General features: G+C 61.2%; 100 protein-coding genes, 2 tRNA genes and 16 pseudogenes (1 of these 118 cut by a window edge). 66 read left to right on the plus strand and 52 right to left on the minus strand.

Annotated elements, in window-relative coordinates:
* Both N0Q91_RS09000 and N0Q91_RS09005 read right to left on the minus strand, forming a co-directional pair.
* Positions 1-222: the 5' end (the start) of a BCCT family transporter gene (locus N0Q91_RS09000; protein ID WP_275597883.1), read on the minus strand. Its footprint begins 945 nt before the window's first position; 222 of the gene's 1,167 nt are visible here — the first part of the coding sequence; its start codon is at positions 220-222; its stop codon lies off the left edge, out of view.
* Positions 223-403: 181 nt separating this feature from the next.
* The gene (locus tag N0Q91_RS09005; RefSeq protein ID WP_275597884.1) at positions 404-886 is read right to left on the minus strand and encodes an Lrp/AsnC family transcriptional regulator; all 483 of its coding nucleotides are present in this window, start codon (positions 884-886) and stop codon (positions 404-406) included.
* Between the two features lie 99 nt (positions 887-985).
* Between N0Q91_RS09005 and N0Q91_RS09010 the strand changes: the two genes are divergently transcribed.
* The 10 genes from N0Q91_RS09010 to N0Q91_RS09055 all read left to right on the plus strand — a co-directional run bounded on the left by N0Q91_RS09010 (position 986) and on the right by N0Q91_RS09055 (position 12,885).
* Entirely contained in the window at positions 986-2,485 is a 1,500-nt protein-coding gene (locus N0Q91_RS09010) for an aminotransferase class V-fold PLP-dependent enzyme (RefSeq protein ID WP_275598111.1), read from the plus strand.
* Complete coding sequence (locus N0Q91_RS09015) at positions 2,472-3,347, plus strand: MBL fold metallo-hydrolase (protein ID WP_275597885.1); 876 nt, start codon at positions 2,472-2,474, stop codon at positions 3,345-3,347. Before N0Q91_RS09010 ends, N0Q91_RS09015 begins: the two co-directional genes overlap by 14 nt.
* Positions 3,348-3,769: 422 nt before the next feature.
* Complete coding sequence (locus tag N0Q91_RS09020) at positions 3,770-5,638, plus strand: TRAP transporter large permease (protein ID WP_275597886.1); 1,869 nt, start codon at positions 3,770-3,772, stop codon at positions 5,636-5,638.
* A gap of 48 nt (positions 5,639-5,686) precedes the next feature.
* Entirely contained in the window at positions 5,687-6,697 is a 1,011-nt protein-coding gene (locus N0Q91_RS09025; protein WP_275597887.1) for a TRAP transporter substrate-binding protein, read from the plus strand.
* Positions 6,698-6,805: 108 nt separating this feature from the next.
* Positions 6,806-7,609 carry an SDR family NAD(P)-dependent oxidoreductase gene (locus N0Q91_RS09030; protein ID WP_275597888.1) on the plus strand — a complete coding sequence of 268 codons (804 nt, stop codon included), beginning with the start codon at positions 6,806-6,808 and terminating at the stop codon, positions 7,607-7,609.
* Positions 7,610-7,612: 3 nt separating this feature from the next.
* Complete coding sequence (locus tag N0Q91_RS09035; RefSeq protein ID WP_275597889.1) at positions 7,613-8,461, plus strand: IclR family transcriptional regulator; 849 nt, start codon at positions 7,613-7,615, stop codon at positions 8,459-8,461.
* Positions 8,458-9,627 carry an acetyl-CoA acetyltransferase gene (locus N0Q91_RS09040; RefSeq protein WP_275597890.1) on the plus strand — a complete coding sequence of 390 codons (1,170 nt, stop codon included), beginning with the start codon at positions 8,458-8,460 and terminating at the stop codon, positions 9,625-9,627. Before N0Q91_RS09035 ends, N0Q91_RS09040 begins: the two co-directional genes overlap by 4 nt.
* The gene (locus N0Q91_RS09045) at positions 9,624-11,273 is read left to right on the plus strand and encodes an acyl-CoA synthetase (RefSeq protein WP_275597891.1); all 1,650 of its coding nucleotides are present in this window, start codon (positions 9,624-9,626) and stop codon (positions 11,271-11,273) included. The genes N0Q91_RS09040 and N0Q91_RS09045 overlap by 4 nt, the downstream gene beginning before the upstream one ends.
* Complete coding sequence (locus tag N0Q91_RS09050) at positions 11,270-12,031, plus strand: SDR family NAD(P)-dependent oxidoreductase (RefSeq protein WP_275597892.1); 762 nt, start codon at positions 11,270-11,272, stop codon at positions 12,029-12,031. Before N0Q91_RS09045 ends, N0Q91_RS09050 begins: the two co-directional genes overlap by 4 nt.
* On the plus strand, positions 12,028-12,885 hold the full coding sequence (locus N0Q91_RS09055) for a PCC domain-containing protein (RefSeq protein ID WP_275597893.1): 858 nt from the start codon (positions 12,028-12,030) through the stop codon (positions 12,883-12,885). The genes N0Q91_RS09050 and N0Q91_RS09055 overlap by 4 nt, the downstream gene beginning before the upstream one ends.
* A 16-nt stretch (positions 12,886-12,901) precedes the next feature.
* Here N0Q91_RS09055 and N0Q91_RS09060 read toward each other — a convergent pair whose 3' ends face one another.
* Together N0Q91_RS09060 and N0Q91_RS09065 are read right to left on the minus strand one after the other, a co-directional pair.
* On the minus strand, positions 12,902-13,165 hold the full coding sequence (locus tag N0Q91_RS09060; RefSeq protein ID WP_275597894.1) for a hypothetical protein: 264 nt from the start codon (positions 13,163-13,165) through the stop codon (positions 12,902-12,904).
* A gap of 154 nt (positions 13,166-13,319) precedes the next feature.
* Entirely contained in the window at positions 13,320-13,967 is a 648-nt protein-coding gene (locus N0Q91_RS09065; protein WP_275597895.1) for an outer membrane protein, read from the minus strand.
* 266 nt (positions 13,968-14,233) lie between these two features.
* Between N0Q91_RS09065 and N0Q91_RS09070 the strand changes: the two are divergent.
* A pseudogene (locus N0Q91_RS09070) lies at positions 14,234-15,230 on the plus strand (GlxA family transcriptional regulator).
* Between the two features lie 214 nt (positions 15,231-15,444).
* On the opposite strand, the gene N0Q91_RS09075 reads toward N0Q91_RS09070, so the two are convergent.
* The 3 genes and pseudogenes from N0Q91_RS09075 to N0Q91_RS09085 all read right to left on the minus strand — a co-directional run bounded on the left by N0Q91_RS09075 (position 15,445) and on the right by N0Q91_RS09085 (position 17,796).
* A complete protein-coding gene (locus N0Q91_RS09075; RefSeq protein ID WP_018095009.1) occupies positions 15,445-15,756 on the minus strand; it encodes a hypothetical protein in 312 nt (103 codons plus the stop codon).
* Positions 15,757-16,081: 325 nt separating this feature from the next.
* A complete protein-coding gene (locus N0Q91_RS09080) occupies positions 16,082-16,489 on the minus strand; it encodes a DUF1236 domain-containing protein (protein WP_003530981.1) in 408 nt (135 codons plus the stop codon).
* A gap of 906 nt (positions 16,490-17,395) precedes the next feature.
* Positions 17,396-17,796: pseudogene (locus tag N0Q91_RS09085) on the minus strand (DUF1236 domain-containing protein).
* A gap of 217 nt (positions 17,797-18,013) precedes the next feature.
* Here N0Q91_RS09085 and N0Q91_RS09090 point away from each other — a divergent pair.
* Positions 18,014-18,304, plus strand: coding sequence for a hypothetical protein (locus N0Q91_RS09090; RefSeq protein WP_275597896.1), 291 nt, complete (start codon positions 18,014-18,016; stop codon positions 18,302-18,304).
* A 72-nt stretch (positions 18,305-18,376) separates the two neighbouring features.
* Here N0Q91_RS09090 and N0Q91_RS09095 read toward each other — a convergent pair whose 3' ends face one another.
* The 6 genes from N0Q91_RS09095 to N0Q91_RS09120 form a co-directional block, all read right to left on the minus strand.
* Positions 18,377-18,616: a hypothetical protein gene (locus N0Q91_RS09095; protein WP_018095003.1), complete on the minus strand. Its 240-nt coding sequence runs from the start codon at positions 18,614-18,616 to the stop codon at positions 18,377-18,379.
* A 446-nt stretch (positions 18,617-19,062) separates the two neighbouring features.
* Positions 19,063-19,326, minus strand: a complete 264-nt coding sequence (locus N0Q91_RS09100; RefSeq protein WP_018095002.1) for a hypothetical protein — start codon at positions 19,324-19,326, stop codon at positions 19,063-19,065.
* 39 nt (positions 19,327-19,365) lie between these two features.
* Positions 19,366-19,518 (minus strand): hypothetical protein, encoded by a 153-nt coding sequence (locus N0Q91_RS09105; protein ID WP_275597897.1) that lies wholly within the window; start codon positions 19,516-19,518, stop codon positions 19,366-19,368.
* A gap of 170 nt (positions 19,519-19,688) precedes the next feature.
* Positions 19,689-19,868: a hypothetical protein gene (locus N0Q91_RS09110; RefSeq protein ID WP_275597898.1), complete on the minus strand. Its 180-nt coding sequence runs from the start codon at positions 19,866-19,868 to the stop codon at positions 19,689-19,691.
* A gap of 19 nt (positions 19,869-19,887) precedes the next feature.
* Positions 19,888-20,193 (minus strand): hypothetical protein, encoded by a 306-nt coding sequence (locus N0Q91_RS09115; protein WP_026168598.1) that lies wholly within the window; start codon positions 20,191-20,193, stop codon positions 19,888-19,890.
* A gap of 162 nt (positions 20,194-20,355) precedes the next feature.
* Positions 20,356-20,601 carry a hypothetical protein gene (locus N0Q91_RS09120; protein WP_275597899.1) on the minus strand — a complete coding sequence of 82 codons (246 nt, stop codon included), beginning with the start codon at positions 20,599-20,601 and terminating at the stop codon, positions 20,356-20,358.
* Positions 20,602-20,781: 180 nt separating this feature from the next.
* On the opposite strand from N0Q91_RS09120, the gene N0Q91_RS09125 reads away from it, so the two are divergent.
* From N0Q91_RS09125 to N0Q91_RS09180, 12 genes are all read left to right on the plus strand, one after another.
* A complete protein-coding gene (locus tag N0Q91_RS09125) occupies positions 20,782-21,078 on the plus strand; it encodes a hypothetical protein (protein ID WP_275597900.1) in 297 nt (98 codons plus the stop codon).
* Positions 21,079-21,704: 626 nt separating this feature from the next.
* Positions 21,705-22,601 (plus strand): tyrosine-type recombinase/integrase, encoded by an 897-nt coding sequence (locus N0Q91_RS09130; RefSeq protein ID WP_275597901.1) that lies wholly within the window; start codon positions 21,705-21,707, stop codon positions 22,599-22,601.
* Positions 22,602-22,737: 136 nt separating this feature from the next.
* Positions 22,738-23,046, plus strand: coding sequence for a hypothetical protein (locus N0Q91_RS09135; RefSeq protein ID WP_275597902.1), 309 nt, complete (start codon positions 22,738-22,740; stop codon positions 23,044-23,046).
* An 82-nt stretch (positions 23,047-23,128) separates the two neighbouring features.
* Entirely contained in the window at positions 23,129-23,413 is a 285-nt protein-coding gene (locus N0Q91_RS09140) for a hypothetical protein (RefSeq protein WP_275597903.1), read from the plus strand.
* A 75-nt stretch (positions 23,414-23,488) separates the two neighbouring features.
* Complete coding sequence (locus tag N0Q91_RS09145) at positions 23,489-23,773, plus strand: hypothetical protein (RefSeq protein WP_275597904.1); 285 nt, start codon at positions 23,489-23,491, stop codon at positions 23,771-23,773.
* Positions 23,773-24,681, plus strand: coding sequence for a toprim domain-containing protein (locus tag N0Q91_RS09150; protein WP_275597905.1), 909 nt, complete (start codon positions 23,773-23,775; stop codon positions 24,679-24,681). Before N0Q91_RS09145 ends, N0Q91_RS09150 begins: the two co-directional genes overlap by 1 nt.
* Positions 24,668-25,891 (plus strand): AAA family ATPase, encoded by a 1,224-nt coding sequence (locus tag N0Q91_RS09155; protein ID WP_275597906.1) that lies wholly within the window; start codon positions 24,668-24,670, stop codon positions 25,889-25,891. Before N0Q91_RS09150 ends, N0Q91_RS09155 begins: the two co-directional genes overlap by 14 nt.
* Before the next feature lie 189 nt (positions 25,892-26,080).
* A complete protein-coding gene (locus N0Q91_RS09160; RefSeq protein WP_275597907.1) occupies positions 26,081-26,314 on the plus strand; it encodes a hypothetical protein in 234 nt (77 codons plus the stop codon).
* Between the two features lie 197 nt (positions 26,315-26,511).
* Positions 26,512-26,697, plus strand: a complete 186-nt coding sequence (locus N0Q91_RS09165; protein ID WP_275597908.1) for a helix-turn-helix domain-containing transcriptional regulator — start codon at positions 26,512-26,514, stop codon at positions 26,695-26,697.
* 336 nt (positions 26,698-27,033) lie between these two features.
* Positions 27,034-28,128 carry a phage major capsid protein gene (locus N0Q91_RS09170; RefSeq protein ID WP_275597909.1) on the plus strand — a complete coding sequence of 365 codons (1,095 nt, stop codon included), beginning with the start codon at positions 27,034-27,036 and terminating at the stop codon, positions 28,126-28,128.
* On the plus strand, positions 28,122-28,544 hold the full coding sequence (locus N0Q91_RS09175) for a hypothetical protein (protein WP_275597910.1): 423 nt from the start codon (positions 28,122-28,124) through the stop codon (positions 28,542-28,544). The genes N0Q91_RS09170 and N0Q91_RS09175 overlap by 7 nt, the downstream gene beginning before the upstream one ends.
* Entirely contained in the window at positions 28,541-28,771 is a 231-nt protein-coding gene (locus tag N0Q91_RS09180) for a hypothetical protein (protein ID WP_275597911.1), read from the plus strand. Before N0Q91_RS09175 ends, N0Q91_RS09180 begins: the two co-directional genes overlap by 4 nt.
* 5 nt (positions 28,772-28,776) lie before the next feature.
* Here the strand turns inward: N0Q91_RS09180 and N0Q91_RS09185 are convergent, their stop codons facing one another.
* From N0Q91_RS09185 to N0Q91_RS09200, 4 genes are all read right to left on the minus strand, one after another.
* Positions 28,777-30,369, minus strand: coding sequence for a hypothetical protein (locus N0Q91_RS09185; RefSeq protein WP_275597912.1), 1,593 nt, complete (start codon positions 30,367-30,369; stop codon positions 28,777-28,779).
* 94 nt (positions 30,370-30,463) lie between these two features.
* Positions 30,464-31,423 carry a DUF4238 domain-containing protein gene (locus tag N0Q91_RS09190; protein WP_275597913.1) on the minus strand — a complete coding sequence of 320 codons (960 nt, stop codon included), beginning with the start codon at positions 31,421-31,423 and terminating at the stop codon, positions 30,464-30,466.
* An 82-nt stretch (positions 31,424-31,505) separates the two neighbouring features.
* On the minus strand, positions 31,506-31,766 hold the full coding sequence (locus tag N0Q91_RS09195; RefSeq protein ID WP_275597914.1) for a helix-turn-helix domain-containing protein: 261 nt from the start codon (positions 31,764-31,766) through the stop codon (positions 31,506-31,508).
* Positions 31,767-31,971: 205 nt separating this feature from the next.
* A tRNA-Lys gene (locus N0Q91_RS09200) sits at positions 31,972-32,047 on the minus strand.
* A 240-nt stretch (positions 32,048-32,287) separates the two neighbouring features.
* Here N0Q91_RS09200 and N0Q91_RS09205 point away from each other — a divergent pair.
* Together N0Q91_RS09205 and N0Q91_RS09210 are read left to right on the plus strand one after the other, a co-directional pair.
* Positions 32,288-33,031: a cytochrome c biogenesis CcdA family protein gene (locus N0Q91_RS09205; RefSeq protein ID WP_275597915.1), complete on the plus strand. Its 744-nt coding sequence runs from the start codon at positions 32,288-32,290 to the stop codon at positions 33,029-33,031.
* Between the two features lie 139 nt (positions 33,032-33,170).
* The gene (locus N0Q91_RS09210; RefSeq protein ID WP_275597916.1) at positions 33,171-34,133 is read left to right on the plus strand and encodes an AEC family transporter; all 963 of its coding nucleotides are present in this window, start codon (positions 33,171-33,173) and stop codon (positions 34,131-34,133) included.
* Here the strand turns inward: N0Q91_RS09210 and N0Q91_RS09215 are convergent.
* Positions 34,101-35,311, minus strand: a pseudogene (locus N0Q91_RS09215) (UbiH/UbiF family hydroxylase). The gene N0Q91_RS09210 and the pseudogene N0Q91_RS09215 sit on opposite strands and share 33 nt — an antisense overlap.
* A 343-nt stretch (positions 35,312-35,654) precedes the next feature.
* On the opposite strand from N0Q91_RS09215, the gene pcsA reads away from it, so the two are divergent.
* From pcsA to N0Q91_RS09250, 7 genes and pseudogenes are all read left to right on the plus strand, one after another.
* On the plus strand, positions 35,655-36,380 hold the full coding sequence (gene pcsA, locus N0Q91_RS09220; protein ID WP_100673211.1) for a phosphatidylcholine synthase: 726 nt from the start codon (positions 35,655-35,657) through the stop codon (positions 36,378-36,380).
* A 53-nt stretch (positions 36,381-36,433) separates the two neighbouring features.
* Entirely contained in the window at positions 36,434-37,411 is a 978-nt protein-coding gene (locus N0Q91_RS09225) for a quinone oxidoreductase family protein (protein ID WP_100673212.1), read from the plus strand.
* A gap of 108 nt (positions 37,412-37,519) precedes the next feature.
* A pseudogene (locus N0Q91_RS09230) lies at positions 37,520-39,141 on the plus strand (ABC transporter ATP-binding protein).
* Positions 39,131-40,226, plus strand: a pseudogene (locus N0Q91_RS09235) (ABC transporter permease). Before N0Q91_RS09230 ends, N0Q91_RS09235 begins: the two co-directional pseudogenes overlap by 11 nt.
* Positions 40,226-41,146 (plus strand): ABC transporter permease, encoded by a 921-nt coding sequence (locus N0Q91_RS09240; RefSeq protein WP_275597917.1) that lies wholly within the window; start codon positions 40,226-40,228, stop codon positions 41,144-41,146. Before N0Q91_RS09235 ends, N0Q91_RS09240 begins: the two are co-directional and overlap by 1 nt.
* A 46-nt stretch (positions 41,147-41,192) precedes the next feature.
* On the plus strand, positions 41,193-42,263 hold the full coding sequence (locus N0Q91_RS09245) for a BMP family ABC transporter substrate-binding protein (protein WP_275597918.1): 1,071 nt from the start codon (positions 41,193-41,195) through the stop codon (positions 42,261-42,263).
* A 176-nt stretch (positions 42,264-42,439) separates the two neighbouring features.
* A pseudogene (locus N0Q91_RS09250) lies at positions 42,440-43,190 on the plus strand (FadR/GntR family transcriptional regulator).
* Between the two features lie 388 nt (positions 43,191-43,578).
* Here the strand turns inward: N0Q91_RS09250 and N0Q91_RS09255 are convergent.
* Positions 43,579-44,751: an IS481 family transposase gene (locus N0Q91_RS09255; protein ID WP_275597588.1), complete on the minus strand. Its 1,173-nt coding sequence runs from the start codon at positions 44,749-44,751 to the stop codon at positions 43,579-43,581.
* Positions 44,752-45,105: 354 nt separating this feature from the next.
* Here N0Q91_RS09255 and N0Q91_RS09260 point away from each other — a divergent pair, with 354 nt between their 5' ends.
* Both N0Q91_RS09260 and N0Q91_RS09265 read left to right on the plus strand, forming a co-directional pair.
* Entirely contained in the window at positions 45,106-46,398 is a 1,293-nt protein-coding gene (locus N0Q91_RS09260; protein WP_275597919.1) for a hemolysin family protein, read from the plus strand.
* Positions 46,399-46,523: 125 nt separating this feature from the next.
* Positions 46,524-47,114, plus strand: a complete 591-nt coding sequence (locus N0Q91_RS09265; protein ID WP_275597920.1) for a hypothetical protein — start codon at positions 46,524-46,526, stop codon at positions 47,112-47,114.
* Positions 47,115-47,173: 59 nt separating this feature from the next.
* Here the strand turns inward: N0Q91_RS09265 and N0Q91_RS09270 are convergent.
* From N0Q91_RS09270 to N0Q91_RS09290, 5 genes and pseudogenes are all read right to left on the minus strand, one after another.
* Positions 47,174-48,393 (minus strand): annotated as a pseudogene (locus N0Q91_RS09270) (molybdopterin molybdotransferase MoeA).
* Positions 48,393-48,887 carry a cyclic pyranopterin monophosphate synthase MoaC gene (gene moaC, locus N0Q91_RS09275; protein ID WP_275597921.1) on the minus strand — a complete coding sequence of 165 codons (495 nt, stop codon included), beginning with the start codon at positions 48,885-48,887 and terminating at the stop codon, positions 48,393-48,395. Before moaC ends, N0Q91_RS09270 begins: the two are co-directional and overlap by 1 nt.
* Complete coding sequence (gene trpC, locus N0Q91_RS09280) at positions 48,887-49,702, minus strand: indole-3-glycerol phosphate synthase TrpC (protein ID WP_275597922.1); 816 nt, start codon at positions 49,700-49,702, stop codon at positions 48,887-48,889. Before trpC ends, moaC begins: the two co-directional genes overlap by 1 nt.
* Before the next feature lie 9 nt (positions 49,703-49,711).
* The gene (gene trpD / locus N0Q91_RS09285; RefSeq protein WP_275597923.1) at positions 49,712-50,725 is read right to left on the minus strand and encodes an anthranilate phosphoribosyltransferase; all 1,014 of its coding nucleotides are present in this window, start codon (positions 50,723-50,725) and stop codon (positions 49,712-49,714) included.
* An 18-nt stretch (positions 50,726-50,743) separates the two neighbouring features.
* Positions 50,744-52,636, minus strand: a complete 1,893-nt coding sequence (locus N0Q91_RS09290; RefSeq protein WP_275597924.1) for a peptidylprolyl isomerase — start codon at positions 52,634-52,636, stop codon at positions 50,744-50,746.
* 351 nt (positions 52,637-52,987) lie between these two features.
* Here N0Q91_RS09290 and N0Q91_RS09295 point away from each other — a divergent pair, with 351 nt between their 5' ends.
* From N0Q91_RS09295 to N0Q91_RS09315, 5 genes and pseudogenes are all read left to right on the plus strand, one after another.
* Positions 52,988-54,634 carry a Na/Pi cotransporter family protein gene (locus N0Q91_RS09295; RefSeq protein ID WP_275597925.1) on the plus strand — a complete coding sequence of 549 codons (1,647 nt, stop codon included), beginning with the start codon at positions 52,988-52,990 and terminating at the stop codon, positions 54,632-54,634.
* Positions 54,635-54,787: 153 nt separating this feature from the next.
* Positions 54,788-56,158, plus strand: a complete 1,371-nt coding sequence (gene glmU, locus N0Q91_RS09300) for a bifunctional UDP-N-acetylglucosamine diphosphorylase/glucosamine-1-phosphate N-acetyltransferase GlmU (RefSeq protein ID WP_275597926.1) — start codon at positions 54,788-54,790, stop codon at positions 56,156-56,158.
* A 243-nt stretch (positions 56,159-56,401) separates the two neighbouring features.
* Positions 56,402-58,228 (plus strand): annotated as a pseudogene (glmS, locus tag N0Q91_RS09305) (glutamine--fructose-6-phosphate transaminase (isomerizing)).
* Positions 58,225-58,722 carry a GNAT family N-acetyltransferase gene (locus tag N0Q91_RS09310; protein WP_100673227.1) on the plus strand — a complete coding sequence of 166 codons (498 nt, stop codon included), beginning with the start codon at positions 58,225-58,227 and terminating at the stop codon, positions 58,720-58,722. Before glmS ends, N0Q91_RS09310 begins: the two are co-directional and overlap by 4 nt.
* Before the next feature lie 18 nt (positions 58,723-58,740).
* On the plus strand, positions 58,741-59,433 hold the full coding sequence (locus N0Q91_RS09315) for a DUF502 domain-containing protein (RefSeq protein WP_003537698.1): 693 nt from the start codon (positions 58,741-58,743) through the stop codon (positions 59,431-59,433).
* 18 nt (positions 59,434-59,451) lie between these two features.
* Here N0Q91_RS09315 and recG read toward each other — a convergent pair whose 3' ends face one another.
* Positions 59,452-61,557 carry an ATP-dependent DNA helicase RecG gene (gene recG, locus N0Q91_RS09320; RefSeq protein WP_275597927.1) on the minus strand — a complete coding sequence of 702 codons (2,106 nt, stop codon included), beginning with the start codon at positions 61,555-61,557 and terminating at the stop codon, positions 59,452-59,454.
* A gap of 116 nt (positions 61,558-61,673) precedes the next feature.
* Between recG and N0Q91_RS09325 the strand changes: the two genes are divergently transcribed.
* On the plus strand, positions 61,674-61,979 hold the full coding sequence (locus N0Q91_RS09325) for an FAD assembly factor SdhE (protein ID WP_275597928.1): 306 nt from the start codon (positions 61,674-61,676) through the stop codon (positions 61,977-61,979).
* Positions 61,980-61,981: 2 nt separating this feature from the next.
* Positions 61,982-65,497, plus strand: a complete 3,516-nt coding sequence (mfd, locus tag N0Q91_RS09330) for a transcription-repair coupling factor (RefSeq protein ID WP_275597929.1) — start codon at positions 61,982-61,984, stop codon at positions 65,495-65,497.
* 72 nt (positions 65,498-65,569) lie between these two features.
* Here the strand turns inward: mfd and N0Q91_RS09335 are convergent, their stop codons facing one another.
* From N0Q91_RS09335 to N0Q91_RS09355, 5 genes are all read right to left on the minus strand, one after another.
* Entirely contained in the window at positions 65,570-65,791 is a 222-nt protein-coding gene (locus tag N0Q91_RS09335) for a hypothetical protein (protein ID WP_275597930.1), read from the minus strand.
* Positions 65,788-66,582, minus strand: a complete 795-nt coding sequence (gene xth / locus N0Q91_RS09340; protein ID WP_275597931.1) for an exodeoxyribonuclease III — start codon at positions 66,580-66,582, stop codon at positions 65,788-65,790. The genes N0Q91_RS09335 and xth overlap by 4 nt, the downstream gene beginning before the upstream one ends.
* Positions 66,583-66,586: 4 nt before the next feature.
* On the minus strand, positions 66,587-66,763 hold the full coding sequence (locus tag N0Q91_RS09345; RefSeq protein ID WP_275597932.1) for a hypothetical protein: 177 nt from the start codon (positions 66,761-66,763) through the stop codon (positions 66,587-66,589).
* 157 nt (positions 66,764-66,920) lie between these two features.
* Positions 66,921-68,171 carry an alpha/beta hydrolase gene (locus tag N0Q91_RS09350; protein WP_275597933.1) on the minus strand — a complete coding sequence of 417 codons (1,251 nt, stop codon included), beginning with the start codon at positions 68,169-68,171 and terminating at the stop codon, positions 66,921-66,923.
* Between the two features lie 98 nt (positions 68,172-68,269).
* The gene (locus tag N0Q91_RS09355) at positions 68,270-69,712 is read right to left on the minus strand and encodes a DUF1254 domain-containing protein (RefSeq protein WP_275597934.1); all 1,443 of its coding nucleotides are present in this window, start codon (positions 69,710-69,712) and stop codon (positions 68,270-68,272) included.
* Between the two features lie 261 nt (positions 69,713-69,973).
* On the opposite strand from N0Q91_RS09355, the gene N0Q91_RS09360 reads away from it, so the two are divergent.
* Positions 69,974-70,894, plus strand: a complete 921-nt coding sequence (locus tag N0Q91_RS09360) for an AraC family transcriptional regulator (RefSeq protein WP_275598112.1) — start codon at positions 69,974-69,976, stop codon at positions 70,892-70,894.
* Positions 70,895-70,991: 97 nt separating this feature from the next.
* Here the strand turns inward: N0Q91_RS09360 and N0Q91_RS09365 are convergent, their stop codons facing one another.
* Both N0Q91_RS09365 and N0Q91_RS09370 read right to left on the minus strand, forming a co-directional pair.
* Complete coding sequence (locus N0Q91_RS09365; RefSeq protein ID WP_275597935.1) at positions 70,992-71,657, minus strand: DsbA family oxidoreductase; 666 nt, start codon at positions 71,655-71,657, stop codon at positions 70,992-70,994.
* Positions 71,658-71,739: 82 nt separating this feature from the next.
* Positions 71,740-73,526: pseudogene (locus tag N0Q91_RS09370) on the minus strand (extracellular solute-binding protein).
* Positions 73,527-73,871: 345 nt separating this feature from the next.
* Between N0Q91_RS09370 and N0Q91_RS09375 the strand changes: the two are divergent.
* Positions 73,872-74,501 (plus strand): invasion associated locus B family protein, encoded by a 630-nt coding sequence (locus tag N0Q91_RS09375; protein ID WP_100674227.1) that lies wholly within the window; start codon positions 73,872-73,874, stop codon positions 74,499-74,501.
* 163 nt (positions 74,502-74,664) lie between these two features.
* On the opposite strand, the gene hspQ is transcribed toward N0Q91_RS09375, so the two are convergent.
* The 3 genes and pseudogenes from hspQ to N0Q91_RS09390 all read right to left on the minus strand — a co-directional run bounded on the left by hspQ (position 74,665) and on the right by N0Q91_RS09390 (position 77,005).
* Entirely contained in the window at positions 74,665-74,994 is a 330-nt protein-coding gene (gene hspQ, locus N0Q91_RS09380; RefSeq protein ID WP_003528052.1) for a heat shock protein HspQ, read from the minus strand.
* A gap of 179 nt (positions 74,995-75,173) precedes the next feature.
* Positions 75,174-76,584 (minus strand): annotated as a pseudogene (gene glnA, locus N0Q91_RS09385) (type I glutamate--ammonia ligase).
* Positions 76,585-76,666: 82 nt separating this feature from the next.
* Positions 76,667-77,005 carry a P-II family nitrogen regulator gene (locus N0Q91_RS09390; protein WP_003528058.1) on the minus strand — a complete coding sequence of 113 codons (339 nt, stop codon included), beginning with the start codon at positions 77,003-77,005 and terminating at the stop codon, positions 76,667-76,669.
* A 346-nt stretch (positions 77,006-77,351) separates the two neighbouring features.
* On the opposite strand from N0Q91_RS09390, the gene N0Q91_RS09395 reads away from it, so the two are divergent.
* A complete protein-coding gene (locus tag N0Q91_RS09395) occupies positions 77,352-78,836 on the plus strand; it encodes an NAD(P)H-hydrate dehydratase (RefSeq protein ID WP_275597936.1) in 1,485 nt (494 codons plus the stop codon).
* Positions 78,837-78,951: 115 nt separating this feature from the next.
* Here N0Q91_RS09395 and gpt read toward each other — a convergent pair whose 3' ends face one another.
* The gene (gene gpt, locus N0Q91_RS09400; RefSeq protein ID WP_015007526.1) at positions 78,952-79,449 is read right to left on the minus strand and encodes a xanthine phosphoribosyltransferase; all 498 of its coding nucleotides are present in this window, start codon (positions 79,447-79,449) and stop codon (positions 78,952-78,954) included.
* 169 nt (positions 79,450-79,618) lie between these two features.
* A complete protein-coding gene (locus tag N0Q91_RS09405) occupies positions 79,619-80,380 on the minus strand; it encodes a competence/damage-inducible protein A (protein WP_018094962.1) in 762 nt (253 codons plus the stop codon).
* 161 nt (positions 80,381-80,541) lie between these two features.
* Between N0Q91_RS09405 and wrbA the strand changes: the two genes are divergently transcribed.
* The 3 genes from wrbA to N0Q91_RS09420 all read left to right on the plus strand — a co-directional run bounded on the left by wrbA (position 80,542) and on the right by N0Q91_RS09420 (position 82,045).
* Positions 80,542-81,141, plus strand: a complete 600-nt coding sequence (gene wrbA, locus N0Q91_RS09410) for an NAD(P)H:quinone oxidoreductase type IV (protein WP_275597937.1) — start codon at positions 80,542-80,544, stop codon at positions 81,139-81,141.
* Between the two features lie 355 nt (positions 81,142-81,496).
* Entirely contained in the window at positions 81,497-81,739 is a 243-nt protein-coding gene (locus tag N0Q91_RS09415; protein ID WP_003528075.1) for a DUF2188 domain-containing protein, read from the plus strand.
* An 87-nt stretch (positions 81,740-81,826) separates the two neighbouring features.
* The gene (locus N0Q91_RS09420; protein WP_018094960.1) at positions 81,827-82,045 is read left to right on the plus strand and encodes a hypothetical protein; all 219 of its coding nucleotides are present in this window, start codon (positions 81,827-81,829) and stop codon (positions 82,043-82,045) included.
* A 44-nt stretch (positions 82,046-82,089) separates the two neighbouring features.
* On the opposite strand, the gene N0Q91_RS09425 is transcribed toward N0Q91_RS09420, so the two are convergent.
* On the minus strand, positions 82,090-82,329 hold the full coding sequence (locus N0Q91_RS09425; RefSeq protein ID WP_018094959.1) for a hypothetical protein: 240 nt from the start codon (positions 82,327-82,329) through the stop codon (positions 82,090-82,092).
* 207 nt (positions 82,330-82,536) lie between these two features.
* On the opposite strand from N0Q91_RS09425, the pseudogene N0Q91_RS09430 reads away from it, so the two are divergent.
* The 4 genes and pseudogenes from N0Q91_RS09430 (at position 82,537) to N0Q91_RS09445 (ending at position 84,212) form a co-directional block, all read left to right on the plus strand.
* Positions 82,537-82,798, plus strand: a pseudogene (locus N0Q91_RS09430) (hypothetical protein).
* Between the two features lie 174 nt (positions 82,799-82,972).
* Positions 82,973-83,362, plus strand: coding sequence for a YciI family protein (locus N0Q91_RS09435; RefSeq protein ID WP_100674231.1), 390 nt, complete (start codon positions 82,973-82,975; stop codon positions 83,360-83,362).
* 270 nt (positions 83,363-83,632) lie between these two features.
* Complete coding sequence (locus N0Q91_RS09440; RefSeq protein ID WP_018094956.1) at positions 83,633-83,938, plus strand: hypothetical protein; 306 nt, start codon at positions 83,633-83,635, stop codon at positions 83,936-83,938.
* A 191-nt stretch (positions 83,939-84,129) separates the two neighbouring features.
* A tRNA-Leu gene (locus N0Q91_RS09445) sits at positions 84,130-84,212 on the plus strand.
* Positions 84,213-84,628: 416 nt separating this feature from the next.
* Here N0Q91_RS09445 and N0Q91_RS09450 read toward each other — a convergent pair.
* Together N0Q91_RS09450 and N0Q91_RS09455 are read right to left on the minus strand one after the other, a co-directional pair.
* On the minus strand, positions 84,629-85,168 hold the full coding sequence (locus tag N0Q91_RS09450) for a gamma-glutamylcyclotransferase (RefSeq protein ID WP_375341941.1): 540 nt from the start codon (positions 85,166-85,168) through the stop codon (positions 84,629-84,631).
* 157 nt (positions 85,169-85,325) lie between these two features.
* Positions 85,326-86,255: a LysR family transcriptional regulator gene (locus N0Q91_RS09455; RefSeq protein ID WP_410177260.1), complete on the minus strand. Its 930-nt coding sequence runs from the start codon at positions 86,253-86,255 to the stop codon at positions 85,326-85,328.
* 81 nt (positions 86,256-86,336) lie between these two features.
* Between N0Q91_RS09455 and N0Q91_RS09460 the strand changes: the two genes are divergently transcribed.
* Entirely contained in the window at positions 86,337-87,695 is a 1,359-nt protein-coding gene (locus N0Q91_RS09460) for an alkyl/aryl-sulfatase (RefSeq protein WP_275597938.1), read from the plus strand.
* 350 nt (positions 87,696-88,045) lie between these two features.
* Positions 88,046-89,155, plus strand: a complete 1,110-nt coding sequence (locus tag N0Q91_RS09465) for a sulfite oxidase (RefSeq protein ID WP_275597939.1) — start codon at positions 88,046-88,048, stop codon at positions 89,153-89,155.
* A gap of 171 nt (positions 89,156-89,326) precedes the next feature.
* On the opposite strand, the gene N0Q91_RS09470 is transcribed toward N0Q91_RS09465, so the two are convergent.
* Entirely contained in the window at positions 89,327-90,235 is a 909-nt protein-coding gene (locus tag N0Q91_RS09470) for a LysR family transcriptional regulator (RefSeq protein WP_275597940.1), read from the minus strand.
* 181 nt (positions 90,236-90,416) lie between these two features.
* On the opposite strand from N0Q91_RS09470, the gene N0Q91_RS09475 reads away from it, so the two are divergent.
* From N0Q91_RS09475 to N0Q91_RS09495, 5 genes and pseudogenes are all read left to right on the plus strand, one after another.
* Entirely contained in the window at positions 90,417-91,409 is a 993-nt protein-coding gene (locus tag N0Q91_RS09475) for a hydroxyacid dehydrogenase (protein ID WP_275597941.1), read from the plus strand.
* A gap of 42 nt (positions 91,410-91,451) precedes the next feature.
* Positions 91,452-92,135, plus strand: a complete 684-nt coding sequence (locus N0Q91_RS09480; RefSeq protein ID WP_275597942.1) for an RraA family protein — start codon at positions 91,452-91,454, stop codon at positions 92,133-92,135.
* Between the two features lie 111 nt (positions 92,136-92,246).
* Complete coding sequence (locus N0Q91_RS09485) at positions 92,247-93,203, plus strand: tripartite tricarboxylate transporter substrate binding protein (protein WP_275597943.1); 957 nt, start codon at positions 92,247-92,249, stop codon at positions 93,201-93,203.
* Complete coding sequence (locus N0Q91_RS09490; RefSeq protein ID WP_275597944.1) at positions 93,203-93,673, plus strand: tripartite tricarboxylate transporter TctB family protein; 471 nt, start codon at positions 93,203-93,205, stop codon at positions 93,671-93,673. Before N0Q91_RS09485 ends, N0Q91_RS09490 begins: the two co-directional genes overlap by 1 nt.
* A 3-nt stretch (positions 93,674-93,676) precedes the next feature.
* Positions 93,677-95,184: pseudogene (locus N0Q91_RS09495) on the plus strand (tripartite tricarboxylate transporter permease).
* A gap of 1,039 nt (positions 95,185-96,223) precedes the next feature.
* Here N0Q91_RS09495 and N0Q91_RS09500 read toward each other — a convergent pair.
* A complete protein-coding gene (locus tag N0Q91_RS09500; protein ID WP_275597945.1) occupies positions 96,224-96,814 on the minus strand; it encodes a hypothetical protein in 591 nt (196 codons plus the stop codon).
* A gap of 85 nt (positions 96,815-96,899) precedes the next feature.
* Positions 96,900-98,354: a TrkH family potassium uptake protein gene (locus N0Q91_RS09505; protein WP_100674319.1), complete on the minus strand. Its 1,455-nt coding sequence runs from the start codon at positions 98,352-98,354 to the stop codon at positions 96,900-96,902.
* A 160-nt stretch (positions 98,355-98,514) separates the two neighbouring features.
* Between N0Q91_RS09505 and ilvA the strand changes: the two genes are divergently transcribed.
* Together ilvA and N0Q91_RS09515 are read left to right on the plus strand one after the other, a co-directional pair.
* A complete protein-coding gene (ilvA, locus tag N0Q91_RS09510) occupies positions 98,515-99,762 on the plus strand; it encodes a threonine ammonia-lyase (protein ID WP_100674250.1) in 1,248 nt (415 codons plus the stop codon).
* A 76-nt stretch (positions 99,763-99,838) separates the two neighbouring features.
* Positions 99,839-100,159 carry an HlyU family transcriptional regulator gene (locus N0Q91_RS09515; RefSeq protein WP_100674251.1) on the plus strand — a complete coding sequence of 107 codons (321 nt, stop codon included), beginning with the start codon at positions 99,839-99,841 and terminating at the stop codon, positions 100,157-100,159.
* 94 nt (positions 100,160-100,253) lie between these two features.
* Here N0Q91_RS09515 and N0Q91_RS09520 read toward each other — a convergent pair whose 3' ends face one another.
* Both N0Q91_RS09520 and N0Q91_RS09525 read right to left on the minus strand, forming a co-directional pair.
* Positions 100,254-102,227, minus strand: coding sequence for a bifunctional 2',3'-cyclic-nucleotide 2'-phosphodiesterase/3'-nucleotidase (locus N0Q91_RS09520; protein WP_275597946.1), 1,974 nt, complete (start codon positions 102,225-102,227; stop codon positions 100,254-100,256).
* A gap of 119 nt (positions 102,228-102,346) precedes the next feature.
* Entirely contained in the window at positions 102,347-102,808 is a 462-nt protein-coding gene (locus tag N0Q91_RS09525) for an Lrp/AsnC family transcriptional regulator (RefSeq protein WP_018094938.1), read from the minus strand.
* A gap of 158 nt (positions 102,809-102,966) precedes the next feature.
* Between N0Q91_RS09525 and ald the strand changes: the two genes are divergently transcribed.
* Entirely contained in the window at positions 102,967-104,085 is a 1,119-nt protein-coding gene (gene ald / locus N0Q91_RS09530; RefSeq protein WP_100674253.1) for an alanine dehydrogenase, read from the plus strand.
* 41 nt (positions 104,086-104,126) lie between these two features.
* Here ald and N0Q91_RS09535 read toward each other — a convergent pair whose 3' ends face one another.
* The 5 genes and pseudogenes from N0Q91_RS09535 to N0Q91_RS09555 form a co-directional block, all read right to left on the minus strand.
* Entirely contained in the window at positions 104,127-104,594 is a 468-nt protein-coding gene (locus N0Q91_RS09535; protein WP_018094936.1) for a DUF1203 domain-containing protein, read from the minus strand.
* A gap of 102 nt (positions 104,595-104,696) precedes the next feature.
* Positions 104,697-105,261, minus strand: a pseudogene (locus N0Q91_RS09540) (GNAT family N-acetyltransferase).
* A 5-nt stretch (positions 105,262-105,266) separates the two neighbouring features.
* Positions 105,267-106,129 (minus strand): annotated as a pseudogene (gene sseA / locus N0Q91_RS09545) (3-mercaptopyruvate sulfurtransferase).
* 52 nt (positions 106,130-106,181) lie between these two features.
* Entirely contained in the window at positions 106,182-106,931 is a 750-nt protein-coding gene (locus N0Q91_RS09550; RefSeq protein WP_275597947.1) for an alanyl-tRNA editing protein, read from the minus strand.
* A gap of 7 nt (positions 106,932-106,938) precedes the next feature.
* The gene (locus N0Q91_RS09555; protein ID WP_275597948.1) at positions 106,939-107,979 is read right to left on the minus strand and encodes a cysteine synthase A; all 1,041 of its coding nucleotides are present in this window, start codon (positions 107,977-107,979) and stop codon (positions 106,939-106,941) included.
* A 313-nt stretch (positions 107,980-108,292) separates the two neighbouring features.
* On the opposite strand from N0Q91_RS09555, the pseudogene N0Q91_RS09560 reads away from it, so the two are divergent.
* From N0Q91_RS09560 to N0Q91_RS09570, 3 genes and pseudogenes are all read left to right on the plus strand, one after another.
* Positions 108,293-109,173: pseudogene (locus tag N0Q91_RS09560) on the plus strand (SDR family NAD(P)-dependent oxidoreductase).
* A gap of 6 nt (positions 109,174-109,179) precedes the next feature.
* Positions 109,180-109,381, plus strand: a pseudogene (locus tag N0Q91_RS09565) (AbrB/MazE/SpoVT family DNA-binding domain-containing protein).
* Positions 109,378-109,776: a type II toxin-antitoxin system VapC family toxin gene (locus N0Q91_RS09570; protein WP_275598114.1), complete on the plus strand. Its 399-nt coding sequence runs from the start codon at positions 109,378-109,380 to the stop codon at positions 109,774-109,776. The pseudogene N0Q91_RS09565 and the gene N0Q91_RS09570 overlap by 4 nt, the downstream one beginning before the upstream one ends.
* Before the next feature lie 78 nt (positions 109,777-109,854).
* Here N0Q91_RS09570 and N0Q91_RS09575 read toward each other — a convergent pair whose 3' ends face one another.
* Complete coding sequence (locus tag N0Q91_RS09575) at positions 109,855-110,181, minus strand: SMR family transporter (protein ID WP_275597949.1); 327 nt, start codon at positions 110,179-110,181, stop codon at positions 109,855-109,857.
* Positions 110,178-110,522 carry an SMR family transporter gene (locus N0Q91_RS09580; protein ID WP_026168588.1) on the minus strand — a complete coding sequence of 115 codons (345 nt, stop codon included), beginning with the start codon at positions 110,520-110,522 and terminating at the stop codon, positions 110,178-110,180. The genes N0Q91_RS09575 and N0Q91_RS09580 overlap by 4 nt, the downstream gene beginning before the upstream one ends.
* Before the next feature lie 465 nt (positions 110,523-110,987).
* Here N0Q91_RS09580 and N0Q91_RS09585 point away from each other — a divergent pair, with 465 nt between their 5' ends.
* Complete coding sequence (locus tag N0Q91_RS09585) at positions 110,988-111,371, plus strand: VOC family protein (protein ID WP_275597950.1); 384 nt, start codon at positions 110,988-110,990, stop codon at positions 111,369-111,371.
* Positions 111,372-111,374 lie beyond the last annotated feature (3 nt).

Here is a 111,374-nt window from a genome sequence, read left to right on the forward strand (position 1 = left end):
CGGATTGGTGAAGCCATAGGCGCTATCGGCCGCATAGGTGGGAAACTCGGTCAGGGGGAGCATGACCAGGCCCATATCGAGACCAGCCGTGAACAGCAGCGCCACGAAGGTGTATATGCCGACGGGCGTTTGCCCGCGGCAGTAGACATTGCCCCAGCGGACGATCACGAAGACGGCGCTGAGAAGGACCGCCGCATAGGCGGTGCTGATGATGTAGCTCACGGCAGATCTCCCCTCTTGTCGTCCCGCCGCATCCGATCGGCGGGAGCGGCATGAGGCCACAAGCATGCCGGTTTCAAATGTCCATGAACGACGCGGCGCTAATCGTGAACGACGCGCACCGCAGCCGTTTCGAGCCGCAAGCGATCGAAAATGGCCCTGAAAGTCCGCAATTCGAGAAGTCTCACCGGAGACGTGTCAAATCGACAGGGCGGTTGTTGATGATCGCTTCCATCGAAAAAAAGCCCGTCACCGTGGCGAGGTCGAAATTTGTGATGAGCTTCTGATAAAAGGCGTCATAGCCGGACATGCCTCTGGTGACGACTTTGATCAGGTAGTCCCATTCTCCGCCGATGCGGTAAAAGTCGATCACTTCGGGAAGTCTCTCGACATGTGCCCTGAAGCCGTCGCTCCACTCCTTGGAGTGATGTCGGGTGCGAATCATCACGAACACGATGAGATCGAGGCCCAAGGCGCCGATATCTATATCGCTATGGGACCCGCGGATCATTCCGATCGAGTGAAGCCGCTGAAGACGGCGCCAGCAGGCATTTTGCGACAGCCCTACCTTCTCGGCCAGTTCGCGCTGCGAGAGGTTCGAATCCTTTTGCAGTGCCGTCAGAATCTTCAGATCGAATCCATCGACTTTGGCTTGAGACTCGATCATTTGACACAAAATCCGAGAGGAACTGCAGAAAATAGGTGAACATTTCGACGGTGCGGCAGAATACAATCGATGTCAACATTCAAGCCTCGGGAGGTGATCGTGCAAGCTGTCCGCCATGAGCCGAAAGATAACGTCACGCCTCTCGAGCGGTTTCGCCGAGGGCTGGACCGCGGCGATCTCATAGACTTCCTGCGGGATGATCTGGTCGGGGCCACATCGCGGATCGAAGGCCCCTACGGCATCAGGAACCTGATCTATGCCGACTATGTTGCATCGGGCCGGGCGCTTGGAACGGTCGAACGCTTCATCCTCGAGGAAGTCCTGCCATTTTACGCCAACAGCCATACCGAGGCTTCTTACTGCGGCGGGTTCATGACCCGCATGCGAAGGGAGGCGCGGGCGTTGATCGCCGAGTGCTGCGGAGCGGACGAGAGACATGCGGTCATCTTTACCGGATCCGGCGCGACTTCGGGGCTGAACCGCCTCGTCAAACTGTTCGGCGTCACCGAAGCGATCGCGGCAGGGAAGACCGTGCGGGTCATCATCGGTCCGTATGAGCACCACTCCAACATACTTCCCTGGCGCGAAAGCGGTGCGGAAATCGTCGAGCTGACCGAATCGCCCGAGGGCGGCCCGGACCTTTTCCTTCTGGATCAGGCTCTGCGAAGCGGATCTTGCGACCTGACCATCTGTACATTGTCCGCGGCCTCGAACATCACGGGAATCACCAGCGACGTCGCCGCGATTACCGACTTGGTGAAATCGGCCGGGGCCAAGATGATCTGGGACTATGCAGGTGCCGGGCCCTATGTACCGATTTCGGTGTCGCCGAGCGGTTCTACGGAGATCGACGCCATCGTTCTCTCGCCGCACAAGTTCATTGGCGGCCCGGGCGCTTCCGGCATTTTGATCGTTCGGCGCGACGGTCTGGCCACGAGCAAACCCTCCTGGCCGGGCGGCGGGACGGTGAAATTCGTCTCGCCGGAGACGCACGACTACAGCGACAGCCTCGAAGCCCGCGAAGAGGCGGGGACACCGAACGTCGTTGGCGACATCCGGGCGGCCCTCGCCTTTGTCGTCAAGCACGCCATCGGATTGGAGGAAATGGCGCGGCGCAATCGCCAGCTTACGGTTCGTGCCTTTTCCGCATGGAAGGATGTCCCGCAATTGGAGATACTTGGTCTACCGGCGCTGGACCGGCTACCGATTTTTTCCTTCCGCATCCGCGACGGCAAAGGGGGGTATATGCACCAGCAACTCGTTACTCGCATGCTGAGCGACCGGTTCGGTATTCAGGCCCGTGGCGGTTGCGCCTGCGCCGGGCCCTATGTTCACAGGCTGCTGTCGATCGATGCGCAGCAGTCAGAGCAGATGCGCCAAGCCATTCTCGCCGGCGACGAAATAAAGAAGCCCGGCTTCACGCGGCTGAATTTCAGCGTTCTGCTCTCGGACGAAAAGGTGAAATTCATCCTCGATTCCGTCGCAAAACTGGCTGCCGACGCTCCTGCGTTCGAACGGGATTACGACTTCGATCCGGCACGTGCGATATTCTTCCCTCGTGTAGCGGCCGAGAAGGGAAGGGCACATGCACAGGCCTGATGTAGCTGCCTTTTACGACGCGGCCACGTGCAGCATTCAGTATGTCGTGGCCGACCCCGAAACGGGAAAATGCGCGATCATCGATCCGGTGCTCGACTTCGATCAGAAATCGGGTTCCACCGCGACGACGAATGCCGACGCCATTCTCGATCATGTGGCCAAGCAGGGTTTGAGTGTCGAATGGATACTGGACACCCATCCGCATGCGGATCATTTCTCGGCGGCACGCTACCTCAGGGATCGAACGGGGGCGCCCACTGCCATCGGCGAGCACGTGAAAGGCGTGCAGCAGATCTGGAAACAGATCTACAATTGGCCGGATTTCGTTTGTGACGGTTCGCAGTGGGATCGGCTGTTTCGCGACGGCGATATGTTCGAACTCGGGAATCTCGAAACCCGCGTACTGCACTCGCCTGGGCATACGCTAGCGTCGATCAGCTACATCATCGGCGATGCGGCCTTCATTCACGACACGTTGTTCATGCCTGACAGCGGGTCCGCCCGCGCGGATTTTCCCGGCGGCAGCGCCGAGAGCCTGTGGAACTCGATCGAGGCCATTCTTGCCCTTCCGGGCGAGACCCGCCTCTTCACCGGACATGACTATAGGCCAGGCGGCCGTGAAGCTCTGTGGGAAAGTACGGTGGCGGAACAGCAAGCTAATAATACGCATGTCGCCGGAAAAACACGGGCGGATTTCGTCAATCTGCGGGAGGCGCGCGACAGGACCTTACCGATGCCCAAGCTGATTCTGCATGCCCTGCAGGTCAATATTCGCGGCGGAGAACTGCCGGTCGCCGAGGATAATGGCCGCCGCTACCTCAAGATACCGCTGAACGCCTTTCCCGGTGCCGTCTGGGAATGACGAGGACAGGGACGGCCTTCGTCCGCCGCAAACCGGGCGAAGGGGACCCGCGGCAGGGCTCCACACGCGGGTGCTCGATCCGTGCAAATGCGGTGGCGAGGCGATTCGCACCAGGCGACCACGGGGCTTACGCTTGTTCCGCGATGACGCAATGAGGTTCACATTATGGACCTCACTGAACGAGGAATATATCGCATATTCAACGGTTTAGTTCAGCGTGTTGCTTGATGGTTTCCTTTCACCTACAAAATGGACCTGATCGAACGTTGCTTTGGAGGGCGACGGACGATCTGGAATGTCGATCCGATGCATCCATTTTCTTCGGACGATACCTCCGGGAGGAGCTTTGACGTCGTTCATCCCGCCGCAATTCGCGCGGCTGGCGCGCAAGGCGATCGAACGGTTCGTAAGGGAGGAAGCCGATGACCACCACGACGGAGGGCGTGTCCGAATTCGCCGTGCTCGCCGAGACGATGGAGGCCCGGCCGGGTTCGCGGCTGATGCGCCCCGTCGAAGCGTTGTCCGCCGCTCTGCTTGTGGCGATCATCGCCATGCTGCTTACCGGCGTAGCCTTTCGCTACGGCCTGTCGAGACCGATCGTCTGGATCGATGAAGCCGCATCCATCGCCTTCCTGTGGCTGGCCATGCTCGGATCGGCGATCGCGATCGATCGTTGCGAGCATCTGCGGCTGACCATTCTTCTCAATGCTCTCGGCGAAAGGGCCCGGCAGTTCACCGAAACGCTCGGCATGGTCGCCATCATGGCGTTCCTTCTCGTCCTGCTGCCGGCAGCCTACACCTATGCCGCCGGCGAAATGGACATCACTTCGTCGGCCTTGAACATCCCGGCGGGCTATCGTGCCGCGGCCATTGCAGTCGGCATGGTCCTGATGGTGCTGCTGGCCGTCGCTCAATTGATCAGAACCGCCAAGCCGTTCGACGTGGTGCTGGCCGTGGCATTCGTGCTCGCGGTCGCTTTGGTGCTCTGGTTGCTGACGCCTGCGCTCAGCTCGTTCGGCAACGGCAACATTCTGATCTTTCTCGTCGGCGGTGCTGCCATCTGCCTCGCGATGGGCGTTCCGATCGCCTTCTGCTTCGGCATCGCGACGCTTCTGTTTCTCGCCTTCACGACATCGATGCCGCTGGTCGTCATGATCGGCCGCATGGACGAGGGCATGTCCAGCCTCATTCTGCTGTCGGTCCCGGTCTTCGTGCTTCTCGGCTGCATTCTGGACGCGACCGGGATGGGCAAGGCGATCGTCGATTTCCTCGCCTCCATGCTCGGCCACGTCAAGGCCGGCATGTCCTACGTTCTGTTGGGCTCGCTCTTTCTCGTGTCCGGCATTTCCGGGTCGAAAGTCTCGGACATGGCGACGGTTGCCCCGGCGCTGTTTCCGGAGATGAAGCGCCGGGGTCACAAGCCGAAGGAGATGATAGCGCTGCTCGCGACCGGGGCCGCCATGGCCGACACCGTGCCGCCGAGCATCGTGCTGATCGTTCTCGGCTCGGTGGCCGGCGTCTCGATCGCCGCTCTGTTTACCAGCGGTTTTGCCATCGCTCTCGTGTTGCTGGTCGCGCTTGCCGCGCTTGCACGCATCAAGGCGGCGCGAGAAAATGTCGACGGCGTCGTGCGCCCGTCTCTGAAACACATCGGCGGCACGGCCCTGATCGCGGCGCCGGCCCTGGTACTGCCGTTCATCATCCGCAGCGCGGTCGCGAGCGGTGCGGCGACCGCGACCGAGGTCTCCACCATCGCGGTCGTCTACGCCTTCATCATCGGCACTGTCCTTTATGGCGGCATCGGCATGCGCCGGACCTACAGGATGCTGGTCGAGACCGCCGCGATGAGCGGTGCGATCCTCCTGATCCTCGGTACCGCCGCGGCGATGGCCTGGGCGCTCACCCAGACCGGGTTCGCCTTCGAGCTCACCGATATGATGAGCGGCCTGCCGGGTGGATGGTTCACCTTCATGCTGGTCTCGATCGCCCTGTTCATGCTGCTCGGCTGCGTGCTCGAAGGCCTCCCTGCGATCGTGCTCCTGGCGCCGATCATGTTTCCGATCGCGCGTGCGATGGGGATCCATGACGTCCACTATTCCATGGTCATCGTCACCGCGATGAACGTCGGACTGATGGCACCGCCGATCGGCATCGGCTTCTACATCGCCTGCAAGATCGGCAACGTTTCGCCCGACGAAGCCATGGGAGCGATCTGGCCCTATATCGGCGCGATGGTGCTTGGCCTCTTGTTGATCGCCGCCGTGCCCTGGTTCTCGCTCGCATTGCTGTGAGCCCGCCATCCCATATTCATCATCGACGATCAGGAGGAGAACAGAGCGATGAAAATAACCCGTAGAACGATGCTGATCGGCACTGGAGCAGTTGCGCTTGGGGCTTCGATCCGCACCAAGGCCCATGCCGCGGACTTCACCTATAAGCTGGCAAACAACCTGCCGGTCACCCATCCGCTCAACATTCGCCTGAAGGAAGCCGCCGACAAGATCCTGGAGGAGACGGGCGGCCGCCTGAAGATCAACATCTTCCCGAGCAGTCAGCTCGGCAACGACACCGAAACGCTTTCGCAGCTTCGCAACGGCGCAACCGAGTTCTTCTCGCTCTCGCCGCTGATCCTCTCGACCCTGGTGCCCAACGCTGCCATCAGCGGCATCGGCTTCGCCTTCCCCGACTACGACACGGTCTGGAAGGCGATGGACGGAGAGCTGGGCGCCTATGCGCGCGGCGAGATCGAGAAGAAGGGCCTCGTGCCGATGGAGAAGATCTGGGACAACGGCTTTCGCCAGATCACCAGTTCGACCAAGCCGATCAACACGCCGGAGGACCTCAAGGGGTTCAAGATCCGCGTTCCGCCGAGCCCGCTCTGGCAATCCATGTTCACCGCCTTCGGGGCTGCACCGACCACGATCAATTTCGCGGAAGTCTACACGGCGCTCAGCACCGGCACCGTCGACGGCCAGGAAAACCCACTGGCAATCGCCTCGACCGCCAAGCTCTACGAGGTGCAGAAACATTGCGCCATGACCAACCATATGTGGGACGGTTTCTGGATGCTGGCGAACAAGCAGGCCTGGGAAACACTGCCGGAGGACATAAGGGAGATTGCGGCCAAACATCTCAACGAGTTGGCCATCGCCCAGCGCACCGATACCGCCAAGGTGAACGACACGGTACGCGAGCAGCTCACCCAAAGCGGCATGACGTTCACCGACCCGGACAAGGCAGCTTTCCGGGAGACGCTGAGATCGGCGGGTTTCTACGCCGAATGGAAGGGAAAATTCGGCGACGAGGCCTGGGCCATTCTCGAAAAGGCCGTAGGCACCAGCCTCGGCTGACCACCTGAGCACGACGAGGCGGTCGGCCGTTCAGGCGGCCGTTCGCCGACCGATGCAGCGACGCGGCGCGTTCTTCCACGAGCGCGTGGCGCCTTCCGAGGTTTCGAAGTGGCAGACCGTCTCAAGGGAAAATCGGCAATCGTCTTCGGTGCGGGCTCCTCCGGCCCCGGCTGGGGCAACGGCAAGGCTGCCGCCGTGCTTTATGCGCGTGAGGGCGCCAAGGTCGTCTGTGTCGACGTCGACAGGGAGGCAGCCGAGGAAACGGCGGCAATCATCGCGGCGGAAGGCGGCCAGGCCCTAGCCGTCGCCGCAGACGTCACCGCTCTCGCATCTGTCGAAGCGGCTGTGGCGGCCGCACGGCAGGCATTCGGTACCATTTCCATTCTGCACAACAATGTCGGCGTCACGCATATGGGCGGACCGGTCGAGTTGTCGGAAGCACAGTTCCAGCAATCCGTGGATCTCAATCTCGGCTCGGTGTTCCGCACCGCCAAGGCTGTCATCCCGCACATGATCGAAGCCGGCGGTGGCGCCGTCGTCAACATCTCGTCGCTCGCCGGCATCCGGTGGACCGGCTATCCCTATTTCGCCTATTACGCGACGAAGGCGGCGGTCAACCAGGCGACGGTCGCGATCGCGGCTCAATATGCGCCGCACGGAATCCGCGCGAACTGTGTCGTCCCCGGCTTGATCGACACGCCTCTGATCTACAAGCAGATCTCCTCGCAATACGCCTCCGCCGAGGAAATGGTGGCAGCCCGCAACGCGGCGCTTCCGGGCGGGCGCATGGGCGATGCCTGGGATGTCGCCAATGCAGCGCTTTTCCTTGCCTCCGACGAAGCGAAATTCATTACCGGCGTTTGTCTGCCGGTCGATGGCGGCCAGAGCTGCACGATCATGGGGGTACACTGAAACATGGGCGATGCGGCCGACAGGGACATGACCGGTTCGCAAAGCGTCGATCGTGCGGCCAAGCTCCTGTCGCTGGTCGGCCGCCAGATGGACGGCATGTCTCTGAGCGCCGTCGTGGAGCAGAGCGGCCTCAACAAACCAACGGTTCGCCGCCTCCTGCTTGCCCTGATCAGGGCCGGCCTCCTGGAGCAGGACGACCGCGACCGGCGCTACTATGTCGGTGAAGAAGCCTATGTGCTCGGCACGCTCGCATCGAGCCGGCACGGGCTCCTGCGCCTCTCGACGGAAAGCCTGCATCGCCTGGCGCAGAAGACCAGCGACTCCTGCTTTCTCTCCGTACGCCGCGGAGCGTCGTCGGTCTGTCTCCACCGGGAGGAGGGGAGCTTTCCGATCCGCACCCACGCACTCCAGGCGGGCTTCGTGCATCCGCTGGGCGTCGGCGCCGGCTCTCTGGCCATGCTCGCGGCTCTTTCGGACGAGGAGGTTTCGTCCGTTCTGGACCAGAATGCCGCCGTGCTCGAGGAGCAGTTTCCGATGCTTGGGCCGGACGAACTGCGCCGCCGCGTCGAGCTTGCTCGCGCTCAGGGCTATGCGGTCAATCCCGGCCTTATCCTCACCAACTCCTGGGGTGTGGGCGTCGCAATCCGCTATCCCGGCGGCGGCGTCGCCGGAGCCATCAGCATTGCCGCCATCGACAGCCGCATGCAGGAGCCGCGGCAGAGCGAGTTGGCAGCTCTTCTCAGGCAGGAAGCGTCACGCATCGAGAGCAAGCTCGCCGAGCAGTTCCGTGACCGCGGGACGCGACACATAGCCTCCATTGCAAGACCTCTCAAAAGGAGATTGTCCAGATGACCAAGGCGCAGATCGTAGGCTGGGCCCACTCCCAGTTCGGCAAGACCGACTACGCGGACACAGAGGCCCTGATGGCCGCGGTCGCGGCGCCGGCACTTGCCCATGCCGGTCTTGCCGCCTCGGATGTCGACGGAATCTTTGTCGGAGTCATGAATGGCGGCTTCTCCAAGCAGGAGTTTCAGGCCGCACTTGTCGGCATGACCGACGAGGCCCTTGCTCACGTCCCGTCCGTGCGGCTGGAAAATGCGTGCGCGACAGGCTCGGCGGCGATCTATACGGCGATGGACTTTATCGAGGCCGGCCGCGGCCGCATCGCGCTCGTCATCGGTGCCGAGAAGATGACCGCCGTTTCGACGGCAGCAGTCGGCGATATCCTTCTGGGCGGCAGCTACCGGAAAGAGGAAGGCGACGTGGAAGGGGGCTTTGCCGGCGTCTTCGGCCGCATAGCACAGCATTACTTCCAGCGTTACGGCGACCGTTCCGAGGAACTTGCGATGATCGCGGCCAAGAACCACGAAAACGGCGTAGCCAACCCTTACGCGCATATGCGAAGGGATTTCGGTTTTGCCTTCTGCAACACCGTTTCGGAGAAGAATCCGATCGTCGCGGCCCCCTTGCGCCGCACCGACTGCTCGCTCGTCTCGGACGGGGCGGCCGCCCTCGTCCTCGCCGACGCGGACACGGCTGCGACGCTGCAGCGGGCAATCGCCTTCCGGGCCCGCAGCCACGTCAACGACGTGTTTGCGCTCAGTCGCCGGGACATGCTGGAATTCGACGGGCCACGGCGGGCCTGGAAAGCGGCACTTTCCATGGCAGGCGCCACGCTGGACGATCTATCCTTCGTCGAGACGCATGACTGCTTCACCATAGCCGAGATGATCGAATACGAAGCGATGGGCCTGACCGCACCCGGCGAAGGCTACCGTGCGATCCGCGACGGAACCACCACCAGGAGCGGAAGCCTGCCGGTCAACCCCTCCGGCGGCTTGAAATCCAAGGGTCATCCGATCGGCGCGACGGGAGTCTCGATGCATGTCATTTCCGCCATGCAGCTTATGGAGGAGGCGGGCGAAATGCAGATCCCCGGCGCCGGTCTCGCCGGCATCTTCAACATGGGCGGCGCTGCCGTCGCAAACTATGTCTCCATCCTGGAACGGGCGAAATGACGAGCAACGAACCCCAGGGCGGCGTCACCCCCGTTTCGACGCGAGTCATGAACCTCGCCAATTTTCTTTCGCAGGCAGCGAGACGCAATCCGGACGAGATCGCCCTCGTTCACGGCGATCACCGGTGGCGCTGGAACGAGCTGGAGGCGCGGGTCGACGCCATGGCATATGCGCTCGTCCATGAGTTCGGCGTGCGCAAAGGAGACCGGATTCTCGTCCACTCCGCCAACTGCAACCAGATGTTCGAGTCCATGTTTGCGGCGTTCAGAGCAGGTGCGGTCTGGGTTCCGACGAATTTCCGCCAACTGCCGGAGGAGGTCGCCTATCTGGCTCAATCGAGCGGTGCCAGGCTGGTGATCTTCCAGGCCCCCTTCGAGGCCCATGCCGAAGCATGTCGGGCTGCGGGCGAGCAGATCGGATCATGCATTCCGATCGGCGCGTCACGGGTCGGCGAAGACTATGACGCGATCGTTGCGCGCAATCTTGGAAAATCGGTTTCGCCCGTTGCCGTCGATCGCGATGATCCATGCTGGTATTTCTATACGTCCGGCACCACCGGCCGACCCAAGGCTGCCGTGCTGACGCACGGGCAAATGGCCTTCGTCATCAATAATCATATCGGCGATCTCTTTCCGGCTACGACCCATCGCGACCGGTCGATCGTCGTTGCGCCGCTGTCGCACGGCGCCGGGATCCATCAGCTGTGCCAGGTCGCAAGGGGCGCGACCACGATCCTCTTGCCGTCCGAGAAGCTCGATATACCGCAGTTCTGGGCCCTCGTCGAAAAATGGAGGGTCAACAACCTCTTCGCCGTACCGACTATCGTAAAGCTGCTCATCGAGGATCCGTCCGTCGACCGGTACGACCACTCGTCGCTGCGCTATGTCATCTATGCCGGCGCGCCGATGTACCGTGCCGATCAGAAAAAGGCGCTGGAAAAGCTCGGCGCCGTCCTGGTGCAGTATTTCGGGCTCGGCGAAGTGACGGGAGCGATCACCGTCCTGCCTCCCGCCTTCCACAGCGCGGAGGATGGCCCGGATGCGCGTATCGGCACCTGCGGTTTCGAGCGGACGGGCATGCAGCTGCAGATCCAGGACGACGACGGCAACGAAGTCCCGGCGGGCGCGACCGGCGAGATCTGCGTGATCGGCCCGGCGGTTTTTGCCGGCTATTATCGGAACCCCGAGGCCAACGCCAAAGCGTTTCGCAACGGCTGGTTTCGGACCGGCGACCTTGGCCATGTCGATGCGCAAGGCTTCCTCTACATTACCGGCCGCGCCTCCGACATGTTCATTTCGGGCGGGTCCAACGTCTATCCGCGCGAGATCGAGGAAAAGCTCCTGATGCATCCGGATATCAGCGAGGCGGCGATCGTCGGCGTTCCCGATCCGGTCTGGGGAGAGGTCGGCATCGCGGTTTGCGTCGCACGTGACGGTGCGTCGGTCGACGCGGCGGCTCTGAGGGAATGGCTGGACGGGAAGATTGCCCGCTACAAGCTTCCGAAGAAGATCGTGTTCTGGTCCGAAATGCCAAAATCGGCCTATGGCAAGATCACCAAGAAGCTGATCCGCGAGGAACTCGAACGGCGCGGCGAACTGGACATCGGTTCCGTTGGCATCGGGGACCGCAGGAGTGCTGCCCCATGAGCGATGGAATGAAGTCCGTACTCGTCACGGGAGGAGCATCCGGTATCGGCCTCGAAATAGCGAGGCTTCTGAACGGCCGCGGCTGGAGGGTCTATCTGGTGGATCGCAATGCCGATGCGCTGGCGGACGCATGTCGCGCGATCCCGATCGATCCCGCGCAGGCAATCGCCTGCAGCGTCACGGATGAAAAGGAGGTCGCATCGGCCATCGAGACCGCGGCGGCGAGGGCACCGCTGCGGGCGGTCATCAATTCGGCGGGCATCGCGATCGACAGGCCTGCCGTCGAGACCAGCGTCGACGATTTCCGCCGCATTCTGGACGTCAATCTGACCGGCACGTTCATCGTCTGCCGTGAGGCGGCGCGTCATTGGCTGGCGACGGCCACGCCCGGTGCAATCGTCAACATCTCCTCCGTATCGGGTCTTGTCGGCAACAAGGGACGCGCCGCCTACGGCGCCTCCAAAGGCGCGGTCAATCTGCTCACCTACATTCTCGCGACCGAGCTCGGACAGGATGGAATTCGCGTCAATGCCATCGCTCCCGGTGCCATCGACACGCCTTTGTCGCGTGCCGTCCATACGGATGACGTGCGTGCGCAATGGCACGAGCGCATCCCCCAGCGCCGCTACGGTTCGTCGCGCGAAATCGCGGCCAGCGCGGCGTTCCTGATCTCGGAGGAGGCGAGCTATATCAACGGCCAGGTGCTGGCGGTCGATGGAGGGTTCGTCAACGCCGGTCTGGCTTTGAAAGGACGATGATGCGGAGTCTCCGCCAACCCGGCGTGCCGTTCACGCCGAGGGTGATCTCTCTCGGGTGCCACGCCGAGAAGACGCGATTGACCTTCAAACCGGGCCGGAGCGTTCTCGAAGCCGTCCAGGAGGCGCTCGCGGAAAAAGGCTGCGACAGCGCGATCGTAGAGGTCAGGGGCGGTGCGTTTGCGCCGCTTGCCTATGTCGCACCGACTCTCTCGCATGACGGTCTTCATGCCGCCTGGTACAGCGACATACATGCGCCTAATGGCCGCGCGCCCATCGAAGATCTGGTCATGACGTTCGGCCGGCGCGACGGGGAGCCGTTCCTGCACGGCCATGGTGTCTGGCGGCACGAGGACGGTTTCCGCGCGGCCGGGCACGTGATGCCGAAGGATTCGCAATTCGCCGAACCGGTGGAGGCGGAAGCCTGGATACTGTCGGGCGCCATTATGGATCAGCTGGAGGACAGCGAGACCCGATTCCGTCTGTTCACGCCTGTGCCTCATGCCGCCGCACCGGCCATCACTCCGCGGCGCGCCGTTCTCTGCCGGTTGAAGCCGAACGAACCGATCCATTCGGCGATCGAGCGCACGGCAGCCGAGCACGGAATCGAACGGGCGACGTTGCACGGCATCGGCAGCCTCGTCGGCTGCACGTTCGTCGACGGCCAGGTCATGGAATCGGCCGCTTCGGAATTGCTCATTCGCAAGGGGACGCTTTCACCCGATCGGAGCGGACAGGCCAAAGCGAAGCTCGATATCGCGATCGTCGATACGGAATGCACCATTTTCGAGGGTGAGATAGCCTACGGCGTTGACGCCGTTTGCATAACGTTCGAGGTGCTGATCGTCGAAGAGTGACGGTCGAGGGCGATCCTCATTCCTTCTTCGCTGTGTTTCGCCGCTCGAGCAATTGCTGGAAAATATCGGCCTGCCGGTCTGCCGCCGAGCGTATGGCGGCAAGGTGGTCGAGCATCGCGCCGAAGGCGACGAGGAGGAGGCCGCCGGCAATCGCCGGAAAGGCCCAGGGGAGGACGGCGACGAGGGTTTTCACGTCGGGAGAGGGAACCAGTGTCAGCGCCAGCAAAACCAGCGTTCCGATGACGATCGCACCGCCCAAGAACTCCAGAAATCTTCCCATCCTTCCTCCCCGTGTGTTTCGGCGGGCGCGGTTACATCCCATCCCGCTTCCGCAACCCGTGTCCTGATGCCTACTGCGTTCTCATATCGGAGCCGATATGCCTCCAGAAAAAACCCGGCGATTGCCGGGTCCTTGATCGAAACTCCTGCGGCGATCAGAATTTCACGCCGACGCCGACGGTAAACTGGTGTTGGTCGAGGTCGACGTCGACGCCGCCCACATCCTTGTCTCCGAAATCGTTGTAACGATATTCCGCGCGTCCGAAGACGCTGTCGGTGAAGCCGTAGTCGACGCCTGCGCCGATGGTCCAGCCGTTGAAGGTTTCCTTTTCCTTGGGCGCGCCGGCGACGTCGACGAAGCCGCGCGTTACTGCCCAGCCGCCTGTGCCGTAAATCAGCGTCCGGTCGTTTACGGTGTAGCCGAGGCGGGCCCGCACGGATCCGGAAACATCCGTCCCGGTTTCGGTGTCAGATCCGAAGACGGTGACGGTCTCATCGTTCCAGTTGTAGCTGACATCGCCCTCGACGCCGACGACCCAGTCGCCATGCTGATAGTTGTAGCCGGCGAAGGCGCCGAAGAGGCCGCCGCTGAATTTTTCGGAGGCGCTGCCGCCCGGGACGCTGAGGTCGCTGTTCAACCAGCCACCGCCGCCCTGCAGGCCGAGATAACCGCCCGTCCATACGAAGCTGGATATCGTCTCGACCGTCGGCGCCGGCTCCGGTGCCTGTGCCAAATCGGCTGCATGGGCCGCTCCCCCGAGCAGCGAAGCCCCGAAGACTGCAACAAGCACATTTCTGATCATCACAGATGCCTCCTGTTGTTGCGGCAGAGATTAGCAACATATCGGGAGCGAGTTTGCGAAAAACAACGCCTTCGAACCGCCCGTCCGGGGAAAGAAAGAGGGCCGGCGGTTCGTTCCGGCCGGCCCTTCCGAAAGTAGCGGAAAAAGGGGAACATCATCTCCGAGCGGGCCTGCAAATGCCCGCGAAGAGATCGATTGCCGGTCGATAATGCCCTAACGCTCGTTTGCCATTTGACATACTGCGCATAAAATTTGACGTTACGCGCATGATTGCGAACCGTTCTGCACAATCGCCGATTGAGGTCGTGGTGGTCGTCCTGCCCGAATCGTCGATCATGTCCTTTGCCTCGGTCCTCGATCCGATGCGCGCGGCAAATCGAGTGGCGGGGCACGAGGTCTTCCGCTGGCGGCTGCTGTCCGCCGACGGCCAGGCGGTGATGCTGACCTGCGGCGTCCCGATTGCCGTGGACGGAAGTTTCACCTTGCCCGTCGTGGGAGATCTTCTTCTCATCATCGGCGGGTTCAATCTTCAAAGGCACGCCGGCAAGCGCTTTCTCGCGACCCTGCAGGAATGTGCGCGACATTTCGACATCGTCGCAGGCGTCGAATCCGGGTGCTGGCTGCTCGGCCGTTCCGGGCTCATCAATGGCCGCAAGGCTACGGCCCATTGGGAGGAACTCGAAGATTTCAGCCAGGCGTTTCCCGAATTGGAGGTAATCGGCGACCGTTTCGTGATCGACGGCAAATACTGGACCTCAGGCGGCGCGTCGCCGACCTTCGACATGATGCTGCATCTCGTCGCCGAGAGGCTCGGGCCCGCACTGGCGCTCGATGTCGCGAGCATTTTTGTCTACGACCAGATGCACGGACCGACGGATGTCCAGCCTTTCGTTTCGCTCGGCCGCATAGAGGCACGCGACCCGGAGCTTGCCGCGGCCATAAGGCTCATGGAACGCACGCTCGAACGTCCGATGACGGTCGCGGCGCTGGCGCGCCGGCTTTCCGTCTCGCAGCGCAAGCTCGAAACGCTCTTCGCCAAAGGCCTCTCTGACGAGTTCCGGCGCCTATTACCTGCGCCTCAGGCTGCAGGTCGCCCACCGGCTTGTACGTGATACCGGAATTCCGATGCGTGACATCGCCCTGCGTTGCGGATTCGACAGTCTCTCCGCCTTTTCGCGCGCCTATCGCCGCGAATACCGGACGAGCGCATTGAAAATGCGCAGTGCACGTGGCGCAGGTGTTACACCGGACGCATCAGGCTGAGGTCTGTTGAAATCCGGATAGCCGCCGCGGCTTGTTTTCCTCATTCCTGTGCTTGTCACAGGAATCCAGCCAGACCAAGTCCTTGGGCTGAAAGAACGCTTCCCGCGCCGCAGACGCGGCGCTGCTCTCATCCCTGTACAGCGCCGCGCGTCTTACGAGACGCGCAACGGCCGCTGTAGTGATCGAGAGGGGCAATGGACATGCGCCAAAACGGTCACCTTCGTGCGTGACCGGTCGACCCGGCAAGTGAGCAGGCCTCTTCGAATTCCTTGACCGTCTCCGGTTCGTTGTCCTCCGGCAGCACGGCATCAGCCATGTCGGCGCGGTCAGCCGAAGCGGCTGCATCGCCTTCGTAGACATAGGACTGGATGTAATAGGCCAGTTCACCCTTCCATACGTTCCTGCCGTCTATCTGCCGGCAGGCCACGGCAGTTTCGAAGTCGGACTGGAGATCATCGACCGTCGCGGTGGCCGAGACGAGACTCGAAGGCGCCGCGAGTGAGGCAATCAACAAAGCGGTAAACATGGTGGCAGCCCTCCGGAAGCGAACCTAGGGGGAAACGGCGGGATGATTCCTTAGTTCCCCTCGATAGAGGGCGATTCCGATTCGGAAGGAAGCAGCAATTTTACATGAATCAGTTTTTGCTGAAAAGCGATGTGTATGTGCCACACCACCCCAAATGCGCGGAAACGAGAGCTTGAGCATTTCCGCGAACCGAAGAAGCGCGGAAATGCTCTGGATCACGGTGATTTCAGGCCGTGTCGACCAGGATCATGAACATGATCTATAAGTTGGAGCGGGATGCGGTTGAAAAGCGCATAGACTTTTCCTCATCCCGCTCCAATGCCTCTTACTGAACGACCTGGACGACCGTGTAGGTTCTTGGGTCGACGATCACGCGTTGGTTGTTGACCACGGCGAACGCGTAGGAGGGATTCTCGGGAACGGGCGTCAGAGCCACGGTCCGCGGTAGCGGACGACCGACGGCGATCCGCTCCTGCAGGACAACGGTATCGGCGGGAACCGGCTGCTGTCGCACATAGGTTACGACCTGCTGCGGCGGAGGAGCGATAACAGCGCCGGCGACGAGGCCGACCGCGCCACCGATGGCAGCGCCGACGGGACCGCCAACAATAGCACCGGTAACGGCTCCGCCAGCGGCACCCGTCACCGCACCTTGGTTGGTGTCGTTTGCAATAGCGGGCGCGGCAAAGATGCCCGTTGCGATCGCGGTAACAATAAAGATCTTGGCGTTCATCTATCGTACTCCCTTGATATACGATGGTAGAACGACGTATCGCTCGATTTGTTCCTGATCTTACTGGCGCTTGAGCGTCGATATATAGTAACGATACGTTACCTTGGTGAAATATACCGTGACGGCGGGCGAGTTGCAGGCACGCCCCGGCGGCTTGGGAAAGCCCCAGAGCGACGCTGCCCGAAGGGACTACTGGGACACCGCTCTGGGGCCACTCGCGGGGTCCGCCGTCCAGCGGCGGCTGGCTTTGGACCTCCCGATCTCTCTGCAACAATCGCCGATGGATTAGTTGCAGCCTTCCATGCGAACAATATCGCAGCCGGCAGCCCAGCGTATCGGACCTTTGGCCGGCCAAGAGCCTTATGACCCAGGGACCAAAGTCCGGCAGATCAGTGATTTGTCTGCGTCTACGGCCGCATCCGCCGCAAACCGCGCACGCATGGAAGCTGCGGCGGGACGTGGAGTTACGGCGATAAAAAAGCCCCGCTCGATGGCGGGGCAGGCACGCATCCGCTTGGCAAACGAAATGCGGGGAAAGATGTAGCTCCAATGCAGCTACGACGCGGACGCTATCTCTGAGCCGAACGGGTGGGAAGGTCTGAATCTCGGTTTCCGGTACGCCGCTGCGAATAAATCCGCGGGATCCCTGGTGAAGCTGCGGAAAAGCCGGGATCGGCTGGCCGCGCCATGGAGCCGATCTTCTCAGTTCAGCTCAAGCCGAAGAACGACAAGATCGCTATCACGATCACAACGAGGCCGACGAGGTAGATAATCTGATTCATCGATCAACTCCTTTCTTCACGAGTGAACGGCCACGCCGCGGGTAAGTTCCAGGCCGGCGATAAACGCGGGGCCGGCCTGGGGCCTTAAACCGAGCCTGCGAGGGCCACTCTCACCGCCGTCAGGTCAGTTGATGACCTGAACGACCGTACGCGATTTCGGCTCTACGATGACACGCTGCTCATTGACCACCGCATATGCATAGGTCGGATTCTGCGGGACCGGCGTCAGCATAACCGTTTCGGGAACAGGCTTGCCGACTGCGATCGGCTGCTGAACGACGACCGATGGCGGTGCCGGCTGCTGCTGAACATAAGTGACCACTTCGGGGGAGGCGGCGTGAGTGCGCCGCCGAGCGTGGCGCCTACCACCGCGCCGACCCCGGCTCCGATCGGGCCGCCGATAATGGCGCCGGTGGCGGCACCGCCGACCATGCCGGTTGCCGCGTTGGTACCGTCGGCTTGCTGCGCGACAGCACCGCTGGCGATGAGCGCGACAGTCGCAGTAATAAATACGAGCTTCTTCATAACATTTCCTCTCGTTGAACTCGTCACTCAAACGGGGAAATAAGCAAGCGGTTCCACTCCTTGGACTTTAGTCCGACTCAATGTCAGACGATTTCCCGATTAATCGTTCGGGCTTCGGGGATATATTTCCTTGATAGTGAAGTTCTTGAGTAAGGCTCGTTCATCAGCGGTTCAGGCATGATGGCCCAAGCTCATAGGCAGCGAGAAGGAGTCGATGATGAAAAAGCTCTCATCCGCCCTCACAGCCTTAGTCCTGGCTGCGCCTTTTTCCCTTCCGGTAAGCGCCGCACCGATATTCGTGCCTGTGCCGGAGCAGGTGAAGACCGACTCTGCCGAGCAGGTCAATCACCGGCACCATCGCCATTGGCGCACGCAGCGCCACTGGAACAGACGCTACGCTTCGCGTTCCTGCCGCTACTACGGCAGGTGCTATCCCCGGTACTACAGCTATCGAGACTATCACCGCTACCATCGGCGGCCGGGCGTGACGATCTATTTCAACTTCTAGCGACGGTTCACACGGACGCCAGTCCTTCCTCGAAGCGCATTCGGAAGGGATTTCCTTCGCGGCGGATGGATGTCACCGGTGCCAACGCGCACCACGAGCATTCCTACGAAACTTTGCGAGCGATCGTCTGAGTTTCGTCATGTTCTGAGCGACTTGCTCGATCGTGAGCAAGTGCTTTTCGTTCTCCAACACGATGGCGGTCCCACATCTCCTGCAAGGGAGTTCGTCGTTCGCTTTCACCCAAGCGACAGGCTTGCTGGTCTCGTGGCCGCATTCGGGGCAGGGGATACCGATCTCTTCATTATCGAACATGGCAGCACTCCGGTTGAGTGCGAATCACAACACAACCTATTTCGAGGCGCAATGCTTACTCTCTGACTAAAATGGGCTAGAAACGGTGGTCGCGACCGCATCCTTATGGGCATGAGGGAGAGCCAACGCTTCGGTGTACGGGTGTCTCAAGTCGGCTGTCCGACCAGTACCATTGTCCACGAAAAAGCCCCGCACGATGGCGGGGCAAGCCCTCATCCAGTTGCCTTCATTGGACTCGGGACGCAGCCGGAATGCAGCTGCGCAGAGACGCTATCTGCGGTTTCATCAGCGAGAAAGGTCTGATTCCGCGATTCCGGTACGCCTCTTCAAAATACATGGGCAGGTAAAGCGCTTTTGCACATTTACATCAAGCGCGATTTTCCGCCTCCTGATCACATCAGCGGCATCGGACCAATACCAATCATCCAGGCGCGCGGAATGCAGCGTCAATGGACGGTGCGGATCGACTGATCGAGAAAGCTGCGTATCCCGTCGCGATGGACGGTCGCCAGAAATTCCTGGAAAGCATCGCGGTCGGTGGCGAACAGATCATCCCAGACGGTCGAATATCCCTCTTGATCGACGACCTCAAGCGTCCAGTCCGCGTTGGTGCCCGCCGGGCGGTATATGCCGATAGTGACCATGATGTCGTCGTCGACAAATTCGCCGGAGAACTCGGAAAACTCGTACTGCTGTTCGTTTTCGGTCATCGATCTCTTATAGCATGTGGGAGTGCCGAGGGGCAGCCTTCATGACGTCACCCCTGTATGTACGCAGGTATATCTGTTCGGGTCCCAGGTGCCGTCCTGACAGGGGACATCGGCAATGCCGGATACGAGCAGGAACAGCAGCAGCACTGCGATCAGAATGGCCGCCAGGGCGAGCAGTCTTATGGCGCGCACGTTACGCTTCAATATCGCTTGCTCCAGACCACGCCATGCTGATCTTTTCAGCGTTCAACTGAAGACAAATAGCAGCCAAACGAGCACAAAGGCGGAGATGATGATCACTGCCACCGCAATCAGTTCAACTCTTCGTCCCATCTTCTACGGCCATTCGGAAAATCATGTCGCTAACTTGGGGCAAACAGCAGAACCACAGCGATAACGGTCAACAGCGGCCCCATCCAGCGAAAATGCCTTGTGAGTTGAACGAGCCACGGCACTTGAGTATTCGTCTGGACGAAGCCAAAGCCTGCCGCTGTCATCCAGAGACCGGCGCCAAACATGATTATCTGATCAATATTGGCCATTATCACGGGTTCGAACGTGTTACTTGGTCGGCTTCACAAGCGAGATGACCCGCGGCTTAGACGGCGCGTCCAGCCATTCGATCCACGTGTCACGTTCCTCGATCGTGTCGAAAAACCGCCAGAGCTTGTACTCTTCTTCGGTGGTGTCCAGCATCTCGCCGACGGTCACGAGTTCCAGGGGTAATGTCACCTCGTTGCCGTCGAACCGAACGAAATAGAGCCCCTCGGCAGCGAGCCGGATCACTTGACCGGTGGAGTAACTCCCATCGGCGGCGTCGACCGTAAAGTACATGCCGGTCAAGGTTTCGAAAATTTTGCTGCTCATCGGTTTCACATGCCAGTTCAGGAAATGGGAATCAGAGGTTCGCCCAGGCCGCCGGCAAACGCAAGAGATCACCGTGATAGAACTCGGCGCCGCGTCGGATCAGAGCTTCAGTGGCCAGCGCGGTCACCATCTGCGCCCACACCAGCAGCGCCGGCCGGTAATCTACCGCCAGTAACTCCGCCCGGCGTCGATTGACGATCGGCCCATAACGTAGCCGATTGCGAAGGCGAGGGCGCCGACTGTGAGCGCCAGGCCGGTCGCTGTGTATGGGTGATCCGCGGCGCCGGCCACCACAGCGTTAGCCTCGCGGCTCACTGCGTCGGTGGCTGTCTTCGCTACCTTTCGGACACCAGTGGGCGGTTCGGTCGGCGTCCCGGTGAAGCCGGCGCTCAGTTCGTCTTTGGCCATGTTGTTTCTCCTGCTGGGGAAGGAGGAACCGACGACCGGCGGGGAGGTTCCGGATATCAGTGAACCGACCGGATCTGCGCATTGCGTAGATTCGATTTAGCAGGACACCACCAACGCACCCATTCATCGGCAGTTCAGCCACCACGGTGCAATCTCATCCGCACCGAGGAGGATCCCTTCATGAGAAAGTTTTTGTTGGCCCTCACAGCCGCAGTTTTGGCTGCGTCCTTCGCCTTGCCTGCGAGAGCCGCGCCAATCTTCGTGCCTAGGCCAGAGCAGGTGAAGACGGGCGCGGTTGAGCAGGTCGACCACCGACGCAACTGGCGAGACAGCCATTGGAACAGGCGGCACGCCTGGCGTTCATGCCGCTACTACGGCAGGTGCTTCCCACGCTATGACTACACCCAGAGCTACGGCTACCGCGACGATTACCGCTACAACCGTCGACCGAGCGTCAATATTTACTTGAATTTCTAGCGGCTCGCCGACGCGGGCTTAGTGCAAGGCTGTAATTCTGATGCCGACGCCAAGCTGGCCGGGTGGCTGAAGGCGAGGGTAAAGCTAGAAGGATCATGCAAAGCGTTGTTTGATTGTCTTTTTATGGTGAGCGCGCAGGGATTCGAACCCTGGACCTACTGATTAAAAGTCAGCGCAAGAAGCAAATTTATCAATGACTTAGTTCCAATTAACTGTTTGATATTACTTCGTTATTTATTTCACTATGGTACAGTTCGTTTCGTCATGTTACAAGGTGCTTGTTGGGTAATTGTTGGGTAATTTGGGAGCCGGAATCCACCCCATGAGCACGAAATTGAACGCCGCGAACATCGGCACTCTTCCACCGCGCAAGCAGCCTTATCGAGATCACATCGTCGTCGGTCTCTGCCTCCATGTCGGAGCCAGGCGGCGACGCTGGTTCGTCTCCTATCGCGACGCGACTGGCGTCCAGAAGGAACAGACCATCGGCTATCATGTGAAAGACGCACCACCGGAGTCGAGACTCCATCGGCCTTCTCGCTGCCCGCGAAGAAGCGCGTAAAGTCGTCGGGCGTCTCGAGTCCGGCGTTCCGCTCGTCGAGACCGCGCCCGCACATCCGAAAGAGGTGGGCGGCAAAACGGTCGGCGATATCGTCGATCTCTACGAAAAGGCGCGCATCAAGAAAGGCGGCAAGGGGATGAAGACGCTGCCCGAGGCGCTGCGCACCATCCGCCGGGTCCTGAAAGACTATTTGAACCTTCCGGCTCGCCAGTTCTCGAAAGCGGATCTCAGGAAGGCGCGCGATACGGTGGCGAAGGATGCACCGCAGATGTCCGACCGCTTCATGAGCTACTTCGGCACTTGCTGGAAATGGGCGGCGCAGGAAGATCATATCGAAACCAATTTTGTGCCTGATACGCTCAAGGTCGGTCCCGGTCTCGTCAAGCGTGAGCGCGTGCTCTCGGCTGAGGAATTGAAGGCGATATGGGAGGCTTGCGACGGACCGTTCGAAAGCACCAACGGCGCTGCTTACGGGAAAATGGTGCGCTTCCTGATGGTCATGGCACAACGCAAGATGGAGGCTGGCAAGCTCAAGCACGGCGACATACTCGGCGGCAGGTGGAAACAGGGCGAGAAGGCGAACAAGAGCGGTCGCGAGCATTGGCTGCAGTTGCCGCCGTTGGCGCTTGACCTCATCGGTGAAGGCAAAGCGAACGAACTGGTTTTTGCGGGCGAGCAGGGTGGTGTAATTGGCAATTTTTCACAGTTGAAGGCCGAACTGGACAAACTGTCGGGCGTCACCGGTTGGCGGCATCACGATCTACGTCGCACCGCGAGCACACACCTTCAAGAGCAAGGGGTAGCGCCGCATATCGTCGATGCCGTGTTGAACCACAGCATTCCGGGCGTTGGCGGGCATTACATGCACGGTGCCTTAAATGAGGCTAAGTCCGATGCCGTGGCAGCATGGGCGAGGGAACTCGAAACGATCATCGGCAAGGATGCCCGCAAGGCGCAATAGAGGGCGATCACCACCGGGAACAGAAAACAGGGCGGGCGACCGCCCTTTTCCTTGCCGTACAGCGCGAGCCCCTCAAGTTTCTACATGTTTTTTCCTGAAATCCAGCGTGATATATGGAAGACCGCCTAATTCTGAGGTGGTCATGATGAACGATGTTATTCTCGCTGAGAAGGCGCGCCCCATCAAAGCGCCGTCGAAAACCGGCCTCGACGCGCCGGTCCCTGTCCAGCCGGAAAAGAAGACTGCCAAGCCGACAGGTCCGCCCGACGACGATTTTACCTTCTGGCGTTTTTCCGACCTCAAGGCGCGCAACATCGTCAGCAACCGGACCGATCTTCACCGAAAACAAGAACGCGGCTTCCCGCGTCCGGTCAAGCTGGGTGGCAAGGCCGCGCTGTTTCCGGTCGTCGCCGTCAAGAAATGGGTCGTGGAAAACATGCAGTGAAATGAAACCGCCGCGAAAGCATGGGGGCAGCGCGGCGGTTTCGAAGAGAGGTTCCAGCAAAAAGGGAAAAGGAGGAACCACGATGAAGATACCACCCATCTTCCTTGGAAGCCACCGGGACACAGAAGGCCACCTCGTCCGAATTCGGGTGTTCTTAGGGCCGGAACCGTTCATCGTCGTCGACCGACCAGAACCGGGCAAGATCGAGAACGTCCGCACCGAAGATGAGAACTTCGACGATCCGCGCGACGGTTCGTGGGGTGTTCGTTCCGTCTCGCCTCCGGGCGATGGCTGGCTTATCCGCGACTCCTTGAGCAGCGATCACTGGACTCTCTGGTCGCGCTTCATCCCTTTACGGCAACGTTAAATGACGAGCGGGCGCGACATAGCCCGCCAATCACAGATAGGTCAGCATACCAGACCATGTCGCCAAGTTGGCACCATGCCAATCGTCTGTATCGGCTTTCTCTCTGCCCGTGGCGATGGCCCTTTGCGCGGCCACGGCACCTTCCACATTCCAAGATGGCGGCTCAGGCTTCACGACTGCGCCTGCTTTTCCGGTCCCTCTGGCGACTGGATCGCGCTGCCGTCTAAACCCCGCAGGACCGAGGGCAAGGACGGATTCACGCCTTGCGTCTCCTTCGATGATGCCGACACGGCGCGCGACTTCGGTCGTGCTGCGCTTGCTGCGCTCGATGCCTATCGACCTGACTGGCGGGGGCGCTGATGGACTTCGCCGTCCTTTCCACCTTACTTTCGAGCCGCACCGTCGCCGATGTCGCTTGTCCCGAGTGCGGACCGTCCTGCCGCAGTCCCGCGAACCGCAGACGCCGGGTCCTGCGACTGTGGCAGCACGGCGACGATTCGATCAGCTATCGTTGCATGCGCTGCGGCCTTTCTGATCGCATTCCGGCAGACGGTGAAGCCGAAGAGATCGATCCCGCCGAGCGCGCCAAGATCGACCGCAAGTTCGCCGAGGCAAGGGCGCGCGACCAGGCAGCGCGCGAACGACGCCAGCTGATGGCGCGGGAACTCTGGCGGCAGAGCATCGATAGCCGTCATACTTGGGCGGAATCCTATCTGCGCATGCGCGGCATCGAACTTCCCGCCGAGGACTATCTACGCCGCCGCACCTTCCGCTTTCACCCCCACTGCCCGCGCCCGGACCTGTCACCCGGTCCGGCGATGCTCGTCGCCTTCGAGCGGATAAGCGATATCAACGAGTTACATGATTCCGCACGGAAACTCTCCTTCCTCGATGCGCCAGTTGCCGCGATCCATCGGATTTTCGGGCGCGGTCACCGCAAGGCGATGCTCGGCGCGGTAGGCGGCTGCGCGGTGAAGATCACGCCCGACGAGCGCGTGCAGAGCCGCCTTTCGATCTGCGAGGGCGTCGAGACCGGCTTGAAGCTGTTCGAGCGCGGGACGCCGATATGGGCGCTCGGCAGCGCGGGGGCGCTCGAAGCCTTCCCGGTTATCGCCAAGGTCCGCGAACTGACGATTTACGCCGACAACGACGCATCCGGGCGTGGACTGGACGCGGCGAAGCGCTGCGCCAGTCGATGGCGCGATGCGGGAAAGCATGCCCGGATTTTCATGAGGCCCACGGAGGGCAGTGATTATGGCGAGACGTGAACCACCGGCCGAACCCGACAGAATAAAAATCGACCCGCACACGGGCGAGACGCGGATGGACTACGATCCACCCAAGGAGAACGGACAGGCTAAGTTCAAAGCCAACGGCGCGGACAACGCAAAATCAAACGGTGAGGACAAGGCGGACCGCAAGAAGCCGCGCTTTGAACTGATCCCGCTGTCGGAGATAAAACCGGACGAGGCCGCAGAGTTCAGGATTGATCGCCTGCTGCCACGCCTCGGCCTCGCTTGCATTTATGGACCGCCGGGTTGCGGAAAGTCCTTTCTGGCGATCTATATGGGCCTTAGCATCGCGGCGAAACGGCTGTTCTTCGGCTGCGAGACAAAACAGTGCGGCGTCGTCTACATTGCCGCCGAGGCTGGAACCGGCATCAAGAAGCGCATCGCCGCCGCTCGCGATTACCTCAATATCACCGATGACGTGCCCTTCTATCTCATAACCGGCGCTCCGAACCTCGGCTTCCGTGGTCCGAAGGATTGCAAGGCCCTGGTCGATAGCATCACCGCCGCGAACATACCGAAGGAGCAAGGCGGCGTCGGCGTGATCATCATCGATACCGTAGCGCGTGTCACGCCGGGAACGGACGAAAACAAAGCCAGCGAATTCGGCGCTTTCATCAACAACGCCGATAGCATCGGTCGGCATTTCCGCGCGCTCGTCGTCGGAGTCCATCACAGCGGCAAGGATGAAAGCAGAGGCATGCGCGGCAGCAACGTCTTCAATGGCGCGACCGATTGCGAATGGGCAGTGAGGAAGCAGGACGGCATGCACTCGGCGACAGTCGGCAAAATGAGAGATGGCGAGGACGGCATAGAATTCTCATTCCGGCTCGAAGTGCGGGACGTCGGCAACGGGCGGACGACCTGCATTGTCAGCGAGCAATCCGACGTCGCGCCGACCTCACAGAAGAAGTCAAAGCGACCGCCATTGAAAGGCGCGGCACTGACCGCGTGGCACGCACTGAATGAAGCGCTGGACGAACTCGGCGAGGTACCGCCCGAGTTAAATCATGTTCCTTCAAACACCCGGACAGTGTCGATCGACCAATGGCGCGACTATGCCAAGCGCCGCGGCATCTCAATGTCGGATTTGCCGAGGGCGTTGAACCTCGCCTTCCAGCGAGCAGTGGAAAAATTGAGAGATAACAACATGATAGGTATCTGGAACGACCGTGTATGGGTGGTGTAGTAGGGAACAGGGAACAAAGGAACACCTATTATATAGGTGTGTTCCTTTTGTTCCTGTTCCTTCCCTCCTACACGGTCGAGGAACAAAGGAACAGAAACCGAAGTGTTCCTGCGTGTTCCTCCTGTTCCTTTCGAATGCATCCGTCGGCAAACTCGGAGCCGTCGATCCGGACAAACAGGAGGAAAAGCGATGAGCATGGTCAATAGAGCAACGACGACAGCGGGCGTGATTGCCGAGTTCTTGACAACGAGCGCGTTTCGAAAGGATGTTTTCGACATCATTCCCGAGATAAAGCAAAGGTTCCCGGAAGCGGAATGGCGGGACATCGAAGCAGCCTTCCGCGACGTGCTGCACCAGTCATTGACGGATGCGCGGGACTGGGATGATCCGAAAGGGCCGTCGCTGCTGGAGATGTTCCGATAACCGGGGGAATTGACCGAGCCGGGGGGCGTCTCGGACAGTCCGGACTCCTCCTCGGGACCGGCGTCCCCCCACAACGACCAAAATCGGGAAAAAAATAAATGGGGGCTTGGCGATTTTTCCCAACGAAATCAAAGGCAGACCGCCGATAACCCGGCGATGACCTCGCCTTATCCGCCGATATCCGCTAGGACTCGTCCATGGCACTGGAAACAATCCGCTTCGACATTCAGGACTTCATCACGACCGCCGAACGACAGGCTGGCTATCTCGAAGCCGCCCTTGAAGACGGCGATCCCGATCTTATCGCGACGGCTATCGCCGACATTCGCGAGGCGCGGCGCAGGAATGGCAGTGATCCGGATGCGCCGGAAGTGACCGAATAAATCGCCGGGTCCTTCAAAAAGCGTAAGAGAGTCAGCGGGCAATACCTCAGCATGCTGAGGTATCGTGTCCGTGCCGCCCTCCAATAAAACTTTCGCGCGGATCGGCGCAAAAGTTTTCCATGGAAGACGCCGAAGAGCAAACCGGCATCAGTCATCAATAGCAGAATCAAACGCCGATCCGCGTTCGAATTCCTACGGGCGAAAATAAATATGCCGTCATTTCAACCCTGAAATAGCTGCTCGCTATCATGGTAGTTGCCGTGGAAGCGCTGGAATATCGGCATCAGCAAAGTAGGTTTCTCAAACCTCCCGCCTTCCCGGCGAGGAGGTATTTTCATGACTTACACGCTCGAACGAGTGGCGCGGCAGGCGAGCGAGGCGAAGGAACTCGCCGTCCATACCTCGCGTGCACTGCGCGATCTGAAACGCGGCACGAAGTCCGGACTGACCGGTCGCGACCGCTTCGTCCGTCATGCCGTTTTGCGCGCCTTGGCTACCGGCCGACCGGGCATCACGTATGAGGACGTTTACCGCGAGGTCTATCGCGAGCGCGCCGCGACCGGTCCAGCAATGACGACAATGCCGACCTGGGCGGCAGAACTTGCGGCGGTCGACGTCGGCGAGTTCCTGGCGGACGGCGTGCAGCCTCTGGCGCTGTCCCGGCTGGCCGCCTTCGGTCGGCAGGTCTCGCTCGACGGCCTCGGCTCGCTCAAAATCCCGTATCGACCGCCCGGCGACGACGTCGGTGGCTGGGTTGGCGAAGGCGCGCCAATTCCCGTCGACAGTCTCGACTTCGGCACGATCTCGATCTCGCCGCGCAAGGCGGCGGCGGTCTCGACATTCACCAACGAGCTACGCAAGCGCGCGACCGCCGATATCGAAACGCTCTTGGAAACCGCACTCAGAACCGACATCGCCAGCGTTGTTGACACGGCACTCGTCGACGATCAGCCGGGAAGCGCGTTGCGACCGGCGGGCCTTCGTTTCAACGTCGCGGCTGTCACCGCCTCGACGGCGACCGACCCGCTTGTCGCCATGCGCGCGGACTTGAGCAAGCTCGCGGGCGAGATCATGGCGGGCGGCGGCACGATGCCGGTCTTTCTCGTTAATCCGGTTCAGATGACGTCGTTCCTCTTCATGCCGAATGTTGTCTATCCGGTCATCGACTCGGCGGCAGTGCCGGCGGGAATGGTGATCGCCGTCGACGGTCCCGGCTTCATCAGCGGCAACGGTACCGCCGTCATCGATGCCAGCAAGGACGCGGTGCTGCATGAGGACACGGCACCTGCGCCGATTGCCGCCGGGGGCACGGCAGCCAGTCCGACCCGCTCGCTCTGGCAGACGGACTCCATTGGCGTCCGCGCCATTCTTGACGTGGCTTGGGGCATCCCGGCTGGGCGCGCGGCATGGGTGGAGGGCGTGAAATGGTAGAACCTGGCAGCTTTCGCGACGACAACGGCCTTACCTTCGACGAGTGGCGCGAGCGGAAAGCCGACGAGGCGGCAGCACGCGAGGCAGCAGCGCAGGCGGTATCGACCGACCAGCGGTTTGCGGCACTCGAACGGCGCTTCAAGGCTCGTCTCGAAGAGGTCGCCGAGGCTGTCGCCTTGAGCTTCGGCGACCTTCGAGGCGAGATCGACGAACGCTTCCGCGAGGCGCAGACGGACTTTTCCAGTTTCCTCAAAGAAGCCCGATCGCTGATCAGGCAGTCGCGCTCGGAGGCGAGCGAGCGGCGGACGCAGATGGCGGCGATCCAACGCGATTACGAGAAGCTGGCACTTGAGGTCGAGAAGTTGCGGCAGGAACTTGTTGACAAGCGCCGCAAGAGTTTGAGGGCTCCGAAATGAGTACCGCGACCGCAAGAGTTCTGCCGTTCAAACCGGCGGCCGATCGCAACAGTGGTGGAAGCGGCTACGCCTACGCTCTTGTCATCTTTCCCGATGCGTCCGGCTTCGCTGCTGTCCCGGATGGCAACGGGCTCGCTCAAGAAAATTGCGAACGGTCGGAAATGCTCGTGCGACTGGGAGTCCTGCTCAAAGGTCTCGGCCTTGCTATAACTAGCTTAGATGATTGAGTCACTCACTCCTGCCCGGTCGCCGCACGGGCTTCTACCAGTTCCCTCCACCACGGAAGAAACTCGCCCGCGTCGAACGCGAAACCCCTTTTCCTTTCCAGCTTCGGAACGGCATCGCTACGTACCTGCCGAATGTTCCAACCCTGATAATAGACATCGCTGGCAGCGCGGAATGCCGCGAGCAGTTGCTCCTCATTTGATAAGGTCAGCATCTGGTCAAGTTCATGGATGGGACAGAACACAGGTCGGCGTTTATCCTCTTCAATCATCTCCGGCTCCTTGACCGTAGCAATCTTCTCCGCTTCCGCTATCAACGCGTTCCTAAGTTCGTGTGACATCTGTGTCCATGAGTCGAGGGTGAGCACAATCGCTGGCGCGTTAGGGGCGACATCGAGTTCGATGATGCCGCGTCGGATGTGCGAGAAGAACCGCCATAGCTGGAAGATCGCTTTGGCTATCTGCGAATATCCAGTCTTTGCATTCTCTACCGGATCGTTGCCGTACTGAGCTTCGAAGGTAAGCTTGGTGGCCTTGCATTCGAACACTGCTGCTATCCGCCTGTCCTGTTTGAGGAGGATGTCTGGCGTTTCAACAGGGTTCTTTTTGTGGACGTACGTCATCGCAGGAGCCGGATCGAAGCCGGGACAATGTGCTTTGATCGATCGACGCGCGTATTCCTCAAAGCGCTTTGTTGCATCGTTGGTGACCGCTACGCCGCCGTTCTGTATGTCGTAGTAAAGCCCCATTGTTGCCCGCATCACAATCAGCGCCGGTAATGGTGCTATGTATCTGTCCCGCAGCCCCACGGCTCGGCGGATGATTGGCTTAAGACGAAGATAGCTCGGCTGATATATGACCGGCAATTTGGTACCCAAGCTCTTCTCAAACTTTGACAACAGCGCCTTGGATTCACGCCTGACATCCCAAATGTCTCCCGAGAGGAGCTGAATGCTCCTGTCAATGGCGTGCTGAGACACTTTTAGTACGTCCATATCGCGGATGCGTTCCATCCACGGACCTCGGGTTAGATAACCGAAGTGGCCGAATGCTACGGTGAAGAAATCCATAACGGAAAGGCCATTAGTCTTCTCGAAATAGGCGGCGCACTCCCCCTGTCCGTAAATGTACAGGTACCGATAGATGTCCTCTGCGCGGACGAGGCCACGCTGCCAAGCGAATGTTCGATGGGCAATGCGATGAAGTTCTAGCAGTATGTTGGTGTGGTCGACGTGATCGTCGCTTTCATGGTCTTGCGCGGCTCGCAATAGGTTAACGATGTCGGCAACTGAGTTGAAGGAGCGCGTGTCGATCGGCCGCTGCCTCCACACGGGGTCCATGGTCTTGGGCGTGTTAAAGTTGAGGGTAATCAACGATTCCAAGTCCCATTTGTGAGCGGCGTACTTGGAGTTTATCTCTGTCGTCTCGGCTTCCTTGGGATAGTCCAGGAACCTGGCCGCATGTGTCGCGCGGCTATCTTGAACGGCGTGCACAGCCCAGATCATGCACAGAAATGCGGCGTCATCGGTGTCGGATAGCTTCTTTCTCAGCATGGGCATAGCCAACGCCGGTTCGATCTTGAACTTCTTGTTTTTCGACAATCACGAAGCCTATCTTTGTATCAACAGTGTTCAGCCGATTTCTAAGCACGCAACTCATAGGTGCATCAGAGTCATCCATCGAGACGCTTGAGCCCTAATCGAAGTCATACCCATCGAATATCGCTCGCCCACTCTCATCATAACTGTCGAGCATCCTTTCCATCATCCGCTTTTCAGGCTGTTGCCCGAACTGGGCCCTTACGAATGCGGCCTGACTTAAATCCGAGGCGTATACAAAGCGCCGGGCGGTACGGACTATGTGGCGGTTGCATTGCATTACAACGCTGCGCATGGGCGTTTGCATGAGTTGCTCAATGAAATCTTGCGACCGGCTGGCAACGAACAGGAGACGCGGTCCCAAAGGGAGCGCCATGTGGCCATGTGGTAATTGAAACCCATTGGTTCGGATTACTGGATTGTCGGATGCCAGTAATTGCAAATTCGCCGCAGACGTGTCGACAACCCGCCAAAGCAAGTTGTTAATGAATTCGCCGACTTTTTGGTTTTCGATAAAAACTTGGAAGGTTTGAAACATATTCCGTTCAACCTCAGCCTCGGGCCGCAATTTAAGCCAACCGGCGAAGGAAGGTGGATCGTCTTCGCGGCGCACCGCTAGATATCTCTCTTCAACATCAGGATTCGAACGAATTAAATCGGCTTTATATCGCCTGCGAAATAGCTCAATATCGTCGGGGCAGCGAGTTAGCAGCGAAAGCAAAAAACGCGTCCATGCGCTTCGCGACGCGGAGGTCCATTTTGCGTTGTTCCTGTTGACCTCCATTTCAGTAAGCGCATCAGCCGCCCGCGTGTCGATTGGGCGAAAGAACAACTCCTCCATTTGGTGTGCCAGTGACGGCTCAAAGCCACGTAGCGCATAAAGGCTATTCTGGTATCCAGTGGCGTCCGGGTGGCGCCAGCGATCAATCACGTCCTTATACGGGCGGCTAAAAACGATCAGTCGCCCATCTTTGGCCGCCCATCGTTTTGAGTAAAACACGGGGATATAATGGTGTTTGACTGGCGGATTCTGGCCAGATCTCGAATCGAGCATCATGCAAGTTAGTTTTGCTCGGCTTGGTCGCGCTGTGAATGTGGAGTTCGGTCTTTCCCGCAATTCTCGCGCGACGCCCGAGCCTTCACCGGCTAGCGCGCGGCTGGCAACCGGGAGCGAAGCGCTGCTGCACATGGTACTGGCGTGGTGGATCGACCGGGAAGTGTTGCAGATAGTAAGAGCGGATTGAGTTGATCAGCCTGAAAGACGGATTGCGGGACTCACCCGCCATGATTCGAGTGATCGCGCTCGCCCCGATGCCCGCACCCTCGGCGATCTGTCGGCGCGTCATCCCGCTCTGTTCCAGTCTGGCGATCATTGCAGCGATATCGCGGATATCCTCCATGGGCGTGACTCCTTCGGCGTTTGAGTTCGCAGAGGGCGTCGGTCGAGTCGCGCAACGATTTCAGTGATAGCCCGCCCGACGCCCCGGCCTCGGAGAGGCGAGGGTGATAATAGCAATTCGTTGGGTAATTTGTTGGGTAAAACGAGAGTCGCCGACCCGCAGTGTTTTAGGAGATACTGCAAATGACTGCAAATACTGGTCTTTTTGGTGAGCGCGCAGGGATTCGAACCCTGGACCTACTGATTAAAAGTCAGTTGCTCTACCGGCTGAGCTACGCGCTCCCATGCCGGGCCTGCAGGCCCGGCGGAGTGGCCGGACATATGCACGCAGGCTTTGCGCCGGTCAACCCAAAAATTGCACTAAACCATGATTATGGGTTCGAAGCGAGCGGCCCTGTGCGCGGCCGTCCCCGTCGGTGCGGCCATGGCTCGGTGCGTCAAAATGATCGCCAAAAGGTGATTGGTTTCGCTCCATACATGCGGGTAAGAAGGCGGCAAGTCGAGTGCCGGAGTTCTGATACCTTGTCGATTGCAGATATTTCCATCTGGACCGCCGTTCTGGCAGGTGCTCTGTCCTTTCTCTCGCCCTGCGTCCTGCCCCTGGTGCCGCCTTACCTGTGCTATATGGCAGGCGTTTCCGTCGACCAGTTCCGGGACGGAAATGCCGTGGCAACCGCAAGCACGCGCAGGGCCGTCCTGCCGGCGGCGCTGTTCTTCACGCTCGGCTTTGCGACGGTCTTTGTGGCGCTCGGGGCAGGCGCCTCTTCGATCGGTCTTTTGCTCAGGCAGCATCTCGATCTTCTTTCGCGCATAGGCGGGATCATCATAATCGTCATGGGACTGCATTTCCTCGGGGTCTTCCGGATCGGCCTGCTTGCCCGCGAGGCACGTTTCCAGGGTGGCAAGCCGGCGACCCTGTCTGGAGCCTATGTCATGGGTCTTGCCTTCGCCTTCGGCTGGACACCGTGTATCGGCCCGGTGCTGGGCACCATCCTGGGTGTTGCCGCCGCGCGCGATACGGTCGCCGACGGCGCTGCTCTGCTGGCGATCTATTCGCTCGGGCTCGCAGTGCCGTTCTGGATCGCGGCGGGCTTTTCCAGTGCCTTCATGCGTTTTCTTTCGCGTTTTCGCCGCCATCTGGGGCTCATCGAAAAGCTGATGGGCGCTCTGCTCGTCGTCGCCGGCCTTGCTTTCCTCTTCGGTTTCGTCAGTTCCGTCGCGATCTGGTTCCAGCAGACCTTCCCAATTCTCTCCCAAATCGGCTAAGCACGCCCAGCTACAGCTTCCGGACGGAAAACCGCTACGCACTTTTCCTGGAAGCGCTGAGTCTTTAAACAACGCACTTCCGGACGGAAAACCGCTACACACTTTTCCTGGAAGCGCTCCAGCAGCGGCGAGGGAGATCATGGCGGAAATCACGGGTCTGGTGCTGCCGTTCTTCGGCCTCATCTTTCTCGGCTACCTGACGGCGCGCCTCGTCGACCATCCGGGCGAGGCGATGGGCTGGCTGAACACGTTCATCGTCTACCTGGCGCTGCCGGCGCTCTTCTTCAAGCTGGTATCGCGCACGCCGGTGGAGGAGCTTACCCGTGCCGATTTCATCCTGACCAGCGTAGGCACGACGTATGTCGTCTTTGCGCTGATCTTCGCCATAGGGCTGTTCCTTCGCCGCAATACGGTTGCCGAGGCGACGATGCAGGGCTTCGCCGCTGCTTATGGCAATATCGGCTACATGGGCCCCGGCCTGGCGCTGCTGGCTCTCGGGGAGACGGCGGCCGTTCCGGTGGCGCTGATTTTCTGCTTCGAGAATGCAGCGCATTTCACCGTCGCTCCGGCGCTGATGGCGGCTGCGGGAGGCAGCAAGCAGAAGCCTGCAGTCCTCGCGCTCGGCATTGCGCGCCGGATCGCCTTTCATCCATTCATCCTGTCGACCTTTGCCGGCGTCGCCGCGGCTTTTCTCTCTTTCGAAGCCCCGCTGCCGCTGCAGCGGCTGATAGATTACCTGGCGCAAGCGGCGGCGCCTTGCGCCCTGTTTGCGATGGGGGTCACGCTTGCGCTGCGCCCGCTTAAGCGTATTCCCGCGGAGATCGGTTACATCGTTCCGGCAAAGCTCGTGCTTCATCCGGTGCTCATGTATCTGGCGCTCAGCCTTGGCGGTGCCTACGATCCCATCTGGGTACAGACGGCAGTGCTGCTCGCTTCGCTGCCCACCGCAACCAATGTGTTCGTGATCGGCCAACAATACGGCGTCTGGCAGGAGCGGGCATCGGCGACGATCCTCATCACGACGCTGCTCTCGGTCGCGACGGTCACCGGGCTGCTATACCTCATACGCTCAGGCGCTCTTCCGGCGGATCTGTTCCCGTAAACCCTCCTTGAACGCCTGCAGCGCGCTGCCGGGGTGAATTCCCTCGCGCATCAAAAGTCCGCGCAACGGGCCTGCAGAGGAGAGGAGATGCAGGCCAGCCGCACGCAAGGCCTGCACCGGCAGGAAATTCGAGAGCAGCGAACGGTTGAGCAGGTCGACGCTCGCCGTGCGGCTGAGAATGTCGGCGCGCCGCCGGCCATCGAAGTGGTCGCCTGTGTCTGCCGGCAGGCGGCTGCCCGTTGGCCGGCCGACGAGATCGACAAGGGTCATGATGTCGCGAAGACTGAGGTTCAGCCCTTGGGCCCCGATCGGGGAAAGGCATGGGCGGCTTCGCCGACGAGCAGGACGCGACCCTTGCCGAAACGACGGGCAGAAAGGCCGGAAAGCGGAAATGATTGCGGCATTCCCTCTGTCGTGACCTTGCCGAGAATCGACTGCATCCGATCCTCGATCGTGCGCGAGAGGATATCCGGTGCAAGCGTCAGCATCTCCTCGGCATCGCGAGGCTTCCGGACCCAGACGAGGCTCGAGCGATTGCCGGGAAGCGGCACCTGCGTAAACGGACCGCATTCCGTATGGAACTCGGTCGAAACGTCTTGATGCGGCAGTTCATGGCTGAAATTCAGGACGATAGCAGCCTGGGGATAGGACCAGGTGCGAACGCCGATCCCGGCCGCCTCCCGCACGGCCGAGCGTCGCCCGTCGGCGCCGACCACCAGATCGGCAGTGATCGAGCGGCCATCGCCAAGGCCGATCCGAATCTCTGCGCCGTCGATGTCGATTCTCGTTGCCGCGGCGGTCGCACGCTCGAGCGTCGGCAGTTCCGCTTCGTGCCTTTCCACAATCTCGAGGAAGGGCGCGTTCGGAATGTTGTAGCCGAAAGCCTCGAGGCCTACTTCGGAGGCGCGGAAATTGACCGGGGGCGCCCGAAAAAGCCGCCTGGTCCCGTCGAGGATGTGAATGGCGACCAGTGGTGCCGTCAGCGGCTCGACCTCATCCCAAAGATCGAGCTTCCTCAAATATTCGATCGACTGGTCCATGAGCGCGGTGGTGCGGCCGTCGGCGATGGCAGGCCGCGGGCCGACGAGCGCAACACGGTGACCTTCGCGTGCAAGAGCGATGGCCGCCAACGAGCCGGCAAGCCCCGCGCCGATTATTGCGATGTCATAGTGATCCATGGCCGACAGGCCCTCCCGTGCGGTTGCCCGCTTTCGTCTCGATATTGCAGCCTGAAGTGCCCGCGTTCATCCGAAGTCCTTCAGCGTGCTGTTCGTGCCCACAGCTTCGGGCGACATGCTTTAGTTCTAGCCGCTTACCCCATTGAAATAAATGGGCAGAATCACCGCAGGGGCATGCGCCGCATGTCCACAGGACAATACCGCCTCAAAGCGGCGAACGGTTGGAATTTGCTGGCGATGCTCGGCAAACGGTGCATATTACGGCCAAAGTGGTGCCGGTGCTGAAATAGCGGCTGACTGGCGGCGCAGAGGGACCGGGACAAGGGACAGGGCGGCTTCGCACATGAAGTTCTTCAATTACAGACGCGTTCCTTACGCGGAAATCCGCGCCTTTTCCGTGCATATCCTTACAGCGTCCGGATCGTTCCTGGCCTTTCTCGGCGTCGTCGCTGCGGCAGAGCACCGCTTCGTCGACATGTTCTGGTGGCTCGGTCTGGCCTTGCTCGTCGACGGCATCGACGGGCCGATCGCCCGCAAGGTCCAGGTCAAGGAGGTGCTGCCCAACTGGTCCGGCGATACGCTCGACAACGTCATCGACTACGTGACCTATGTGCTGCTGCCGGCCTTCGCGCTCTACCAGAGCGGCATGATCGGCGAACCCTGGTCGTTCGTGGCCGCCGGAGCGATCGTGGTTTCGAGCGCTATCTACTATGCGGATATGGGGATGAAGACGGATGAGTATTTCTTCTCCGGATTTCCGGTCGTCTGGAATATGGTCGTCTTCACCCTTTTTGTGATCCAGGCGAGCGAAGTCACTGCATCGATTGTCGTCTTCCTCTCCGTGATTTTGACGTTCCTGCCCATCAACTTCCTGCATCCGGTGCGTGTGAAAAGGCTGAGGCCGCTCAATCTCGGCGTCTTTCTCATCTGGTCGGTGCTCGGCATGTATGCCTTGCTCCTGCATTTCAAGACCCCGCCCTGGGTTGTGGTGGGCGTCGTGGCAACCGGGCTTTACCTCTACGTCATCGGTTTCATACTGCAAATATTCCCGAAACTCGGGCGTGCCTGAGCGCGATCGGTCAGGCTCGGCCCGAAATCATCGCAATCGATTAGGAGTTGGACATGGCACAGGCGATCGTCGTTCGCGAACTTGGCGGACCGGAAGTTCTGAAGATGGAGGGCGTGACGCTTGCGGCGCCCGGACCCGGCGAAGTGCAGATCCGGCAGGTGGCGATCGGCCTCAATTTCATCGACGTCTATTTTCGCACCGGCCTCTACAAGTCGGCGACCGGCCTCCCCTTCGTTCCGGGCAAGGAAGGCGCCGGAGTAGTGACTGCGGTGGGTGATGGGGTCAGCATGTTTTCGGTCGGCGACCGCGTCGCCTATGCATCCGCTGACGGCGCCTATGCCAGCGAGCGCAACGTAGACGCCTCGCAACTCTTGAAGGTGCCGGACGGAATCAGCCTGGAGACGGCGGCTGCGATGATGCTCAAGGGCATGACAGCGCAATACCTTCTCAACCAGACCTTCAAGGTAGGCCCGGAGACGACCTTGCTCTTTCACGCCGCCGCCGGCGGCGTCGGGCTCATTGCGGGGCAGTGGGCCAAGGCACTTGGTGCGACGGTGATCGGAACAGCCGGATCGCAGGAGAAGATCGATCTTGCTCTTGCCCATGGCTACGACCACGTCATCAACTACCGCACGGACAACTTCGTGGAGCGCGTCAAGGACTTGACCGGCGGGCGCGGCGTCGATGTCGTCTATGATTCCGTTGGGCGCGACACCTATCCGGCCTCGCTCGACTGCCTGAAGCCGCGCGGCCTCTGGGCCAGCTTCGGCAATTCCTCCGGGCCGGTGGATGCTTTCAACATCGGTATCCTGGCGCAGAAGGGCGCGCTCTATGCGACGCGCCCGACGCTCTTCACTTATGTCGCGACCCGGCCGGCCCTGGAGGCATGTGCAAATTCCCTGTTTGATGTTGTGCAAAGCAACAAAGTGCGTATCAATATCAATCAGACCTATCCGCTCGCCGAAGCCGGTCGGGCGCATACGGATCTCGAAACAAGAAAAACAAGTGGAACGACATTGCTGATTCCCTGACAGAAGCCTTACGGCGCCGGCGTCTTATCGGACGAGAAGGTCGCCGTAGTCTTCACGTGGCTGCAGGTTCTTGTCGATTGATCGGGTACGATCAAAGGAACGTGCAGTATGGCGAGCGGGGATCAAAGAGGGGAAGAGGGCAGCGTGCCTGAAAAGGGACAAACCGCGAGCGGCCCGCTGCTGGCCGTTCGCAACCTTACGAAATTGTTCGGCTCGTTCGCGGCCTGCAATGCAATCGATCTGCAGATAGAACCCGGAGAAATCCACGCGCTGCTCGGCGAGAACGGCGCGGGAAAGTCGACGCTGGTGAAGATGCTGTTCGGCGTGCTCGCGCCGAGCGCCGGCGAGGTCATGTGGCAGGGGTCGAATGTTCGCATCGGCAGCCCGAGCGACGCCCGCCGGCTTGGCATAGGCATGGTCTTTCAGCATTTCTCTCTGTTCGAGGCACTGACGGTCGCCGAGAATATCGCCCTTTCGATGGACAGGTCGGTTTCGCTTGCCCGGGTTGCCGAGGAAGCGTCACGGCTGTCGCGCATCTATGGCCTGCCGCTCGATCCGAAGGCGCATGTCGCCGATCTCTCGGTCGGCGAAAGGCAGCGGATCGAAATCGTCCGGGCTCTCCTGCAGAACCCGCAGCTCATCATTCTCGACGAACCGACTTCGGTGCTGACGCCCCAGGAAGCCGACCGCCTTTTCGAGACGCTGCAGAAATTGCGATCGGAGGGGCGTTCCGTCCTTTATATCAGCCATCGTCTCGAGGAAGTGCAGCGCATCTGCGACCGCGCGACGGTGCTGAGACACGGCAAGGTAACCGGCGCCTGCGATCCGCGCGCGGAAACGCCCGCCTCTCTTGCACGCATGATGGTAGGCAGCGACGTTGCCGTTGTGACGCCGGAGGGAACGAGCACCAGAGGCGACGTGCAGTTGGAGGCGCGGCATCTTTCCGTCGCGGCGCGCACGCCCTTTGCGGTCTCCTTGAAAAACATCTGTCTCAAGGTCAGGGCAGGCGAGGTGCTCGCGATCGCCGGTGTGGCCGGAAACGGGCAGAGCGAGCTCTTCGATGCGCTTTCGGGCGAATATCCGGTCGCCGACGACAATGCCATCCAGATCCGCCAGCGGCCGGTGGGGACCAGGAACATCAATGCCCGCCGTCTGATGGGCGCCGGTTTCGTGCCGGAGGAGCGCCATGGGCACGCCGCGGTCTCGGCGCTGTCGCTCTCCGACAATCTCGTGCTCGCGCGCAGCCAATCGGATCGCCGGGCTTTTCTCGGCGGCGGCGCACTGAAGATCATCCGCCACGGCGCCGTCCAGGCGGCGACGAAGCGGATTGCCGAGGCGATGGACGTGCGCAAGAGCGGCGAGGATCCGCCGGCCGGATCACTCTCCGGGGCAATCTGCAGAAGTTTATCGTCGGACGGGAACTCGACCGTCAGCCGGCCGTGCTCGTCGTCAACCAGCCCACTTGGGGCGTCGACGCCGGAGCGGCGAGCCGTATCCGTCAGGCCCTGGTCGATCTCGCAAAAGCGGGATCCGCTGTCCTTGTCATCAGTCAGGACCTCGATGAAATATTCGAAGTGGCGACCGAGATTGCCGTCATAAGCGACGGGCGTCTCTCCGATCCCGATCCGGCCCGTGAACTTTCGCGCGAAAAGATCGGCCTGTTGATGGGCGGCATGTATGGCCGATCGGAAGGCGGGGCGGAAGGTACGGGAGCAGCGCATGCGCATTGAACTCGAAAAGCGCGCGAAGGCCTCGACGCTGTTTTCCATCCTCTCGCCGTTCATCGCTTTTGCGCTGACCATCATCTTCGGCGGCGTGATGTTCGCATTGCTCGGCAAGAATCCGGCGACCGCGCTCTACAGCTTCTTCGTGGAGCCGCTGAGCGAGGTCTGGTCGCTGCACGAACTCGCGATCAAGGCGGCGCCACTGATCCTGATCGGCGTCGGGCTCTCCGTCTGCTTCCGCTCCAACAACTGGAACATCGGCGCAGAAGGGCAGTTCATCATGGGCGCAATCGCCGGCTCGGCCCTCCCGGTACTCTTCTACGATTGGCAGTCGCCGTTGATACTGCCGCTGATGATGCTTCTCGGCATGCTCGGTGGAGCGCTCTTCGCCGCGATACCGGCCTTCCTGAAGGCGCATATGAATACGAACGAGATCTTGACGAGTTCTGATGCTGGTCTATGTGGCCCAGCTCTTTCTCGACTGGCTCGTGCGTGGCCCTTGGCGCAACCCTCAAGGTATGAACTTCCCGGAAACGCGAACGTTCGGCGCGGACGCTGTCCTTCCCGAAATGCTCGCCTCGGGGCGTACGCATTGGGGTTTTGCCTTCGCGATCATCGCGGCGGTGCTGGTGTGGTTCATGATGCGCTATACGTTGAAGGGATTCGAAATCACCGTTCTCGGCCAATCCGAGCGGGCAGGGCGCTTTGCCGGCTTTTCCTCGCGCAGGATGATCTGGTTCTCGATACTGTTTTCCGGCGCGCTGGCGGGGCTCGCCGGCATTTCGGAAGTGAGTGGAGCCATGCAGCAGCTGCGTCCGGTGATCTCGCCCGGTTACGGCTTCACCGCCATCATCGTCGCGTTCCTCGGCCGGCTCAATCCGCTCGGAATCGTGGCCGCCGGTCTCGTCCTGGCGTTGACTTATCTCGGCGGCGAGGCCGCGCAGCTTTCGATCGGCGTATCCGACAAGGTGACGCGCGTCTTCCAGGGGCTGCTGCTGTTCTTCGTGCTGTCGTGCGACGCGCTCATTCACTATCGCATCAGGCTGGTGTGGGATCGCTTCGCAGTGGTCAAGACGGAAGAGGCGCACTGATGGGCATAGTCGAAGCAATCCTCTTAAGCGTCATCACGGCTGCGACGCCACTGGTCCTCGCCGCCTTGGGCGAGCTCGTCGCCGAACGGTCCGGCGTGCTCAACCTCGGCGTCGAAGGCATGCTGATCATGGGAGCTGTCTGCGCCTTCGCGGCGACGCAGCTCAGCGGCTCGCCCTATGTGGGAATTCTTGTCGGCATCGCTGCCGGCGCCGTGTTTTCGCTGCTGTTCGGCTTCCTGACGCTGACGCTCGTTGCCAACCAGGTAGCGACCGGCCTGGCGCTCACGCTCCTCGGGCTCGGCGTTTCCGGAATGGTCGGAGAAAGTTTTCTCGGGATGCAGGGTATCAAGCTGCAGCCGATCGCAATTCCGCTCCTGTCGAAGATACCGGTCGTCGGACCGCTTTTGTTTCGGCAGGACGCCATATTCTATGCGTCGGTCGCGATCGTGGTGGGCGTCCATCTGTTTCTGTTCCGGAGCCGTGCGGGTTTGAAGTTGCGGGCGGTGGGCGACAGCCACGCCTCGGCCCACGCCCTCGGCGTGAACGTCATTCGCACCCGCTACCTGGCCGTTCTGTTCGGCGGCGCCTGCGCCGGACTTGCCGGCGCGCAATTGTCGCTCGTCTACACGCCTCAATGGGTGGAGAACATGTCGGCCGGCCGCGGCTGGATCGCGCTGGCATTGGTGGTTTTTGCCTCCTGGCGGCCCTGGCGCGTGGTCGCCGGAGGATATCTCTTCGGAGCCGTCTCGATAAGCCAGCTTCATGCGCAGGCTTTCGGCATCGGCATTCCGTCGCAGTTCCTCACTGCGCTTCCCTATCTCGCAACGATTGTCGTACTCATTCTCATATCGCATAACCGGCGTATGACCCTGATCAATACGCCGGCATCGCTCGGCAAGCCGTTTGTGCCGGACCGGTGAAGAACAACAGCCAGACGGACATTTCTCAAACCGACAGAGGTCAAAAATGAAAAAACTACTCGTCGCCCTCGCAACCACCGTCGCCGTGCTCGGTATCGCGCCGGCTGCAAGCGCTCAGGAGAAGGCAAAGATCTGCTTCATCTATGTCGGCTCGAAGACAGACGGCGGCTGGACCCAGGCCCACGACATCGGCCGCCAGGAGCTCGAAAAGGAGCTCGGCGACAAGATCGAAACGCAGTTCCTGGAAAACGTGCCGGAAGGTCCGGACGCCGAACGCGCGATCGAGCGCCTGGCGCGTTCCGGCTGTGGCCTGATTTTCACCACGTCCTTCGGGTTCATGGATGCTACGATCAAGATCGCCGGCAAGTTCCCGGATGTGAAGTTCGAGCACGCGACCGGCTACAAGACCGCGCCGAACGTGGCCACCTATAACAGCCGTTTCTACGAAGGCCGTTACATCCAGGGCCAGATCGCCGCGAAAATGTCGGAAAAGGGCGTTGCCGGCTACATCGCCTCCTTCCCGATCCCCGAGGTGGTGATGGGCATCAACGCCTTCGTCGTCGGTGCCCGGGCGGTCAATCCGGACTTCAAGATCAAGGTCGTATGGGCGAACACCTGGTTCGATCCGGGCAAGGAAGCGGACGCCGCCAAGGCGCTCATCGACCAGGGCGTCGATATCATCACTCAGCATACCGACACGACCGCGCCGATGCAGGTCGCAGCCGAGCGCGGTATCAAGGCATTCGGTCAGGCATCCGACATGATTGCCGCCGGCCCGCAGACGCAATTGACTGCGATCGTCGATACCTGGGGCGCCTACTATGTGAAGCGGACCAAGGCCTTCCTCGATGGAACATGGTCGACGACTTCGAGCTGGGACGGCCTGAAGGACGGCATCCTGACCATGGCGCCCTACACCAACATGCCCGATGACGTGAAGGCGATGGCGGAAACGACGGAGGCGAAGATCAAGTCCGGCGAACTGAAGCCGTTTACCGGTCCGCTCAACAAACAGGATGGCAGCCAGTGGCTGAAAGAGGGCGAGACGGCCGACGACGCGACGCTGCTCGGCATGAACTTCTATGTCGAAGGCGTAGACGACAAGCTGCCGCAATAATCGAACGCCCGAACACGGCAATTGCAACCCCGCGCCTCGTGCGCGGGGTTTTCTATGGTCCGACGGCCTGCCTGCAACTCTCCGCAGGCCTTTCAGGAATCGTCTATTCGATCTAGTGTTGATCGTCGCCGGCAAGAATCACGCTGACGATGAGGAGTTTCCCTGGGGAGGAATGGTTGAAGAGCGTGCTTGAGACCGTGATATCCGGCACGCCGAAGCGGACGAGCCATGCACAGGTCGTGGATCAGCTCGGCAAGGCGATCGTTTCGGGCGAGTTCCCGGTCGGCAGCATTCTCCCCGGAGATCCTGAACTGGCGCTCCGTTTCCGCGTCTCGCGGACGGTACTGCGCGAAGCGATGAAGACGCTTGCCGCCAAGGGCATGATCGTTCCGCGCGCCCGGATCGGCACGCGCGTCACGCCCCGAAAGGAATGGAATCTCTTCGACAGCGACATTCTCACCTGGCATTTCGCCTGCGGCGTCAATGAGGACTTTCTCTACCATCTGAGCGAGGTACGGCTTGCCTTCGAGACCCATGCTGCGGCACTGGCGGCAAGAAACGCGTCGGATGCGGAAATCGCGGGGATGATGCGGCTCGCCGTCGCTATGGGCGAGTTCGAATCACACCCCCGAGAGTCTCGCCGTAGCGGACCTCAAGTTCCATCTCTCGGTCATCGAAGCATCCGGCAATCCCTTTCTGCGTACCGTCGGGGGCTTGATCGAGGCAGCCCTTGTCGGCGTCTTCAAGCTCAGTTCGCCGACAGCCGAGAAGGGCGGCATCGACGAGGTTGCGCGCAACCATATCCGCATCGTCGAGGCGATCGGCAAACGCGACGAGGCGGCTGCACGCCTGGCGATGGAGCATGTGATCAAGGTAGGGCGTGCGCGTATCCGTCAGGCGCTAAGCGGCGGCGGTGCAGAAGCCTGACCGAAGGCCGTCAAACACTTTGACAAGACAGCGGCATTCTAGGGCCTGTTGAGATTCGGGCCACCGCCGCGCTTTTTTTGACTTCCTCATTCCTGTGCTCGTCACAGGCATCCAGCCAGACCAAGTCCTTGGGCTGAAGAAGGCTTCCCGCGCCGCAGACGCGGCGCTGCTGGATCCCTGTGACGAGCACAGGGGGCGGAGAGGGTGCGGCCCTCGGCGCGCAGGTCGACCATCCCTCACATTATTCGCAGCGAATGTTGCAATAGGCGCACATCCCCGGTCCTCATTCCTGTGCTTGTCACAGGAATCCAGCCAGACCAAGTCCTTGGGCTGAAAGAACGCTTTCCGCGCCGCAGACGCGGCGCTGCTGGATCCCTGTGACGAGTGTTTAGCTCGGGGAGATAGCTGACACCTGTTCGGATAGATCACTGACGGATTGCTTGGTTGTCAAGTCGATGGCTGCGATGCGGAGGGCAGCGAAGAAGATGCCGTATCGCCCGTCCGTGTCGAGCGGGCGAATGGCGATGCGTTCGCCGCAGAAGGCCTTTGGGACTTTCCACTTGCGGCCTTTGAAGCTGACATAGGCCTTGGTGCTGGGGACGGTGCGGACGACCTCGCCTTCATCGTAGATCACCTCTGGAAGGTGCTCGGGCATGGGGCGCGAACTGGGACGATAGCGACGGGCCGGCACGTCGAGATCGAGCGCGGCATGGGGCCGCTCGAAATTATAGAGTTCACGCCAGGCATCGAAGGCGCGCTGGACGGCAGCCAGATCGGAAAATCGGGCGAAATCGAATATTTCGGCCTTGAGCGTGCGATGGAAGCGCTCATTCTTGCCGCGGCTCTGCGGATGATAGGGCCGGCTATGCAGGAGGCCGACGCCGAGCTTCAACAGCCACACGCCAAGTCTTGTCCAACGCTCGCCCGAGGCCTCGCCCCAGGGCGCGCCATTATCGACGAAAAGGGCGTCCGGCAGGCCGTAGCGCCGGAATGTCCGCTCCAGATGGCCGCGCACGGTCACTCCCTGCTGGTTGGCGCAGGCCGCCAGGCAAGGCACGAAGCGGGAATGGTCGTCCACCATCGTCAGCGGATGGCAGCGCGTGCCATCGCCGAGCCGAACCCAGCCCTTGAAATCCATCTGCCAGAGCTGGTTCGGCGCCTCCTTCTCGAAACGCTGGGTCGCCGGCGCGCCACCGACCGGCGGCATGATCCGCTCATGCCGCTTCAGGATAGCATGAACCGTCGAAGGCGCCGGCGCATGCTGCCCCCGGTCTTCCAGAACGCGCGCGATCTTGCGTGCGCCCCACGCCGGATGCGCATCGCGCACCGCAAGCACCTCTGTCTCCACCGCCGCGCTCGACTGCAACGGGCTCACATGCGGGCGGCGCGAGCGATCAGCCAGCTCCCGGTCACCTGCCTGCCACCGCGCCAGCCATTTATAGCCCACATCGGCACTGATCCCGAACCGCCGGCACAGCTCCCGGCGGTTCGCACCCTCCGCCAGCGCCAGCCGCACAAATTCCTGCCTCTCTCCCATAACCGACACCTCTTTCCACGGCATGGACAACCTCCTCGCGAAGCCGATCCATGCCAGTATGAACGTGTCAGCCATCTCCCCGAACACCTGTCAGTCATGTGTCCGGGCTATACAACGAGCACAGGGATGAGTGGAGGAGAGATTGCAGTCCTCCGATACGTTCCTACAGCGCCGCCCGTCTTATGAGACGCCGCTCGGACTTCCCGCTCTAACTTACGTTCATGCTTTTAGGTCGAGCCGACCTCAGAACATCGCGATCCAGGCTCCGGCGCCCGGCCGTGAAATCCTGCTGGTGGCCTTGCCCGACCATGCGGCTTAGCCTATCTGGGAAGCGGGCAGTCGCGCGGCCGCCTTTTCTTCAACGGTGAACCGGAGACTATGTTCGAGCTTCTTGTCATTTTCATTCTGCTCTTGATCAACGCTTTCTTCGCGTTGTCGGAAATGGCAATCGTCTCGGCAAGCAAGCCGCTGCTTCGTCAGATGGTGAAGCAGGGAAACCGACGCGCGGAGGCCGCGCTCACGCTCGCCGAGGATCCGGGCAAGTTCCTGTCGACGGTGCAGGTCGGCATCACCCTTGTCGGCATCCTCGCGGGCGCCTATGGCGGCGCGACGATCGCGGCAAAGATTGCTCCGTTCCTGAACGACATCGGTTGGATCAGCCCTTACGGCGACACCGTCGCGGTCGCACTCGTCGTCACGCTGATTACATTTCTGTCGGTGGTCATCGGCGAGCTCATCCCCAAGCAGCTGGCGCTGCGAAATCCGGAAGGGCTGGCCATGTTCGTCGCCGGTCCGATGGCGCTGCTTTCCCGTATCGCAGCGCCGGTCGTTCTTATTTTCGAAACGGCGGCCTCTATTGCGATGCGGCTCATGGGCATGAGGCCGGAGGATGCCGATCGCGTCACCGAAGAGGAAGTGCAGGCGATCATGGCGGAAGGCGTCGAAAGCGGCGCCATCGAGAAGAGCGAGCACGAGATGCTGCGGCGAATCATCCGCCTCGGCGATCGGAACGTCAAATCGATCATGACCCACCGCACAGAGGTCGGTTTCATCGACGTTCACGACAGCCTGGAGACGATCGGACAGAAGATCCGGCAATTCGGCCACTCGCGCTACCCGGTGATCGACGGCCCATCGGGTGATGTCATCGGCGCGGTCCTTACCAAGGAAATATTGAATGTTGCGCCGGCCGCGCCCTTCAACATCCGCGATTATGTCCGCGAAATTCTTACCCTGCCGGAGACGGCCTCCTGTCTGAAGGCTCTCGAAGCCTTCAAGTCGTCCAGCATCAATATGGCGATGATTGTCGACGAATACGGGAGCACGGAGGGGATCATCACCACCGCCGACATCCTGGAGGCAATCGTCGGCGTCATCCCGTCGAATTATGATAATTCCGAACACGCTCTCATTCGCCAGCGCGACGACGGCAGCTATATCGTAGACGGACGGACGCCGATCGATGAAATTCATCTCCAGATCGGCATCGATGGAATCGAAGCGGACGGCGATTTCGAAACCATAGCCGGCTTCCTGGTGCAGCAGTTGCGCAAGACTCCGGAGGAGGGCGACACCGCCGAGGCCCACGGCTACCGCTTCGAGGTGATCGACATGGACGGCCGACGCATCGACAAGATCCTCGTCAGCCGGGCCGGTGAAACACTTTCATGACGCGGTTTTCCGCGACATCCCGCGTCTCGACTCATCGGAATCGATCACATTCATGATTTCAGGTCGATCCGACCTAAAATCACCGCGATCCGCTTGGAAGTAGTCGAGGTGAATGCGCGCGGGCGATGCAGATGGCGGCGAAGGCGGAAAATCGTAAGGGACGCGGGAGACGCTGGAGGAGAGCGGCGTGGGGCGCGGCCGCAGCGCTTATGCTGCTGCCCTTGCTCGCAATGCAAGTCACGGAGGAAGTGGCCTGGGATGTCGCCGATTTCGCTGTCTTCGGAGCCATGCTGATCGCCGCAGGCGGCGTCTATGAGGCGTCGGCGAGGTTCTCTGCCGGCAACGCATACCGCGCAGCCATCGGCCTTGCGCTGGCGACAGCATTCCTCCTGGTGTGGGCGAATCTCGCCGTTGGCATCATCGGGACCGAGGATGACCCCGCCAACCTCCTCTATGGCGGGGTGCTGGCGTTCGGCATCATCAGCGCCTTCATTGCGCGCTTTCAGCCGGCCGGAATGGCACGCGCTTTCTTCGCAACCGCGCTCGCGCAGGCGCTGGTCGCCGCGGTCGCGGTAGCCGCAGGGATGGGTTACCCGGCAAGTCCGCCGCTGGAGATCCTTGGCGTCAATGCCTTGTTCGCAATGCTCTGGGTCGCATCGGCCTTGTTGTTTCGGAAAGCGGCGCAGGAAAAACCTCCCGCGGGCAGGGCGCCGTAGCTCAGGCCTCCAGCCTTCTTCGCCGATCTCGAGGGCATTTCAATTAGGTCCAACGCAAGTCAGGCGGGATCTCTGAGCCTGAAAACCCTGCATGCCTCTCCGCTTGCGGCTTCGGGAGCACCCGGTCGCCGCACGATCAACCCGTCGGACTGCGCGAAAACGCTGACCATGGACGAATCCTGCCGCGGGAAGGGATGCGCCACGAGCGAACCGTCCGCCTCGAGCGTGAGGCGGGCACGTATATAATCCTGGCGCCGGTCATTGGCCGGCAGCGCTGCGGCAAGCCGTGCATCCACCAGTCTCGAACGGGGCGGCAGATGCGAAAGCTTGCGCGTCAAAGGCTCGAGGAAGAGCAGGGCGCAGACGAGGCTCGAAACGGGGTTTCCGGGAAGGCCGAGCACCGTGACGCCGTCGAGATCGCCGACCATCAGCGGTTTTCCCGGTCGCATGGCGATGCGCCAAAAGTCCAGCGTCATGCCACAGCCGAGAAGCGTCGACTGGACGAGATCGTGATCGCCGACCGAGGCTCCTCCGAGTGTTACCAGCACGTCCACCTGGGCTGCCTGTGCCTTGGCGACGGCGCTGGCGATCGCCGTCCGATCGTCGCCGACAATGCCGAGATCAAGAACTTCGGCCCCATTTTCGCGGGCAACCGCAGCGATCCCGAAACTGTTGGAAGCGATGATCTGGTCGGGGCCGAGGGTACTTCCCGGCGGCAACAATTCGTCGCCCGTGGCGATGATTGCAACCTTGGTTCGCGAGAAAACCGGCAGGTCCTGATGATTCATGCCGGCCGCGAGCGTCAGGCGGCCGGCATCGAGCGCGCTTCCGGCGGAAAGCGCGACGTCACCTGCCAGGAAATCCTGGCCCGCCAAACGGATGTGGCGGCCCTTTGCCGGCGCAAACAGGGTGCGGATGCGGCCGTCCGGCAGTTTTTCCGTGTCTTCCTGGATGATGACGGTATCGGCGCCTGCAGGTACCGGCGCGCCGGTAAAGATGCGTACGGCCTCCCCGCCTTTCACTTCGCCGCGAAAACGGTGTCCTGCGGCCGACTGGCCGATAACGGAGAGCTCCGCTCCGACTTCGGCGATATCCTCGTGGCGGACTGCATAACCATCCATCGCGGAATTGTCGAAAGGGGGTGAGTCAGCTTGGCCGCTACGTTCTCGGAGAGCACCCTTCCGAGGCATTCCTGCAGCGAAACGCGCTCCGTCCGTTGCAGCGGATTGGCCCTGGCCAAAATCCTCTGAAGTGCTTCCTCGACCGAAAGAAGCGACATCAGCGCATCTCTCCCCCGCGGTGATAATCGCCGGAACGCCCGCCCGACTTGCTGACCAGCCGCACGCCGGAGATTTCCATTTCCCGGTCAGCGGCCTTGGCCATGTCGTATATCGTCAGGCAGGCTACGCTGACGGCGGTCAACGCCTCCATTTCGACACCCGTCCGTCCGGTCAGCTTCGCCATCGCTTCGACACGCAACCCGGGAAGGGCGTCATCCGGCATAATATCGACGGACACTTTCGTCAGCATCAAGGGATGGCAGAGCGGAATGAGGCTGGATGTCTGCTTGGCGGCCATGATGCCCGCCAGCCGGGCGGTCGCGATCACGTCGCCCTTCTTGGCATTTCCTTCGCGAATGAGTGTCAGCGTCTCCGGCTTCATCCTGACGAAGCCCTCCGCGACAGCGATGCGGACCGTCTCGGCCTTGTCGCCGACATCGACCATGCGGGCTTCGCCGGCGCTGTCTATATGGGTGAGGGTCGGCCCGCTCATCACTCTGCCGCCAGGATATTTGCCGAGCCGGTCAGCAGCGCGCGCGTCGCCGCCTCCACGTCGTCCTTCCTCATCAGGCTTTCACCGACCAGGAAGGTCGTAATCCCGCTCTTCTCGAGGCGCCGGCAGTCTTCGTGGGTGAAAACGCCGCTTTCGCCGACCAGGAGACGGTCTGAGGAAACCATTGCCGCGAGCCGTTCGGAGACGGCGAGGTCGACCTCGAACGTCCTGAGATTACGGTTGTTGATCCCGATGAGCGGCGATGACAGGCGAAGTGCTCGCTCCATCTCCTCCGCGTCGTGTACTTCGACGAGGACATCCATGCCGAGTGTAAACGCGGCTTCTTCCAGCCGGCGCGCATCATCGTCGCCAAGCGAAGCCATGATCAGCAGTATGCAATCGGCGCCCCAGGCGCGCGCTTCGAAAACCTGATAGGTGTCGAACATGAAGTCCTTGCGCAGAGCCGGGAGCGGGCAGGCCTCGCGTGCCTTCGTCAGGAACTCCGGCGCACCCTGGAAGCTCGGCGCGTCGGTCAGGACGGAGAGGCAGGCAGCGCCGCCCGCGGCATAGGCCTTCGCCAGTTCCGGAGGGTCGAAATCGGGCCGGATCAAACCCTTCGAGGGGCTCGCCTTCTTGATTTCGGCGATCAGCCCGAACTGGCCTTTTTCCCGCCGGGCCACAAGCGCGGCGTGGAAACCGCGCGGCGCCGACTGATCGGCGGCCCGCGCCTTCAACTCTTCGAGCGGAACGCGCGCTTTCGCAGCGGCGATCTCCTCTCGCTTATAGGCTTCGATGCGGCGCAGGATGTCCGTCATGTCTTCTCCTCAAGCCGCGTTCGAGACGGTGATCAACCGCTGCAAGGCGACCTTGGCACCGCCGCTCGAAAGCGATTGCCGGGCCAGCGCCATGCCTTCGGACAGGTCCCTGGCGCGCCCTGCTATCATCAACGACGCGGCGGCATTCGCAAGGGAAATGTCCCGGTAGGCATTTTCCGCGCCGTCGAGAACGGCCTGCAACGCAGCGGCATTGTGGGCTCCGTCTCCGCCCTTCAAGGCATCGAGCGACACGCGTTCGAGGCCGAAATCGGCCGGCGTCAGCTCGAAGTTGGTGATCGTGCCGTCCTTGAGCGCCGCCACTTTGGTCACGCCGGTGGTCGTGATCTCGTCGAGCCCTTCGCCATGCACGACCCAGACGCTTTGCGAACCGAGATCGCGGAGCACTTCCGCGAGCGGGTCGACCCATTGCGGCGCATAGACGCCGACGAGCTGCTGTCTGACGCCGGCGGGATTGGCGAGGGGGCCGAGCAGGTTGAAGATGGTCCTCGTTCCAAGTTCCACCCGCGTCGGTCCGACGTGGCGCATGGCCGAATGGTGCTGCTGGGCGAACATGAAGCCGAGACCGGCCTCGGCAATGCAGCGCGAGATCGCCGCAGGTCCGATCTCGAGATTGACCCCAAGGCAGGAGAGCGCATCGGCCGTTCCGGACTTCGAACTGAGCGCGCGGTTGCCATGCTTGGCGACCGGTACACCGGCACCCGCGACGATCAGCGCGGCGAGTGTGGAAATGTTGTAGGTACCGGCACCGTCGCCGCCCGTGCCGACGATGTCGATCGCTCCGTCAGGCGCGTCCACGGGCAACATGCGTGCGCGCATCGCGCCGACCGCGCCCACGATCTCGTCGACCGTTTCGCCGCGCACCCGGAGCGCCATCAGAAAACCGCCGATCTGCGATGGGGTGGCGGCTCCGGACATGATGATCTCGAAGGCCGCGCGCGCATCCTCGCGACTCAGTGCCTCGCGCCCTGCGACCTTCGCGACGAACGGTTTCAAATCACTCATGGGTTCGCTTCTCCGTCGTCACCGTTGCGCCAGGGCCGTTTCGGCAAGCGACTGGTTGATCGAAACGCCGTAGGCGGTTTGCAAGGTGGAGACCATCTGATCCAGGATGTCGTCACCGCTCGCGCGCGCAATCGCTTCGATCTGGCTGCTGTCGTTGTCGAGGGCGTCGGCGGGCGCTTTCTCTTCGACCGCCGTAACCTGCATGAGCACCTGGCCATCGCCGCCGATCCCCGGGGCATTGGCGACATGGCCGTTCGGGCCGCCGAAGGCCGCGATCACCGCGGCAGGGCTGAGGCTCGCATCGTTGGTCGCGCGGGTCAGCCCGGTCTTGGTCTCGACGACAAGGCCGAGTTCGCTTGCGATATCGGCGAGCTTGGCGCCCTTCTCGATACGTTCCTTGAGTTCCTTCGCCTTGGCGGCCAGTGCCGCGCGCTGCTGCTCCGCAGTCCAGTCGGCGGCCACTTCGTCGCGAACTTCGTCAAGCGTCCGGTCCCGGGCCGGAATGATTTCCTCGACATCGAACCATGCGGAGCCGTCGCGCCCGATATTGACGGCAAGGGTATCCGTTCCGACGTCAGCCTTGAAGACTTCCTGGAGAAGGGCGCGCGGTTCCGGAAGGTCCTTAACTTCGTCGCCGTTTTGATCCTTGCCGGAAGCGTCGACCGCGTCGACGGTGACGAGCTTGAGCTTCAGCTGTTCGGCGATCTCCTTGACGGTCACGCCGCCGGCGCGTTCATCTTCGATCTTGTCATGAAGGCCGACGAGCTGCTCGCGGGCGGCGTCGAGGGCGATTTCCTTGCGCAGTTCTTCCTTGACTTCGTCAAAGCTGCGAACCGCATCGGGCCGGATGTTGGTTACGCGCAGGATGACCGGGCCGAATGCACCTTCGACGACGGGCGTGGTGCCGCCATCCTGGGCAACGGCAAAGGCTGCGTCGGCAATCTTTGCGTCGGGCATGCGATCCTTGGTGAAGTCGCCGAGGAGTACATCTGCCGACGTCTTGCCCTCGGCCTTGACCAGATCGTCGAAGGACGTGCCGGCGGCAAGCTTGGCGGCCGCGGCGTCGGCGGCCTCGCGCGACGGGAAGGTGAGCTGCTCGACCGTCCTCGTTGCCGGCGTGCGGTAGCTCTCCTTGCGCTTCTCATAATCGGCGCGAAGCTCTTCCTCCGTTACCGCGTCGGGTGCGGCCAGGTCCTCGGGCTCCAGCTTGATGTAGCTGATCTTGCGGTATTCCGGAGCGCGATAGTTCGCCTTGCGGCTTTCGAACCAGGGCGCGAGCACCTCGTCGCCCGGCGTTTTGACCGCATCGATATTTGCGTTGGAAAGCAGCAGATAGTCGATCGTGCGCGTCTCGTGGCGGTATTTGCCAATGGCTTCGACGAGTACCTTGGGCGCCGTGTAACCATCCGTGAGCGCATCGACGATCTGCGATCGAACCGCGACCTGGCTGCGGTTGTTGATGTAATCCTGCTCGGTCAGCCCGGCATTGCGCAGCACGCTCGAAAATGTCAGCCGGTCGAACTGCCCGTTGACGCCATGGAAGGCCGGGTCTTCGCCGATCAGCCGCGCAAGCCTGTCTTCCGAAAGACCGAGATTCATGTCGGTAGCGAGCTGGTCGAGGGCGGCACCGGCGACGAGCTGGGCGTAGACCTGGTTCTCGACGCCAAAGGCTTGTGCCTGCTGGCGCGACAAAGGCGTACCGAGCTGGCGCGAGAGCAGGGCGATCTGCCGTTCGTAAGCCAGGCGAAAGTCGCTCGCCGATACCTTGATGTCGCCGACGGTAACGACCGCATTGGGAGTGCTTGGCACCATCAACGTCTGACCACCCCACACCATGAATGAGAGGATGAGAAGGGCCAGCAGGCCTTTGACGACCCGGGTCTGGGCAGCGTTTCTCAGGGAGTCGAGCATGGGGGCAGAAAACCTCGTTGGGATGCGTCGGCATTACGCCGAATGAATTCGTTCCTTAGAACAAACCAGAGAGGAATTGAAGGCCGGTTCGTCGCAAATTGCCGCCGGCGGAGTTGAACTTGCCACCCTATCGCCATGACAGCGCGCATCAGGGCTGCCGGGGCATTCAAGAGCAAAGGCTGCAAAAGGCGCTAACGACGAAGGCAATGTCGGAATTTGTTAGCCGGCAACTTAAAGCGAGCTGCAAATTAGGCGTTGGAAGCGCGCCCCGCTGTGGCAAACTGCTGGGAATCGTTTTTCGATACTCGACCGGGACTTTCGATCCGTCGGCCATTACGGGAAATCACCTCCATGCAGTCCACGATCGTGATGGTCAATCTCTTTGGTGCAGTTGCGCTGCTGCTCTTCGGCCTGTCGCTGGTCAAGGACGGGGTGACGCGTGCCTTCGGGGTGCGCCTGCGCGCAGGTCTTGCGCGCGGAACGAACGGCCCCTTCCGGGCTTTTGCGACGGGGCTCGTCGCAACGCTCGGGCTCCAGAGTTCGACGGCCACGGCACTGATGACGGCCTCTTTCGTCGAGAAGGGGCTCATCCGTTCGCAGATGGCGCAGATCGTGCTGCTGGGCGCCAATGTCGGCACCGCGATGACGGCCTGGATTGTCGCACTCGGCATCGGATGGCTTTCGCCGCTGCTCATCCTCGCAGGCGTGGCCACACACCGCCTGAGTCGGTCGAGCGCGCGCCAGGGCGCCGGCTACGCGCTCGTGGGCATCGGTCTGATGCTTCTGTCGCTCGAACTGCTCGGCACGGCGACCGAGCCGATGCGCCAATCCCAGGCTCTGGGAGCGTTTCTCGGCATGCTCGACAACGCCTTGCCCGTGGCGATGATCATTGCGGCCGGTCTTGCCTTTGCGTCATCGTCCAGCCTCGCCGTCGTCATGCTGGTGCTGTCGCTTTCATCCGCCGGCGTGCTTTCTCCCGTATTGACGGTCGCTCTGGTGCTCGGTGCCAATCTCGGTGGCGCGATCCCGCCGGTCATCACCACGCTCGGCTCGCCGCCGGCCGCCCGCCGGGTCACGCTGGGCAACCTCGTGGTGCGCGGCATCGGCTGTCTCATCGCCCTTCCGGCGGTTGGCGCCAGCGCCGACTTCCTGCAGAGCCTGCCGTTGCCGCGGCAGAACCTGCCCGTCGACGTTCACCTGCTGTTCAATCTGGTGCTGGCGATGGTTGCCTGGCCCTTCGCGGGGTTGCTCGCCCGCACCATGAACCGGTTCTTCCCCGACGACGAAGCGGCCGAAACCGGGCCGCGCTACCTCGATGAGGCGGCGCTCGATACGCCGGTGATGGCTCTTTCCGGCGCTACGCGAGAGGTCCTGAGGGTGGGCGACCTGATCGAGGTCATGCTGATGCGGGCCTCCGAGGCGTTCAGCAAGAATGATGTCAACGAATTGGGCGATATCGAGAATATCGAGCGGCAGGTCGACCTCCTGCAGCAGGAAGTGAAAATCTTTCTGTCCCGGCTTGGCCGCGATGGCTTGAACGAGGAGGACGGGCGCCGTTCGATCGTGATCATCGACTATGCCATCAATCTCGAGCACATGGGCGACATCATCGAAAAGGGTCTCTGTGAACAGATCGCCAAGAAGGTGAGGGGCGGCTTGCGGTTCTCGGAGGATGGCTATCAGGAGCTGAAGGGCCTTTTTAACCTCACCATCGACAATCTGCGCATCGCGCAGACCATCTTCGTCACCCGCAATGCCGACCTGGCGCGTCATCTCATCGAGGTCAAGGTCGACGTGCGGCATATGGAGAAACGCTCCGCAGAGCGCCACCTGGAGCGGTTGCGTGATGGCCTTCTGGAAAGCCTGCAAACCAGTTCGCTGCACCTCGACATGCTGCGGGACCTGAAGCGCATCAACGCGCACATCGCCTCCGTCGCCTATCCCATTCTGGAGGAGAGCGGCCTGCTCACCGAAAGCCGCCTGCGGCCGCCGGGCTGATATCATACGGTTTGAACCGGATTAACGCGACGTGATTGTGCGAATTATGGTTCTCGCAATATGTTGCTGATAGGAACGCGCAAAAAGCGCGCGGGCAGGCGCGAGACGCCGCGTCGGAAAAATGTCCCGAGAGGGTATCAAGGAGATCAGAGTATGGAACGGACTTGCCTGGCGATCATCCTGGCGGCTGGCGAGAGCACGCGGATGAAATCGGCCATGTCGAAGGTGCTGCATCCGGTTGCCGGGCGACCGATGATCGCCCACGTCGTCGACGCCCTGGCGAGTGCATCGATCTCCGATGTGGCGCTGGTCGTCGGGCGCGATGCGGATGCCGTATCTGCAGCGGCGGCTACCGGCGAAGTGGCCGTCACGTCCTTTCTTCAGAAAGAGCGACTTGGGACCGCCCATGCCGTGCTTGCTGCCCGAGATGCGATCGCGAGAGGCTATGACGACGTTCTCGTTGTTTTCGGAGACACGCCGCTTATCACCGCCGCACCCTTGAAGGCTGCCCGCGACGGGCTTGCGGCCGGAGATGACGTCGTGGTGATTGGCTTCCAGGCGGCGGACCCGACCGGATACGGGCGTCTCATCGTGAAGGATGGAGCGCTGGTCGCCATCCGAGAACACCGGGACGCCTCCGACGAGGAGCGCCGCATCACCTATTGCAATGGCGGGCTGATGGCGATCGACGGCCGTAAGGCCCTCGATCTCCTGGACCGGATCGGCAACGCCAATGCAAAAGGTGAATACTACCTGACCGATCTTGTCGAGATCGTGCGGTCCCTCGGTGGCCGTGCAATCGCTGTCGAAGCGCCCGAAGAAGAACTCACCGGCTGCAACACCCGCGCCGAGCTTGCTTATATCGAGCGCCTCTGGCAGCAGCGCCGTCGTCACGAACTGATGCTGGCGGGCGTGTCGATGACCGCACCCGAGACCGTCTTCCTCTCATGGGACACCACACTTGCCCAGGACGTTCTCCTCGAGCCGAACGTCGTCTTCGGGCCCGGCGTGCGCGTGGAAAGCGGTGCGGTCATCCACGCCTTCTCCCATCTGGAAGGCGCTCACGTCCGTGCCGGCGCTACGGTCGGACCTTTCGCGCGCCTGCGCCCGGGTGCCGACCTCGGAGCGAAGTCGAAGGTCGGCAATTTCTGCGAGGTGAAGAACGCGGAGATCGGTGCCGGAGCCAAGGTCAATCACCTCACCTATATCGGCGACGCCTTCGTCGGCGCCGGATCCAATATCGGCGCCGGAACGATTACCTGCAATTACGATGGCGTGAACAAGCATGTCACCCGCATCGGCGCGAACGCCTTCATAGGCTCCAATTCGTCGCTCGTTGCGCCGGTTTCGATCGGCGACGGGGCGCTCGTGGCGTCCGGAAGCGTGATCACGGAAGACGTGCCGGAGGATGCGGTCGCTTTCGGCCGTGCGCGCCAGGACATCAAGCCCGGCAGGGCGCCCGTATTGCGCGAGCGCTACGAGGCGGAAAAGGCAGCCAGGAAGCGGGCAAAGGCCGCGGAGTAGACGCATTAAATATTGAAACTGAAAGTGAAATCAAAACGGATTGCGTCGCGACGCAATTTCGCTACCAAGGCTTTCAACGGGCACCTGCGGCGCCGCGCGTTTGTCAGACGCGCAATGGTCGCTGCGGCATTTTAGAGCTGCTGCATATTCCTGTCCTTGAGCCGGTGCGACTCGAGGAAACATGCAGTGGTCGTTACTTTTGAGCTGATACGCCGCAGGGCGTGAAGAGACGCGGAGAGGGATATGTGCGGGATTGTTGGCATCGTCGGGAATCAGCCGGTATCGGAGCGGCTGGTCGAAGCATTGAAGCGCCTGGAGTATCGCGGCTATGATTCGGCCGGCGTCGCGACGATCGACGGGGAAAGCTGCAGCGCCGGCGGGCCGAGGGCAAGCTGGTCAACCTCGAGAGCAGGTTGAGAGAGGAGCCTCTGGCCGGCACCATCGGCATAGCCCACACGCGCTGGGCAACCCATGGAGCACCCACGGAACGCAACGCCCACCCGCATTTCACCGAAGGCGTCGCCGTGGTTCACAACGGCATCATCGAGAATTTCGCCGAGCTCAAGGACGAGCTTGCGGCAGCAGGCGCCGAATTCCAGACGGAGACGGACACCGAGGTCGTCGCGCATCTTCTGGCAAAGTTTCGCCGGGACGGCCTTGGGCGGCGCGAGGCGATGCATGCCATGCTGAAGCGCGTCAAGGGCGCCTACGCACTGGCCGTCCTTTTCGAAGACGATCGGTCGACCATCATGGCGGCGCGCAACGGACCGCCGCTGGCGATCGGCCACGGCAACGGCGAGATGTTCCTGGGTTCGGACGCGATCGCGCTTGCGCCCTTCACCAATGAAATCACCTATCTCATCGATGGTGACTGGGCCGTCATCGGCAAGACCGGCGTCCATATCTTCGATTTCGACGGCAATGTCGTCGAGCGTCCGCGCCAGATTTCGACGGCTGCTGCCTTTCTGGTGGACAAGGGCAACCATCGCCATTTCATGGAGAAGGAGATCTATGAGCAGCCGGAGGTCATCGCCCATGCTCTCGGGCACTATGTCAATTTCATAGAGAATCGTGTCGTTCCGATTTCCGACGCCATCGATTTCGGCAAGATCCCGAGCCTGGCGATCTCTGCCTGCGGCACCGCTTATCTCGCCGGCCTGATCGGCAAATACTGGTTCGAGCGCTATGCCCGCCTGCCAGTCGAAATCGACGTCGCATCCGAATTCCGCTACCGCGAGATACCGCTGTCGCCGCAGTCGGCGGCTCTTTTCATCTCGCAGTCGGGCGAGACCGCCGACACTCTGGCGTCCCTTAGATATTGCAAGGAGCACGGCCTCAAGATCGGCGCGGTCGTCAATGCCCGCGAGTTCGAGCATCGCGCGGGAATCCGACGCCGTCTTTCCGATCCTTGCGGGCCCTGAGATCGGCGTCGCCTCGACGAAGGCCTTCACCTGCCAGCTTGCGGTTCTGGCCGCACTCGCCGTCGGCGCGGGCAAGGCCCGCGGGACGATCAGCGACGAAGAGGAGCAGGCGCTCGTAAAGAGCCTTGCCGAAATGCCGCGCATCATGGGTCAGGTGCTGAACAGCATCCAGCCGAAGATCGAGAGTTTGTCGCGCGAACTGTCCAAATGCCACGACGTGCTCTATCTCGGCCGCGGCACCAGCTTCCCGCTGGCAATGGAAGGGGCGCTGAAGCTCAAGGAGATTTCGTATATCCACGCCGAAGGTTACGCCGCGGGCGAGCTGAAGCACGGACCGATCGCCTTGATCGACGAAAACATGCCCGTCATCGTCATCGCGCCGCATGACCGCTTCTACGACAAGACGGTATCGAACATGCAGGAGGTGGCCGCGCGCGGCGGCCGCATCATCCTGATAACCGATGAGAAAGGTGCGGCCGCGTCGAAGCTCGATACGATGCACACGATCGTGCTGCCGGAAGTCGACGAGATCATCGCGCCGATGATCTTCTCATTGCCGGTCCAGCTACTCGCCTACCATACGGCCGTCTTCATGGGGACCGACGTGGACCAGCCGCGCAACCTCGCCAAATCGGTGACGGTCGAATGATCATCCGACCGGAAACCGCGGGCGATGCCGAGACGATCCGGCAGATTACCGAGGCGGCTTTCGCCGGGCAGCCCTATAGCGACCAGACGGAGGCCCGGATCATCGACCGACTGCGCTCCGAGGACGCGATGACGCTTTCCCTCGTTGCCGAGGAAGAGGGCGAGGTGATCGGTCACATCGCATTTTCGCCTGTCACGATCACCCCGTTCGCGGTCGGCTGGTACGGGCTCGGCCCAGTGTCGGTGCGACCGGATCGGCAAGGACGCGGCACGGGGAGCGCACTTGTGCGGCGCGGGCTCGACATGCTGCGCAAAGCAGGGGCTTCAGGCTGCGTCCTCGCGGGCAATCCGGCCTTCTATGAGAGATTCGGGTTCCGCAACGAGCCTGCTCTTGTTTTTCCAGGTTGTGCGCCGCAATATTTCATGGCTTTACCCTTGTCGGGAGGGCTGGTTTCCGGCACCGTCACTTATCATCCCGCCTTCGGAGCGGACTGACGGATCGATGGCAACGGCATGACGGAAAGTTCCAAAAGCGGCATCATCGCGGCCCGGCTGCGCAACTACTTTCTCACCGGGCTTATCATCTGCGCGCCGCTGGCGATCACGGTGTGGCTGGTCCGCTCCTTTATCGAGTGGGCCGACGGATGGGTGAAACCGTATCTGCCGAGTTTTTATAACCCCGATAATTATCTGCCGATCGCGATCCCGGGTTTCGGGCTGCTCGTCGCCGTAGTAGTCATCACCCTGGTCGGTTTCCTGACCGCAAACCTCGTCGGACGTTCGATCATCAACTTCGGTGAGTCGCTCCTCAACCGGACGCCGCTCGTCCGCTCCATCTACAAGTCGCTGAAGCAGATCTTCCAGACCGTGCTGCAGGACCAGTCGTCCTCGTTCAAAAGGGCGGGGCTGATCGAATATCCAAGCCCCGGGCTGTGGTCGCTGGTCTTTATCGCCACCGATGTGAAGGGCGAGATCGCCGCCAGGTTCGACGAGCGCGGCATGGACATGGTGACGGTCTTCCTGCCTCCGACGCCGATCCCCACCGCCGGCTTCCTGCTCTTCGTGCCGCGCGACAAGATCATTCCTCTGCAGATGAGCGCCGAGGATGCTGCGAAGCTGCTGATCTCCGGAGGCCTCGTTGCGCCGGATTACAACCCGCTGGCCAATGCGCCCCCGCGTGCGATCAAACAGCAGGAGAGCGTATGAGGTTCCGGGAGTTGACGATCAGCCGGCCCGCAGGAACCGGATCGCCTCGTCGCGCCGGAAGAGATAGAGCAGCGTCCTGAGCGCCTGACCACGTTCCGACGTCAGTTCCGGATCCCTGTCTATGACATAGGCGGCATCCTTGCGCGCCATCTCCAGGAGGTCGGCATGCGACTCGAGGCTTGCGATGAGGAAACCCGGCGTGCCGGACTGCCGCGTGCCGAGAAGCTCGCCTTCGCCGCGCAGCTTCAGGTCCTCCTCGGCGATCAGGAAGCCGTCTTCGCTTTCACGCAGGACCGAAAGACGCGCGCGCCCCGCTTCGCTGAGCGGGCTCTTGTACAAAAGGATGCAGGTCGAGGCTTCGTCGCCGCGCCCTACGCGGCCGCGTAACTGGTGCAGTTGCGCAAGGCCGAAGCGTTCGGCGTGCTCAATGACCATGATAGTTGCATCCGGCACGTCCACGCCCACCTCGACGACCGTCGTGGCCACGAGCAAACGGATTTCACCGTTCTTGAAGGCGAGCATGACGGCGTCCTTGTCGGGCCCTGCCATGCGCCCGTGCACCAGGCCGACATCCTTGCCGAACCGTCGAGCAAGGCTCTGGTAGCGCTCATCGGCGGACATGGCGTCGGTCTCCTCGGACTCCTCGACGAGCGGGCAGATCCAATAGGCCTTCTTGCCCTGCCGGAGCGCTGCGTCGAGCCTTTCCACGATCTCCTCCGTACGTTCGTTCGGTATCGTGACGGTCTGGATCGGCTTGCGCCCTGCCGGCTTCTCGGTGAGCTTCGATACATCCATGTCGCCGAAGGCGGCGAGCACGAGTGTTCTCGGAATTGGGGTCGCGGTCATGACGAGCATGTGCGGAGAGATACCCTTGGCCGTCAGCCGCAGCCTCTGATGCACGCCGAAACGATGCTGCTCGTCGACCACGGCGAGGACGAGCTGGCGATAGATCACGGCGTCCTGGAAGAGTGCGTGCGTGCCGATGACCATCTGCGTCTCGCCGGAGGCAATGCGTTCCAGTATCGCGTCCCGTTCCTTGCCTTTCGTCCTGCCGGTGAGGATATCGATCGTGATGCCCGCCGGCGCGGCCATCCTCGAAAGCGTGGCGTGGTGCTGCCGCGCGAGAATTTCCGTCGGCGCCATCAGCACGGCCTGGCCGCCGGATTCCACCGCCGCCAGCATCGCCATCAAGGCCACGGCCGTCTTGCCGGAGCCGACGTCCCCCTGCAGCAGCCGCAGCATGCGGTCGGCTCCGGACATGTCGGCAAGGATCTCGTCGACGGCCGCCGACTGGCTGTTCGTCAAGGAGAAGGGCAGGGCGGCGATTACCGGACCGCTCAACCGGCCGGTCGGATGAATCGGTGTACCGGCGACTTTGCGCAATCGCTGGCGAACCAGCGAGAGCGAAAGCTGCCCTGCCAGGAACTCATCATAAGCGATCCGGCGGCGGGCGGGCGCCTGTGCGTCGACATCGGCTTCGTCCCGCGGTTCGTGCAGGCGCTGGAAGCTTTCTTTGGCGCTCTTGAAGCCCTGTTGGCGCAGAAGTGCCTCATCCAGCCATTCCGGCAGGTCCGGGACGCGTGCCACTGCCGCCTCGATCGACTTGCGAAGGGGCCGCGAGGTCAGGCCCGCCGTCAGCCCGTAGACAGGCTCGACGAGTGGCATGTTCGCCGATTCGGCCGCGCGGACCATGTAGTCCGGGTGGACCATGGAAGCCCGCCCGTTGAACCAGTCCACCTTGCCGCTGACGATCACCGTCTCATCGATGGGCAGGGCCTTTTCGAGCCAGTTCCCCCTGACGCGAAAGAAGGTGAGCGCCAGTTCACCGGTCTCGTCGTGGAGAAAGACGCGATAGGGCGCGTTCGATCTGCCGCCGGGAGCCGGTTGGTGCCGGTCGACACGTCCCGTAATGGTGACGATCGATCCATCCGGAGCATAGGCGATTCCGGGCTGGCGGCGACGATCGATCAGCGAATGAGGGATATGGAACACAAGATCGATCACGCGGCAGTCTTCGACAGACTCGCGCCCGAGAAGGCGCGCGTAAAGTTCGCCGGTCTTCGGGCCGATGCCGGGCAAGGTGTCGAGGGGCGAAAACAGCGGATCGAGCAGGGCAGGGCGCATAGCAATGAAATTGCGACGATAATTCCGCCTTTGGCAAGGCTGACAACCCGCTTTCCAGCGTTTATAGAGCCCATGATCTCGATCCGCCGGAGCGGCGGAGGCAGAAAGGACATCCCATGACCGGCATTTCGCGCACGAGCGCCGATCTCGACCCGCGTCGGCGCAGGATTCTTTTCCGTGCGTGGCACCGCGGCATCCGCGAGATGGACCTGATCCTCGGCCAATTCTCCGAGGCGGAGCTCGCCACCTTGTCCGAAGCGGAGCTCGACGAACTCGAAGCAATCATGGGGGAGGAGGACAACGACCTCGTCCGCTGGATCACCGGAGAAAAACCGCTGCCCGAGCGTTATGCGACCGAACTCTTCTTCCGGATCGCTGCCTATCGCCCGGATTTCGACCCGGTTCGCCACGAAACGAAGTAGACATGACGATGATACCTGGCCTCGACCCTAGGAAGATACTTGCGGCGACGCGGGAAATTACGATCGGCCCGGTTCCCACGGGCGCCGAGGCGCTCGTGCTCGCCGAACTTGCCCGGGCCGGGGCACCCGTCGCCTATATCCTCTCCGATGGCCAGAAGGTCGCCGACCTCGAACAGGTGCTCGGTTTCGTTGCTCCAGACATACCGGTCCTGACGCTGCCCGGTTGGGACTGTCTGCCTTACGACCGCGTCTCGCCGAGCGCCGACACCTCGGCGCGCCGGCTCGCCGCGCTGAGCGCGTTGATCGCCCACCGCAGGAAACCGCATCCGGCGATCGTGCTCGTCACCATCAATGCAGCGCTGCAGAGGATCTCACCGCAGGATGTGATCGAAAGTCTCGCCTTCACGGCACGGCCCGGCAACCAGATCCGCATGGACGACCTTGCCGCCCGGCTCGAGCGAAACGGCTTCGAGCGGGTCCCGACCGTGCGCGAGATGGGCGAATTCGCCGTACGGGGAGGCATCCTGGATGTCTATGTACCCGGCAGCGGCGAGCCTTTGCGCCTCGACTTCTTCGGCGACACGCTCGAGGCGATCCGGTCCTTCGACCCCGCAAGCCAGCGCACGATCGGGCAGGTCCGGTCCCTCGACCTCAATCCGATGAGCGAGGTGTCCCTGACGCCCGAGACGATCAGCCACTTCCGAAAGCAGTATCTTTCTCTCTTCGGGGCGGCGACGCGCGACGACGCGCTTTATCAGGCCGTGTCGGAGGGACGGCGCTATGCCGGCATGGAGCATTGGCTGCCGCTTTTCTACGATCGGCTCGAAACGGTCTTCGACTATCTCGACGGCTTTCGCATCGTCACCGACCACCTGGCGCGCGAGGCCGCGGCAGAGCGCTCGAAGCTCGTTCTCGACTATTACGACGCCCGCCTCGCTTCGGCGTCGCCGGGCAAGTCTCAGGTCACCCAGAGCACGCCCTACAAGCCCGTGCCGCCGGACATGCTCTATCTCACTGCGAAAGGCTTCGGCGATGCCCTGAATGATCGCAATGCGATCCGCCTTTCGCCCTTCACCGAACACGAGGGCGAAGCGCGCCAGGTCGTGAACATCGAAGCGCGTCAGGGCCTGCGTTGGGCCAAGCCGGCGGGCGAGGCCGATACCGATGGCACCCGCACCAACGTTTTCGATCAGGCCGTGAAGCATATCGCCGAGAAGCGTGCAAAAGGCGCCAAGGTCATCGTGTCCGGCTGGACCGAAGGCTCGCTGGACCGGCTGCTTCAGGTTCTGGCCGAGCATGGTCTCGCCAATATCCGTCCGGTCAAGGCGCTCGCGGATATCGGTTCGCTGAAGCCGGGCGAGGCCGCATCCGCGGTTCGAAGCCTCGAAGCGGGATTTGAGACGGGTGACCTCGTCGTCATCGGCGAGCAGGACATTCTCGGCGACCGTCTGGTTCGCCGCTCCAAGCGCCGCAAGCGAGGCGCGGATTTCATCGCGGAAGTGACCGGTCTCGACGAGGGCAGTTATGTCGTGCACGCCGAGCACGGCATCGGGCGCTTCGTCGGCCTCAGGACGATCGAGGCCGCCGGCGCGCCGCATGACTGCCTCGAGCTCGTTTATGCGGACGATGCCAAGCTTTTCCTCCCGGTGGAAAACATCGAGCTTCTGTCGCGCTATGGCTCGGAAGGAACCGATGCGGTCCTCGACAAGCTCGGCGGTGTCGCCTGGCAGGCGCGCAAGGCCAAGCTCAAAAGGCGGCTGCTCGATATGGCCGGCGGCCTCATCCGCATTGCTGCCGAAAGACATACGCGCCATGCGCCGGTCCTTGCGGCACAGGACGGGGTCTACGACGAATTCGCCGCCCGCTTCCCCTATGACGAGACCGAGGACCAATTGAACTCGATCGATGCCGTCCGCGACGATCTCGGCCGCGGCCGTCCCATGGACCGTCTCGTGTGCGGCGATGTCGGCTTCGGCAAGACGGAGGTGGCGCTGCGGGCCGCTTTCATCGCGGCGATGAACGGCGTGCAGGTCGCCGTGGTCGTGCCGACGACCCTGCTTGCGCGGCAGCACTTCAAGACCTTTTCCGATCGTTTCCGGGGCTTGCCGATCCGAATTCAGCAGGCCTCGCGGCTGGTCAGCGCGAAGGATCTGGCGCTCACGAAGAAAGAGGTCGCCGATGGCAAGACGGACATCGTGGTCGGCACGCACGCGCTGCTCGGCTCGTCGATCAAATTCGCCAATCTCGGCCTGCTCATCATCGATGAGGAGCAGCATTTCGGTGTCAAGCACAAGGAACGCCTGAAAGAGCTGAAGAGCGACGTGCACGTTCTCACGCTCTCGGCGACGCCCATTCCGCGGACGCTGCAGCTTGCCCTCACCGGAGTGCGCGAACTGTCGCTGATCACGACGCCGCCGGTCGACCGCATGGCGGTGCGCACCTTCATTTCGCCCTTCGATGCTTTGGTGATCCGTGAAACTTTGATGCGCGAGCACTACCGCGGCGGCCAGAGCTTCTATGTCTGTCCGCGGGTGAGCGATCTTCCGGAAATCCATGATTTCCTGAAATCCGACGTGCCGGAACTGAAAGTTGCCGTGGCACACGGGCAAATGCCGGCGACCGAGCTCGAAGACATCATGAACGCCTTCTACGAAGGGCGCTACGATGTGCTCCTCTCGACGACGATCGTTGAGTCTGGTCTCGACGTGCCGACCGCCAACACCCTGATCGTGCATCGTGCCGATATGTTCGGCCTTGCCCAGCTCTATCAGCTGCGCGGTCGGGTGGGGCGCTCCAAGGTCCGCGCCTTCGCGCTCTTCACGCTTCCCGTCAACAAGACGTTGACCGGGCCGGCGGAACGACGCCTGAAGGTCCTTCAATCGCTTGACACGCTCGGAGCCGGGTTCCAGCTCGCCAGCCACGACCTCGACATCCGCGGAGCGGGCAACCTGCTCGGCGAGGAACAGTCGGGTCACATCAAGGAGGTCGGCTTCGAGCTCTACCAGCAGATGCTCGAGGAGGCGGTTGCCGAACTCAAGGGCGAGGAGGAGATCCACGATACCGGCTGGTCGCCGCAGATATCGGTCGGAACCCCGGTGATGATCCCGGAAGAGTATGTGCCGGACCTCAATCTGCGGCTCGGCCTTTATCGGCGCCTGGGCGAGCTGACCGACCTCAAGGAGATCGACGGCTTCGGTGCGGAGCTGATCGACCGTTTCGGGCCGCTGCCGACGGAGGTACAGCACCTCCTGAAGATCGTCTACGTCAAGTCGCTCTGCCGCACGGCGAATGTCGAAAAGCTCGATGCCGGACCGAAGGGCGTCGTGGTCCAGTTCCGCAACAAGGAATTTCCCAATCCCGCGGCACTCGTGGGCTACATCGCGAAACAGGGAACAATCGCCAAGATCCGCCCGGACCAAAGCATCTTCTTCCAGCGCGACCTCGCAACACCGGAGAAACGCCTTTCCGGCGCCGCGATGGTGATGACGCAGCTTGCAGCGCTCGCGAGAGCCGGATGAGGAAAGGTGTGCGCGGTTGATCGCGACCACCAATTTCGTAAACCCGTTCCGGACGGCGACACCGTGCTGCGATCATTCGTCCGCGGCCGGCCAATTGTTGGACGGTTCTTCGATGACCTGTTCGCTGACGGAGTCGGCGGGATCCGGGTCTCGTTCGTAGGCGAGCCGAAGCTGTCCGATCTCGTCAAGAATGGCGGCGTAGACATCCTGTTGGCGCGCGCCGACAACGACGGCGGCGTCGACCAGTTTTTCCAGTTCGAGGCGCAGCTCGGCACGCCAATCTTTCATCGTCATCGACCTTCCTCCTCAGCTCCATCTGAAAGTTCGATCCAGGCCGGCGCGTGATCGCTTGTGTGCTCCCATCCCCGGACATGCTTGTCGACCCCCGCAGCCGAAAGCCTTTTGGCGACATCCGGGCTGAGCAGGAAGTGGTCGATGCGAAGGCCGGCATCCCTCACGAAGGCATTTCGGAAGTAGTCCCAAAAGGTGTAGACGCGCTCGCCGGGATGAAGCTGCCGGAGGGCATCCGTCCAGCCCTGTCCAAGCAGGCGATGATAAGCGTCTCTGACCTCGACGCGGAACAGCGCGTCGTTCACCCAACGCTCCGGTTTGTACACATCGAGCTCCGTCGGCATGACGTTGTAGTCGCCAGCGAGGATCACCGGCACGTCGAGTTCCAGCAGTTCTGCCGCGTAGGCCGTCAGCCTGTGGAACCATGCCAGCTTGTATTCGAACTTCGGTCCCGGGTAGGGATTCCCGTTGGGCAGATAAAGGCAGCCGATCACGATGCCATCGATGGCTGCCTCGATATAACGGCTGTGGGTATCGTCCGGATCACCAGGCAGGCCCTTGCGCGTCAGCATTGGCTCCCTGTCTCTGGCGAGGATCGCCACGCCGTTCCAACTCTTCTGGCCGTGCCAGATCGCCCCGTATCCGGCAGCCTCGATGGCTTTGACGGGGAACTTCGGGTCTGGTGCCTTCAGCTCTTGAAGGCAGACGACGTCGGGTGACGCCTCCTCCAGCCACCGCAGCAGGACTTCCAGACGGCCATTCACCCCGTTGACGTTATAGGTGGCGATCTTCACGGAGCTAGTTCTTGCGATCGCCCTTGTCGCCCTGGCCGGGCTTGGCATCGTGTTTTGCCTTCTGTTTCCTGTCCGAAGACAGGGAACGGCCGACATCCACCGATTGTTTGAACTTCCCGCTTTCGTCGCGCCGCACGTAGCGCTTGTCGGTCTCGGTATCGATGAGTTCGCGCTTCGACATCACTGCCTCCGTTCCTCGGCTTGCCCGACAGAACGCACGGAAAGCCGAAAAGTTACAAACCACCGGCCGCCGCGCCACCTAAGCTTTCCTGTAATCCGGCTGGTTTGGCGGCGCACCTCATGGGGTTGCAGCCCCAGCACGCAATGTCGGCCGCGTTTCATTTCACTCCGCCGGATGGTCCGGCGAGTGACTCGACGTGATGGACGTAATTCCGCCGCGTGTTCTGATCGACGAGGGCAGCGGGAGCGGCAACGACCAGTCCCGCGGCCGTTCCGACGGAATGGGCGGCCCCGGCGGTCGCCGCGACGATATGGTCCCCGAGCCCCAGGCGACTGTCGGTCAAGGTCTGGCCGCTGGACAGGCGGCTGCCGATCAGTCGTACGATTTCGGGCGACTCCGCGAACTTGGTGTGGTGCAGATTGTCGCCTGCCTTGATTTTGGTGAGGTCGACGACGGTAATCCCATTCGCCGCCAGCTCCTCCTTGTAGGGCGACTGCTCCGGATCGATCGCTCCCAGCCGGGAGACATTTCCCCATACGCGACGCGAAACGGCGAGCGCACGGTCGTCACGCGAGACGAAGAGGGTGAAGCGCGGCCGTTGCTTGCCCATGTCGGCGATCTGCGAACCGAAGACGTCGACATCGACGTCGGGCGCCGCCAGCATGACATTCCTGAACTTTGCCGGCAGCCCGTCATTGCGGATGGCCATCTGGCGCAAGGACTCCAGCGCCAGCCAATTTCCCATCGAATGTGCCAGGATCGAGACTTCCTTCACCTCGGGATCACGCGCGAGATATTGGAATAACCGTTCTACTGCGTTGCGAGTATAGTTGGTGCTTTCGCGATCATAGCCATAGGCCAGCAAACTCCCGCGTGACGGCCACGTCGCGAGCACCGGGACACTGCGCGCGCCCGAGTCATGGACGATCTGCGCGAAACGGAAAACCGCATCCTCGAAATGGTTGTTGAACCCGTGGATAAAGACAAGGACACTGCCGTCCGGGCTCTTGCGCACCTGGCTGTTCAACCATTTTTCGGCCGCACCGCGGTCGATTTCCTCGGCCTTCAGTGTTGCGAAATCCGTCTCGGGATTCGGTGGAAGCTTGCGCGGCCAGGCGACTTCGCCGGCCTTGCGGATTGTGTCGGACGGAATAGACACGGTGATGTCTGCGAATGTCGGGCTAAGCGCGCGCTCGCCGCTGAACATCTCGCCCGGTTTTTCCGCCCTGCCTCGGGTGGTGGTGACCAGCATCTCGACTTGAGTGGCCGACGGATTGGCCGCCACCGGCTCGAGCACCCCTGTCGGGCGGCCCGCACATGCGGAGAGCAGCATCAGGCACAAGACGCACGGCAAAGACGGCCATGATGGTACGCCGCCCCTGGCGTTCCGGGTAAGGTGCCGCGCCAAATCGATTACTCCTGTAAAACACCGTATTCACGCCGGCAGGAAGAGGAGCGGCGATCGAACATTTCGCCGCTCCCAGTTCTCAACGCCCAATACAGACATCAACTCACCTTCTTCACGGGCGGTATCGTCCAGGAACCATCGATAATGGAGGGATTGCCCTCGTCAGGCCAATACAGGCGCATCATGAGGATAAATTTTCCCTCGGGGGCCGGCAGCCAGTTTGATTCCATGTCCGATCCGGGGGATTCATGCTGAATCAGCAGGTCGATCGAGCCATCCGGATTGGCCTTTAGCGGTTGCCGAGCGCTGATCGAATAGCGATCGAGCGGATTGTCGACGAAGAAGTACTCCGCATCATACATGGTCAATGACCAGAAACCCGAAACCGGCGGCGTAAGCCCCTTCTTGAAAGTCAGGACGTATTTTTCGGATCCATCGTATGCCCGCTTGATCACGCCGCTGTCGGACTTCAGTGAGGTGGGGTAGATCGCATCCTGTGGCCGGTTTGCCCCAAGCCCGATCGCGGTGATCAAGGCACGCTGGAGATAATTTGTGCCGTAGATGCCTGTTTTCGTGGTGAAGCCCCAGCCGTCGATGTCCTGAACGTCGCCATCGCTGAATTTGAAGTGCATCATGATGCGCGCAAAACCCACCTCGGGGACGCGCTTTGCGAAGGCTGGATCGAATTTGGTCTTGTCGAAATCCCGGCCGGGAACGATGCCCAACTCAGCAAGCTTGGCCACCATGGGCGCATCTGCGTCGGTGGGCGGATTCCGTTTCAAGAGTTCGGCGAACAGCGTGAAGTATTCGACGGCGTCCATCTTGTTGACTTGCTCGCGAACGGCGGTCTTCATGTCGATGGCCGGATCGACCTTGCCCTTGGGCGCAGTCCAGTCCTTCCCCCAGGCGCTCAAGGGGTAGAGCTTCACTTCATCCTGAAGCTTGTGGACTTCGGCGTAGTCTTCTGGGGTTCCGGTGCAGTAGATGCGCCCGAGCAACCAGACGATGCTCGTCGGAGACTTGTATTGCTTGACCCCTTCCGGGAGCGCGCCTTCCCATCCGGGACCGGTAACCACGAAGGTCTGTGCCCCCGTGCCCGTGGTCCGCTTTCCGGGAACGTCGAACACGGTCGTCCAGCCGTCCAACATCGGAAACAGGGCATAGCGATCGTTCAGGTCGGGCAGGCTGACCACCCACGGTTCATCACCGACGTCGAAGAATGCGGTCGTATAGAGCGTATCGGCGTTGGGCGCCGTCACGTCCCGGAACTTGGCGTCCGGGTATCGGCGCAGCTTGATGATATGCCCCATCGGGCCTCGGGTTCCTTCGGTCTCGGCGACGTTGGTGATCACACGCCTGGTGATCTCCATGGTCACAAGAGGATAGGCATAGATGTAAGCCTCCACGGCCGATGCGAACTCGTCGAGACCCTCCGGCAAATTCGCGACCAGCCCATCGCGGGCGGTCGCCGGCGAACCTATGGAGCCCGCTGCCATCAGGCCGAGACCGGCCACCGTCAACTCACGGCGCGTAATATTCATTGTACCCTCCGAAAAATAGATTTGTGACGAAATGCTTCAAGCTCAGTCGATGCAGACCCCGGCGTAACGCCGCCATAAGGTTGGTAATAGACCCCGCCAAAACGCCGGAGGAATTCTGCTACGGACAACTTAATCGCGAAAGACTTCCAACGGAGTTGCATACTGCTATAGTGCGTGTATTTCGTCTTGCCTTTTCATGCCAAGTTTGGTCCCCGAATGTTGAATTCTGCACCCTCGATCAGGATCAGGGCTTTCCTGCCAATTGCGCCCTATCTGGCCCGGCGCGGTGTCTCGGCAATCGAATTCTGCGAACGCCTCGGCATCTCGCCGAACGTGTTCCAGAACGCAGACGGCTGGCTTCCCCGCGCCCAGTGCTTTCACATGGCCAACGAGCTGGCGAAGGTTGCGGCGGACCCGTTCGCGGGCGCGCATGTCGGCTTCATGACTGAACTCCGCGATCTCGGCGTGTGGGGACAATCGGTTCTCGCGGCGAGAGACGTGGCCGCCGCATGCGCGCTCGCGACCGTCAATGTGCCTACGATCCACCGCGGATCGGAGGTACGCTTCATGACGGAAGGCAAAACCGCTCGAATCGTCTTCCGCTTCGCGGACCGTTACGAGTTCGATCCCCGGCAGTTCATCTTCGGCAGCCTGGCGGTACTTCGCAAAGTGCCGCTTATGGCCGGCGAACCCTCCGCAATAAGGGTTCGGCTGACAGCTTCGAGGATGCTCGGAAACGGGGCGCTGGAGGAGTGCCTGGGGTCCAACATCGAAACGGGATGCGATCACGATATGATCGAGTTCGATCGGGAACTGCTCGACCTTCCTCTCAAAACCGCCGGAATTCGGCCTTCGAAGGCGACAGATGCCCTAGCTTCCGCGGTAGAGGCGGCGAAGATGCTCAGCGAAAGGCTGTCCGATGGTCATGCGCTTGGACTGGAGACCGTCGCGAGAACCCTTGGCATGTCGCCTCGGTCCCTTCAGCGGCGCCTCAAGTTTTGCGGGGTCGATTTCGAGGAGTTGCTTGATGACACGCGCCGCAGTGAGGCAATCCGGCTGATCTGCGAAGGTGTTCATAGCATGACCGACATCGCCTTGAGGGTGGGCTACAGTGATTCCGCGCACTTCACCCGCGCGTTCAAACGCTGGACGGGAGTAGCGCCATCCCGCTTCCGGAAATGATCGGAAATGACCGGCTGTAGCTATCCCCGCGGAAAAGAAGGTTCTCCCGATGCAGTGAAACGCCGCCGTTCCACGCGGAATTGCTCTCTACGCAAGCTCAGTGAGCCGGATGCTCGGCCTTCATCTGCGCAATCTCGCGCAAAGCGCTGGTCAGCACCTCGACCGACTGCGCCCCCATCACCGCATACTGCTGCTCGATGATGAAGCAGGGAACGCCGGTCACGCCGATTTCCCGGGCCATGCCGATTTCCTGCCTTACGGCGTCCTTATCGGCGTCTGAGGCGAGGAGAGCCGCGATAACCGGCCTTTCGAGGCCGGCCTGTTCGGCGATGTGGAGGAGGACGGCGTGGTCGCCGAGGTTGCGACCCTCTTCGAAATTCGCCTTGAACAGCAGGCTCACCACCTGGTCCTGCGCCGTTTCGCCGCCGGTCGCGGCCCAGCGGATCAGCCGGTGCGCATCGAGCGTATTCGGGCTGACCCTGACGGCATCGAAATCGAAGGCGATGCCGTCTTCCACACCGAGGCCTTCGAGCATCCGGTGCGCCTCGTCGACGGCGGCCTGACCGCCGAGCTTGGCCGCCAGGTGCTCTTTATGGTCGACGCCTTCCGGCGGCAGATCGGGATTGAGCTGGTAGGGACGCCACTGGATAGCGACGTTGATCTCGCCGGCGACATTGGCGATCGCCTGGTCCAGGCGATTCTTGCCGAGATAGCACCAGGGGCATACGACGTCCGAGACGATATCGATATTGACGGTTTCCATGGTGCCGGCCTTTCGCTTTACCAAAACTGCGACATAGGCCGGCTGGAAACATCTTTCAATGCATCAGCGAACGGGTGCCTGCCTACTGAACACGCTCGTCCCACCAACTCGGCAACTGATAACCGTAAAGCGGTACCGTCGTCGGCCGGCCGATATGCTTCCACCGGGCAATCCATTGCGCATCGAGATGGTAAAGCGGAACAAGATAGGAATTGTTGACGAGGAGCCGGTCGTGCGCACGAACGGCGGCGGTGAAATCCTCGGGGTTGCGCGCCTGCAGGATGTTGTTGATCAGTTTATCGACGTCCTTGTCGGCGACGCCGGCGAAGTTGTCGCTGCCTTGCCTGTCCCGAGTTTGCGAACTCCAGCGATTGATCTGTTCGAGACCGGGGAGAGCGACGAGGGGAAGGACTTGATGATGACGTCGTAATCGAAGGATTGGCTGCGCAACTGATATTGTGAATCGTCGACGGTGCGAACCCTCGCTGCGATGCCGAGCGGCGCGAGAAACCGCTGATAAGCAAGCGCAACCTTCTCCTGGCCGGCATTCTGGCTCATGATCTCGAAAGCGAGCGGCGTACCCTTGGCGTCGACCATCTTGCCGTCCTTGATGGAGTAGCCCGCTTCGCGAAGAAGCGTCACCGCTTCCCGGAGCACATTGCGATCGCGACCCGAGCCGTCCGTCACGGGGAGCCGGTAGGTGCCGTCGAGGATCGCCGGATTGATGCGCTCCCTCACGTCTCCCATGAGGTCCAGTTCACGATTGTCAGCCGCCACCCCGAGGAAGGAAAGCGACGAATTCTGCCAATAACTCTGCGTACGCGTATAGGCGCCGTCGAAGAGATTCTTGTTGACCCACTCGAAGTCGAAAACGAGAGCGAGCCCCTGCCTGAGCTTGATGTTGTCGAACATCGGCCTGCGCGTATTGAAGACGAAGCCGAGCATGCCGGACGGTGTCTTCGGCTTGAACGTTTCCTTGATCACGCCGCCGCTGCGAACGGCGGGAAAATCGTAGGCGCGGGCCCATTTCGTTGCGCTGCCTTCGGCGTAGATGTCCACCACACCCTTCTTGAAGGCTTCGAACAGGGTGTTCTCCTGCAGGAAATATTCGACGGAGATCTCATCGTAATTGTCGAGGCCCACCTTCGAGGGCAGATCCTTGGCCCAATAGTCGGGGTTGCGGCGATAGACGATCCGTTCGCCGGGCCTGACTTCCGCGACCCGGTAGGGACCGGAGCCGAGCGGTGGCTCCAGGCTCGTCCGATCGAACGTCTCGACGTCGATCGCATGCTTCGGCAGCACGGGCGAAAGTCCCAGCAACAGCGGAATCTCGCGATCGGCCTCTTCGGTGAAGGTGAAGCGCACGCTACGTTCCCCGACCTTCTCCATCTTCGCAACCTTGGAGAGGCGGTTGCTGAAGGGTGCGCGCCCTTTGTCGCGCAACAATTCGAAGGTGAAGATCACGTCTTCGGCGGTCACCGGCCGGCCGTCGGCCCAGCGCGCCTTGGGATTGAGGTTGAACTGGATGAAGGTGCGGTCATCGTCCCATTCGACGGTTTCGGCGAGCAGGCCGTACATCGTGAATGGCTCGTCCTGCGAGCGCTGCATGAGCGATTCGTAGACCAGGTTGCCAAAGCCCGGGTCCCACATGCCGCGCGCGGTCGTGCGCATGCTCTTCAAAATGAAGGGATTGAGGCTGTCGAACGTGCCGACGACCCCGTAGGCGACCTTCCCGCCCTTCTTCACCTGCGGGTTGACGTAAGGGAAGTGCTTGAAATCGGCAGGCAAGGCGGGTTCGCCATGCATGGCGATCGCATGCACGGGCGCGGCCAGAGCGCCATTGGCAAACATGCTGGCTGCCAGGAGCATCACCAGGCCGGAAACAACTGCGCGCAACTTCACCTCCCGTGGGATTCAACAGGCCGATTCCGCGCAAGGTATCAATGCGGGAGCGCATTTCCAACCGGCGCCGGGTCGGGAAAAGAACAAAGCAGGCTCCTGCCACATCCCTCGCCGGTTCGAAAGGGCCGCTCAAAGCAAATGATTGCACAAAATCGCAACAAACACTGGATAAACCGCACGAGCCAATGTAACAGGTGTTTCCGGAATCGGGGCCATTCAAATGCCTCATTTGGCCAACAGGACAACGGCGGCTGACGATACTCACTCTGCGGAACTCTGTTCCGTGACCGGATTTCAGGAGACGGAATCACAATGATCTTCAAGTCGAACTTCACCACACGCGCGGGATTGGCAGCGCTGGCGCTTTCTTTCGCAGCAGCCGGTGCGCCGAACGTCGCATCCGCGCAGCAGGCGGGAGGCAAGCCGCCGCAGGGTTGGTTCAAGGTCTGCACCAAGCAGGAAGACAACGATGTCTGCATCGTGCAGAACCTGCTCACCGCCAATAACGGCCAGCTGGTGACGGCCGTCGGCCTCATTACCGTCTCCGGCAAGGTCAATCGCAAGGTCATGCAGGTTTCCGTACCATCCGCGCGCATGATCCCGCCCGGCGTTCAAATGCAGATCGACGGCGGCAAGGGCGTCAAGCTCGACTACGCGATCTGCATGCCGGACAAGTGCGTTGCCGAAGCGCCGCTCTCCGACGCGCTTATCGCGCAGCTGAAGAAGGGCAACGAGGTCGTCTTCACCTCCGTCAACTTCCAGCGCGCTCCGAACCCCATCAAGATGACGCTCGAAGGCTTCACCGGCGTATTCGACGGCGAACCGATCGAGCAGTCCCAGCTTGAAGAGCGTCAGCGCCTGCTGCAGGAAGAGATGCAGAAGAAGGCGGAAGACGCCCGCAAGAAGCTCGAAGAGGCGCAGAAGGCTGCCAAACAGCAGTAATCGTCAGCTTCTCTGAACAGGTAAAACGCCCGGCTCGGTTCACACCGAGCCGGGCGTTTTCGTACCTGCTTCCGCCGGCGAAGTTGCGGCCACTCTGCGCGTTTTCAGCCCGGCGCCGAGCGGATGCGGCAGCTACCCGCACGCACCTTTTGCTCATTCCGCTCTAATGCTGATAGGTGGCCTTCGGCTTGTAGTGTCCGGCGTCGGCCTTTTCGAACAGAGCGTCCACCTGGGGGTGTCGGATCGGCCTGTCGCTGTCATCGGAAACGAGGTTCTGTTCCGAAACATAGGCGACGTATTCGCTTTCGTCGTTCTCCGCAAACAGGTGATAGAAGGGCTGGTCCTTTTCGGGCCGGATCTCCTGCGGAATCGCATTCCACCATTCTTCGGTGTTCGCATATTCCGGGTCGACGTCGAAGACGACGCCGCGGAACGGGAACATCCGATGGCGAACCACCTGTCCGATCTCAAACTTGGCGTTTCTTTGTTTCATGACGCAACACATCCTTTCAGACAGTTATCTGGGTTGTCGCATATGGAACATCAAGAGGCCCGCGCCCCGGGCGCGAGGCTTCCATCGGCGTCGAACTGAAAAGGCGGGCTTCGGATGAAACCCGCCTTCCTCGTTTCATCTTGCATGGACAGAACCTGTGAGGGCCGTCCGCTCCGCCATCAGACGGAATAGTACATGTCGAACTCGACCGGATGCGGCGTCATTTCGAAGCGCATGACCTCCTGCATCTTCAGTTCGATGAAGGAGTCGATCTGGTCGTCGTCGAAAACGCCGCCGGCGGTCAGGAACTTGCGGTCCTTGTCGAGGCTTTCGAGCGCTTCGCGCAAGCTGCCGCAGACGGTCGGGATCTTCTTCAGTTCCTTCGGCGGCAGGTCGTAGAGGTCCTTGTCCATGGCCTTGCCGGGGTGAAGCTTGTTCTTGATGCCGTCGAGACCGGCCATCAACATCGCGGCAAAGGCGAGGTCAGGGGTTCGCCGTCGGATCGGGGAAGCGGACTTCGACGCGCTTCGCCTTCGGGTTGGTGCCGAAGGGGATGCGGCAGGAGGCCGAGCGGTTGCGGGCCGAATAGGCAAGCAGAACCGGTGCTTCATAACCCGGGACGAGGCGCTTGTAGGAGTTCGTCGACGGGTTGGTGAAGGCGTTCAGGGCCTTGGCATGCTTGATGATACCACCGATGAAGTAGAGGCAGGATTCGGAAAGCCCGGCATATTCGTCGCCGGCGAAGGTAGGCTTGCCGTCCTTCCAGATCGACAGATGCACGTGCATGCCCGAGCCGTTGTCGCCGAAGATCGGCTTCGGCATGAAGGTCGCGGTCTTGCCATAGGCATTGGCGACCTGGTGCACGACATATTTGTAGATCTGCATCTTGTCGGCGTTGCGCACGAGGGCATCGAACTTGACGCCGAGCTCGTGCTGCGCCGCTGCCACTTCGTGGTGATGCTTTTCCACCGTCACGCCCATTTCGGACAGCACGGTCAGCATTTCGGAGCGCATGTCCTGGCTGCTGTCGACCGGCGGAACCGGGAAATAGCCGCCCTTGACGCGGGGGCGGTGACCGAGGTTGCCGGTCTCGTAGTCCGTGTCGTCGTTGGAGGGAAGTTCGGAGCTGTCGAGCTTGAACCCGGTGTTGTACGGATCGGCCTTGTACTTGACGTCGTCGAAGACGAAGAATTCCGCTTCCGGACCTACGAAGACGGTGTCGCCGATGCCGGAGGCCTTGAGGTAGGCTTCTGCCTTCTTGGCCGTGCCGCGCGGATCGCGGTTATAGGCTTCGCCCGAAACCGGATCGAGAATGTCGCAGAAGATGACCATGGTAGACTGGGCGAAGAACGGGTCGATATGCGCCGTTTCCGGATCGGGCATGAGCACCATGTCGGATTCGTTGATAGCTTTCCAGCCGCCGATCGAGGAACCGTCGAACATGACGCCGTCGGCGAACATGTCTTCGTCGACGCAGACGACATCCATCGTCACGTGCTGCAGCTTGCCTTTGGGGTCGGTAAAGCGCAGGTCTACGAATTTGACGTCGTTTTCCTTGATCTGCTTCAGAACTTCATTCGCAGTCGTCATTTGTTGCAATTCCCTGTGTGATGACGAGGATTGGAAAAACGGGGCCGGACGGCCCCCGGATCGGTGAGATCGCCGGACGCGATCAGATGGCGTCGAGACCGGTTTCGCCGGTGCGGATGCGGATCACTTCTTCCACATTGGATACGAAAATCTTGCCGTCGCCGATGCGGCCGGTTTGCGCGGCATTGCGAATGGCTTCGATCACGGCCTCCGCATTTTCATCCGCCAGCACCACTTCGACCTTCACCTTCGGCAGGAAGTCGACGACGTATTCTGCGCCGCGGTAGAGCTCCGTATGTCCCTTCTGCCGCCCGAAGCCCTTGGCTTCCGTGACGGTGATCCCCTGCAGGCCGACCTCCTGAAGGGCTTCCTTCACTTCGTCGAGCTTGAAAGGCTTAATGATCGCTTCGATCTTTTTCATGAGAAAATGTCTCTCCGCTTCTCCCTTTAAAGCAGGTTCTGCCCGCTTGGCCTCACACTATGCACGTAGCGTGCCACTTTTGTAGCGGAATGACGCGCAGATTGCGAAATTTCCAGTGGTAACGCGATGGGTGCCGATGGGGCAGTGGCTTCTGCAACGGCATTCTGCCTATTTTTTATGAGGTTTTGAGTGTTCGACACCGGTGCGCGACGGATGATCGCTGCGTTTCGTGGTCGAAGCATGTTATTTGAGCACTTATAGTGTGCAATTGCATATTTTTTAGTCACGTCACTTTCCGTCAACGCTGCTCTTGTCTTGCGCTTTCGGTCGGGCTTAGATCGTTTCCATGCTTCACGCGCTTTCGCATATCCTCGTGACCCCGGCGGAAATGACAGAGGTCGACAAGGATGCCGCGCGCTCGGGGATCGACAGCTTCTCGCTCATGCGTTCGGCGGGAACGGCCGTATCGGCCGCCGCCTTGCGGCTTTACCCGGAAGCACTGCGCTTTGTCGTGCTTTGCGGCCCCGGAAATAACGGCGGCGATGGCTATGTCGCCGCAGCGGCGCTCGCCGAAACCGGCGCAAGCGTCGCCGTCTTCGCGCTCGGGGACGCGGCAATTCTGAAGGGCGACGCCGCGCAGGCGCGCGATGCCTGTGCGCTGGTGCCCGGCCCCCTCGACGCCTACGAACCGCAATCGGGTGACGTCGTCATCGACGCACTTTTCGGGGCGGGGCTTGCGCGCGACGTGCCGGAGGAGGCGGGAACGATCATCGAGCAAGTGAATGCGAGCGGAGTACCGATCCTCGCCGTGGACCTGCCATCCGGCATCGACGGGCGTACGGGCGAAATCCGGGGCTTGAGCTTCGTTGCGGCTCACACGGTGACGTTCATGGCGGCCAAGCCCGGCCATCTGCTGATGCCGGGCCGCGCCCGCTGCGGCACACTTGAAATCTTCGATATCGGCATTCCTGCAAGGCTCGTTGCGGACAGAGCCGGCGATCTCACCGTCAACACGCCCGCGCTATGGGAGCGACACCTCGGCGCGCTGGATCCCGCGACCCACAAATACAAACGCGGCCATCTCGCCGTGCTTTGCGGCGGACCGGTTTCGACCGGGGCCGCGCGGCTATCGGCCGCCGCGGGCCTGCGCGCCGGTGCGGGGCTGGTGACGCTTGCCTCTCCGACGGAAGCGCTTGCCGTCAACGCGTCGCACCTCACCGCCATCATGCTCAAGGAAATCAGCAACACTGCCGGCCTTGCCGCCTGGCTCAAGGACAGACGCCTGAATGCCTTCGTTCTCGGACCCGGCTTCGGGATCGGTAAAAAGGCGCGGAATTTCGTGCTCATGCTCTGCGGCCGCGCGCTGGTGCTCGATGCCGACGGGATAAGTTCGTTTCGAGAGGGCAGGGAGCAGCTTTTCGACAGGATCGCGGCAGAGGGCGGCCAGGTGGTGATGACGCCGCACGAAGGGGAGTTCGCCCGGCTCTTCCCGGATATCGCCGAGGATGCGGCGCTGTCCAAGATCGAGAAGGCGCAGGCAGCAGCAAGGCTCAGCCATGCCGTGATCGTCTATAAGGGTGCGGATACGGTCGTTGCCGCGCCGTCCGGCCGGGCCGCTGTCAATGTCAACGCGCCGCCCTGGCTCGCGACAGCAGGTTCGGGCGACGTGCTTGCGGGGATCATCGGCGCCCATCTGGCACAGGGAATGCCTGCCTTCGAGGCGGCAGCAGCCGCAGTCTGGCGCCATGGCGAGGCGGGCGTCGGGGCCGGCCGCGCGGCAACGGCCGAAAGCCTTGTCGAGAGCATAGCGCCGCTTGGAGAGAATGCTTAGAACGCCGAGCGTTCTGCACACTTCCAGGAAAGCGTGTAACGTTTCCGTCCGGAATCGCCCACTTTCAAAGTGCTAAAGTGTTTCACTACGCTAATGAACGGTGAAACGATCTGCGCTAGCCGCGGGTGCCCTTGGCGATCGGTTCCTGGTAGGTGAAACCGAGGTCCCAGGGGAAGTAGATCCAGGTATCCTGGCTGACCTCGGTCACGAAAGTATCGACGAGGGGGCGACCTTTCGGCTTTGCGTAGACCGCGGCGAAATGCGCCTTCGGCAGCATCGCACGAACCTCGGCGGCAGTCTTGCCGGTATCGGTCAGATCGTCGACGATGAGAACGCCTTCGCCCCCATCCTTGGCGATCTCAGGTGAGATGCTCTTGAGCACCTTCATCTGACCCTGCGTGTCGTAGTCGTGATAGGAGGCGATACAGACCGTTTCGATCATCCGGATGTTGAGTTCCCGGCTGACGATAGCCGCCGGAACAAGGCCGCCGCGCGTGATGCAGACCATCGCGCGCCATTCCTGTCCGTTGTCGGCCAACCGCCAGGCCAGGGCGCGGGCGTCACGGTGGAACTGATCCCAGGATACAGGAAAGGCTTTCTCGGGAAGAGACATGGCGGACTCCGGCTCTTTTGCGCTGTCGGCGATAAGCGTTGCTGCAGTTCGACGGCCACGCCGCCGACACTTGTTCATGCCTGATGCAATAGCGGCAATGAAGCCGAAAGTGCAAGAGCCAGTGCGGGCGCGAGCACCGCGATCTGCAATGATTTCGCGGCCGCGGAGTTCAGGGCTGGTTTTTCTCGCGCGAGCTGCCGATCGCCTCGATCATCGCGATCACCCCGGCTTCGGCGGCGCCAAGGACCGCGGCATCGCGGGCCCGGATCACGATATCCGTCGAGAAGCTCTTGCCGTCGAATTTCGGATAGGAGCCGATGCTCGTTTCGGGATGGTTCTTCTGCACCTCGGTCAGCGGCGCTCCGATGTCGCCCTCGCCATAGGGGGAGCGAACCGTACGGGACAGGACGGGCGTGCCGGCCTCGAGGCTCGGTAACAGCGCGTCGAGCATCGCCTGGAAGACCTGGGGCACGCCGGCCATGACATAGACGTTCTCGATGGCGAAGCCGGGCGCGGTCGATACCGGATTGGGAATGTGGGTCGCGCCATCAGGCATGCGGGCCATCCGCTTGCGCGCTTCGGTGAACTCCATGCCGCGGCGCTCGTACATCGCGCCAAGCAGCTCCATTGCCTTCGGCTCGTGAATGCACTCGACTCCGAAGGCCTTCGAAATCGCATCGGCAGTGATGTCGTCATGGGTCGGACCGATGCCGCCGGACGTAAACACGTGGCGGTAGCGGCTGCGCAATGCATTGACCGCCTCCACAATCGCGTCCTGGTCATCGGCGACGATGCGCACCTCGCGCAGATCGATTCCGACCATCGTCAGCATATCGGCAAGGTGGCCGATGTTCTTGTCCTTGGTCCGGCCGGAGAGAAGCTCGTCGCCAATGGCGAGCATGGCGGCGGTGACGATCGTGGGGCTGGTCATTGGCGCTCCGGGCGTATTCGGATCGCGAACGCGATCTCGTCGGTGTTGAAAAAAGCTGAACAGTCTGTCGACCATCCCTGCACTGGCAGTGGTATGTGTTTTGATAAATCCTGCCGGCCGCGGCGATCAAGCGGAATTGCCGGACAACAAGGAGTATCGTTTTGGCTAGAGTACTGGTTCTTTACTATTCGGCCTATGGGCATATCGAGACGATGGCCTATGCGGTCGCGGAAGGTGCAAGATCGGCCGGCGCCGAAGTGGTCGTCAAGCGTGTTCCGGAACTCGTGCCGGAGGACGTGGCGAAGGCTTCGCATTTCAAGCTCGACCAGCCGGCACCGGTCGCGACCGTCGAGGAACTGGCGGATTACGATGCGATCATCTTCGGCGCGGGCACCCGCTACGGGACTGTCGCTTCGCAATTGCGCAACTTTATCGACCAGACCGGCGGCCTGTGGGCAAAAGGCAAGCTCGTCGGGAAGGTAGGCTCCGCGTTCACCTCGTCGGCGACCCAGCACGGCGGCCAGGAATCGACGATTCTCGGCCTCATCCCCACGATGATGCATCACGGCATGGTGGTCGTCGGACTTCCCTATGCCTTCCAGGGCCAGATGGGCGTTGAGGAAGTCAAGGGCGGATCGCCCTATGGCGCCTCGACGATTACCGGCGGCGACGGTTCGCGGCAGCCGTCCGCGGTCGAACTCGAAGCGGCTCGCTTCCAGGGTGCGCATGTCGCGCGGATTGCCGCAAAGCTTGCGGACTGACGATCTTCAACGTTCGTGCGCGGCTCCCGATCGAGCCGCGCGCTTTTTTAGCGGGCGATTCGCATCACAACTCGCCCATCGGCGGGGTCGCCGAACATCGGCCGAGAAGCATTCGCAAATGTGGCCCAATGGGGCAATTTTGTGTTAACATCGCAGCATTCGGCATCAGAAATGCCCGACGGCGACGTGCGCTTTTTAGGTAGCCACGGTCGCTACAGCACTTGAATGGCTGCGGCGCTTCTCAAACCGGCTCCGATTCAGGGAAGCATGCGGCAACAAGGAGGAGCATAAGGGGCCCGCGCGGCGCGGCCCGTCGAGGGCAGGGACTGTCCTTGAACATCCATGGGAGTGAAGGATGGTGCAGATCACATATTTCATCGTTCCACACGATGGAGGCTGGGCCTACAAGGCAGCCGATGCATATTCAGAGCCCTTTCCCAGTCGCGAGATGGCGCTAGCGGCCGCCAAAGCTGCAGCAGCCGAACAGCAGGTCGGTGGCGACGACGAGGAGATCAGCTTCCAGGATGAGAAGGGAAACTGGCATTTCGAGCATGCCGACGGCGGCGATCGACCGGAAGCGACCGTAGAGGATGGCTGACGATGTTGCGTTGGAGGGCAATTGACGCGGGGCAGTTGTCCTTGGCTATGTGACCGGCACGGCCGGCGACTGAAATGGAGAATTTCCATGCATTACAATGTTCAGATCTTTACCTGGACTGCACGCCTGGGCGTTCACCAGGTCGGATCGGTCATCGAAATAGACGCGCCGAACCCCAAGGCGGCGGCGATTTCGCTGTTGGGATTGCGGCTCGAGGAGACTGGCGAGTCGTCAAAGCTGGCGGTCAGGGTGTGGAAGGGAGAGGACGCCACGAGAGCCGACTGCGACTGTTTCTACTATCACTGAGCCGGTCATTGACCGGCTCCTCGCCGCACGGCCGGGATTTCTGTTCAGGCCAATCTCTTTTGTGCGATGGCCTGGCTGACGAAGGCTTGCCCGGCTCGCAGAAGAAGTCCCTCATCTGTCGTGCCCGCCTGATATTCCCGGATCAGCATCCTCCCGAACCGTCGAGCCTGCGCGCTCTCGCGGGGCCATCGATGTTCGCGACACAGCATGTCGAACACACGCTGCAGCGTGTCCAGGTCTTCGGGAAGCAAGGCGATGCCGCCGAACGCTTGCAGTGAACGCACGCCCCACCCTCCTAGTCATCATCAGGGATGCCATTGAGCCCTGCATTATCTTGCCATTGACATGCCGCGATTGAACCCCTGGCGAATCAGGGGTTGCAAAATTTCTTGGGCAGACGCCGTCCGCGATCCTCGAACGGACCGGCCAGGCCATGAGGAACCTTCAGAAATGTCCGGGGTTGATCTGGCAAGACCGAAAGGAGCGAGCCCATGAGCGATCCCAAACATGACGATCTGACCGACCAGCCGATGCCGTCTCCCACATGGAAACCGGAACCGAAAGAATTGGATATGGAGCAACAGCCGCTCCCGGACCAGGGGGCAGAGTTCCGGCACCGAGGAGGCAGACGAGCCGCCGGCCAGAAGTGGCCAGACCACAAAGAAAGAGAAACCGACCGAAGGCGCAGGATCGGACAATCCGATCCATCACACAGGCCGTGTTCCTCCAAAGGTGACCAAAGGCGAGCTTTGAGCACATCGAGCGGCTGACGCAGCTGGGCTTGCCCGCGCGCTCCGGAAACGATCTAATCGCCTCGATTCACGAGGGCGTTTCATCGGGATCGCTTCGCATCCCGCGTGACTATGCAATCGCGTGCATGTCGTTGTGCCTGACTTGGGCACCGTATGGGAGATTGTAGAGGGATCCATGTTCTACGCGATATTGGCCTATCACGAGGAAGAGGTGGTCGAATCCTGGACCAGGGAGGCAGATGCCAAGCTGATGGACGATCTGCTGCAGGTCAATGATCGCCTCGTCCGGCAGAAGCGATTGGGGCCGGCCGCACGGCTTGGCTCGACCAGGGACGCCGTGACGCTGCGGGGCGAGGGTGCCGGCATGATCATCGACGGTCCCTTTGCCGAAACCAAGGAGCAGTTGCTCGGCCTCTACGTGGTCGATTGCCCGAACCTCGAAGCCGCCGTCGAGACGGCGCGCGAATTGCGCCGCGTCAATCCGACCGCCGTCTACGAGATTCGGCCGATTTCGCTCTATCTGCCCGGTGCCGCGCTCTCGGCCCCCGACGAGAATCCGGCCTGATTTCGCGCGGCATGGTTGGTAACCGTGGGAAGGGGCGGTTTTCGTCGATCTTCTGCTCACGCTGCGTGCCTCGACCGAAACGGCAAGCTACGCGACGCGCCGTCTGGGCCGTGCCGGTGCGGCGTATATGCGTTCGAAAGCCGGAACTCAGGATTGAGCCAGGTCCCCAACTGCTCTCTTTGGTTCTATATCGTACCCCATATGTTCAACGCCGGGCTGCGATGGCAATCTCTACGGGTGTAATCGATGCAACCCGAAGGAGAGGCGTTCATGCCCGAAGTACCACACGAACCACTATCAACGAGCGATGAAGACCGGCGAGAGTTTCTGAAAAATTGCGGTCGTTTCGCCGTTGTGACACCTCCTGCAGTGACAATGTTGCTTTCCACCAGCCTGACGTCAAACGCAATCGCCAAGTCCGGCGGCGGCGGTGGCGGCAAGGTTAAAGGCAACAACGGCTGGGGTAACGGCGCAGATCCAAGGAACCCCGGCAGCTCCCATGGCAAGGGCGTAGCTCGCGGCGGCCGCGGCGCGGGACAATCACAAGAAAGCTCGAAGACCGGCCGAGGTCGGTAAGCCAGTCCATTTACGCTTCGCGATGAAATTGGTGTCGCTTCTTGCGCCGTGCGTCATTTCAGACGCACGGCGCTTTCGCATGATGTGAAATTCTGGCGTTGCCTCAGCGATCTCGCTGGGATTGTCCGGAAAACGCCATTCGCAAAACATTGCCTTGACTGAATCGACTAAGTATTTGATTTAGGCTGCGGGCGGACGTGGCGAAACTGGTAGACGCAAGGGACTTAAAATCCCTCGGGAAACCGTACGGGTTCGATTCCCGTCGTCCGCACCACGTTGATTTTGTTCGGAAAATCGAAAATATCACTGCACGCGTCGCTAAATACAAAAACGCGCTTGGCCCTACATTTGGTCCTATCGTTGCCGTAGTGGCCCCGCGCGGTTTGTCCTGCGGGAAGCATAATAAGATAATTACGGAGGCGAAACGATCATCTGCTCGGCCGCTGTCGCAAGCCGCCACCGGACATAGACTCCCGCTGTGGGGACTGCTGAGGTTTGACGCCACGTGCTAGATGGCTAGTTTGCGCCAAAAGCGGCCATCTCGAACATGGTTGGCGATGACCAAAATAGGGCCGGGAGTGGACTGTCCGCTACAACGGTGTTCATTGCAAAAAGCAGACATCAGAGGCGTCCCCGGGGAGGTCCGGGATCGGCCCGAAGCGGCCATCCCCGAAGGTAAAGTTCTCATCGCTACCTTTTGGAAGGAGCAGGACTACGAGTGATTTCTTCGGCGACGAGCTGTTGAAGTCGCCACAGATTTCGGTCGCGGATGCCAGCGGCTTCGAGGTGGCTTACCGTATTGTAAAGGTACTGCGCACATGAACCCGCTGGTCCGCACGCTACGGCGATCCGTGCCGCAGCATCCTCCAAAGGGAGGGGCGCGGTGAGCTGATGGCTCGGGGTGCTTGCCCAGAAGGTCAGGGCTTTGCGTTTTCCATCTGCCGTATGAACGTCCACCCATCTGATCATCGGCGCGACTTCCCGATAGCGGATTTCCCGCGCCAGCAACCGCCTAAGATCGTCAGGTTGGTTGGACTGCCGCGTTCGGAAAGCGATACCTTTGCAGGCCCCGCTGCGTTCGAGGGCGAGCATCAGACCGGGTTTGCCGGACGTAGCTCGCCATCGCTCGATATGCAGTGAGAAGGAGCGGTGCCAGCCGTAGATCGTTCCAAACTCTCTCGCATCGAAGTCGAAGTCCGGATTCCAGATCAGGGAGCCGTAAGCGAATATCCATCAGGGCTCGTTTTTGCTCTCCTCGTTGACCGCTGCACCAAGGCGTCCAGTTCATCCTCTGGGATAGGCGTCCATCTTGGCTCCGGCCCTTCCTCTGGGACAGGCCTCAGCGTCCGCAGGACGAGTTCCGGCGTGAGCGCCATCTTCGTTCTACTCATGATGTCACCCGACATCTTGCTTCGACAATCGCGATGTGAGCGGAGCAGAAATCGAGATAGGCCCGGACTATCGTCGAGGGATGACGCTGCCTCTTGTAGACCAGGTGTAAAGCCGTTTCCGGGAAGGGGTACTCGGGCAGAAGCTCTACCAGTTCGCGTGACTTCAGGTATTCGGCTGCAAGAAACGATGGCAGTTCCGTTGCCACATCTCCTGCCATCGCCCTTGCTTTAAGGTGCAGATAATCATTCGCCGTGAAGGTCGCATTGATCTTTTGCGTCTGGCCTCCGAGTGTCCAGGTGGGCTGCGCATCGAGCGTAGAACCCCATGCCGCACAAGGCAGCCGCAAGATGTCTTGCGGACCTTCTGGCCTATCATGTGCTGCCACAAGCTCGGGGCTGGCGACAAGGATATGCCGAAACGTCAGCATGTGACGCGCGATAACAGTGTCGTCAGCGATTGCGCCCACGCGAAGCGCGACATCCACTCCGTCCGCGAGCAAATCGACGCGCCTCTCCGTGGAATAGACGTTGATCTGAATGCCGGGGTGGGCGCGCTGGAACAAAGCCAGCAAGTCCCACCACGGCTCGAAAGACTGCGGGAGCGATAGACGCAAGCGGCCCACCAGTTGTGCCTGCTCGCTCAAGATTGCTCGTTCAGCTTCCTCAAGAAGATCAATTCCACCACTCGCTTGCTCGAACAACCGCGACCCGGCTTCTGTGGGTCGGCATCCCTTCGCAGTCCTCTCCAGCAGTTGAACCTTGAGGTCCGCCTCCAGCTCAGCCACCTTCCGGCTAAGTGTGGGCAGTGGCACACCGAGACGGGCGGCAGCAGAGGAGAGACTGCCCGTCTGAGCCACCGCGACAAACATTCTGACAGCGTTGTAATCCATGTCGGGGCTTATCGTATAAGAGAGGCTGATTGTCAATTTCGCCTCTACATTACCAATATTGGTTGGCCTATTTTTAGGCGACCGGACGGCTTCTCGTCCGCAAAGATTGGAGATGAGATGCTCGGTTCATCGATACTAAAGGCAGGAGTGATTGCCGCCATGATTTCAACTCTCGGCACCACGTCCTCTGCTCTCGCGGAGATCGCGTATTCAGGGCGGGACAAACTGATCGCTCACTCGGATGAGTTTCAGAAACGGATCATTGAGGTGACCGATGGCGTGTATGCGGCTGTTGGGTACTCTGCCAGCAACGTCATGCTGATCCAGGGCAAAGACGGATCGATCATTGTTGACACATCAGCCAACCCGGTCGATGCGAAGGCGATCATGGCGGCATTCGGAGACCGGTTGCGCCATCCAATCAAGGCAATCATCTATACGCATAATCACCCGGATCATACGGGCGGCGCGACGGTCTTCGCGGGCAAAGACAAGCCCGAGATCTACAGCCACAAACTGCTGGTAACAGCGAAACCGGATACCGGACGGGGACGCCGTGATGGTGGTGACGCTTTCGGAACCATGTTGCCCGACGAAGACTTCATCAATGCAGGGACGCAACTCGAATATGGCAGGACGACCCCTCACACGCGCGACGGCTTCATCCCGCCGACGAAGACGTTCGAGGGCGCGGAAAAAGAGCTGACGATTGCGGGTGTACCGCTCAAGTTGATCTTCACACCGGGGGAAGCTGACGAAAATATCTCCGTATGGCTGCCGGACCCCAAGGTGCTAATCGCAGGTGACGTGTTCCTAAAGACATTTCCCAATATCGCGCCACTGCGCGGCTTGCCTACGCGTCCGGTAGAAAAGTGGGTTACGAGCCTCGATAAGTTGATCGCTCTCGGCCCGGACTTCGTCATCCCCGGCCACATGGGCACCATCCAAAACGCTGCTGAAGCAAAGGATGCCCTCACTGCGTACCGTGACGGCATCAAGTTCGTTTACAGCAAGACCATGGAAGGCATCGCAAAGGGCAAGACGCCGGATGAGCTGGTTCAAGAGGTAAAGCTGCCGGAGAAACTCGCGAAACACCCTTATCTGCAAGAGTTCTACGGAACCGTGGCATGGTCGGTACGAGGCATCTACTCGCAGAATGCGGGCTGGTTTGACGGAAATCCGACCAACATATTCCCGTTGGCTGACAAGGAACGGGCAGAAAAGCTGATCGCACTGGTTGGTGGAAGCGATAAGGTGCTGAAAAGCGCCCAAGATGCTCTGGAAGCAGGCGAGTTCCAATGGGCCGCTGAACAGGCTGACTACCTTCTGGCGGTCGACGGGAAGAACGCAGCCGCCCTCGATGTGAAAATCAGAGCTTTCCGCGAGTTGGGCGAACGGCAGATGAATGCCACCGCCCGAAACTACTATCTCACGGTGGCCAACAGCCTGAAGACAGCTCGCTCCAGCGACAGGTAGACTGTGACAAGGCATCGCCTGACTAACGCCAGGCGATGCCCGCATATCGGCCAAAGGCATGTCTGCTAATGGCGCACAGGCGACATGACGCGGCTGCCAAGACGATGTCTGCTTTCGGGCAGGCGTGATGACGGCCTCTACGACTGACATGGGGGCGCAAAAGAGACGTGGCCTAGCAGCATTCGGGCACTTTGCTGCCGTTCGAGGTCGATCCGAGAAACGTGCGGTATGTGCTAGAATGCAACCGAAGGGCGGAACGCGACAGACGCACTGCGAGGGGCGGTGTGATCGAACCGGAATTCGCGCGACCGAGAGCCGGCGTTGTGCTCTTGGAAGGGGAGACGAGGACCATGCCGACACCAGAGCGACCCAGTCTAATAGTTCGACAGAAATCCCCACAGAACATCGAGTTTCCGTTTGCGTCGCTCTCCGATTGGCTGATCCCAACCGAGCTGTTCTTCGTGCGAAACCATTTCGCGTCGCCGGACCTCGATGCGCGAGACTGGAGATTGCGCGTTGACGGGGCGGTGGAGCGGCCGATCGAACTTGACCTCGACAGCATCAAGGCGATGCGGAGCACGACTTTCACCGCCGTCGTCGAGTGCGCAGGGAACGGGCGCGTCTACTATGTGCCGCCAAAGGAGGGGCTGCAGTGGCAGAACGGAGCCGTCGGCAATGCCGCGTGGACAGGTGTTCTTCTGCGCGAGATTTTGGAAATGGCGGGCGTTAAGCGAACCGCATGTGAGGTTCTGCTCGTGGGCGCAGACAGCGGCGTCGTCGACACGAACAAGAAAACGGCTTCTCCCGGCCCCATCGCTTTTGCGCGCAGTTTGCCGCTTGGGAAGGCCATCGCTGACAGCACGATCCTTGCCTATTCGATGAACGAGGAGGCGTTGACGCGCGATCACGGCTACCCGCTACGCGCGGTCGTGGGTGGGTGGTTCGGCATGGCTTGGGTCAAGTGGATCACGCATATCACGGTTGTGGAGCAACCGTTCCTTGGCTACTGGCAGGCGCGCGACTATTTCCGTTGGGAGCGCAGCCTCGGGGAACCCAGGCTGGTCCCGCTTGCGGAGATGGAGGTCAAAGCGCAGATCGCGCGTCCCGTGCAGGGGGCGCATCTCATCGCCGGCCAACCGTATCGGATTTTCGGAGCCGCCTGGAGCGGAGAGGCTGTTATCCGGCAGGTGCAGGTCTGCACCGGAGATGACAGGGGCTGGCGTGAGGGAAGGCTCCTCGAAACAGAACGTCCCTTTGCATGGCGCTTGTGGGAGTACATGTGGACCCCTGAAGAAGTCGGGCGATATATACTGCGATGTCGCGCGATCGATGGGGCGGGGTGCGTGCAGCCCGAGCTCCCGCGTTCCGACTGCGAGAGCTACGCGGCCAATTGGATCGTTCCGGTGGAGGTTACGGTCGTTCCCGAGCCACAGACGTACGAGGAGGAATTCGTGATCTAATCACCATCGCTTGAAGTCCGAGATCAGTCCAAAGCAAACATGGGGTCAGATACTTGGACAGTCTATTTGAGCCGACCGACTGGTTGCCCCTCCGCGATGCTCCGTTCGCGCGGGCCGCGTGGCGAAGCATTCAGCAACCCTGAGGCAAGCCAACCGCTGGTCTGGAAGCCCTTAGGATTTTGTGTTGCCGTGGATGCTTTCGCGCCTCATGCCATAAGGGGCGCTGAGATCAACAAGGTGCATATGTAGACGATCGATCACGGTAGATCGTGTTCCGGAGCGACGTTCTATCAGGCCGATGTGACGATGGACCTGAGGAATGCCGAACGGAACGGAAACGACCTCATTCCGGACGTCCCGTAAGGCGATCCAGGGGATGACGGAAGCGCCTAGCCCGTTGATCACGCAGGGCACCACGGATGCTATGGTGTCTATCTCGGCGATCGGGTTGGTGACCGAACCGCTCTTCGCCAGTTCCGTTTCGATAAGCTGGGCGAGCCTGAACTTGCTGTTGAACCTGACATACGGCAGCTTCGACAGTATCTCTTCTGCAGACATTTTAGGCGTGCCTTTGGGAGCGATCACGAACAAGGGTTCGTTGATGAACGGACTCCAGCGCAGCGTAGCTGGGATGTTGGAGTACTCCGCGACCATCGCGCAATCCAGTCGTCCGGAAACGACGTCGGCGAGCAGTTCGTCGCTGTTGGCGACGTGCAGCTTGATCTTGAGCTCGGGGTAGTCCTTCTTGAGAGCCACGATCGCTCTGGGAAGCAGGGAAAGGGCGCTTGATCGAACTGACCCGATGATAAACGTTCCTCCGATAGCTCTGCCGGATATGGCGTCGATGACGTCGTCGGCGGAACGGACAATAGTTCGCGCTGTTTCCAGGAGCCTCAATCCATGGCCGTTTAGCGTCATCGGTCTCGTCGTCCTGTCAAAAAGCTCCGCGCGGACCTCGACCTCCAAGGCTTGGATCTGTTGACTTATGGCCGAGGGTGTGAGGCCCACGGCATCAGCCGCCTTCGCGAAGGTTCCATGCTCTACAATGGCAATGAAGGTCTTGAGTTGGCGCGTATCCACTCGCAGGAAGCCTCAAATTAAGATTTGCTGTTCAACATAGACAGAATTATTCGCTTTAATCAAGACATTCTTATGTTAGGGTCCGTGCTCAGAAAATGCCGAGAGGAGCTTGGGCGTAGGGAGGATGTATTTGAGGGGCCGAAGCGTCTCTGCGTCCTCGCGCATTTCAGTCGAGGTACGCATGGCAAGCCGCAACATCCTGGTCACCGGACCAGCCATCAATGAACAAGCCGCTCAGCTAGCGGTCAGTAGAGGGTATGCGGTAGCCTATGTTCCGCCTTACACCAGCGAAGAAGATCTCATTCGTACGGTGACCGAGGTGGACCCGGTGGGCGTCATTGTTCGGATGGGCCGGTTCGGAGCGGCTGCTATCGATGCCGCTCCATCGCTCCGTGTCCTCTCCAAGCACGGGGTCGGGGTTGACAATATCGATGTGGACGCGGCGTCGCGCAGAGACATTCCTGTAGTCGTCGCCGCCGGCGCGAATGCCCTTTCCGTTGCTGAACATGCGATCGCCCTCATCCTTGCGTCCGTGAAGCGGATCGTTCCGTTGGACAGCGGTCTCCGTGCTGGTCGCTGGGAGAAGCCGGGCTTTGCGGGGAAGGAACTTGCCGGGATGACCGTAGGATTGGTGGGCTTCGGGGCGATCGCCCGGCAGACCGCCGCCTTTGCCCAGTCCCTGGGCATGAAGGTGCGTGCGTACGATCCATTTGCCGACGAAAACGCGTTCGCATACGCCGGAGTTGCAAGGGAGACGGACGTCGACGTCCTCATAGCGGGCTCCAACATAATTAGCCTCCACTGCCCGCTCACGCCGGACACGCGCAAACTGCTGGACGACAGGCGTCTCGGCCTCATGAAACCGGGTTCCTACGTGATCAACACCGGAAGAGGCGGCTTGATCGACGAGGATGCCCTCCTGCGGGCGATCGAAAGCGGCCACATCGCCGGAGCGGGACTGGACACCTTCCAGACCGAACCTCCCGCAGCGGATCATCCTTTTTGGAATCACCAGAATATCGTCGTCACGCCCCACATCGGAGGTGTGACTGAGGAGGCGAACGCCCGGGTCGGCGTCGAAGCCGTCGAAGGCGTTCTTGCAGTCGTGGAAGGGCGGCCGCTCGGTCGCGAGAGGATCGTGAACTTCCGGGCTCTGGCCAACACCCCGACCTGATCGTCCATCACTACCAAAACATCAGGAAATGAGGAGAAGACGTTGACAATCGGATTCAGGGTTCGGAACAGGGACAGGGCCATCGATCAGCATTGGATCGACAAGTTCAGGGAACTCCCCGTCGCCAACATCAGCGACAGCATGCACCGCATGTACGCCGCCGGCGCGCAGCTCCGGCCGATGCACCGCCAGGGCAAGCTGGTTGGTCGCGCCCTCACCGTAAAGGCACCGCCAGGAGACAACCTGATGCTCCACAAGGCGATGGACATGGCCGTGGACGGCGACGTCATCGTCGTGGACGCGGGCGGCGACGTCACCCATGCGCTGATGGGGGAGATGATGCTCGACTACGCGCGTCGCCGGGGCGTCGTAGGCTTCGTCCTCAATGGCGCCATCCGGGACGCTGATGCCTTCCTGGAGATGAACGTTCCCTCCTATGCCGTTGGCGTGACTCATCGCGGTCCCTACAAGAACGGTCCGGGAGAGATCAATACGCCGATCGCGATCGGCGGCATGGTTGTCACGCCGGGTGATCTGATCGTCGGGGATGCAGATGGAGTTGTCGTCGTTCCGATCGACGACGTTGCGGAAGTCTACGAACGGACTGTCGCGAAGCACGCCGCCGAGCAGACGCAGATGGCGGCGATCGCGGCAGGAACACACAACCCGACCTGGTTCAACGACGCGCTTGCGAAGGGCGGGTGCGAACTGCCGACCGGAAATTAGGATCCTGTCCGGCATCTCCTTGGGAGGAACTGCCGGACAGCCATCTCGACGTAAGGGCCCGGAGTCGCTGGGCGCCGACGACATCGCAATTGCTATCCGTGGGAGGATAAAATGAAGCAGTTGATCAGGAATACCACGCTTACAGCCACGCTGTTGCTGGGCACGAGCATGGCCCATGCCGAGTGGCCGGCCGACCGCCCGATAGAGTTCATTGTGGCGTTCGCCCCCGGCGGCGGCACCGACGTGATGAACCGCACCCTCGCTCCCTACCTCGAGGAAGAGCTTGGTGCGAAGATTACAGTTCTCAACCGGCCCGGAGCCTCTGGGGAAATCGCCTATACCGCACTGACGGAAGCACGGCCGGACGGCTACACAGTCTCCTCTCTCAACACGCCGGGCTACCTGACTATGCAGATGGACCGGAAGGTCCGTTTCGACCCCGCGAAGCTTTGCTTGGTCGCGCGTATCGTCGAGGATCCGGGCTCCTTCATCGTCCAGGCGAACTCGGAGTTCAACTCGCTCAAGGATCTGGTCGCCTATGCCAAGGCGAACCCCGGCGCAGTCACGGTGGGCACGACGGGCCTCGGAACGGACGAGCATCTGGCAATGCTCCAATTGGAAAAGTCGGCAGGAATCGACCTCACTGCCGTCACGTTCAATGGCGCGAACGAAGCCCGGACCGCCTTGCTGGGGGGCCATGTCATGACCATCGGCATCAATGTCGGCGAATTCGTCAGCAGCGACAGTTCAGCCTTCAAGAACCTCGGCCAGTTTGCTGAAGAACGCTCTGTCATCGCCCCCGATCTCCAGACCGCCAAGGAACAGGGCTTTGAAGTCCTGATGAGCTCGGAACGCGGCATCGCGATGGGCTGCGAAGTTCCCGAGGAGATCCGAATGAAGTTCTCAGACGCGGTCAAGAAAGCTCTCGACAACCCCGAGTTCCAGGCGAAGGCAAAGCAGCAGTCACTCGCGCTTTCCTACCTATCGGCGGAGCAGTGGAACAAGGAGCTTCCTGTCCGAGGAGAACGCCTCGGAGCGATCTGGAAACTCGCCAAGGAACAGAAGTAATGGAGGATTCACGCAAGGCTGGAGGGACTGGCGATCGGCCGGACCTCCTTACAGCCGCTTTGTTCGTGGGGTTCGGAGCGCTTGGCCTTTGGGCCGGGCGTGACCTGACCATGGGCACGGCCTCCGCGATGGGGCCGGGCTACCTTCCGCGAGTCATCTGCTGGCTGTTGATTATCGTCGGAGTGACCGTTGGCGGTTTCGGAGCAGTTCGGGCACGCGAGGATATAGCAAAGCCCAAGCTCTGGCCGCTTGTGATCATCCTTGCGGCGGTGGTGGGCTTCGCATTCGTTGCGGAATTCTTCGGCTTCGTTGCGGCGGCAGTCTGGCTGCTTCTCGTTGGAAGTATCGCCGACCGCGAGTCACGGCTGCGCGAAGTCATCCTTCTCACTGCTGGACTGACGGCGTTCGGCGCCCTCGTGTTCATCGTCGGCTTGGGCGTTCAGATGCCCATCTGGCCCTCCTGGGGTTAACCCATGAACTTCATCGACCTTCTTGCGCTCGGTTTCAGCGAGGCGTTCACTCCCACCAATCTGGGCTTCTGCCTGTTGGGAGCATTGCTGGGAACTCTCATCGGCGTCTTGCCTGGTATCGGACCGACCGCGACCATCGCCGTCCTTCTGCCGATCACCTTCTACCTGCCTCCTCTTGCAGGCCTCATCATGCTCGCCGGCATTTATTACGGCGCGCAGTACGGAGGCTCGACGACGGCCATCCTCGTCAATCTTCCCGGCGAGGCCTCATCGGTAGTCACGGCGGTGGACGGCTATAAGATGGCGCAGAAGGGGAGAGCTGGCGCGGCGCTTGCCGTGGCGGCGCTCGGGTCCTTCTTCGCCGGAACCGTCGCTACGCTCGGCATTGCGATCGCTGGGCCGACGCTTTCGTCGTTCGCACTTTCGTTCGGACCTGCAGAATACGTCTCGCTCATGCTGTTCGGCCTGCTGGCCGCCACTATTCTCGCCCGTGGGCCGGTGCTCAAGGCGATCGGGATGATTCTTTCGGGTTGTTGCTTGGCATGGTCGGTATCGATGCAAGTTCCGGCGAGGAGCGTCTGACGTTCAATGCCGTTGAATTGTTCGACGGCATCGACTTCGTGGTGATCGCGATCGGCCTGTTCGGCTTCGCCGAGATCATCGAGAACCTGGAGAATGTCGAGGCTCGCGGCGTCCTGGTCAGCAAGCTGAGCCGGCTTTGGCCATCTCGCGAGGACTTCCTTCGTGCCTGGCCTGCAGTCCTTCGTGGAACAGGGGTCGGCACCTTCCTAGGCGTCCTCCCCGGCGGCGGTGCGACACTCGCATCGTTCTGTGCTTATTCGGTTGAGAAGAAGGTATCGAAACGACCGGAGGAATTTGGCGAAGGTGCCGTCGAAGGCGTCGCCGGACCTGAGGCTGCCAACAACGCCGGCGCGCAATCGGCGTTCATCCCGCTGCTTACACTCGGCATCCCATCAAACAACATGATGGCCATGATGCTGAGCGCCTTCATCATCCACGGCATCACGCCGGGGCCGACGGTGCTCCAGACCCAGCCGGAGATCTTCTGGGGACTGGTCGCGAGCATGTGGATCGGCAACCTCATGCTTGTCGTCATCAACCTTCCGCTCATCGGCGTCTGGGTGAAGTTGCTGACGGTGCCGTACCGGCTGCTCTATCCTGCTATCCTGCTGTTCTGCTGCGTCGGCGTGTACAGCATCAACAATCGCATCTTCGACGTGGTGCTTGCCGCGGGCTTCGGTCTCCTGGGATATGCTTTTCGCAAGGCCAAGTGCGAGCCGGGCCTGCTTCTTCTGGGTTTCGTGCTGGGACCGCTGCTCGAAACGAACATTCGCCGGGCCATGACGATCTCCCACGGAGATCCCAGCGTGTTTGTCGAACGACCGATCAGCCTTGTCCTGCTGCTTGCGACAGCAGGCCTGCTTTTCCTGATGATCCTGCCATCGTTCCGCAAGACACGCGAAGAGGCGTTCCAAGACGAAGAGGTCTGATCCTCAAGCAAGACCCGGTGGCCGGATGAGTTCGGCCAGCGCTTTCTTCGAATACCGCCCGCCTTCTATGTCCGCAACACCGCTCTACGTATCGTTGCTCGACCGCAACACCCCGCCTCAAGATGTTTATGTCCGTTGATACGCGAGGCCGACGACGTCATCACCAGCAAGGTTCCCGTACGAGGGCCGGCGATCGGACGCCGCAGAACTGAATCTCGTCGCGGTTGCCGCCACCGGGACGGTCGTGGAGGTCGCCGCCTGCGGCGAACATAGGGATCACCGTCTCGGAGTAGTTTTGCCGTCTGCTGGGATGTCCGCTCCGGAATTTTTCGCGGATCCGCTTGACGGCCGGAATGGGGGCGCAAACCTGCTGTCTCCGCGCAACGAACTGGCAGTCCGCTTCGGGCCGACTGCCGCCATGTCGCTGAGGCGCCGTAGTAAGCCACCACTGGACAACGCCTAATACGCTTAAATAATGGTAGTTTATGGAAGACGATATCGCCCTAGCGCACAAGCATAGTGCTAACCATCGAGCGGAAATCGAAACGAGCTCACTCTGTGGCTGCTTCTACTGCTGCTCAACCTTCCCACCTAACGAGATTGATGATTGGGTGGACGATGACCGCACAGCTCTTTGCCCACGCTGCGGCATTGATTCCGTCATAGGTGACGCCTCCGACTTCCCCGTGACGACTGTCGATTTCCTGACACGGATGAAACAATATTGGTTCTAGACGTCCGCTTAGGGCCGAGTTGCGCCATGGCGCGAGCAGGTTCGGATGGCTGCAATGGGGTCGAAACCGGTGTTTCAACTCCGGCTCCGGCATGGAGGGCGGTCGCGCCGAGGTCAGGACCGGCGGCGGCCTGTTAGACGGGGTTAAAATCGGGCTATTGCCCACCAACTCGAAAACTACGCGCCACTCACCCGCGCGGGCCCCGGCAGTCCGTCCCGTCGTCCGCACCAGAACCGCCAGATACCCCACCAGCCAAGTGCTCCGCCTTCCGATTCCGGCGTGCTACTGCCTGAGACAGGCAACTCTCAAGAGCCGGAGATCTCGAACGGCTGATCGACGCTTGCGCTCCTGCCGCTGTTGGTGTCGTTGAAGCGGTAGCGCAGCACATAGTTCCCGGATGGCGCCCCGGCGACGTCGATCCTCAGCGTCGCATAGATTTCCTGGTTGCGCTGATAGCCCTTGAAGGTGAAGTCGCCGAACGCCTTCTGGCTGGCGAGGACCTCTCCCTTCGGGTTCAGGATGTCGAAGTCGACCGTGAAGCGTGTCTCGAGCTTGCCCTCGTCGCTTGCTTCCTTCCAGGTAAGTCCCACGGGCTCGACATAGGATATGAGCGTTTCGCCGGCTTCGAATACCGGGTCGGGCCGGGGCTCGTACATTGCAAAGCCCGCCGGTGCTTCTGTGACGAAGACCGCCTTGCCGATGGCGAAGGGAAGGGTTTGCGAAAAGTCGCCCACGGCCTTGCGCAAGGTTTCGTGCGCGCCGGCGGCATCGCCGGAGCTCGCCTGCTGTTCGGCCTTCGCCGCAGCGTCGGCAAGCGGACCCGCCTCTGCCTGCGTGTCGGCAAGCATGACGGTGACGTTCGTGAGGGCCGCCAGCAGGAGCAGGTATTTCGGCATCGCGCTTTTCCAGAATGCCCGATCGCTCTGAGCTTTCGGTATTTGGCACCCCAAGTCAAGGCAAGGCTGAAGCGGGCGGCGGCCGTTACTGCTTCCAGAAGATCGGAGTGAGCACGACGAGGACGGTCAGGACCTCCAGACGCCCGAGCAGCATCATCAGCGACAGCAGATAGAGCTCGGGATCCTGGAGTGTCGAGAAATTGCCCGCAGGGCCGATAAGGCTGCCGAGGCCGGGGCCGACATTGGAGAGGCACGTGATGACGGCCGAAACGGCCGTGACGAGATCATAGCCGAGGGCGCCCATGACCAGGCTGCCGAAGACCCAGAGCAGGATATAGGTGATGAAGAACAGCAGGATGGCGCGCTGCACGTCCGCGTCGACCGTATTCTTCCCGTACCGGACCGCGTAAATCGCATTCGGGTAGACGAGCTTGTTCAGGGCAGACCGAATGGCGTTGAAGAGCACGACGAACCTATAGGCCTTCATGCCGCCCGCCGTCGAGCCCGAACAACCGCCGATGAAGGTGCATATGAACGCGACCATCACCGCGAACGGTCCCCAAAGGCTGTAGTCTTCGCTCGCATAGCCCGTGGTCGACAGTATCGACGTGATATTGAAGAAGGCATAGGTAAGCGCCAGGTGGAACTCGACACCGTTGGCGAGCCGGTGATAGGCGGCAACCGCAACCGAGAATGCCGTGAGATAGCCCAGAAATACGATGATCTGAGGATCGCGGAGGGCGTCCAGCCGTCCGCGCACGACGAGCACGATCAGGATGGAGAAGGGCAGGCTGCAGAGCGTCATGAAGAACGTGCTGACCCAGAGCAGGGGAATGCTGGAAAAGTAGCCGAATGACGCATCGTGAGTTGAAAAGCCGCCTGTCGCGACGGTCGTCATCGCGTGGTTGATCGCGTCGAACCTGTTCATCCCGAGCATGGCGTAGCTGATCGCGCACAGCAGAGTTATCGATACGTACACGACGAGGAAGGCGCGGCCGAAGCTTGCGAGCCGGGCAAAGGGTTTGTCGCTGGTGTCGGAGGATTCCATCTTGAAGAAGGACATGCCGCCGACACGCAGATAGGGAATGATGAACAGGCCGAGAACGACGATGCCTATGCCGCCGAACCAGCTCAGGAGCGACCGCCAGAGCAGGAGGCCGGGCGGCGCGTCATCGAGCCCGACGATTACGGTCGAGCCGGTCGTCGTTACCGCCGACACGGACTCGAACAGGGCCTGGGCGAAATCCAGATTCACCGAGGAAAGCCAGAGTGGAATGGCGCCGACGATCGAAAACACGATCCACAGGATGTTCACCACCAGGAAGCCGAATTTCTTCGAGAAGGGCGGAGGACCTGCGCGTGTCGCCATGAACGTCGTCGACGAGATTGCGCCCGTCATGAAGGCCGTCACGGCGAAGACCTGCCAGTCCGCGTGGCCGTAATAGAGATCGACCAGAGCCGGAATCAGCATCGCGCCGGAGAGATAGAGCCCCAGGATCGCCGCGAGATGGACAGCATGCCGGATCAGATTCGCGTTCAAGCTCTTGATTTCCTGCAAGCGGTTTGTCGGTGGGCCGGCGATCGCCCGAAGCGGGCGCGATAGTGCCGTGCGTGACTGATTCGTGTCAAATCGATGGTCTCCGACGCGGCAATGTGCAATAGCGACTGCCATCGGCAAACTCAACGGGTGAAGTCACGTGATGAAGCAGGATGTTGAAAAAGCGGCAGCGGCAATGCGCGAAATCTTTCCGCCGACGCCGCTTCAGCTCAACGAGCACCTGAGCGCGCGCTATGGGGCGACCGTCTTCCTGAAGCGCGAGGACCTTTCGCCGGTGCGCTCCTACAAGATCCGCGGCGCCTTCAATTTCTTCCGCAAGTCGCTCGGCTCCGGAGCGGCCGGGAAGACCTTCGTTTGCGCGTCCGCGGGCAATCACGCTCAGGGCTTTGCTTTCGTCTGCCGTCACTTCGGCGTTCCCGGCGTCGTCTTCATGCCCGTGACGACGCCCCAGCAGAAAATCGACAAGACGCGCATGTTCGGGGCCGAATTCATCACGATCCGCCTCGTCGGCGATATATTCGATCAATGCTACAAGGCGGCGCGCGAGCATGTGGAAGCGATCGGCGGCGTCATGGTGCCGCCCTTCGACCATGAGGATATCATCGAAGGCCAGGCCACGGTTGCAGCGGAGATAGCCGAACAATTGCCTGCCGGCCTCGTCGCCGATCTCGTCGTCCTGCCCGTCGGCGGGGGCGGCCTGGCCGCGGGCGTGACCGGCTATTTGGGCGACAGCCTCTCGGCCGATCGTTTTCTGTTCTGTGAACCGGAGGGGGCGCCGAGCTTCAGGCGCAGCCTGGAACTCGGCAGCGTCGTTACGCTCGACCAGGTGGACAATTTCGTCGATGGCGCGGCAGTCGCACGGATCGGCGACCTGAACTTTGCTGCGCTCCGGAGATTTTCGCCGGAGCAGGTGTTGCTGCTGCCGGAGAATGCGATCTGCCTGACGATCACCGAAATGCTGAATGTCGAGGGCGTGGTTCTCGAACCCGCCGGCGCGCTTTCAGTCACCGCACTGGAAGCGCTTGGCCGCGACAGTCTCGAAGGCAAGATCGTCGTAGCGGTCGTTTCCGGAGGCAATTTCGACTTCGAGCGTCTGCCGGACGTGAAGGAGCGGGCCATGCGCCATGCCGGGCTCAAGAAATACTTTATCCTGCGGATGGCGCAGCGCCCGGGCGCGCTTCGCGATTTCCTCGGTCTCCTGGGCGAGGAGGACGACATCGCCCGGTTCGAATATCTGAAAAAATCGGCCCGAAACTTCGGCTCCGTGCTTATCGGTATCGAGACGAAGCACGCCGAGAATTTTCCGGTCCTCAAACAGCGTTTCGATGCAGCGGGGCTGCGCTACCAGGATATCACCGAGAACGAGATGCTGGCCAACTTCGTCATTTGAGAAGGCGGCACGTGACCGGCGCCGGTTCACCATTTTTCGCTTTGACAGGGCCGGCGAGCACAGCTAACTGTGAGACATGGCATCGTTTTTCTCGAAATTATTCGGTCGCTCCGGCGGCTCTGAAACGCAGGCGCAGCCTGCGGCAGGCAAGTCCGAGAACTATGCGGATTGCGTAATCCGCGCGACGCCTCAGCGCGAGGGGTCGCAGTACCGGCTTGCCGGCAGCATCGAAAAGTCGATGCCTGACGGTGCAACGAAAGTGCGCAGCTTCATCCGGGCAGATCTCTTCACCTCCGAGCAGGACGCCATCGACTCGGCGTTGCGCAAGGGACGGCAGATCATCGACGAGCAGCGCGCGGCCCTTTTTGCCGACGACGCTCAGTCCCGGCCAGTCTGACGTCCGGTACCTGTGACGAGCACAGGGATCAGGCAATCAAACAAGCCGAGCCGGATGCGGAAAAGCATGTTCGGCTCTCCGTCCGCATCAGGAGTCAAAGCTTGATCCTGAACCGGGCGAAACCGTCGCTGCCGTCGCCTGCATCCTCGATCTTCACCGCCTTGACCTCTGCCAGGAATCGACGCGCCTTCGGGCCGCTATCGAACAGCACGCTCGTGTCCTTCTGCGGCGCAAATGTCCAGTTCGCGTCCGCAGAGGGGTTGATCGTTCCCTGTTCGACGATGTAGCGCACGATGACATCACGGTTGGTGTCGGGCGCGACGAAGACGACCTTGTCGCCGGCGATGCCCGGAAAATTGCCGCCGCCGCCGGCACGGTAGTTGTTGGTCGCTACGACAAATCTCTGCTTGGGATCTATCGGCTTGCCATCGAATTTCAGGTCGCGGATGCGGCTGGCCGCCGGGTTCGCCACGTTGCCGTCCTTGTCGTATTTCGCAGGCTGCGAGAGGTCGATCTGGTAGGTGACCCCGTCGATCACGTCGAAATTATAGGAAGGGAAGTCGCCATTGATCAGGCTTGCATCGGCTGATCCCGGCGCGATCCGGTTGAAGATGCCGGCGGACATTTCGAGCCAGTTGCGCACCTCGTCGCCGGTGATGACGACCGCCTGCACCGTATTCGGATAGAGGTAGAGGTCGGCAACGTTCTTGATGGCGATGTCGCCCGCTGGAACGTCCGTATAGTACTCGGCGCCGCCGCGCCCGCCGGCCTTGAACGGCGCCGCGGCGGAGAGGACCGGCAGGTCGCGGTGCTCGGTGTCCTTGAGCATGTCGCGGATATACCAGGTCTGGGCCTGGCTCACGATCTGCACCGACGGATCGTCCGCGACGAGCGCGAAATAGGAGTAGAGCGGTGCGGAGGTTTTGCCGACGGGGGTGCGGACATAGGCGAGCGTCGCTTCGTGGTCCTTCTGCGCGGCTGCCAGCACTTCCGGCTTGTCACCGACCTCGGCGATCACCTTCTTTTCTTCCCGGCGAAAGATGGGCCGCGCCTCGCTTGTCGAACCGATCACACGCCACTCACCCCCGTCGCGTTCGAGCAGGAGATCGATGAGGCCGAGATGCGATCCCCAGAAGCCGCCCATGACGCCGGGCTTTCCGGAAATCAACCCTTTGGCATTGTCGACGCCCGGCGTTCCGTCGAACTTGGGTCCCGGAAAATCGAGGTGGCTGTGGCCGGTGACGATGGCGTCGATACCTTCGATCGCCGCCAGGGGTACGGACGCGTTTTCGAGATTTTCGGCATAGGCCTGCTGCCCTATGCCGGAATGGGACAGAGAGATGACGATGTCGGCACCTTCCTCGCGCATTTGCGGCACCCAGGCTTGCGCGGTCTTGACGATGTCGCGCGCATTCGCCTTGCCTTCCAGGTTCTTGGCGTCCCAGGTCATGATCTGCGGCGGCACGAACCCGATGAGGCCGATGCGGATCGGGTGTTCCTGACCGGCCCCGTCCTTCACTTTCCGATGGAGGATCACGTAGGGCTTCAGGAAGAGCTTGTCCTGGCGCGGGGCGGCGGCCATGGCGCCATTGATCAGATTGGCGCAGACGATCGGAAAGTTTGCGCCGTTGATCACATTGAACATGAAGTCCAGGCCGTAATTGAACTCGTGATTGCCCAGCGTGCCGCAGTCATAGCCGAGCACGTTCATCGCGGCGATGACCGGATGCATGTCGCCTTCCTTCATGCCGCGCTTGTAGGCGATGTAATCGCCCATCGGATTTCCCTGAAGAAAATCGCCATTGTCGACAAGGATCGCGTTCGTCGCCTCGGCGCGGATGGCGTCGACGATCGAAGCGGTGCGCGCCAGGCCGAGCGTGTCGTTCGGCTTGTCGGCATAGTAATCGTAGGGAAAGACATGGACGTGCAGGTCCGTGGTTTCCATGATCCTGAGATGCGCCTGGTTCGCAGCCGCGCGGGTCGCGAAGGGATGCAGCACGACACATGCCGACGTGGCGGCAAGACCGCCGAGCAGGGTCCGGCGCGAAATGGGATGCAAAACGGTCATCGGTGATCTCCCCTCGAAAGCGCGTTCAGATAAGCGCAACTATGGCGGAATGGCCCGGCTACGCAAAGCGGCTGATTTTTGCAGACGGGGTTACCGCCGCGTCTCGGCGGATCACGGTCTCAGATGCCGACATTGGGGCGGTCGATGACCTCGCGCAGCGAAAAACTCGAATTGATCTTTACCACATGCGGCAGCGCCGAAAGCCAGTCGCGGTGGATGCGTTCATAGTCCTCCAGATCCTTCGCTGCCACGCGCAGGATATAGTCGTATTCCCCGGACATCAGGTAACAAACGAGCACATTGGGGCAGAGCTTCACCGCGGCTTCGAACTCCGCAAGCGTCTTAGCGAACTGCCCGGAGAGCGAAATATGCACGATGACCATGATCTTGTAGTCGAGCGCCTTGTGGGCGATACGCGCATGGTAACCGGCGATCGTCCCGGACTTTTCGAGGATATCGACCCGCCGCGAACAGGCGGACGGCGAGAGGCCGACCCTCCCTGCGAGGTCGGCGTTCGAGATTCGGCCATCCTGCTGCAGAATGCGCAGAATCGAACGATCGATAGCATCCAAGCCAGCCATTCGCATCTTCTTTCGAATAGTCGTTGTTTTGCGCAATAACTCCCTAAAGCAATGCATGGATGAGCACGTTTTTGCAAGGACATTCGGAATGCCATCTGCTTTGCTGGACCCCTCATCAGCGCGGCAAAAAAGCCCACAGATAGGAGAGGAACGCGAAGATGCGTGTCGGTTGCCCGAAGGAAATCAAAAACCATGAATACCGTGTCGGCCTTACGCCCGGATCAGTACGGGAATATGTAGCCCACGGCCACGAGGTCATCGTGGAAACAAAGGCCGGGGCAGGGATCGGGGCGGATGACGACTCCTATCGCGCAGCCGGTGCGAGGATCGTACCGACAGCCAGGGAAGTCTTCGAAAAGGCGGATATGATCGTCAAGGTCAAGGAGCCGCAGCCCTCCGAATGGGCGCAACTGCGCGAAGGCCAGATTCTCTATACCTATCTTCATCTCGCACCGGACCCGGAACAGACCCAGGGACTTCTCAAGTCCGGCGTCACGGCGGTCGCCTACGAGACCGTGACGGATGAGCGCGGCGGGTTGCCGCTGCTTGCGCCGATGTCCGAGGTCGCGGGACGGCTGGCGATCCAGGCGGGCGCGACCTCGCTCCAGAAGGCAAATGGAGGCCGCGGAATCCTGCTCGGCGGCGTACCGGGCGTCCTTCCGGCCAAGGTCGCGATCATCGGTGGCGGCGTCGTCGGCCTGCATGCTGCCAAGATGGCTGCGGGTCTCGGGGCCGACGTTTCGATCCTGGACCGGTCCCTGCCGCGTCTGCGCCAACTCGACGATATCTTCAACGGCCGTGTCCATACGCGCTATTCGACGATCGATGCCTTGGAAGAGGAAGTCTTCTCCGCCGACATGGTCATCGGAGCCGTGCTCATTCCCGGCGCTGCTGCGCCGAAGCTCGTCACGCGCGAAATGCTGTCCGCCATGAAAAAAGGCGCTGTCATTGTCGATGTCGCGATCGACCAGGGCGGCTGCTTCGAGACGTCGCATGCGACGACGCACTCCGAACCAACCTATGAGGTCGACGGCATCGTGCACTACTGCGTCGCGAACATGCCGGGGGCCGTGCCGATCACGTCGGCGCACGCACTCAACAATGCGACGCTCCAATACGGACTTCAGCTCGCCGACCGCGGCCTCAAGGCGATCGCCGAGGACCGGCATCTGCGCGCCGGCCTCAATGTCCACCGAGGCCGCGTAACCAATGCGGCCGTGGCCGAAGCGCTCGGCTACGACGCCCACGCTCCCGAGGCCGTCCTTCACGTCGCCTGACACGCTGAACCGCCCGGCGCCGTCAAGCGCCGGGCTCCCACTCAGGCCGCTTCGATGCGGCACTGGTAGCAGTTGTATTTTCCCGAGCGAACATGCACGAAGGCGACGTCCGGCCGTGCCAGCAATTCCTCGGCCCGCTGCTCGAGGTACTCGGCATCGACGGCCCCGCCGGTGCCGTAGACGATGCGCTCATCACTCCCGTAGCCACGCAGAAGATAGCTCTTGCTGGACGCGAGAATCGGCGGCACGGAGGCTCCGTCGTGAACCGCGCAATTTTCGGCATGCATGAAGATCGGTCCCGTTTCGGCATAGGCCTGAACCGACGAAAACGGCCGGTAGGCCAGAACGAGATAAGGCTGGCCTTCATCGACATTACGAAGACAGTGCCGGCACGGCACGCCGTCGCCGTCCGAAATGCGCCGCTCGGGCCGGTGGCCATAGGCATCCCGCCCGCCTTGCCTTAGCCGTTCCGCCTCTTCGACGGGCATTGCAACGTAATTGAGTTTCATGGCGCTTCTCCCGATTGGCTGAATTCAGGAGAAAGATGCGCACTGGCGTCAGGGAACGACACCCGATACTTGCCGAACTTAGATCTAAGATCCTGAAGCCGTTCAGAGCTTCTTCGCGAAGGTGAGAAGTTCCTCGTCGCTCAGCGGCTCGACCACCGTCTCCCGCGTCGCGACCGGAGAAAAGCCGAACTGCTGGTAAAGCTGCAGCGCCCGGGGGTGATCGAGATTGTTCGTCGTGACCGTGACCTTGCGCGGGTTCATGGCCCAGGCCGCAAACAATGTCTGCAGCAAAAACCACTTACCGAGTTCCCAGGCCGAGCGCGTGCTCCATGAGCCCGAAATGGGTGAGGTCGATGACGTCATCGTCGAGTTGCCGGAATTCGAAGAAACCGGCCGGCGCACCGTCCACATAGAGGACCATGACCGTCGTTCGCTTGTCGTGGAGGATAGCCGCCAGATCGTCGTCGCTCATGCGCAGGCGCTCCGCCCAGTGCCAGCGCTTTCCGACACGCAGATAGAGAAAGCGGTAATAGGCGAGCGGAATATCCGAAACGCGCAGGATCGCCGTATGGATGTTGATCGGCATCGGCAGACTTTGCTTCGGCGGCGACGTCATTTCGAGTTCGGTCACGTGCGCCGTGATCGCGGCAGGCTTTGACCTTGGCATGGCTCTCACTCTTTACCGATTGCAACCGGAGTATCCGGCCGGCTACCCCATTCCGACCAGGAGCCATCATAAAGCGTATTGTCTTCATGTCCCAAGGATTGAAGCGCAAGCGTGATGATGGCGGCGGTAATGCCGGAGCCGCAGCTCGTGACGACCGGCTTCGTCAGATCGATGCCGGCATCCGCGAAAGTCCGGCGCAGCGCATCGAGATCCTTGAACCTGCCCTTTTCGGAGAATACGCCCGAAGGCAGGCTCCTTGCACCCGGCATATGGCCCGACCGCATGCCGGCCCGCGGTTCCGGTTCCTCTCCGGCGAAGCGCCCGGCGCTGCGCGCATCGGCAATCTGCGAGAGCCGATGCTCGACGACATCTCTCATGCGCTCGAACGAGGTGACGGCGTTCGGGTTGAAGACTGCGTTGAAAACCTGCGGGCTGAATTTCGGGACCTCGGTCGTCGTCGGCCGGCCGTCCGCTTTCCAGCCGTCCATCCCGCCATCGAGAACGAAGACGTTTTTGGCGCCCATGATTCGGAACATCCACCAGACTCTCGGAGCGGTGAAAATCCCCGGGCCGTCGTAGACGACGATCGTGTCGTTCTCGCCGATTCCCATTGCGCCCACGGCGTTGGCGAATGCCACGGGGAGGGCAGGGTGTGCGGTAGCGTGCTCGACCGATCGGCGATCGCGTCCTGATCGAAGAAGACCGCCCCGGGAATGTGCGCGGCGGCGTATTCGGCTTGCCCGTCGCGGTTCTGCGCCGGCAGATACCAGGAGGCATCGACTATCTTGACCGACGGATCATCGAGGCGCTGTTCAAGCCAATCCGCAGAAACGACAAAGCGGCTCTTGTTTTCGTTATCACCATACATCGTCGTCACTCCACTGGCTTTCTCATGTGAAAGAACAATTTCCCTGCGCACACTAGACCGCAACCCCATCTTCGGGCGTCGCGAAGCGTATACGGAAACGTCTGTTTTCCTTGCCCTTCTTCTCGATCTTGGCAATGTGGATCGCACCCACTTCCTGCGTCTCCGAAACATGCGTTCCGCCGCAGGGCTGGCTGTCGATCGATGAATTCTCGCCGATGCAGACGAGACTGACCCGGCCAAGCCCCATCGGCGGGCGGACGTTCTTCGACTTGACAATGCCCGGATTGGCGGCCAGCTCCTCGTCGGTGATCCACTGCACGTAGACCGGATGGTTCTCTTCGACGAGTTTCATCAGCGCTGCCGTGACCTCGTCCTTGTCGATCGTTTCGCTCATGTCGAAGTCCACGCGGCTTTCCTCCTCGCCCACGGCTGCGCCGGTGATCGGGAAGGGGCAGACGACCGACAGCAGATGGCAGGCCGTGTGCATGCGCATCAGCCGGTAGCGGCGCGGCCAGTCGATGTGCAGCACGAGCTTCTCGCCGACCGCCGGCGTGGGCGCGCCGCCGGCAGGCATGTGAGCGATGACGTCCTTGGTCGCGCCGTGCCGGGTCTCGACGATGTCGATGCGGCTGCCGTCCTCGCGCTCGAGAAAACCCGTGTCTCCCGGTTGCCCGCCGGATGTCGCATAAAAGCAGGTCTGATCCAGCTGGATGCCGCCGCCTTCCAGGATTGCCGTCACACGTGCTTCGCAGGTCGAGAGGTAAAAATCGTCTCGGAAGAGGGCGGTGACGGTTCCGGTCATGGCAATCCTATCCAGCGGGTTCGTATGGCACTGCTATGTTCGAGGTCGTCTTCAGCCAGTCCGGAACCGGCAAACCCTTGGAGGTCAGGAAGTCCGGATTGAAGAGCTTCGACTGATAGCGGTTACCATAGTCGCAGAGGATCGTCACGACCGTGTGTCCCGGCCCGAGGTCACGGGCAAGCCGCACGGCTCCGGCGATGTTGATGCCGGTCGAGCCGCCGACGCAGATACCTTCCTGTTCGATGAGATCGAACACGTAGGGTACCGCTTCAGCGTCGGGAATCTGGTAGGCGAAGTCCGGCGTGAAGCCTTCGAGGTTGGCGGTGATTCGGCCCTGACCGATGCCTTCGGTGATCGAGCTGCCGCTCGACTTGAGCTCGCCATGGGCATAGAAATTGTAGAGTGCCGCCCCTTCCGGGTCGGCGATGCCGATCTTGATCGCCGCGTTGCGGGCGCGCAAACCTTCCGCCACACCGGCAAGCGTGCCGCCGGAGCCGACGGCGCAGATGAAGCCGTCGACCTTGCCGTCGGTGTCTCGCCAGATTTCAGGCGCGGTCGTGTCGACATGCGCTTGCCGGTTGGCGACATTGTCGAACTGGTTTGCCCAGATGGCGCCGTTGGGCTCTGTTTCGGCGAGTTGGGCCGCCAACCGGCCGGAGATCTTCACGTAGTTGTTGGGATTCTTGTAAGGCACAGCCGGAACTTCGACCAGTTCGGCCCCAAGCAGGCGCAGCGCGTCCTTCTTTTCCTGGCTCTGGGTTTCGGGGATGACGATGACGGTGCGGTATCCGAGTGCGCTACCCACAACGGCAAGGCCGATCCCCGTATTGCCGGCCGTACCTTCGACAATCACGCCGCCCGGTCGCAACTGCCCGGCCTTCTCGGCCTGGCGGATGATCCAGAGCGCCGCCCGGTCCTTCACGGACTGCCCGGGATTGAGGAACTCCGCTTTGCCGAGAATGTCGCAGCCGGTCGCTTCGGAAACGGCCTTTAGCCGGATCAGCGGCGTGTTGCCGATTGCTTCGAGCACGGACGGAAGAACAGGCATTTTGAAAACCTCGCGCTAGACGGAACGGGTGCCGGCATTAGCCAAGCACTAACCTCGGTCGACGGCAAGCCGATAAACATTTGGTTTCATGGGTAGGATTGCCGAAATATTGGCGTGTTTTCGGCTCACTCTCTCTTACAGGCAAGGAATAGCGTTTCGCAGCTTTCCTGTCCCGGGCAAAAAACGTCTCTGCCGTCAATCGACGGGCGGGAAGCGGAGATTGCGGGGCAGGCGCTTGCCGTCCGGAGAGGTATGGGACCGGCCGCTTATGCGGTGGCCCCGGTGAGAACCCCCGTCGACGAGCGAGGAAAAGATGACAGCCGTATTCACCGCCCGCCCCGAACATGGATTGGCATGGGTCACCGGCGCGAGTTCCGGAATCGGTCGCGCCGTGGCGCTTCGATTGGCCGAGGAAGGCTATTCGGTGGTCGTCACGGCGCGAAGTCACGAGAAGCTGGTAGATCTTCAGCACGATGCGGCCGGAGCAGGGCGGATGATCGTTCTCGATGGAGACGTCACCGATCCGAAGGACATGGAGCGGCTCTTGGCAAAAATCGAATACGAGCACGGGCAGGTGGCACTCGCCGTGCTCAACGCCGGCGTCGTCCTGCCGGTCCGTGGCGACGACCTGCACCGAGACGCCTTCGACAGAAGCTTCGCGGTCAATCTCAACGGGGTCGTCAACTGCCTCGTTCCGCTTGTCGAACATATGAAGGCCAAGGGGCATGGACAAATCGCGATCATGTCGTCGGTGGCCGGCTATGGGGGCTGCCGATGGGCGCCGCCTATGGTGCGAGCAAGGCGGCACTCATCAACATGGCGGAGAGCCTGAAATTCGATCTCGATCGTATCGGCATCCGCCTGCAAGTCATCTGTCCCGGCTTCGTGGATACGAAGGCCGTGCCGAAAGGCGGATTCCCGAGACCCGCGCTGGTGAGCACGGAGGAGGCGGCAGAGCGGATATGCGCGGGGCTGAAGTCTTCGCGTTTCGAGATCACCTTCCCGAAACGATTTACGTACTTGGTCAAATTGCTGCGGATCCTGCCCTATGGGCTTTATTTCGCGCTTCTCGATCGGCTGGTACCGGGGAGGGCAGCCGTCGCCGCGCCTCCGAAGAACAAGCGCTCAGGATCCGACGGACAGCCGTCAGGCGCTGTCAAGCATCAGCACCGCCCTCGACCCCTGCAATCTTGACCCTACATCCCATGCCCGGCCAAGGTCCGCGCCGATATGGGTCTTTCCGCCGGGGACCGTGTGGACTTCATCCGTATGGAGGACGGCCACTACGCCGTTGTGCCCGCTTCCCATTCGATCAGATCGCTCAAGGGGATCGTTCCTCGTCCGGCCAGTCAGTCTCGAGGATATGCAGAAAGCGATATCCGTTGGATTCACCGGCGAATGATCGGCATCGATACGAACCTGCTGGTGCGTTACCTGGCGCAGGATGATACCGCCCAGTCGCCTTTGGCTTCGCAGATCATTGACGGCTTCACATCCGAGGCGCCGGGCTACATCTCGCAGGTCGTTCTTGTCGAAACCGTCGGGGTCTTAACGCGCTCATATAAGATGCCACGCGAAGCCGTTGCTCGCGTTATTGAAACTTTGTTGCGGGCGCGTGAGATCGTGGTTGATCGAGCGGATGCCGGTTATCTGGCGCTTGCCACCTACCGGACGACGAAGGGGGACTTCTCCGATGCGCTGATCGCCCACGGCGGGCGCTTGGCAGGCTGCGCCGAAACGCTGACCTTGGACAAGCCGGCAGCCGATCATGCCGGAATGCGCCTCGTAAACCGATGATCAGCTGCTGGTGCCGGGCAGGCAGCCCGTCGCTTCGCCCCTGAGGAACAAGCGCTCAGGCTCAGATGGACAGCCGCGTCAGGCGGTGTGAAGCACCAGCACCGCGCCGAAAATCAGTGACAGTCCAAGCCAGCCGATCGGTTTCAGCCTCTGACCGAAGAAAAGGCGGCCGCAGATGGCCGTACCGAAGATTCCGGTTGCGCCGAGAATGGCATAGGCGATCGCCAGGTCCATGTCCTTGATCGCTTCCGCCAGGAGCGCGAAGGCCGCAAGCACCAGGACGATCGAAAGGGTACCCCAGCCGCGGCGGGCAAAGCCGTTCGACTTCGTCGAGGCGAGATTCGCTGCCACATCGAGCACACCGGCGGCGACCGCGAATGCGAAGGAGAGACCCGACGCGCTCATGCGGCGGTTTCCGCGGCATCGCTCCTGCCGGCATTGAGGAGAAGTATTCCCGCGACGGCCATCGCAAGGCCCAGCATCTCGCGACCGGAAAGCGCATGGCCGAAAACGAAAACAGAGACGAGCGTGATCACGGCGACGCCCGATCCTTCCCAGACCGCATAGGCGACGCCGACCGGAATGGTCTTCACCGCTCGCGCCAGGAAGACGTAGGAGAGCGCGATCGAGGCATACATGACGATATGCCCCCAATAGGTGCCGGAGCCGGATGCCGCCTTCATCACAGTCAGGCCGACGACCTCGGTCGCGATCGCAAGGACCAGGAAAAGCCATGCGATACGCATGAGGAAACCTACGAGAAAAATCAGCCCGAAAAAATGAAAGCTGGCTCGCCGGGCAGGATGAAACCGCGAATTACGAATTCTCGATTCCACTAACCGTGTCAACGCCAAAGACGCCCGAAACCAGCTCTCAGAGAGCGAGCTGTCGCTTTGGCGAGAACGAGGTATCGTTCGAACGCGAGATCTCACCGCCGTCGGTGTTCCTCGCTGGTATCCAAGCGCCATGTGCCAGGAATGTTTGCTCGTGAAAGTCTGCTATGGCCTCTATCGCGCGACTGAACTCGAAGCGACCGTATGCGATCTTGGCAGCGACCGTTGGGGCCGGGAGCCGAATAGCGGACATTTAGCATCGCCGATGCAGCCTCATTCGTTTGTGTCACTTTCTGGATAATTGCCGAGACCACCCTCTTCGGTGTCGGAACCGAAGCAGGTCATGCGTCCTCTGGACGTCAATCAAGGAGACATTCCATGAACGCACTCAACGACAAGTCTTCCTCGGCCATTGTCGCGGTGAGCGACATCGATCGGGCGAGGCGTTTCTACAGTGATATACTGGGGCTTGAACTCAACGACGAAGGCATGGAAGGCGTGCTGGTCTACAAGACGGGCGCGACGTATCTGGTCGTCTACAGTTCGGAATTTGCCGGCACCAACAAGGCCAATGCCGTGGTGTGGGACTGCGGACCAGACATCGACGCCATCGTTGCCGACTTGCGTTCCAAGGGTGTGACGTTCGAGCGCTATGAGATGGAGGGCGTGTCATACAAAGACGGGCTCCACGATGCGAACGGGTTCAAGATGGTCTGGTTCAAGGATCCCGACGGCAACATCCTCCATCTGAACAGCGCATGAGCG

The organism is Sinorhizobium prairiense (genome assembly GCF_029201645.2).
GTDB lineage: Bacteria > Pseudomonadota > Alphaproteobacteria > Rhizobiales > Rhizobiaceae > Sinorhizobium > Sinorhizobium meliloti_A.

What these genes read in the sequence shown, in the direction of transcription:
- N0Q91_RS09005 (WP_275597884.1), bottom strand. Translation starts at nt 886, where the DNA reads ATGATCGAGTCTCAAGCCAAAGTCGATGGATTCGATCTGAAGATTCTG.
- N0Q91_RS09015 (WP_275597885.1), top strand. Translation starts at nt 2,472, where the DNA reads ATGCACAGGCCTGATGTAGCTGCCTTTTACGACGCGGCCACGTGCAGC.
- N0Q91_RS09020 (WP_275597886.1), top strand. Translation starts at nt 3,770, where the DNA reads ATGACCACCACGACGGAGGGCGTGTCCGAATTCGCCGTGCTCGCCGAG.
- N0Q91_RS09025 (WP_275597887.1), top strand. Translation starts at nt 5,687, where the DNA reads ATGAAAATAACCCGTAGAACGATGCTGATCGGCACTGGAGCAGTTGCG.
- N0Q91_RS09035 (WP_275597889.1), top strand. Translation starts at nt 7,613, where the DNA reads ATGGGCGATGCGGCCGACAGGGACATGACCGGTTCGCAAAGCGTCGAT.
- N0Q91_RS09040 (WP_275597890.1), top strand. Translation starts at nt 8,458, where the DNA reads ATGACCAAGGCGCAGATCGTAGGCTGGGCCCACTCCCAGTTCGGCAAG.
- N0Q91_RS09045 (WP_275597891.1), top strand. Translation starts at nt 9,624, where the DNA reads ATGACGAGCAACGAACCCCAGGGCGGCGTCACCCCCGTTTCGACGCGA.
- N0Q91_RS09050 (WP_275597892.1), top strand. Translation starts at nt 11,270, where the DNA reads ATGAGCGATGGAATGAAGTCCGTACTCGTCACGGGAGGAGCATCCGGT.
- N0Q91_RS09055 (WP_275597893.1), top strand. Translation starts at nt 12,028, where the DNA reads ATGATGCGGAGTCTCCGCCAACCCGGCGTGCCGTTCACGCCGAGGGTG.
- N0Q91_RS09060 (WP_275597894.1), bottom strand. Translation starts at nt 13,165, where the DNA reads ATGGGAAGATTTCTGGAGTTCTTGGGCGGTGCGATCGTCATCGGAACG.
- N0Q91_RS09065 (WP_275597895.1), bottom strand. Translation starts at nt 13,967, where the DNA reads ATGATCAGAAATGTGCTTGTTGCAGTCTTCGGGGCTTCGCTGCTCGGG.
- N0Q91_RS09075 (WP_018095009.1), bottom strand. Translation starts at nt 15,756, where the DNA reads ATGTTTACCGCTTTGTTGATTGCCTCACTCGCGGCGCCTTCGAGTCTC.
- N0Q91_RS09080 (WP_003530981.1), bottom strand. Translation starts at nt 16,489, where the DNA reads ATGAACGCCAAGATCTTTATTGTTACCGCGATCGCAACGGGCATCTTT.
- N0Q91_RS09090 (WP_275597896.1), top strand. Translation starts at nt 18,014, where the DNA reads ATGAAAAAGCTCTCATCCGCCCTCACAGCCTTAGTCCTGGCTGCGCCT.
- N0Q91_RS09095 (WP_018095003.1), bottom strand. Translation starts at nt 18,616, where the DNA reads ATGTTCGATAATGAAGAGATCGGTATCCCCTGCCCCGAATGCGGCCAC.
- N0Q91_RS09100 (WP_018095002.1), bottom strand. Translation starts at nt 19,326, where the DNA reads ATGACCGAAAACGAACAGCAGTACGAGTTTTCCGAGTTCTCCGGCGAA.
- N0Q91_RS09110 (WP_275597898.1), bottom strand. Translation starts at nt 19,868, where the DNA reads ATGGCCAATATTGATCAGATAATCATGTTTGGCGCCGGTCTCTGGATG.
- N0Q91_RS09115 (WP_026168598.1), bottom strand. Translation starts at nt 20,193, where the DNA reads ATGAGCAGCAAAATTTTCGAAACCTTGACCGGCATGTACTTTACGGTC.
- N0Q91_RS09120 (WP_275597899.1), bottom strand. Translation starts at nt 20,601, where the DNA reads ATGGCCAAAGACGAACTGAGCGCCGGCTTCACCGGGACGCCGACCGAA.
- N0Q91_RS09125 (WP_275597900.1), top strand. Translation starts at nt 20,782, where the DNA reads ATGAGAAAGTTTTTGTTGGCCCTCACAGCCGCAGTTTTGGCTGCGTCC.
- N0Q91_RS09140 (WP_275597903.1), top strand. Translation starts at nt 23,129, where the DNA reads ATGAAGATACCACCCATCTTCCTTGGAAGCCACCGGGACACAGAAGGC.
- N0Q91_RS09145 (WP_275597904.1), top strand. Translation starts at nt 23,489, where the DNA reads ATGCCAATCGTCTGTATCGGCTTTCTCTCTGCCCGTGGCGATGGCCCT.
- N0Q91_RS09150 (WP_275597905.1), top strand. Translation starts at nt 23,773, where the DNA reads ATGGACTTCGCCGTCCTTTCCACCTTACTTTCGAGCCGCACCGTCGCC.
- N0Q91_RS09155 (WP_275597906.1), top strand. Translation starts at nt 24,668, where the DNA reads ATGGCGAGACGTGAACCACCGGCCGAACCCGACAGAATAAAAATCGAC.
- N0Q91_RS09160 (WP_275597907.1), top strand. Translation starts at nt 26,081, where the DNA reads ATGAGCATGGTCAATAGAGCAACGACGACAGCGGGCGTGATTGCCGAG.
- N0Q91_RS09165 (WP_275597908.1), top strand. Translation starts at nt 26,512, where the DNA reads ATGGCACTGGAAACAATCCGCTTCGACATTCAGGACTTCATCACGACC.
- N0Q91_RS09170 (WP_275597909.1), top strand. Translation starts at nt 27,034, where the DNA reads ATGACTTACACGCTCGAACGAGTGGCGCGGCAGGCGAGCGAGGCGAAG.
- N0Q91_RS09175 (WP_275597910.1), top strand. Translation starts at nt 28,122, where the DNA reads ATGGTAGAACCTGGCAGCTTTCGCGACGACAACGGCCTTACCTTCGAC.
- N0Q91_RS09180 (WP_275597911.1), top strand. Translation starts at nt 28,541, where the DNA reads ATGAGTACCGCGACCGCAAGAGTTCTGCCGTTCAAACCGGCGGCCGAT.
- N0Q91_RS09190 (WP_275597913.1), bottom strand. Translation starts at nt 31,423, where the DNA reads ATGATGCTCGATTCGAGATCTGGCCAGAATCCGCCAGTCAAACACCAT.
- N0Q91_RS09195 (WP_275597914.1), bottom strand. Translation starts at nt 31,766, where the DNA reads ATGGAGGATATCCGCGATATCGCTGCAATGATCGCCAGACTGGAACAG.
- N0Q91_RS09210 (WP_275597916.1), top strand. Translation starts at nt 33,171, where the DNA reads ATGGCGGAAATCACGGGTCTGGTGCTGCCGTTCTTCGGCCTCATCTTT.
- pcsA (WP_100673211.1), top strand. Translation starts at nt 35,655, where the DNA reads ATGAAGTTCTTCAATTACAGACGCGTTCCTTACGCGGAAATCCGCGCC.
- N0Q91_RS09225 (WP_100673212.1), top strand. Translation starts at nt 36,434, where the DNA reads ATGGCACAGGCGATCGTCGTTCGCGAACTTGGCGGACCGGAAGTTCTG.
- N0Q91_RS09240 (WP_275597917.1), top strand. Translation starts at nt 40,226, where the DNA reads ATGGGCATAGTCGAAGCAATCCTCTTAAGCGTCATCACGGCTGCGACG.
- N0Q91_RS09245 (WP_275597918.1), top strand. Translation starts at nt 41,193, where the DNA reads ATGAAAAAACTACTCGTCGCCCTCGCAACCACCGTCGCCGTGCTCGGT.
- N0Q91_RS09255 (WP_275597588.1), bottom strand. Translation starts at nt 44,751, where the DNA reads ATGCCGTGGAAAGAGGTGTCGGTTATGGGAGAGAGGCAGGAATTTGTG.
- N0Q91_RS09260 (WP_275597919.1), top strand. Translation starts at nt 45,106, where the DNA reads ATGTTCGAGCTTCTTGTCATTTTCATTCTGCTCTTGATCAACGCTTTC.
- N0Q91_RS09265 (WP_275597920.1), top strand. Translation starts at nt 46,524, where the DNA reads ATGCAGATGGCGGCGAAGGCGGAAAATCGTAAGGGACGCGGGAGACGC.
- moaC (WP_275597921.1), bottom strand. Translation starts at nt 48,887, where the DNA reads ATGAGCGGGCCGACCCTCACCCATATAGACAGCGCCGGCGAAGCCCGC.
- trpC (WP_275597922.1), bottom strand. Translation starts at nt 49,702, where the DNA reads ATGACGGACATCCTGCGCCGCATCGAAGCCTATAAGCGAGAGGAGATC.
- trpD (WP_275597923.1), bottom strand. Translation starts at nt 50,725, where the DNA reads ATGAGTGATTTGAAACCGTTCGTCGCGAAGGTCGCAGGGCGCGAGGCA.
- N0Q91_RS09290 (WP_275597924.1), bottom strand. Translation starts at nt 52,636, where the DNA reads ATGCTCGACTCCCTGAGAAACGCTGCCCAGACCCGGGTCGTCAAAGGC.
- N0Q91_RS09295 (WP_275597925.1), top strand. Translation starts at nt 52,988, where the DNA reads ATGCAGTCCACGATCGTGATGGTCAATCTCTTTGGTGCAGTTGCGCTG.
- glmU (WP_275597926.1), top strand. Translation starts at nt 54,788, where the DNA reads ATGGAACGGACTTGCCTGGCGATCATCCTGGCGGCTGGCGAGAGCACG.
- N0Q91_RS09310 (WP_100673227.1), top strand. Translation starts at nt 58,225, where the DNA reads ATGATCATCCGACCGGAAACCGCGGGCGATGCCGAGACGATCCGGCAG.
- N0Q91_RS09315 (WP_003537698.1), top strand. Translation starts at nt 58,741, where the DNA reads ATGACGGAAAGTTCCAAAAGCGGCATCATCGCGGCCCGGCTGCGCAAC.
- recG (WP_275597927.1), bottom strand. Translation starts at nt 61,557, where the DNA reads ATGCGCCCTGCCCTGCTCGATCCGCTGTTTTCGCCCCTCGACACCTTG.
- N0Q91_RS09325 (WP_275597928.1), top strand. Translation starts at nt 61,674, where the DNA reads ATGACCGGCATTTCGCGCACGAGCGCCGATCTCGACCCGCGTCGGCGC.
- mfd (WP_275597929.1), top strand. Translation starts at nt 61,982, where the DNA reads ATGACGATGATACCTGGCCTCGACCCTAGGAAGATACTTGCGGCGACG.
- N0Q91_RS09335 (WP_275597930.1), bottom strand. Translation starts at nt 65,791, where the DNA reads ATGACGATGAAAGATTGGCGTGCCGAGCTGCGCCTCGAACTGGAAAAA.
- N0Q91_RS09345 (WP_275597932.1), bottom strand. Translation starts at nt 66,763, where the DNA reads ATGTCGAAGCGCGAACTCATCGATACCGAGACCGACAAGCGCTACGTG.
- N0Q91_RS09355 (WP_275597934.1), bottom strand. Translation starts at nt 69,712, where the DNA reads ATGAATATTACGCGCCGTGAGTTGACGGTGGCCGGTCTCGGCCTGATG.
- N0Q91_RS09365 (WP_275597935.1), bottom strand. Translation starts at nt 71,657, where the DNA reads ATGGAAACCGTCAATATCGATATCGTCTCGGACGTCGTATGCCCCTGG.
- N0Q91_RS09375 (WP_100674227.1), top strand. Translation starts at nt 73,872, where the DNA reads ATGATCTTCAAGTCGAACTTCACCACACGCGCGGGATTGGCAGCGCTG.
- hspQ (WP_003528052.1), bottom strand. Translation starts at nt 74,994, where the DNA reads ATGAAACAAAGAAACGCCAAGTTTGAGATCGGACAGGTGGTTCGCCAT.
- N0Q91_RS09390 (WP_003528058.1), bottom strand. Translation starts at nt 77,005, where the DNA reads ATGAAAAAGATCGAAGCGATCATTAAGCCTTTCAAGCTCGACGAAGTG.
- N0Q91_RS09395 (WP_275597936.1), top strand. Translation starts at nt 77,352, where the DNA reads ATGCTTCACGCGCTTTCGCATATCCTCGTGACCCCGGCGGAAATGACA.
- gpt (WP_015007526.1), bottom strand. Translation starts at nt 79,449, where the DNA reads ATGTCTCTTCCCGAGAAAGCCTTTCCTGTATCCTGGGATCAGTTCCAC.
- N0Q91_RS09405 (WP_018094962.1), bottom strand. Translation starts at nt 80,380, where the DNA reads ATGACCAGCCCCACGATCGTCACCGCCGCCATGCTCGCCATTGGCGAC.
- N0Q91_RS09415 (WP_003528075.1), top strand. Translation starts at nt 81,497, where the DNA reads ATGGTGCAGATCACATATTTCATCGTTCCACACGATGGAGGCTGGGCC.
- N0Q91_RS09420 (WP_018094960.1), top strand. Translation starts at nt 81,827, where the DNA reads ATGCATTACAATGTTCAGATCTTTACCTGGACTGCACGCCTGGGCGTT.
- N0Q91_RS09435 (WP_100674231.1), top strand. Translation starts at nt 82,973, where the DNA reads ATGTTCTACGCGATATTGGCCTATCACGAGGAAGAGGTGGTCGAATCC.
- N0Q91_RS09440 (WP_018094956.1), top strand. Translation starts at nt 83,633, where the DNA reads ATGCCCGAAGTACCACACGAACCACTATCAACGAGCGATGAAGACCGG.
- N0Q91_RS09460 (WP_275597938.1), top strand. Translation starts at nt 86,337, where the DNA reads ATGCTCGGTTCATCGATACTAAAGGCAGGAGTGATTGCCGCCATGATT.
- N0Q91_RS09465 (WP_275597939.1), top strand. Translation starts at nt 88,046, where the DNA reads ATGCCGACACCAGAGCGACCCAGTCTAATAGTTCGACAGAAATCCCCA.
- N0Q91_RS09475 (WP_275597941.1), top strand. Translation starts at nt 90,417, where the DNA reads ATGGCAAGCCGCAACATCCTGGTCACCGGACCAGCCATCAATGAACAA.
- N0Q91_RS09485 (WP_275597943.1), top strand. Translation starts at nt 92,247, where the DNA reads ATGAAGCAGTTGATCAGGAATACCACGCTTACAGCCACGCTGTTGCTG.
- N0Q91_RS09490 (WP_275597944.1), top strand. Translation starts at nt 93,203, where the DNA reads ATGGAGGATTCACGCAAGGCTGGAGGGACTGGCGATCGGCCGGACCTC.
- N0Q91_RS09500 (WP_275597945.1), bottom strand. Translation starts at nt 96,814, where the DNA reads ATGCCGAAATACCTGCTCCTGCTGGCGGCCCTCACGAACGTCACCGTC.
- ilvA (WP_100674250.1), top strand. Translation starts at nt 98,515, where the DNA reads ATGAAGCAGGATGTTGAAAAAGCGGCAGCGGCAATGCGCGAAATCTTT.
- N0Q91_RS09515 (WP_100674251.1), top strand. Translation starts at nt 99,839, where the DNA reads ATGGCATCGTTTTTCTCGAAATTATTCGGTCGCTCCGGCGGCTCTGAA.
- N0Q91_RS09520 (WP_275597946.1), bottom strand. Translation starts at nt 102,227, where the DNA reads ATGACCGTTTTGCATCCCATTTCGCGCCGGACCCTGCTCGGCGGTCTT.
- N0Q91_RS09525 (WP_018094938.1), bottom strand. Translation starts at nt 102,808, where the DNA reads ATGGCTGGCTTGGATGCTATCGATCGTTCGATTCTGCGCATTCTGCAG.
- ald (WP_100674253.1), top strand. Translation starts at nt 102,967, where the DNA reads ATGCGTGTCGGTTGCCCGAAGGAAATCAAAAACCATGAATACCGTGTC.
- N0Q91_RS09535 (WP_018094936.1), bottom strand. Translation starts at nt 104,594, where the DNA reads ATGAAACTCAATTACGTTGCAATGCCCGTCGAAGAGGCGGAACGGCTA.
- N0Q91_RS09550 (WP_275597947.1), bottom strand. Translation starts at nt 106,931, where the DNA reads ATGACCGGAACCGTCACCGCCCTCTTCCGAGACGATTTTTACCTCTCG.
- N0Q91_RS09555 (WP_275597948.1), bottom strand. Translation starts at nt 107,979, where the DNA reads ATGCCTGTTCTTCCGTCCGTGCTCGAAGCAATCGGCAACACGCCGCTG.
- N0Q91_RS09570 (WP_275598114.1), top strand. Translation starts at nt 109,378, where the DNA reads ATGATCGGCATCGATACGAACCTGCTGGTGCGTTACCTGGCGCAGGAT.
- N0Q91_RS09575 (WP_275597949.1), bottom strand. Translation starts at nt 110,181, where the DNA reads ATGAGCGCGTCGGGTCTCTCCTTCGCATTCGCGGTCGCCGCCGGTGTG.
- N0Q91_RS09580 (WP_026168588.1), bottom strand. Translation starts at nt 110,522, where the DNA reads ATGCGTATCGCATGGCTTTTCCTGGTCCTTGCGATCGCGACCGAGGTC.
- N0Q91_RS09585 (WP_275597950.1), top strand. Translation starts at nt 110,988, where the DNA reads ATGAACGCACTCAACGACAAGTCTTCCTCGGCCATTGTCGCGGTGAGC.